This window comes from Burkholderia sp. BDU5 (assembly GCF_001522845.1).
GTDB lineage: Bacteria > Pseudomonadota > Gammaproteobacteria > Burkholderiales > Burkholderiaceae > Burkholderia > Burkholderia mayonis.
This window is the reverse complement of record NZ_LOWC01000026.1, coordinates 1-115,343: the sequence shown is the minus strand read 5'-3', so window position 1 is coordinate 115,343 and position 115,343 is coordinate 1. Positions and strand designations below refer to the sequence as shown.

The window sequence follows — 115,343 nt, the reverse complement described above, 5'->3', positions numbered from 1 at the left end:
AAATCATAAAGTCATCCAACATACTTATTAATTCCAAGGATCGATAAATTAATATCATTGGAACTCCGCAATTCCAAATCATAACCTTCGTTGTGCGCCGCAATACGGGTCAAAATACCCATCACTTTCGCAGCACACCAACACCAAAGCGGCAACCATGAATGAATTTATTTCCAATCCAGCATCGCGTTAATCAACGACATATTACGGAGCACACTGGCGCCGACAGTTTCGAAAGCCCGGCAATGTAGCACCGAGCATCAGCAGCACCTCAATCCAATGCATCAATACATTCCTCAAGGGAAAAGCCATGAGAAAAATCGTGACCGCTCTTTTTTCAGCGATGATGTTTGCGTCCTCTTATGCATCCGCAGATGTACTTTGCAAATCAGGACCGATCAGCAAAATCGAAACCGATACGAACGGCAACCTTCTAGCAACCATCGCCGACACCACTTATTCATTTAGCGAAAAAGAGACCTTTTCACTCATATACTCGGCCTTTTCCACGAACAGGATTTTCTACATCTACGCCAATGTATGCGCGAATGGAACGGCAGCGAGCCGATTCGCCATTCGATAACCAGGCGGTCAATCGATCCGCGAAATCCATTGCACTGGATTCTTTTACTTGATTTTCGGCCGACCGGCGATTGCCGATCGGCCGCCTCTTGTTCTCTTACGGTGTCGCGCCGCCGTAGCATGCAAATCCCGCCCTCCGCGCAGCGCGCTTTTCAACCTATTCCGGCAAGATGAAAAGCACGAGGCACTGGCATCGGCTCGCCGTGCACCACTCGCTTTCATTGAGGATCGGGATGCAGGAAATCCCGAACGGATTGGCGTCCGTTCAAATGACGATGCCGACAATCTCGATGTCGCCGGCGTTCGTCATAACTGGCATCGAGTAGACCGGCGGACACCGCAGCAAGACGGCCGGAGCATCGCCGCCGCCATATCGCCGGCCATGCGTCGCGTTTTGGCTCAGCCGCCGACGGCGACATCCGGCTTTAAATGCTCGGCGCAGTTGACGTCCACGAGATCGCTGCATGCGCGCAGCGTATCCGGTCCGTGATCGATCGATGCGGGTCCGCGCACCGCGGGCACGAATCCGGTCACGCGCATGCGTCATCGAAGCGGCCTGGTGTGAGGGCGTCGCGCGTGTCCTCGTCACGCGAGAGCGCTTCCACCCACCTTGCGTTTCCCGGATATTCGACGTGCAGATCCGATACGGAGAACACACGCACGTGACGGCCGGCCGCCTATCGCGCGCGGCGCCCGACGGCGCAGCCGAATGCGTTCATGCCGCCGTTTCGCGGAACTTGCCGTAGTGCAGGAGCCGCTCGTGACGGCGGGCGAGAAGCTGCTTCGCATCGAGCGACTCGACGTTTCGCAGGCTTTCCTGCAAGACGCGCCTGAGCATCAGCGCCATTTGTTGCGGATCGCGATGCGCGCCGCCCACCGGCTCGTTCGCGATCTTGTCGATCAAGCCCAGCGCCTTGAGCCGGTGCGCGGTCAGGCCCAGCGCGTTTGCCGCCTGCTCCGCGTAGTTCGGATTCTTCCAGAGAATGGACGAGCAGCTTTCGGGCGAAATAACGGAATAAGTCGCGAACTGGAGCATGATCGACACGTCGCAGACGCCGATTGCGAGCGCGCCACCCGAGCCGCCCTCGCCGATCACCGTCGTGATGATCGGCGTCTGGAGGCTCGCCATTTCCATCAGATTGCGACCGATTGCCTCGGACTGGTTGTGCTCCTCCGCATCGATCCCGGGCCAGGCGCCCGGCGTGTCGATGAACGTGAAGATCGGCAGCTTGAATTTCTCGGCGAGCTTGAAGAGCCGCAGCGCCTTTCTATATCCCTCGGGCCGCGGATAGCCGAAATTGCGCATCGCGCGCTCTTTCGTGTTGCGCCCCTTCTGGTGGCCGGCCACGACGCACGGCCGGTCGTTGAAGCGCGCGAGCCCGCCGACGATCGACTGGTCGTCCGCATAGCAGCGATCGCCGTGCAGCTCGTGGAAATCCGTGAACAGATAATTGACGTAATCGAGCGTGTACGGCCGCGCGGGATGTCGCGCCACCTGGACGATTTGCCACGGCGTCAGCCGCTCGTACAGTTCCTTCGTCAGCTTTTCGCTGCGCGCCGACAACCGGTTGATCTCCTCGGAGAGATCGATCGCCGATTCGTCCTCGGAACAACGCAGCGCGTCGATCTTCGCGTCCAGCTCGCCGATCGCCTTTTCGAAGTCAAGATACGTTACGTTCGTCATGTCGTGTTTCTCCGGCTGCAAATGCAGACGCTCAGGTATTCGACGTGAATTATCGCCGGACTGCCCACGCTTTTCGGCCGTTTTCGATATTCATTCGAAATGCGCGCATTCACCGTGGCGGAGAAATGAATAATCGAATGCCGCGAATGCGCCGCCATGCACGGCCGCGATACTATCACACCGCCCCTGGATCATCGCGCGGCGCACGTCCGTTATCGCATCGTCGGCGTTGCCCGGACGCCGCGCGTCCGCCGCGACGCACGCGCGACACAAGCGCGAACAGGCGCGAGACCGGCCGCCGGCCCCGGGGACGCGCGGCGCGAAGATAGCGCAGGCGCAGGAAAACGGCGCGCGGCGTCTCAGGTGATTTTGTCGAAATCGGCTACGCCGCCGAGGACGTTGATGCCCATCACCTTGCACGTCGCGCGTTGCGCCGCGATCAGCTTGGCATCGAAGGCCGGACCTTCGAGCGCGAGAAATTCCTCGCAAAACGGCAGCAATATCCCGATTTTTCGATGAAATTCATTTTCCAATCATGACGTGCCATGCAATAAAAATCGATTGGAAAGGAATGGTCGTCGCACCAGAATTGCGCCGAAAGGCTGAAAACGGTTTTCGAAAAATTCCGGTTCCAGAATGAAGCAGACGACATGGCTCCTTCGAGCACGGAGAAGTCACAGGCGTCTGCGCCATGCCGTCGCGTCGGGATTGCAGCATCGGCAATCGCGCAACGCGCGCCCCGATTCGATCCTTCGCGCATGCCTGGAAAAGCATCGCCATGGCGATGCGCGTGATCGCCGAACGAATGATTACCTGCCTCGTTCATAAGGCATCACGCATCCGACATCTCGCCTCCGACCGGCGAATCGAATCGATGCAATTGGCGCACGAGGCCGTCAGCGTGGCAATCCGCTGCATACGGGGGCGATTCAAGCCTCGAATCGGTTGCGCCATACATTGCGTGCGCCATGCCGACAGGTCGGGCGCTCCATCTTCCGCACCAATCAGGCGGACAAATTCATCGGCGTTCGTCGTCAACTCCACGACGCCGCCGTTAAAGCCGTCTCGTCGATGCAATGTGCGCGCTCGAGGAATTCGTCCGTTGACGTCGATGGTGAAATCGCGAATCTGCGCAGCCCGTTGCCGGGCGCGTCGCGCCACATCGCATCCGATTCGGTTAGCGATCCGAATGCACTTGTCGTCGCCGGTCGCGTCCTTTCGGATGGTCGAGCGACCGCATCGTCTCAGGCGACGCCGCGGGCGCTCGATCTCGCCTCGAAAGCGCAAGCCATGCGCGATCCGATCGCCACGCACTCGACGAACGCGTCGACGACGATCCGTGGACAGGCTGCCGCCCACGCGCGCCCGGCGCGACGCCGGTCACCGATCCAGCGAAGCGTCACGCACATCTGCGATTCGCCTTCGATCACGCGCATCGAGGCCCGACATTCGGCCCGATCACGGAGACGACGAAGACCCCGAACGCCACCGCCGATCCGACGCCTTCCCGCGTCGACCGTTTCCAGCGCAGAGATCTTTCCAGCGAAGAGATCGTGCGACGCCGCGCGCGGCGGCGAAAAAGAGAAAGAGGAAGCGCGCGCTTGTCGGTCGCGACCGATGACCAAGCAAACGGTGCGACCGCCGCGCTCGCCCCTTTTGCACGACGCCGCCGACGAACGTCCTTCGACGCCGTTCGAATTCGGCTCACTCCGGATACGAGTCGTCGACCTTGAGTTTGGCGAGCTTGAAGATCGTGCGGAGCGTCCGGGGATGAATATCGCGCCGCGCGGCGAGCGACGACAAGATGAAATCGAGCACCTTCGCGTACTTGAGCAGCACGAGGCAGCTTTCGAGATCCGAGGTATGGGCGTGCATGCGCTCCGCGATCTGCAGCATCTCGTTGGACAGCGCACGCGCCATGTCGAGTTCGATCTGCTGCTTCTCGCCCCACGCGGGCTGCGGTTGCTCGAGCAGCTTGGCCAGGAAGGCTCGGAATTGCGTGTCGGACTGATTCGGGAGCGCGTCCATGTTTTGCTCCGTCCTATGTTTGGGCGAGCGGATCAGGTCGATACGCCCGTCGGCTAGCACGTGTTTGCGCCGATCGGCCGGCGCAAACACGTGCGCGATGCGCCGCAGAATCCGTGCCAGCGTCGAGAATATGGGTCGCGAGAAAGCCGGCAGCAGCTCGGCGATGGCCGTTCAGCCCCGTAACCAGGCGGCCCGAACACAGCAGGATCAACGACGCCCGCCTTCGCAGCGCATCCTGTCTCGGCCATTCTGACGCGAGGCCATCATCAAAATGATTCACAGATGTTACGTAACACGTATCGCTGCAATCGAGACGCGACTGTGCGTCTCGAACATGAAACGCCGCGCCGCGTCAGCCCCCACCACGCTCGCGTCAGGTTGGCAGACATCGAGCGATGGGCATGCAGTCCGCGTTCGCGCCCGCATCGAGCATACCGGCGGCGACACGCTACGCGTCCGATCCATCACACCTCGATCGCTGCGAGTTTCATACCAGGAATCCGCGCTCGAAGCGCGGCGACGATCGAAGATCGAGGGCGAGCGCAATCCCGTCCGCAATCGCATCGTCCCCGGACAATCGGCGGCCACGCCCGCGCCCCGCCACCCTCGGCGGCTATGTACGACGAATGTCATGCGAGCCGAATTCGGCGCATACATAACATCCGCCTTTTGGGGTCCTAGTGAAATCACCTTTTACACACTTTTACAGTAGCGCACCGGCGATTTCACTAGCCTGAATTCAATCGCAGCGCCTTGGCCGCATGGGTCTTCACGGGCCGCTCGATTCTTCATTGCAAGTTCAAGACCGCGTGCGCATGCGTTGCGCGGTTACGGGGCTGATCTTGGGCCGGTACAGCCGGCCTTTTCATACGGTGCGTCGATCCGACGGATGCTCGGACGCGGCGCTCTGCAGGCAACCAACTAGACCGAAAAGCCGGCATCGGCGCGCTCACGCTCATGCGCGACGGAACCGGCTCGATTCGACAGCAGCGCACAGGGCCGACGAACGGCGCTGGGCGTGCGAGATCCTTTGTCTCTTTGTTCGCATTTTTGCCATGCAGGAGAGCAACATGCCCGACCAGCAACTCGAGAACCGCCCGGCCGATACCCGCTCTGCACTGCTCGCGACGCGCGACGAATCGGTGACGCGCGGCCGCCGCGTACGGCGCCCGCTCTGGCATCTCGTCCCGCGCACCGCCAGTTACGGCTTGGTGCTCTTCGTCATCTGGATGGTGCTGACCATGATGTTCCCCAACATCTTCACGCGCTCGTCCGAACGCGCGGTGGTCGACAGCCAGGTGACGCTCGTCACGTCGCCGGTCGAAGGCGTCGTGACCGAGCAGCACGTCGCGATCGGCAAGTCGTTCGAAGCCAATCAGCCGCTGATGACGGTGCAGAATCCCAACATCGATCGTGCGCTGCTGATCGACCTGACCGGCAAGGCGCTCGACAATCAGCAGCACCACGACGCGGCGCGCGCCGAGCTCGCGGGCGACGAGAGCCAGCTTGCCGCGACTCAGCGTGATCTGCAGCGCTATCAGGCTGCGTCGCAAAAGGAACATGCGGCCGACATCCACGCGCTGCAGGCGCGACTGGCGGCTGCGAAAGCGCAAGTCGACCAGCAGGAAGACGTGGTCAACCGCAACCAGGCGATGCAGTGGGCGGGCGCCGTGAGCGAGGCGTACACGAATGCCTCGCGCTACCAGTTGTCGATCCTGTCCAACGCCAAGGCCGCCGCGGCCGCCGAGCTCGAACACGCGATCGCCAACGGCGACGCGTCGCGGAGCAAGGTCTACGCTTCCGCTACCGACGGCCCGGTCGCGTCGCTCGCGCAGCGCAGCCGGCTGCTCAGCGCAGACATCGTGCAGCGCAAGGCCGAGATGACGCAGTTCGACGCCTACGGCCAATCGGTGGACAAACTGATCGACGCCGAGAAGGAGCGGCTCGAGCGCCTGACCAACCTCGAGATCCGATCGAGCGAGCCGGGCGTGGTGGAGGACGTGCTCGCGCCGCCCGGCACCCGCGTGGCCGCCGGCGCGACCTTGATCCGCGTGAGCAATTGCGCGCAATCGCGCGTGGTGGCGGTGTTCCCGCGCAGCCTGAGCGACGACCTGCTGCCCGGCACGCATCTGAACGTGCGCATGGACGGCGTGCCGTTCCTGCTGCCCGCTTCGGTGTCCGAGGTGCTGCCGCGCGCGTCCGAAGGCGAGCAGGCGCGCTATTTCGTGCCCTTCCCGCCCATCGAGAAGAACGAGATCTACGTGATCGCCAAGCTGAACCGGCCGCTCGCGTCGCTGCCTCACGGCGCGAGCGGCGATCCGACGGAGCGCTGCGCAATGGGCCACTGGGCCAAAGTGAGCCTCGACCAGAGCTGGCTCGTCAGCAACGTCTCCGATCTGGGCCACCTCGACCCGAACTGGCTGGACGGCTTCAAGTCGACCGTCGACCGCGGCCGGCGCTGGCTCGACGAGTTCAAGCCGACCGGCCGGCGCTGGCTGAACGACTTGAAGGCGACCGTCGATCGCGGCCGCCACTGGCCGGAAAACATCAAGTCGCTCGCCTGAGCGCGTGCGGACAAGTGCCGATGAAACTTCACATCATGCACTGCTTGCGCAAAGTGGCATGGCTGGCGATGTTGCCGATGGCGCCCGTCATGCTCGCCCCCTGCCACGCCCACGGCGCGGAGCGCCCGCCGCAGCGCGCCGAACTGCTGGCCGCCGGATGCAAGACGCTGACCGAGCGCGTCGCGGCCGTGCCCGGCTCGGGACCCGTCTTTCTCGGCAGCTACGAGCCAGCGCCCGGCGGCGCGGCGCTGGCGCCGGCACTGACGCAGGCGGCGTTCGTCTACGACAACGCACTCGCCAGCGTCGCGCTGGTGGCCTGTGGCCGCCCCGACGAGGCGCGCCGCATTGCCGACGCGATACTGCAAGCCAGCAGGCAGGATCGCCATTACCACGACACGCGCGTGCGCAACGCTTACCGGGCCGGCGCGCTGCCGACCGGCGCGGCGCCGCTGCCCGGCTGGTGGGACGCACCGAGCAAACGGTGGTTCGAGGATGCGTATCAGGCCGGCACCGCCACCGGCAACGTCGCCTGGGCCGCGTTGTCGCTGCTCGCCGTGCACGAAGCGACGCACGACGAGCGCTATCTCGACGGCGCCGCCGCGCTGATGAGCTGGGTCGATCCGGGCCGGCTCGATGCCACCGCGCCGGCCGGCTATGTCGGCGGCGAGTTCGGGCACGAACCTCGCCCGATCCGCCAGGGGTGGAAATCCACCGAGCACAACGTCGATGCGTACGCAGTCTTTCATTGGCTCGCGGAGCGCACGGGCGAAGCCCGCTGGCGCGCCGCCGCGGAGCGTTCGCGGGGCTTCGTCGCGGCCATGTGGGATGCGCGCGAAGGCCGCTTCCTGATCGGCACGCGCGACGACGGCCACAGCCCCAACATCGGTCCGTCGGCGCTCGACGCGTCGCTATGGCCGCTGCTCGCGATACCGGACGCGCCGGCCGACTGGCGCCGCAGCCTCGCCTGGGTCGAGCGAGCGCACCGCATCGACGGCGGCTACGGCTTCAACGCCCATCCGGACGGCCTATGGACGGAAGGCACCGGCCAGGCGGCGCTCACGCTGCAAGCGGTCGGCGACGACGACAAGGCGCGGCCGCTGTGGGCGCTGCTGCTCGCGCAGCGCGCGCCTTCCGGCCTGCTCTATGCGACGCCCGAGCCACGCATCCGCACCGGCCTGTCGATCGGCCCGACGTCGACCACCGAGGACTTCTATTACTTCCATCTCCCGCACCTGGGCGCCACCGCGTGGGCCGTGCTCGCAGCGGCGGGCTGGAACCCGTTTCGCCCCGGCGGCTGCCTGCCCGCCGGCTGCCCAGGCCCACGCACCGCCGCCCCCAATGCCCGGAATACTCAGGAGTGACGATGTTCGATCTCTTTCTCGAAAACCAGTCATTGCTCGACATCAACGGCGGCGTGCTGCTGGTCGTGCTGCTGCTGACGCTGCTCGGCAAGCGTGAGCGCGCCGTCGATCGCATCCTGTTCGGCGGCATCACCGTCGTGCTGCTGATCGTCTATCTGATCTGGCGCGCGACCCAGACGCTGCCCGAGCCTCGCATGGACTTCCCGAGCGTGTGGTCGCACGTCTTCTTCGGCTTCGAGTGCACGGCGCTCGCCTACACGCTCATCTCCGTCGTCGTGCTCTCCCGCGCCACCAACCACACGCCCGACGCCGATGCCGGCGAAGCCGCGCTGCGGCGCGCCGCGAAGGTGCCGCGCGTCGACATCTTCATCGCCACGTACAACGAAGGGCTGGACATCCTGGAGAAGACCATCGTCGCGGCGTTCGCGATCGACTATCCGGACTTCCGCGTCTGGGTGCTGGACGACACGCGCCGCGACTGGCTCAAGGCATTCTGCGAGCAGGTGGGCGCGCATTACGTCACGCGCGCGGACAACACGCACGCGAAGGCCGGCAATCTCAACAACGGGCTGCGCCGGAGCGCGCAGAGCGAAGACGGCGGCGCACCCTACATCATGGTGCTCGACGCCGATTTCGCGCCTCACCGGAAGATCCTGCTGCGCACGATCGGCCTCTTCTCCAATCCGACAGTCGGCGTCGTGCAAACGCCGCAGTTCTACTACAACGCCGATCCCGTGCAGTACAACCTGCGCTCGACCGAATGCTGGGTCGACGAGCAGCGCGCGTTCTTCGACGTCATGCAGCCCGCCAAGGATGCGTGGGGCACGGCATTCTGCATCGGCACCTCGTTCGTCGTGCGGCGCGATCTGGTCGAGCTGATCGGCGGCTTCCCCACCGGCACGGTCACCGAAGACATCCACCTGACCTATCGGCTGATGCCGCACGGCTATGTGACGCGCTGGCTCAACGAGCGGCTTTCGGTCGGGCTATCTGCCGAAGGGCTGCCGGAGTACATCAGCCAGCGCAGCCGCTGGGGACTCGGCACGATCCAGGTCGCCCTCACGCGGGACGGCCCGTTGCTCGGTCGCGGCTACACGTTCACCGAGCGGCTGCACTACGTGCACGGGATGCTGCACTGGCTGAGCCGCCCCTTCACGCTGATGCTGCTCATCGGGCCGCCGCTGTACTGGTACTTCGACGTCCCCACGCTGTACGGCGAGCCGATGCAGTTCCTCGCCTACGGCCTGCCCGCGCTGATCGGCTACTGGGGCTACAGCATGTGGATCACCGGACGGCGCGCGCTGCCGATCTTCACCGAGGTCACGCAGATCGTCTGTGCGCTGGCGGTCAGCGCGTCGCTCGCAAGCGCGATCGTCCGGCCGTTCGGGCGGCCCTTCAAGGTGACGAACAAAGGACTGGACCGCTCGAAGCTCATCATCCACGGCAAGTTCGTAGCGCTCTATGCGAGCCTGATCGGGCTGTCGGCGCTCGGGCTGGGGCGCGCGTTGCTGGTCGATCCGGCGTCGCCGGGACTGGTGTTCAACTCGGTGTGGACCAGCATTGCGCTCGCGCTCTACCTCACGTCGCTGCTGGTGTGCGTGGAATTGCCGCGACCGCGCAAGGAGGAGCGCTTCCCGTATCGCGTGCGCGCGCTGCTGCGCTTGGGCGAACGGGAATATTCCGTCACCACGCGCGATCTGTCGTGCAACGGCGCGGCCGTGACGACCCCGCTCGCGTCGTCCTTGCCCGTAGGCAGCGAAGGCGCGCTGTGGCTCGAGCAGACCGGCTGGGTACCGTGCCGCATCGCGCGCCGCCAGGGCTCGCTCGTCGGCGTCGCGCTCCATGCGGACATCGCGGCGCGGCACAGCCTGATCCGCATGCTGTTCGGCGATCCGCCGCACAACGTTGCCGCGCAGGGCCAGCCCCGGCTCGCCCTCTCGCGCCTGATGCAGCGCGCGCTGTCGGGCTGAGCCCGGCCGTCGCCGTCCCGCCCAACCGTCTTCTCGTCCTGGAACCGCCGACCATGCGAAGCCCTCCGTTTCCCTCGCCTCCGTTGCGCGTGCTGCCCATCGTGCTCGCGCTCGGAATAGCCGCCTGCTCGATGGAGCCCACCTACAGGCGGCCCGATGCGCCCATCCCGTCCGCGTATCCGAGCGGCCCGGCCTATTCCGCACCGGGCGGCCCGGCGGCGACTCAGAGCGGCCCGGCGGCGCCCGATCTCGGCTGGCGGAATTTCTTCGTCGACGCCCAATTGCAGCAGTTGATCGCGCAGGCGCTCGCCCATAACCGCGACCTGCGCATCGCGACGCTCAACATCGACGAAGCGCGCGCGCTGTATCGGATCCAGCGCGCCGCCCAGTTTCCCGCGATCGACGCCAACGTCGGGCTCACCAGTCAGCGCCTGAGCCCCGCGTTGCGCGCGCCGGGGCAGTCCACGCTGATCAACACGTATGCCGCGAGCGTCGGCCTCACCAGTTTCGAGATCGACGTATTCGGCCGCGTGCGCAGCCTGAGCCATGCCGCGCAGGAGCAATACCTGGCGACGGAGGAGGCGCGGCGAAGCGTCCACATCAGTCTGGTGGCCGAAGTGGCGAACACCTATCTGACCTTGCTGGCCGACCGCGCGCTGCTCAAGCTCGCGCAGGACACGCTCAAGAGCCAGCAGGATGCGGCCGAGATGATCCATCGCGGCAAGCAGGCGGGCGCGATGGCGCAGCTCGACGAACACCGCGCCGATACCCAGGTGCAAACGGCGCAGGTCGCCGTCGAGCAATTCACGCGGCAGCTCGCGCAGGACGAGAACGCGCTGACCCTGCTGACCGGCGGACCGTTGCCGAGCGGGGTGTCGAGTGCGGCGCCGCTCGACAACCAGACGCTGCTGGCGGAGTTTCCGGCCGGCCTGCCGTCGACGCTGCTCGAGCGCCGCCCCGACGTCATGGCCGCCGAGCACCAGCTCATCGCCGCGAATGCGAACATCGGCGCGGCGCGCGCGGCGTTCTTCCCGAGAATCTCGCTCACGGGCGCGCTGGGCGTCGCAAGCGCGAGCCTGGCCGGGCTGTTCTCCGGCGGCGTGGCCTGGCTGTTCGCCCCGCAACTGACCCTGCCGATCTTCAACGCGGGCAGCAACCGGGCGAACCTCGATCTGGCGACGGTGCGCCGCGACATCAACGTCGCCAATTACGAGCGCACGATCCAGAGCGCGTTCCGCGAAGTCTCCGACAGCATGACCGCGCGCGGCACCTACGAGCGGGAAGCGAAAGCGCAGGAGACGATGATCCGCGATTTGAGCGAGACCAAGCGCCTCGCCGAAATGCGGTTCCGCAACGGCATCGACGATTACTTCGGCGTGTTCGATGCGCAGCGCCAGCTCTTTGGCGCGCAGCAGTCGCTCGTGACCTACAAGCTCGCGGGCCTGACGAGCCGCGTGACGCTATACAAGGCGCTGGGCGGGGGCTGGATCGAATCGACCGGCGCGGTGGCGGCGCAGTCGCAGTCGCAGTCGCAAACGCAGTCGCAGATGCGGCCACAGCAGCAGATGCAGTCGCGACCACAACCGCAATCACAGCCGCAATCACAACCGCAACCGCAACCGCAGATGCAACCGTAGCCGCAGATGCAACCGTAGCCGCAGACGGCGGGCGACGTGACAGTGCGGCGAGATTCGGTGGTATCGCGTACCGTACGCGGCGTGCGAGCGGCGAGTCGCGATGCTGTTGCCCGCGGCCGATGCGGGCGGCGAACTTCGCGCGCGCTTCAGGCGCCGACGCCGGCTTCGCGCGAAATCGGCCGTTCGCTGCCGCGAGCGGCGCGGCATCCGTTGCCAAACCGCATTTCGGGCCGGCGAAGCAAAGAAAGCCCTCGCCGTTCGAAAAACCGTTGCCGAGCCAGGCGACCATCCGGAAGTCGGCGGCGCCATAAAGACAAGACGAACGACGCTCGATCGCCGACACACGATTCCGGCCCGCGTCAAGTCTCCCGGACCGGATATCGCCGGAAGCCGTTGCGCCATCATCCGCGAACAATCACGAACAACCGCAAACAACCGCGAACGTCCGATTCGATCTCGAGCTCGACGCCGGCGCGCATCCAATCCGGCCAAACGACAAGAACCGCCGCCGACGCAGACTTGCGCGGCGGAAACGCGCCCCCCGCCGGGCACGCGACGAATGCGCGCCGAAGCGGCCGGACCGCACGCAGCGCGCCTGTCTCACCCTCGTCAGCCCCGCCCCCCTTACAAAATCCTAAAGAATCTCCTCCGCCTGCCGACAACCACGCCATCAGAGAGCGGTGACGCGTGCGTTCCGCCAACGCCCCAGTTCACGCACTCCGGAGTCATCATGAACGTGCCCTTCTTCCGGCGCGCGAGCGTCGGCGCACGCCTCGCGGCGCTGTCCAGCGCACTCTTCGCCCTCCTCTTCGCCGCGTTCGTCTGGGCGCTGACCCACGCCGCCGGCGGCCAGGTCGCCGACCAGGTTCACGCGCGAATCGACGAAAAAGACCGCTCGATCGCCGCGATGATCGCGCTCTTCGACGAGGCGCTGACCGCCGAGGCGAGCCGCGCGATGACGCTCTTCGCCAGCTTCCTGCCGGCGAGCTACGCGCTCGATCCCGCACGGACGATCGACATCGCGGGCGTCGCGACGCCCGCGCTCACCGCCGGCGGCCAGACGCTGAACCTCGATTTCTCGATCCCCGACCAGTTCCTGCAGAAGAGCGGCGCGATCGCGACGATCTTCGCGCGCACCGGCGACGATTTCGTCCGCGTGACGACGTCGCTGAAAAAGCAGGACGGCAGCCGCGCGATCGGCACGCTGCTAGACCGCAAGGGCCCCGCGTACGCGCCGCTGATGGCTGGCCGGACTTACACCGGTCTCGCGACGCTGTTCGGCAAACGTTACATCACCCAATACAAGCCAGTCGCGGACGCGAGCGGCGCGATCGTCGGCGCGCTCTTCGTCGGGATCGACGTCGGCGCGGAGATGCGGCTCGTCGAGAACGGCATCCGCCAGCTGAAGATCGGCGAGCACGGCTATTACTTCGTGCTCGACGCGTCGAGCGGCCCGACCCGCGGCAATCTGATCGTCCATCCGGAACGCGCCGGCCAGCGCGCCGACGACGCGGCCGCGCCGTACGCACAGATGCTCGCCGCGAAGGAAGGCCGACTGTCGTTCACGTCGGCCGACAGCGCCGCAGGCGACGATGCGCCGCGCGCGAAGTTCGTGTCGTTCGTCACGATCCCGCAGTGGCAATGGCTCGTCGGCGGCATCGCGATCGACGACGAAGTGATGGCCGACATGCGCGCGACCCGCAACCGCTTCGCCGCGATCGGCTGCGTGTTCGTGCTCGCGTTCGCGGCCCTCTTCGTCGCGGTCGTCAAGCGCGTCGTCAGCAAGCCGCTCGATGCGGCCGCGCATGCGTCCGAGCGCTTCGCGGCGGGCGACCTGAGCGCGCGGATCGCCGCGCACGGCGCGCACGACGGCGCAGACGCGCCGCATGCAAACGGCCGCGGCGACGAGATCGGCCGGCTCGTGCGCGCGGTCGACGGCATCGGCGACGGCCTCGCGCGGATCGTCGCGCAGGTGCGGCGCGGCGCGGCCGACATCGCGCACGGCACCGTGACGATCGCGGCCGGCAGCAGCGACATGGCCGCGCGGATCGCGACGCAGGCGAGCAGCGTCGAGCAGACCGCCGCGAGCATGGAGCAGATCACGGCGGCCGTTCAGCAGAACGCCGACCACGCGGCGCAGGCGAACGCGCTCGCGACGGGCGCGTCGTCCGCCGCGACGACAGGCGGCGCGGCCGTGCAGCGCGTCGTCGCGACGATGGGCGACATCCAGGGCGTCGCGCGCAAGATCGCGGAAATCACCGGCGTGATCGAAGGCATCGCGTTCCAGACCAACATCCTCGCGCTGAACGCGGCCGTCGAGGCGGCGCGCGCGGGCGAGCACGGCAAGGGCTTCGCGGTCGTCGCGTCCGAGGTGCGCGCACTCGCGCAGCGCAGCGCGTCGGCGGCGAAGGAGATCGACGCGCTCGTCGGCGAATCGGCGTCGACGGTCGAGCACGGCTTCCGGATCGCCGAGGACGCGCGCGCGGCGATGCAGGACATCGTCGCGCGCGTCGATCAGGTGCGCGCGATCATCGCCGAAATCAGCGCGGCATCGCGCGAGCAGTCGAGCGGGATCGAGCAGGTGAATCTCGCGGTTACGCAGATCGGCGCGGCGACGCAGCAGAACGCGACGCTGATCGCGGACGCCGAGCGCGCAGCCGCCGCGCTGCGCGACGAGGCCGCGCAGCTCGCGCACGCGGTCAGCGTGTTCAGGCTCGCGACGGATGAAGGCGCGCAGCAGACGCACGAAGCGCGCGCGTACGCCGGCGCGCACTAGCGCGTACGCCTTCGTGAGCTTTCGGACGCATCGTCAGGCATCCGAAAGCTTACGCTTCCGCCTCATGGATAACGCCGACTGACAAACGGCGCGCGGCTCCCTTACCTTGTGCTCGCGGCATGAATGCAGGCCCGCCGCGCTCGCTCCGGAGGGAATCGATGACCGCGCTCGACAAGATGTGGCAGTTCCTGTTCGGCAAGCCGCTCGATCCGCTCGATCCGCGCACCCGGCATGCGATCGCGGTGACGCCGATCCTCGCGTGGGTCGGGCTCGGCGCCGACGGGCTGTCGTCGTCGTGCTACGGTCCGGAGGAAGCGTTCCTCGCGCTCGGCCAGCACACGCCGCTCGCCCTCTTCCTCGCGCTCGCGACCGCCGCGACCGTGTTCATCATCGCGCTCGGCTACAACCAGGTCATCGAGCTGTTCCCGACGGGCGGCGGCGGCTACCGCGTCGCGACCGCGCTGCTCGGTCCGACGCCCGGGCTCGTATCGGGCGCGGCGCTCCTCGTCGACTATGTGCTGACCGTCGCGACGTCGCTCGCGAGCGGCGTCGATGCGTTCTTCAGCCTGCTGCCCGTCGGCGCGCAAGCGTTCAAGCTCACGACCGAGCTCACGCTGATCGTGCTGATGACGGGCCTCAACTTCCGCGGGATGAAGGAATCGATCATGGTACTGCTGCCGATCTTCGTCGGCTTCGTCGTGCTGCACTTCGGCCTCATCGTCTACGGCGTCGCGGTGCACGGCGGCCACCTCGCCGCCGTCGTGCCCGACGCGCTGGGCGAAGCGCACGGGATGTCGCACACGCTCGGCCCGATCGTGATGATCGCGCTGCTGATGCGCGCGTTCTCGCTCGGCGGCGGCACTTACACGGGCCTCGAAGCAGTGTCGAACAACGTCAACATGCTCGCCGAGCCGCGCGTGCCGAGCGGCAAGGTGACGATGTTCTACATGGCGACGTCGCTCGCGTTCACTGCGGGCGGCATCATCCTGCTCTACATGCTGTGGCATGCGAAGCCCGTCGAAGGGCAGACGCTCAACGCTGTCGTGTTCGGCAACGTGATCGACCATCTCGGGCTCGGCTCGTCGTTCACGCGGCATGCGCTCCTCGCGGCCGTGCTCGCGTTCGAGGCGGGGCTCCTGCTCGTCGGCGCGCAGACCGGTTTTCTCGACGGCCCGGCCGTGCTGTCGAACATGGCGTCCGATTCGTGGGTGCCGCGCCACTTTCGCGATCTGTCGACGCGGCTCGTCCGCCAGAACGGAATCGTCGTGATGGGCGTCGCGAGCCTGCTGATCCTCTGGTGGACGCACGGCAACGTCGACGTCCTCGTCGTGCTGTACAGCATCAACGTGTTCCTGACGTTCAGCATGTCGCTGCTCGGCCTCTGCACGTACTGGTGGCGACGCCGCCGCGGCGACGCCGGCTGGCTCAAGCATTTCGCGCTGTCGGCGCTCGGGCTGTCGGTGACGAGCGTCGTGCTCGTGATCACGCTCGTCGAGAAATTCACGGCGGGCGGCTGGCTGACGGTGCTCGTGACGAGCGCGGTGATCGCCGCGTGCCTGCTGATCAAGCGACACTATTCGGATACGCGCGCGCAACTCGCGAAGGAAGATGCGCTGTTCGGCGGCGCGCCGCCCGCCGTCGACGACGCCACGGCGCCCGGCAAACCCGATCCGGCGCAGCCGACCGCGGTGCTGCTCGTCGGCAAGCATCGCGGCGCGAGCATGCATGCGCTCTTGTGGGTGAACCGGCTGTTCCCCGGGCACTTCCGCAACGTGATTTTTCTCGCGGTCGGCGAAGTCGACGCGAAGAGCTACGACGGCGAAGAGCATCTCGAGCGGCTGCGGCGCACGATCACGTCGTCGCTCGACTACTACGTCGCGCACTGCCGCCGCCACGGCATCGCGGCCGACTACCGGATCGCGTTCGGCACGCATCCGATCGTGGAATTCATGCGGCTCGCCGAGGAAACGATGGACGCGTTTCCGAACAGCGTCTGCTTCGCGAGCAAGCTGATCTTCAGGCGCGTGAATTTCCTGACCGCGTGGCTGCACAACCAGACGCCCGTCGAACTGCAGGCGCGGCTGCATCAGCAAGGGCGGCAGATGGTGTTGTTGCCGATGAACGTCGGGTAGCGCGAGGGCGTCGGGCAACGGCCCGCGACGATCGATCGGCAGCGACGACGACGGGGGAATCACTGAACGACTGACCGAGGATCGGTCGAGGCAGCCCGCGCACAGCGCGCGCGACGGAACCGCCGGCACCCAGCGCCGCCGCGCCGACCCGGCGCCCGACGAGACCGTCAGGTCCGCCAGCGCGCCACGTCCGTCGAACTCGCGTGTCCGACGACGATCCGCCCGCGTGGCGAACGCGAACGCCGCCACACGCCACGCGCCACACACCACGCTGCCGGGTTGCGGAACGCCGAACGATCGATACTGTCCGGCCGCCCCCGCGCCGCTCAGCCCTTTTTCCCCGCCTCTCCCGCCAGATCGATCGCGGAACTCGACCCGACCTGCGCGCGCAACTGGAATTTCTGGATCTTCCCGGTCGACGTCTTCGGCAGTTCGCCGAACCGCACCATCTTCGGAATCTTGTACGCGGCGAGCAGCAGCCGGCAGTGCGCGATGATTTCCTCCTCGGTCGCCGTCATGCCGTCGCGTAGCTCGACGAACGCGCACGGCACCTCGCCCCACTTCGGATCCGGCAGCGCGACGACCGCCGCGACCGCGACGGCCGGATGCCGGTACAGCGCATCCTCGACCTCGATGCTCGAGATGTTCTCGCCGCCCGAGATGATGATGTCTTTGCGGCGATCCTTGATACGAATGTAGCCGTCGGGCGTCAGCACGCCCAGATCGCCCGTGTGAAACCAGCCACCCGCGAACGCCTCGTCGGTCGCATGCGGGTTCTTCAGGTACCCCTTCATGCAGATGTTGCCGCGGAACATGATCTCGCCGATCGTCTCGCCGTCTGCGGGCACCGGCATCATCGTGTCGGGATCGAGCACCGTCGCGCCCGCCTGCAGATGGTAGCGCACGCCCTGCCGCGCGTTGAGCTGCGCGATTTCGTCGTCGGGCAGCGCATCCCAGTGCGACTGCTTCGCGCAGACGGTCGCGGGTCCGTACACTTCGGTGAGCCCGTAGACGTGCGTGAGGTCGAAGCCGATCTCCTTCATTTTCGCGATCACCGCGGGCGCGGGCGCCGCGCCCGCGACGAACGCATGCACCTCGTGCGCGATCCCCGCGCGCCATTCGGCCGGCGCGTTCGCGATCGCGCTCTGCACGATCGGCGCGCCGCTGTAGTGCGTGACGCGCTCGCGGCGGATCAGGTCGAGCACGCGCTTCGCGTCGAACTTGCGCAGGCACACGTTCACGCCCGCGCGCGCCGCGACCGCCCACGGAAAGCACCAGCCGTTGCAGTGGAACATCGGCAGCGTCCACAGGTAGACCGCGTGCTTCGGCATGTCCCATTCGAGGATGTTGCTGATCGCGGCCAGATACGCGCCGCGATGGTGGTAGACGACGCCCTTCGGATCGCCCGTCGTCCCCGACGTGTAGTTCAGCGCGATCGCATCCCATTCGTCGGACGGCAGCGCCCATGCGTATCCCGGATCGCCGCCGGCGAGAAACGCTTCGTAATCGGTCGCGCCGTGAAAGCGCGCCGGGTCGGCGGGCATCGCGTCGGCGACACTGACGATCGTGAGCCCCGGCACCTCGAGCGCCGCGCGATGCGCAAACTCCGCGAATTCGGTGTCGACGATCAGCGCCTTCGCCTCGCCGTGACGCAGCATGAACAGCATCGACGGGATGTCGAGCCGCGTGTTCAGCGCGTTGAGGACAGCGCCCGCCATCGGCACGCCGAAGTGCGCCTCGATCATCTGCGGGATGTTCGGCAGCAGCGCGGCCACCGTGTCGCCGCGCCCGACGCCCGCGCGCTCGAGCGCGCTCGCGAGCCGCCGCGCGCGCGCATAGGTCTCACTCCACGTGCGGCGCACGTCGCCGTGCACGACGGCGAGGCGGTCACCATACACCTCGGCCGCGCGCGCGATGAAATCGATCGGCGTGAGCGGCACGTAATTGGCGTCGCGCCTGCCGAGTCCCTCCTCGAACCTCTGCGTCATGATGTCGTCTCCTGCAAGGCTCGCGCCTCGATATCGTTGGTGTGTGGTTCAATTGCACAAGCCTACTCGCGGCCATTGTGAGCCGTCTGTCACCCAAGCGACAGACGCGCCCGCGACGATCCCGCGTATTCCCTATCCTCGCAAACCCTGTGTGATGCAAGACGACGTTCAAGCGATTCGCCGCGCGCCGCCGCTCGACGCGCCGCGGGCCGATACGGCCGGCGCGACCGGCCCCGGCGATCTCCGCGCGCTCTTCTCCCGCTGCGGCTGGTTCAACGCGCTCGCGCCCGAGCATCAGGCGCTCGTCGTCGCGCAGTCGCACGCCGAGCATCGCGACGCGGGCGACTGGGTCGCGCGCCGGCAGGCGCCGTCCGAATACTGGATCGGTGTGCATCGCGGGCTCGTGAAGCTCGCGATCTACAACGCATCCGGGCGCGGCTGCACATTTTCCGGCGTGCCGTCGGGCGGCTGGTTCGGCGAAGGCAGCGTGATCAAGCGCGAGCTGCGCAAGTACGACGTGATCGCAATCCAGCGCTCGCTCGTGCTGTTCGTGCCTGCTACGACGTTCCACGCGCTCCTCGACAGCAGCCTGCCGTTCACGGGCTTCGTGATCCGCCAGTTGAACAACCGGATGGGCGAGTTCATCGCGTCGATCCAGAACAGCCGTCTGCTCGACGTGAACGCGCGCGTCGCGCAGTCGCTCACGCAGCTCTTCAATCCGGATCTGTATCCGGACACCGGCGCGACGCTCGCGATCTCGCAGGAGGAGCTCGGCATGCTGGTCGGCGTGTCGCGGCAGCGGATCAATCAGGCGCTCCAGCATCTCGAACGGCTCGGCGCGCTGCGTATCGCGTACAACCAGATCGACGTGCTCGATCTGCCGAGGCTCGCGGCGTTCGGGACGGAGCAGATCTGACGAAGGGCCGCCGCGACGCTCGGGGCGGCCGGTGGGCGGCCTGAGGGCGGCCGAGCCGTGCATCGACGGGCGTCATACGCACGCGCTGTCGCTCGACGACATCTGCGGCGGCCGGGTTGTCGCCGTCGTATCTGGTCCGCGCGTTCGACGCGCATTACGGGATGACACCGCATGCGTATCTCGTGAACCGGCGCATTCGATACGGCAGCGCGCGCTTGAAGCTCGGCAGGCCGATCGCCGACGTCGCGCTCGACGCCGGCTTCGCCGATCAGGCGCATTTTCAGCGGGCGTTTTGGAAAGTGATGGCGGCGACGCCGGGGCAGTATCGGGGGGGTGGTGCGAGGTATCCGGCAGTCTGCGGACAGGAACCGTTTCTATTTCGCATTCGATTTTCGATTCGCCGATTCAATGCGTCGTCGCCCGGATTTCCGGGATTTTGGGCGCTGCGATTGAGTTGTTATTGCGTCGTGCAGCGGAGAGTGATTGGGCGGGTGTTGCGAGCGGTCAGATGCGGCCGTTCGCCTAAACTTCCACTGGAACATTCAAACGGCTGCCTCGCTCAGACAAAGGACAATCACAATGGAATTGAAAGACATTTTCACACTGGTGCTTTCAGGGGTGTCGGTCGTGGTCTCGGCGTACACCTTCTGGTTGGTTCAGTTCAATCGAGGAAAACTCAAGATGACCCGTCCAACCTATGTCTGCCTGAAAAGGGATGCGGGACCGAACTGGCCGAAGCTATTTATCCGTACGTGCTTGTACTCGACAGGGACAAAGGGGATGGCAGTTGAAAATCTATTTCTGCATGTTCACAAGGATGGGCAAATCTATCGATTCAATTTATGGGGACATACTGACAGTGGGCGCTTGACCATCGGTAGTGGATTGTTCGTTGGACCAACTGGGATTGCCAGCGATCATCATTTCAATCTTCGCGGAGCACCCGACACGCTTTTATATGGAATGGGAACATATAAGGTCGAAATCTTTGCGGCCGTGGCTGGCAGGCGTGGCACCAAGATCTCAGAAATTGAATTCGATATTACAGGGCAACAATCCGCAGAATTGGTACGGATCCCGAGCCAGCAACTTGATCTGTATTGGAACGCGGAACAAGAACGGTACGATGGAGAAATCAGACTCCGCGCTTGAATCGCTTGAATCGCCCAAACCGCCCAAGCCCCTCGAGTCGCAATCACGCCGTCCACGCCGCCCGCTCCTCCCGCTCGCGCTCACCGCCGTCGCGCTCGCCGGCTGCGCGGTCGGCCCGGACTATCGTCGCCCGCCCGTCGACACGCCCGCCGCATGGCGGATCGCCCCGGCCGATTCGTACTGGCGCCCGGCCGCACCCGCACGCGCATCCCTCGCGCCCAACTGGTCTACCGGATCGAGGAAGCGCGCGCGAACAGCGACGAGAACCATGGGCTGGGGCTGTCGATCGTGAAGGCGGTCGCCGAAATGCACGGCGGCGCCGTGTTCGTCACATGCGCGGACGGATGGAACGCGATCGGATTCTCGGTCACCGCGCGGCCGGCCGACGCCGAGCCGCAGGCGCGCGACGTGCGGACGGCGGCGGCCGCGCGGCAGCCGACGCTGAAGACGACTTGAGCGGCGGTCGACAGGCGACAGGCGACGGACAGCGAACAGCGAACAGCGGGCGACAACCGACGCAGGCCATCCGCTGCGCGATAGCCTGCGCGATGCGCACGGCGTCGCTTCGCTCATCAAGACCATCGCGCGAAACCGCCGTCGACAGCCCGCCGCTCAACGCACCGCGACCCGCCTCGCCTCTTCGTCCTCCGTCTCGCCGAGCGGCACCGCATCCTGCCAGCGCCGCACGTAATCGGGCACGCCGGCCGGCGCGGCGTCGGTGATCGGCGCGAAATGCGCGTCGCGCATCGGCAGCACGCCCGCCCACACCGGCAAGCCGAGATCCGCTTCGTCGTCTTTCGGGCCGCCCGTGCGGATCTTCGTCGCGGCTTCGTCGAGCGCGATGCGCATCACGGTCGTCGCCGCGAGCTCGTTCGCGTCGCCCGGCCGCGCTTCGCGGCTGCGGCCCGGCGCGATCCGCTCGACGAACGTGTCGAGCACGGCCGCCTTGCGCGAATCGGGCACGACCTCGAACTCGCCGTAGATCACCGCCGATCGATAGTTCATCGAATGATTGAACGCCGAGCGCGCGAGCACGAGGCCGTCGAGATGCGTGACCGTCACGCACACCTGCGCGCCCGCCGCCGCGAGCTTCAGCATCCGGCTGCCGTTCGAGCCGTGGATATACAGATGATTGCCCTCGCGCCAGCACGCGGTCGGGATGCAATGCACGCCCGACTCGTCGGCGAACGCGACGTGGCACACGTAGGCGGCGTCGAGAATCGCTTCGAGGGTCGCGCGGTCGTAGTGGCCGCGATAGGCGACGCGGCGCAAGCGGGTGCGCGCGGTCGGTGCGGTGGGCGAAGAATCGGCTGCGGTCGAGGTCATCGGCGTGGCTCCTGCATGGGCATGTTCGTTTCAACGGACTCGACGATAAAAAATCTGTGGCACCATGAATAGATCCATGTGATTACTGGTTTTTGGAGCCACGATGGACTACGGCGTATTGCTGTCGAATTTCGAGCGGGACAACGCGCACGATGCGCTCGCGCGCGCGTCGCAGCAACATCGGCTCTATGCGTGCCTGCGCACGGCGATCCTGAACGGCACGCTCGAGCCCGGCACGTATCTGCTGTCGTCGCGCGCGCTCGCCGAAACGCTGCGGATCGCGCGCAACACGGTGCTCTATGCGTACGAGCGGCTTGCCGTCGAGGGCTTCGTCGTCGCACGGCGGCAAGGCACGATGGTCGCGCGCGTCGGCCTGCCCGCCACGGGGGCGTCCGCATCGTCCACTCGCGCAAGGCCCGCGCTGTCGCGGCGCATCGCGGATCTGCCGGACACCGACATCGACGACGAGCAAGCGCCGCTGCCGTTCCTTCCGGGGATGCCGGCGCTCGACCAGTTTCCGCTCGCGTCGTGGCGACGCGCGGTCGAGCGCGCGTGGCGGCGGATCGGCCCCGTGCAGCTCGGTCATGCGCCGCTCGGCGGCAACCTGCGGCTGCGGCAGGCGATCGCCGAATATCTGCGCGTGTCGCGCGGGATCGGCTGCGACGCGGACCAGGTGTTCGTCACCGACGGCACGCAGCACGGCCTCGACCTGTGCGCGCGCGCACTCGCCGACGCGGGCGATACCGTCTGGATCGAGAACCCTGGCTATGCAGGCGCGCGCGCGGCGTTCGAGGCGGCCGACCTGCGGCTCGTGCCGATCCCCGTCGACGCCGACGGCCTCGCGCCGACCGCCGACCACTGGCGCACGCATCCGCCCCGGCTCGTCTACATCACGCCGTCGCACCAGTACCCGCTCGGCGCGGTGATGAGCGTCGAGCGGCGCGTCGCGCTCGTCGCGGATGCGCGCGCGGCGGGCGCATGGATCGTCGAAGACGACTACGACAGCGAGTTCCGCCATTTCGGCGCGCCGCTCGCCGCGCTGCAGAGCCTCGGCGACGACGCGCCCGTCGTCTATCTCGGCACGTTCAGCAAAACGATGTTTCCGACGCTGCGGATCGGCTTCGTCGTCGCGTCCGCGGCGCTCGCGCCGGAGCTGCGCCGCGCGATCGGCGCGCTGACGCCGCGCGGCCGCCTCGCCGAGCAGCTCGCGCTCGCGGATTTCATCGAGGCGGGACATTTCACGCGGCATCTGCGCCGGATGCGCCGGCTCTACGAGGAGCGGCGCGACGTGCTGCAAGACGCGCTCGCGCGCCATCTCGGCGGCGCGCTGACGGTCTCGGGCGGCGCGGGCGGCATGCATCTGTCCGCGCGGCTCGACGCGCCCGTCGCCGACGCGGACGTCGCGCGCGCGGCGATGGCCCGCTCGATCACGGTGCGGCCGCTGTCGCGCTTCTGCCTGCCGGGCACCGATCACGCCGCGTACAACGGCCTCGTGCTCGGCTACGGCGCGGTGCCGACCGAGCGGATCGACGCGTGCGTGCGGCGGCTCGGCGTCGCGATCGACGACGCGCTGCGCGACGCGCGGACCGCGCGACGCAGCGGCGGCGGCGCCGACGCGATCGCGTAGCGGCCGCTCACGCGCGCGGCTCGTCGCGCGTCGAGCGCGCGCTGCCGCGCAGCAGCCCGTTGCGGTCGGCTTCCGCGCAGGTTGCGAAGCCGTGCCGCGAGACGACGCCGCGCCGGTCGAACACGACGTAGTACGGCCGATGGTCGTTGCCGTGGCGCAGATCGTAGTTATAGCAGACGCCCGCACCGTCGCGGACCATCCTGACGCTCGCCGGATTGCCGCCCGCCGCCACGATCTGCACCTGCGTCGCGCCCGGCTGCTCGGCCGCCTTCGGCAGCGGCAGCCTCGCATACGAGAACGCGTCGAACCAGCCGCTGAACCACGAACAGCCGCTCATCAGCAACGCGGCGGCGAGCGGAAAAGCAAGTACGGGAACGGTGCGGTTCGTCGTCTGAAATGGCATGCTGCTCAGCCGTGCGGCGCGAAGCCGTCGCAGTGGAAAACTGCATGCTAATCGACGTTTCGCTCTCTTTTTGTTGAATTTTCTAAAAACAATCGGAAAAACAACGCATCGTTCGATGCGCGCCATCAATCGACCCACTCCGCCCACAACACAGTCAGCACCGTCATCAGCGCCGGGCCGATGAAAAGGCCGAGCAGCCCGAACGTCTCCGCGCCGCCGAGAATACCGAACAAAACGAGCAGGAACGGCAGCCGCGCCGAGCTGCCGATCAGCACCGGGCGCACGAAGTGCTCGGCGACGAACACAACGACGAAGCCGAACGCCGCGAGCCCGATCGCCCAGCTGACCGCCCCTTGCACGAAAAGCCACAATGCGGCGCCGCAGAACACGAGCGGCGCGCAGAACGGCAGCATCGCGGCGACGGCCGTCACGAGGCCGAGCAACGCCGCGTGCGGCAAGCCGGCGAACGCGTACGCAACGCCGAGCAGCACGCCTTCGCCGAAGCCGACGACGACGAGCCCCGTCACCGTCCCGTACACGGCCGCCGCCATCCGCTGCAGCAGCACGGCGCCGTTGTCGCCGAACGCGCGCCGCACGCCGGTGAGCAGCGCGCCCGACAGGCGCGGGCCTGCCTGGAAGATCACGAACAGCGTGACGAGCATGAAGCCGAACAGCACCGCCGCGTGCGCGATCCGCGAGCCGAAGTGCCGGCCGAACGTGACGACGGTCCCGCCGTCGACGCCCTTGACGGCCGCTTCCGGATGCAGCGGCTTCGCGAGATAAGCCTGCCACCACGCGCTCGCCTGCTGCGAGCCGAACGGCAGATGCGCGAGCGCATCGGGCGCGGGAATGCCGGTCTGCTCGGCGCGATGCAGCCAGTCGAGCAGCTCGCGGCTCTGATCGACCGCCTCGACGAGCCCGGCCGCGATGGGCACGACGACGAGCAGCGCGACCGCCGACGTCAACGCGGCGGCGACGAGCGTCGCGCGGCCGTGGAAGCCGGGATGCGCGTCGATGCGGCGCAACGCCGGCCACAGCGCGATCGCGACGACGCACGCCCATGCGATCGCGGGAATGAAATCGCGGATCACCCACAACGCGAGCGCGACGAGCGCCGCATACAGCGCGCCGAGCGCGATCGACTGGGCCTTCGGACGGCCGGACGGCTCCGGCGGGACAGACGCGTTCTGAATCATGAGGACTCTTGGCGCAATGAGAAAGCGCGGCAAGCGCCGCGACACCGCCATCTTAATGGACTCGCGCGCCGCCGCCGGTGCGGCGGCCGACCGTTGCGCGCGTCCGCCTTCAGCGCAGCGTTTTCGTCATGAACACGCGGCTCGTGCCGGGCGGATCGCACGGCACTTCGCCGAACCGTCGCCAGCCGAGCTTCTCGTAGAACGCAGGCGCCTGGAAGCTGATCGTGTAAAGCACGGCCGCCCCGCAGCCGCGCCTGCGCCCTTCCTCCTCGGCAAGCCGCAGGATCTCGCGGCCGATGCCGTCGCCGCGCAGCGTGTCGGTCAGATAGAACAGGTCGACGAACATCAGGCCGAGCGACGTGCGGCCCGTCAGGCCGCCGAGCAGCTCGCCCGTGTCCGGATCCTTCGCGAACACGGCGAGCGGACGTTCGTCGTTGACGCCGGCGCGCTCGACGTTGTACGCGGTCAGGCCCGCGCCGATGAATTCGATCTCCGCAGGTTCGGGGCGGTCGGTGACGACGAGCGTGACGGGCGGCATGGCGGTCCTTCGGGGCGTGGCGGATGTCGAGTCGATGCGCACTGAGACGGCCATCTTAGCGTGCGTACGCCGTTCGCTCAAACGCGCGCGCTCCGTCACGCGCCTTCGCCGCGCCCATCGGCATCAGCCGACGACGTGATAGCCGCCGTCGACGTATTCGACGTTGCCCGTCAGCGCGGCCGCATCGTCGCTCGCGAGAAACGCGGCGACGTGGCCGACGTCGTCGATGTCGACGAGGCGATGCCCCGGCGTGCGCGCGCGGACGCGCTCGAGCAGCGCGTCGAAGCGGTCGATGCCGGACGCGGCGCGCGTCTTCAGCGGCCCGGGCGACAACGCGTGCACGCGAATGCGCCGCGGCCCGAGCTCCGCGGCGAGGTAGCGCACCGCGCTCTCGAGCGCCGCCTTCACCGGCCCCATCAGGTTGTAGTCCTCGACCACCCGTTCGGCGCCGTAGAACGTGACGGTCATCAGGCAGCCGCCGCTCGCCATCAGCGGCTCGGCAAGACGCGCGACGCGAATGAACGAGTGGCACGACACGTCCATCGCCATCGCGAAGCCCGCCTGCGAGCAGTCCGTCACGCGGCGATGCAGGTCTTCCTTCGGCGCATACGCGATCGAATGCAGCACGAAGTCGAGCCGCCCCCATTCACGCTCGATGCGCGCGAACACGTCTTCGAGCTGACCGGGCTCGCGCACGTCGCACGGCGCGACGAGCCGGCTTTCCAGGCGCTCCGCGAGCGGCCGGACGTAAGGCTCGGCCTTCGCGTTCAAGTAAGTGATCGCAAGCTCGGCGCCCTGCTCGCGCATGACCTTCGCGCAGCCGAACGCGATGCTGCTTTCGTTTGCAATGCCGATGATCAAGCCACGCTTGTGCTGAAGACGCATAGGGATCTCCTTCGACGGTCGTTCGATGGCGTGCGGGCGGCGCGCCGGACCGCATGGCGAAGATCGGCGTGTCGATGCGAATCGACACATTCACGTCATGAATGCCGCGCCGCCGTCCGCGCTCGTGCGGCACGCGGCCGCACGTTGCTCGCCCGTCGACTGTCGGCGATCGATGCGGGCCGCGTGTTGATCGACATCAACGGGACACGGCTCGGCAGATCTCGTTTCGGTTGCGGGAAGCGGCTCGCTTCATCGCGAACAGGCACTGCGCGGCGCGATGCAAACGCCGCATGCCGGGCAGGGCGGCATCGTGGCGGGCAAGCGTCGAGTGCGAACGATATCGGACGACGCCGCACACGGGCGCCCAAGGAAAACGGGCGGACGACGTGACGTCGCCCGCCGCCACAATGCGAAGCGCCGTGCCGTGAACGCCCGCTCGAGCGGCAGCGCGAGCGCCGTGTCGCACGCGTGCGGCAACGAATCGTCGAATCGACGATGGCGCAGCGGCCGACGCGAACGCATCGTCGCCGCTCGACCCGACGCGCGCGCGCCCGATCCCCGCTCGATCCCGTCAAGCCGCGCGATAGCGCTCGAGCCAATGCGCGTACGGCGCGGGCAGCGTCCACGCGGCGCGGTCGACGCCGAGTTCGAGCGCCGCGCGGTACGGCCAGTGCGGATCGGCGAGATGTGCGCGGCCGACCATCACGAGATCGAGCTGCCCATCCTTGACGACGCGCTCCGCGAGCGCCGGCGTATCGATCCCCCAAGCGGACGCGACGGGCAGTTGCGCTTCGCGGCGCACACGCTCGGCGACCGGCGCGAGAAACGCGGGGCCCCAAGGAATCCGCGCTTCGGGCGTCGAGAAGCCGACCGTCACGCTCAGCAGATCGAGCCCTTCCTGCTTGAAGCGCTTCGCGAGCTCGATCGATTCGGCGAGCGTCTCCTCGTCGCGACCGTCGTACTCGATCACCCCGAAGCGCGCGGTGAGCGGCAGGCGCTCGGGCCACACTTCGCGCACCGCCGCGAGCGTCTCGACGAGAAAGCGTCCGCGATTCTCCGCGGAGCCGCCGTACGCGTCGGTGCGGCGGTTCGAATGCACCGAGAAGAAGCTCTGCGCGAGATAACCGTGCGCGAAATGCAGCTCGAGCCACTCGAAGCCCGCGTCGAGCGCGCGCTTCGCGGCCGCGACGTAATCGGCCTTCACGCGCGCGATGTCGCCCGCCGTCATCTCGCGCGGCACCTTCGGCAGATGCGCGCCGTAAGGCGCCGCCGACGGTGCGATCGTCCGCCAGCCGCGCGGATCGCCATCGGCGATGTGGTCGTCGCCTTCCCACGGACGGTTCGCGCTCGCCTTGCGGCCCGCATGCGCGAGCTGGATGCCGGGCACCGCGCCCGCCGCCTTGATCGCATCGACCGAGCGTTCGAACGCGGCCGCCTGCTCGTCGTTCCAGAGGCCGGTGCAGCCCGGCGTGATGCGGCCTTCCGGCGATACCGCGGTCGCCTCGGCGATCACGAGCCCCGCGCCGCCGCGCGCGACGCCCGCGAGATGCACGTGATGCCATTCGTTGGCGACGCCGTCCTCGGCGACGTACTGACACATCGGCGGCACCGCGATGCGGTTGCGCAGCTTGACGTCCTTCAACTGAAGCGGTTCGAACAATGCAGCCATCTACTACTCCTTCTTCGGTGTTCGTATTGCGGGTCGGTGAAATGATTCGGTGATTCGGCGATGCGAAGGGATGCGATGCAACGACGTCGTTCGCCGGCGCACGGGCATCGCGACGCGGCGCATGCGCTGCGGGCGGCGCGCCGGATGGCCGCCCGCACGGCGCGTCACTGCTCGAGCAGCTCGAGCAGCGCTTCGGCGACGGGCTCCGACGACGCCGGGTTCTGCCCGGTGACGAGCCGCCCGTCGACGACGACGTGCGGCGCCCAGTCGGCCGCGCGCGAATAGTCACCGCCATTCGTCTTCAGCATGTCTTCGACGAGGAACGGCACGACCTCGGTGAGCTCGACGGCCGCTTCCTCGCTGTTCGTGAAGCCCGTGACCTTGCGGCCCTTGACGAGCGGCGCGCCGGACGCGTCCTTCACGTGTCGCTGCACGCCAGGCGCGTGACAGACGGCCGCGACCGGCTTGTTCGTCGCGACCGCGCGCTCGATCAGCGCGATCGAATGACGGTCCTCGGCGAGATCCCACAGCGGACCGTGACCGCCCGGATAGAACACAGCGTCGTAATCGTCGATCGACACGTCGGCGAGCTTGCGCGTCGACGCGAGCGCGGACTGCGCTTCGGGGTCCTTGTCGAAACGGCGGGTCGCATCGCTCTGCGACGCCGGATCGCTGCTCTTCGGATCGACGGGCGGCAGCCCGCCGCGCGGCGACGCGAGCGTCAGCTCGGCGCCCGCGTCCTTCAGCGCGTAGTACGGCGCGGCCAGTTCCTCGAGCCAGAAACCGGTTTTCTTGCCGGTCGCGCCGAGTTCGTCGTGCGAAGTCAGGACTACGAGAATCTTCATTTGGATGCCCTCCTTGAAGCGTTGAAATCAAGCGGCGCGGCCCGCCCGGGCCCGCCGGTCATGCATCTACGAATCGCTCGAACGCGCGCGCGGCGATCCGCGTCGCGCGCAGCTTCATCGTCGCGTCGCGTCGCGTCACGTCACGTCTCGTCGCTGCGCGGCGTACGGCCATCGAGCGCCGCCGTCGCATGCATTGCCCGTCGTGCGACATCGCCGGCAAGCACGTCGACGGCGATGCCATGATCGAACGGGCGCGGCATCGCATCGAGACTTTCGTCGCCCGCGCGGGTGCGCGTCATTGCCGCTTCGATCCGTTCGCCGAACCGGATTCGCACTGCATTGCGATCATCGAAATGCGGCATGCCGCGCGCCCCTATTAGACCAGTCGTCTAGAAAATGATCGTAAAAAACGCGGCGGCGCGACGTTCGTCGTACGCGCCGCCGCGCATTGAAGTTCGTGCTCAGCGCGCTCCTGGCAGGCCGAGGATGCGGCGGGTGGTCGCCATCGCGGTCGCGAGCGGCTCGCCGTTGCGCCGGATCTTTTCGATCAGCGTCGCGCCGACCCACAGCTCGTAAAGCGTCGCGGCGGTCTGCTGCGGATCGAGATCGACCTTCAGCGAACCGTCCTCGAACGCCGCCGTGATGCACGCGGCGAGCCGGGCGACGATCTGCGTCGTGCCGCGATCGAGCGCCGCCCGCATCGCCTCCGACAGATCGCAGACCTCCGCGCCGAGCTTGACGACGAGGCACTTGCCCTCGGGATCGTTACCCGCCTGCATGTCCTGCCATTGGCTCCAATAGCGCATCAGCCGATGGGCCGCGGGGCCGGCGCCGCGCACGAGCAGTGCGTCGAGATGCGCGAGGTAGTCGGCGAAGTACGACTCGAGGATCGACTCGCCGAATGCTTCTTTCGACCCGAAATAATGGTAGAACGACCCTTTCGGGACGCCGGCCGCCGCCAGAATCTCGTTCAGACCGACGCCCGTGAAGCCCTTGCAGAGCATGATGGGCTTGGCGGTGTCGAGGATGTGCTGCCGCACGTCGGCGGTGGTGGCTGCTGCGTTCATGAGGGCGGATGATAGCGCGGGATTAGACCGGTCGTCTAGAAGGCGTTGAATGCCCCTGCCGTGCGTGTGGAACGGCTCCGAAAGCGAAACAGGCAACAGGCAACAAGCAACAAGCAACGGACGACGGACGCCGGACGCCGACGCTCGATCCCGCGCCTCGTACTTTCGCCGCAAAGCGTCAAGCGCATCTTTCCCCCGATACGGCTCAGTCCGCGCTGTAGACGGTCAATCCTTCCATCGGATCCATTGCCCCCTCCCACGGACGCGCCGCGATGGCTCGCATCGCTTCTTCATAGCCCGCACGCTGGCGGGCAGCGATGCCCGTCGGGGTGAAATCGATGTCCTTCAACTGGTTATCCCCGTCGAGCCGAGGCGCGGCGAGCTTGATGAGACGCATGTTGGTATGGCAGCCCCAGGCGGCCAGTTCCCTGATCTCGGCCGTCGCACGCTCGGCTTCGGGCAAGCGCTTGACCAGTTCGCGGATCACATGGCGCAGACGATGTATCTGCTGCTGACGCGCGATATGACTGTCGGTGCGGCTTGCGTACTGGATGTCTTTTTGTCGTTCCGATACCTGCCACAGGCTTTCCGGTTCGGGGCCGGCCGGATTCCACATCTGCACCGAGAAGATGACCGAACTCTTGCGAGGGTTATCGTCCAGCACCACTTCTACCGGCGTATTGGAATAGACGCCGCCATCCCAATAGGGCTCGCCATCGATCCGCACTGCCGGGAAAGCGGGCGGCAGCGCCCCCGAACTCATGACGTGCTCGACGGTCAGGCGCTGCTCGCGCGAGTCAAAATAGCGCATCGCGCCCGTGCAGGCGTTCACCGCGCCGACGGTCAGGCGCGGATGCCCGGCGTTCAGCAGGTCGAAGTCGACGAGAGAGGTCAGCGTTTCGCGGAGCGGAGCCGCCAGGTAATACGACGCGCGATCCACGCCCAATCGGGCCAGCGGCCCGAGCCAGGAAGCCGGATTGGGCAGGAAGAATCCCGCTATGCCGCCGCCGATGATCATCAGTTCGGCAAGCGTCTTGTCCCAGCCGAGCCATGCGGCGGACACGTCCAGACGGGTCTGGTCGGTGACCCGATTCCAGAACTCCGCTAAGCGTCGATAGCGGCGCTCCGGCGGATTCCCGACGATCAACGCTGCGTTGATCGCACCGATGGAAGTACCGACCACCCAATCCGGCCGTATTCGGGATTCATCCAGCGCCTGATAGACGCCGAGTTGGTAGGCGCCCAATGCACCGCCGCCCTGAAATACGAGCACGACTTGTCCCGGCAATTCCATTCGTGCTGGCTGGCTCACGGTCATGGCTCGCCCCGCTGAATTGTTCCGCCGATGCGCCGTCGGTGATGCGGTTCACGCGCCGTTGCGTCGTCGCCGGCGACGCAGCCTGGGCCGGCCACCGATCGATTGCCCGAGTTGCATCCCGGGTTCAATGCAATGCTTCGCCGAATGCGGCGTTTGGTCGGAACTGAATACCATGATCAAGTGTAGGCGATGAGCGCATTCACGCCGCCGCTTGCCGACGAGGGGCACGCCATGCGCTTGCCGGCCATGGTCCCGAGCACACGTGACAGCGTGCCGATCGATGAACTGGCCGGGCGACAACGCCATGTCGATTCCACACGTTGACTGTCCATCCAGCATGCAACCGGGCATTCGCGACGTGCGGCGCGCGACGGTTTCGAATATCCACACGGGCCGATGTTGCGACATGCGCCGCAGTGCGCGCCTTGCATGCCACGAGACGTCCGCTATGCTTCATTCGACCGACCTATTCCGACGAGGATCGTCATCGTGCACGAAAGCGCCCAATCCGATCGCCATCCCCTCCTGTCCACGACGGGCCTCGCTCAAAGACGAAACCGGCGGTGCGTCACGCTACGGCTACGGTTTGCGACCGCGCTTGCTGCATGGGCGAGCGCGGTCGCCGCCGACGCGGCCTCGCCTCCGTCGAACCTGATTCCCAAGGATGCCGAACGAGCATTCGTCACGACCGCCACCGGCCTTCAAATCTATTCCTGCGAATACGACGGCAACCGCCGCATCGCATGGGTGTTCCAGCACCCCGAAGCCACGCTTTACGACGCGTCCGGCGTCGCCGTGATCCGGCACGGCGCCGGCCCGTCGTGGGAAGCACGGGACGGCAGCCGCATCGTCGGCGAGAAAATCGCCGACGCGCCGAGTCCGAACGCGGGCAGCATTCCTCAATTGCTCCTCTCGACGCACGCGACCGCGAACGGCTCGCTCGCATCCGTGCGCTACGTGCAGCGGCTCGATACGATGGGCGGCGCCGCGCCCGCGACGCCGTGCTCGACCGAGCATCAAGTCGGCAGCTCGCCGTATTACGCGCATTACGTCTTCTGGAAGTAAGCGTAAGCCGGCTCATCCCACGACGATGCCGGCATGCGCGTATCCGACGATGCGCGCCGCCGTCGCCGCCCATTCGTCCAGCCTCACATCGACGCGGCCGGTTATCCGCTCACCCGCGACGCTCGAGCCAATGCAAGCTGAACAACCGTGCGTCATCGACCCAAACCGTCCCCGGCGTAAACCCCGCCGATCGCGCCAGTTCGCGAAACCCGTCGACCGTGAACTTGTGCGAGTTCTCCGTATGCAGCGTCTCGCCGGCCTCGAACCGGAACGCATACCCGGCCACGCGCACCGTCTGCGCACGCCGGCTCACGAGATGCATTTCGATGCGCTGACGCTCGACGTCGTAAAACGCTCGATGCGCCCACGCATCGAGCACGAAATCGGCGCCCAATTCGGCATTCGCGCGCGCGAGCAGATTCAGATTGAACGCGGCCGTCACGCCCGCCGCGTCGTTGTACGCGCGGTGCAGGATCGACACGTCCTTCACGAGATCGACGCCGATCAGAAGGCCGCCGCCCTCCAGCAACGAAGCGGCGCGCCGCAAGAACGCCGAAGCCTCGTCGGGCGAAAAATTGCCGATCGTCGAGCCGAGAAAACACCCGACGCGCCTGCCCTTCACACGCTCGAGCGCACACATTTGATCGGACTGCAGATAATCGGCGACGACCGGCTGCACGTCGAGCCACGGATACGCGTCGCGCAGCGCGGCGGCCGCGTGCGCGAGATGACCGGCCGAGATGTCGACGGGAAGATAGCGCGCGGGCGGATTCGACGCCGCGCACGCATCGAGCAGCACGCGGATCTTCGACAGCGACCCCGCGCCGAACTCGATCAGGTTCGCGTCGCGGCCGATCTGCGCGGCGATCTCGGCTGCGCGACGTTTCAGGATCGCGAGCTCGGTGCGCGTCGGATAGTATTCGGGCAGCTCGCAGATCCGATCGAACAGCGCGGAACCCGCCGTATCGTAGAAATACTTCGGCGCGATGCTGCGCGGCGAGCGGCGCAGTCCGGCGATCAGGTCGCGGCCGAACGCGCTGTCGCGCGCCGTTTCGATCGCCACGCCCGCGGCGGCTTCCATCCCTTCAGATATCTCTCGCAAGACGCACTCCCGTGAATTGCCAGCGCGCGGCCGGCGGAAAAAAGTTGCGATACGTCGCGCGCGCGTGTCCCGGCGGCGTCGCGACGCTGCTGCCGCGCAGCACCTGCTGCCCGACCATGAACTTGCCGTTGTATTCCGCCGCCACGCCCGCCATCGGACGAAAGCCCGGATACGGGTCGTACGACGAGCGCGTCCACTGCCACACACAGCCCGTCATCTGAGCGATGCCCGGCGCGTCGAACGCGGCCTCCCATTCGGCTTCGGTCGGCAAGCGCGCGCGCGCCCATTCCGCGTACGCGGCCGCTTCGTAGAAGCTCACGTGCGAGACGGGCGCGTCGCGCACGAGCGGCCGCAGCCCGTCGAATCCGAACTCGCGCCAGCCGAGCCCTTCGCCGCCGTCGGACGCGATCCAGTACAGCGGCGCCTTCAATCCGTCGCGCTGGACCATCGCCCAGCCGTCGGACAGCCAGCACTCCGGATGCGAATAGCCGCCGTCGTCGATGAACGCCGCGTATTCGCCGTTCGTCACGAGCCGGTCGGCGATCTCGTACGGCGGCAGGATCGTTCGATGACGCGGCCGCTCGTTGTCGAACGAAAAGCCGCGGCCGTCGTGACCGATCTCGACGATGCCGCCCTGCTGCGGCAACCAGCGCGCGACGCCGTTCGCGCGCGGCGCGTCGTCGGCCGGCGTCGCGTCGCTCCGATAGGCGGGCAGCAGCGGATTCAGCGAGAACGCATGCAGAATGTCAGTGAGGAGCAGCTCCTGATGCTGCTGTTCGTGATGCAGGCCGAGCGTGATCTCCGGCTCCATCGCGACCAGCGAAGAAAGATCGGCCGTGCGCAGCAGATCGAGCAGCGCGTCGTCGACGTGGCGTCGATAGCGATGCACGTCGTCGAGCGACGGGCGCGACAGCATCCCGCGCTGCGGCCGCGCATGACGCGGGCCGAGCGCTTCGTAATACGAATTGAAGAGATACGGATAGCGCGAATCGAACAGCTTGTAGCCGCGCGCATGCCGCGCGAGGATCACGGTTTCGAAGAACCATGTCGTATGCGCGAGATGCCACTTCGTCGGACTCGCGTCCGGCATCGACTGCAACGCCTGATCCTCCGCGGACAGCGGCCTCGCGAGTTCGACGCTGTAACTGCGCACGTCCGTGAAGCCGCGCGCGAGGTCCGACGCGAGACTGCGCGTCGATTCTTCGTTCTTCGTCATCTGCACCGTCCCGACTGGATGGTTCGCTCGCGCGTCACGCCTCGCCTGCGAACCCATGCAACAAAGAATAGGACACGCGCGCGGCGTCGCGACCTGAATCGCGACGCCGCGCGCGACAAGCACCGTTTTCGCGGCTCGCCCCGTTTGTGTGGATGAATGGCGTCGGTGTCAGCCGATCGTGATCGAGTCGATGCGATCGGGATAGAACGCGAGATGGCCGGCGATCTGCTTCATCGCGTCATGCGGCGTTTCATACGACCAAACCGCATTGACGCCGCGCTCGCCGGCGCCCTTGATGCTGTAATACGACGCGTCGCCCTTGTACGGGCAATGGCTTGTGTGCGTCGTGCGTTCGAGCCGCGACATGTCGACGTCCTTGCGCGGCACGTACTGCACGGGCGGATACGACGCCTCGCGCAGCGTGAGCGCGTCGCGCGTATCGGCGAGCGCGTGGCCGCCCGCGTCGACGACGACACGCTCGCCCGTTGCTTCGATCGTGATCGGATGGTCCGGGCCAGGAATCTTGACGGTATGGCTTGACTGGGTCATGAAAGCACCTCCGGTTGCGAAACACGTCGAACTTCGGCGACATCCTACGCCGCTCGGGCGCGGCGGGCGACACACGAACCGTGAATTCTGAAGTTGAAGCGAACGAACAATCACCGTTGCGAACGCCGTTAATTGCACCTCGTACGGAGATCGGACGGCGATGCGCGCGGTTCGCGCTGACACTCGTGTTCGCAGATTTCGTTCCTGCGTGCGCGGCGACAGTCGATCGATGGCCGATGCGCATCGCCCTTTCCGCATAGACCGCCGCGCACGCCGAGGTTCCCTTCCGCCCCGTCGCGCGCAACGAACCGTTCACGAGCGCCGCCGCGCATCGCGTGTGCGCCACATCCGCAAGTTTTTACTGAAAATACGACAAATACATTAAATAAAACCATCGATCTGCAAATACTATAGCGGCCGACACTGGCAGTGACGTTTCGTACGGTGGATATACACCGAACGCGCACCCTCGATCGACCATCGCGGCGAACCGCAGCGAAGCGCGGACCGCCTTCCTTCACTTCGCAGAGAGATTCATGCCCCGCCCCATCGTCGCCCGCATTCATCCCGACGCCGTCGCGCACAATCTTGCAATCGTCCGGCAAAAAGCGCCGCGCTCGCGCGTCTGGTCGGTCGTCAAGGCGAATGCCTACGGTCACGGCATCGAGCGCATCTATCCGGCGCTCGCGAACGCGGACGGCATCGCGCTCCTCGACCTCGACGAAGCGGTGCGCGTGCGCGAGCTCGGCTGGACGAAGCCGATCCTGCTGCTCGAAGGGATTTTCGAGGCGGCGGACGTCGAGATCGCCGACCACCATCGGCTGACGGTCGCCGTGCACGGCGACGAGCCATTGAGGCTGCTGACGTCCGCGAAGACGATGCGGCCGATCGACATTCAGCTGAAGATGAACTCGGGGATGAACCGGCTCGGCTATCGGCCGGACGCGTTCCGCGCCGCGTGGGCGCGCGCGGCCGCCGCGCCGTCGATCGGCGACATCGCGCTGATGATGCACTTCGCGAACGCCGACGAAGGCGAGATCGACTGGCAGATGCGCGCGTTCGACGCGGCGACTGATGGCCTGCCCGGCGAGCGCACGCTGTCGAACTCGGCGGCCGTGCTGTGGCATCCGCGCGCGCATCGCGACTGGGTGCGGCCCGGCACGATCCTGTACGGCGCATCGCCGACGGGCGCGGCCCGCCACATCGCAGACGTGCCGCTGCGGCCGGCGATGACCGTCACGAGCCGGATCATCGGCGTGCAGACGCTCGCGGCGGGCGAGACGGTCGGCTATGGGCGCCGCTTCGCGGCCGAGCGCGAGGTGCGCGTCGGCGTCGTCGCGTGCGGCTACGCGGACGGCTATCCGCGCCACGCGCCGACCGGCACGCCGATCGCGGTCGACGGCGTGCGCACGCAGGTCGTCGGGCGCGTGTCGATGGACATGCTGACCGTCGATCTCACGCCGTGCCCGAACGCGGGCGTGGGCTCGACGGTCGAGCTGTGGGGCGCGCAGGTGCGCGTCGACGACGTCGCCGAGGCCGCGGGCACGATCGGCTACGAGCTGATGTGCGCGCTCGCGCGGCGGGTGCCGGTGGTGGTCGATCCGTATCCGGCCGTGGCGGCGCAGCCCGAGCACGCGCGAACGGGCAGCTACGGGCGCTGAGCGCAATCGGCCGGGCGGCGGCGGGCGACGCGTTCGGCCGCGTCGGCGGCTTCGCGTTCGGCGCAGCGCGGACGACTCGCGCATTCGAAGCAGCTCAGCCCCCGGCCGATGGCGTGCGATCGACGACGCGCCCACTCGTGCGAAACGGATCTCGCGGCATTCGACGCACGTCCGCGGCCGCACGCCCGGCCGCGCAAACACACCCGCGCACTCACTCCCGCCAACGCGCCGGCCGCTTCTCGAGAAACGCGTCGATGCCCTCGCACGCGTCCGGTTCCATCATGTTGCGCGCCATCACGTCGGACGCATACGCGTACGCGTCGTCGAGCGGCATCTGTCGCTGCCGGTAGAACGTCGCCTTGCCGTAACGCACCGCGGCAGGGCTCTTCGACGCGATCGCCGCGACCGTGCGCGCGACGGCCGCATCGAGCGCGTCCTCCGGCACCGCCTCGTTGACGAGCCCCCAGTCGACGGCCGTCGCCGCATCGACGAAGCGCCCGGTGACAAGCATGTCGAACGCGCGCTTCGTCGACACGTTGCGGGAAAGCGCGACGGCGGGTGTCGAGCAGAACAGCCCGACGTTGATGCCCGACACCGCGAAGCGGGCCGTGTCGGCGGCGATCGCGAGATCGCACGACGCGACGAGCTGGCAGCCCGCCGCCGTCGCGATCCCGTGCACGCGCGCGACGACGGGCACGGGCAGCGCCTGAATCGCCTGCATCACGCGGCTGCATCGGCCGAACAGGTCGCGGTAGTACGCGAGATCGGGCGTGCCGCGCATCTCGCGCAGGTCGTGGCCCGCGCAGAACGCGCGGCCCTCGGCGGCGAGCACGACGCAGCGCACGCGCGGATCGTCGGCGAGCGTGGCGAGCTCGCGCTGCAGCGCGTCGAGCAGCGCCTCCGACAACGCGTTGAACTGCGACGGCCGATTCAGGCGCAGCGTCGCGACGCCGTCGCGATCGTCGCGCAGCAGCGGCGGCGCCGATGCGTGACTGGATGGTTCCATGTCGTCCTCCTCGATTGGCATGCGGATCTTGCCCGTGCGGACCGGTGCATGCAGGTGCGGACCGCCGCCTCGCCCGGTGCGTTTTCGACAAAGGTATACGGTATCGCGACCGAATCAAATCGCGTCGCGTCAAGCGATGCGCGCAAGCCGATCCGCCGATGCGGCGAAAAACCGACACAGCCCGCAGGAGATCGCCGCAGCGGTGGACATCGCCGGAAAAAGCTGTATATTCATACAGCTCGCGCTACCGGCGATCCATGCGAAAATCGCGTGCCGCCGGACAGTCCGACGGGCCGTTCGCCCATCGGCGAGGCGGCCGAAGTCGATCGGGCATCGCGAGACGGGCCACGGAGAAGACAGAGTGAAACGAGTTGGATACGGGTTGCTGTTATTGGCTTTCACGTCCTCGACGTTCGCAAGCGAGCGATACGTCGAGATCTGGAATCCGCCCGAAGCGCGCACCGGCCCGAGCATCGGCGCGCGCCACGATCCGTCCGCCCGCAAGCCCGCACCGGCCGCGAAGCGCAAGCACGTCGCACCGCGCGTCGTCGAGGCGCGAATGCATCATCCGCCCACTGCCGTGAAGATCGCGCCGAAGCCGCGCGCGATCGACGACGACTTGCCGCGCGCGACGCCCGCGCTGCCGTCGCCCGCCGCCCCCGACATCCCCCGCCAATTCACGCCGGACGGCAACGTGCTGCGCGTCGGCACGCAGGGCTACGGCGTCGAGGTCTCGCGCTAAAGGCCGTCGATCGCGGCTGCGTGTCGACGCGCAGCCGATCACATGGAGGCGACGAAAACGGCCCGGCCGTCTCGCTCTCGCATGCGGGCCACACAACCGCAAAACGGCCCGATCCATCGATGCATCCTCCGTCTTCCGCCCGGCGCGGCACATCGATGCACGCCCGTCGCCAATAGACGCACGCTGAACGAACGCCGCTCGCACTGGGGCATCGCTGCCATCCGCATGGCCGAGCGAACGGCGCGCGGTGCGCACATCTTCCATGCAACGTTCTTCCGCTGTCGAATGCGGCACGCCGTGCACGCCAATCGGCAACGGACGAAAATCGAACATACACGTCGCGCGCGGTGACATCGCCGCCATTCGCGCGGATGAGCGATCGTGAACGACACGCGCATGCCAATATCGCACGCAAAAAAACAACCGGCCCGAAGGCCGGCTGCTCGTTCGACTTCGCGCGCGACGCAAGCGCCGCGCCGAATGCCGCGCTTAGAAGCGGTGGATCAGGCCGACGCCGAGGCCCACTTGGCTGCGCGACGACGACGGCGACGCGTTGAAGCCGTCGCCGATCGATGCGGTCGCGTCGATGATCTTGCCGCCCGCGAGCGTCTTGCCGTTCGCGCGCTGATACGCTTCGACCGCGTAGAGGCCCGTGCGCTTCGACAGGCTGTAGTACTGCGACAGCGTGAACTGATGGTACTGCGCCGCGCTCGTGATGCCGTTCGACTGCGTCGCTCGCGTGTACGCGTAGCCGCCCGCGAAATCCCACGTCGCCGACGGCTTGAAGTGCAGCACCGCGCCCGCGGTGTTGAAGATCGCCGTGTTGCGGAACGTCGAGTTCACGCCCGGGATGTACTGCACGTTCGAGTACGACACCGATACGTCCCACGCCGACGAGAACTGATAGCCCGCCGTCACCGCGACGCGCTGCTGCGCCTGCGCGGTCGTGTAGCCGTTGTTGATCGCCGAAATGGCCGTCTGCGCGCCGCCGTTCGACGTCGCCGAATTCGCACCCCACACGGCGCCGCCGCCCGGCGTCGAGTTGTTCACGCGCTGGAACGCAGCGGCGACGCCGAGCGGACCGTTCATGTACTGGATGCCCGCGCTCCACGTCGAGCCGGCGTTCACGCTGCCCGGCTGGCCGCCGAATGCATACGAGCCGCCGAACGTGAAACCGTAGAACTTCGGCGACATGTAGACGAGCGAGTTGTTCGTGCGGTAGCTGGTGTCGAGCGAGTCGATGTCGCCCGGGTGCGCGCCGAAGTAGCCGGTGAGCCAGGTCGTCGGGCTGTAAGGCGACAGCAGCGTGTAGTACGCGGTGTATTGACGGCCGGCCGTCAGCGTACCGTACGTCGGATTGGTCAGGCCGACCCACGCCTGACGTGTGAAGATGCCGCCCGAGAATTGCGACGTGCCGTTGGCCGTGCTGAAGCCCGACTCCAACTGGAAGATCGCCTTCGAGCCGCCGCCCAGGTCTTCGCTGCCCTTCAGGCCAAAGCGGCTGCCCGCCCACACGCCCGTCGACATCTTCACGGCCGAGTGGCCGCCCGTCGTCGAACCGAGCGACGTGCTGCTGTTCTGATACGCGATACCGTTATCGACGATACCGTAAAGCGTCACGCTGCTCTGAGCGTGCGCCGTGGCGACAGCCGCCAATCCGACGGCCGCCATCGCGACCGCTGTGCGCTTTTTCATTGATTCTCCGTCCTCAAGAAATTCTTCTGGTGTGTGTCACGCATGGTGTGTCCATGCGGCCGCCATTCTCACCGATTCGTCGTTGTTGCAAAACGGAGAATAAAGATTCGTAGGCTCCGCACAACGCTGGACTTCACTAACTAGTTAGTTCCAACGCTGCACCAGCAAGGGTTTGGCGGGTGCGTGCGCCGATAGTTGGAACCGGTTCCCTCCAACCCGGTATTTACCCGAATTTACATTCACACAGTCCTTCCAGATGCCTTCCATAAAGCTTTCGTGCGACGATTCGAGATCTCGGGAGCCGGGTGCCGGCGTGGTCGAGAACTCGGCCGCTCAAGGGCTTGGAAGCTTGGGCATCCGGACGGCGACGCCCGGCCTGGCGGCTCGCGACGCCTGATGTCAAGGGCTTGGCGCCGGATGCTTCGGGATTGACGCTTGAGGTTTGAGCCCCTTCCCCTCGGCAAAACAGCCCTGGATGGCGGAAAGACCCGGCCCCGGACCGGCGACGGCGGGCATCGCACACGCTCGCCCACACGGCGTGACGCGACGATCGGCCCTCCTGCCGCCGCCGCGCGAACGCAAGGCCGGCCGGGGATTCGCGCGGCCCGCCTCGGCACGTCTGGCGGACACGCTCGGACCCGAACGTCGGGGACGCGGGCAATCTGGCAGAATCACGATTCCGCCTGCGTTTTCCTTACTCCGTACCGGTCTCCGTGTTCGAGCGCGCCATGCCAGTCATCAGCGATCTTTTCGTCTATCCGATCAAGTCCTGCGCGGGCATTGCGACGGTTCGCGCGCAATTGCTCGTCACGGGGCTCGAATACGACCGCAACTGGATGGTCACCGACCCGACGGGCGCGATGATCACGCAGCGCACACATCCGAAGCTCGCGCTCGTGCGCACGGAGATCGGCGAGCGCGACCTCGTCGTCGCCGCGCCCGGCATGCCGGAGCTGCGCACGCCGCTCGCGGCGTCGGCGCTCGCGGGCGCGGAACCGCTCGCGGCGACCATCTGGCGCGACACCGTGAACGCACTCGACGCCGGCGCGCATGCGGCGCGCTGGTTCAGCGAATTCCTCGGCACGCCTGCGCGGCTCGCGCGCTTCGCGCCCAATGCGCGGCGCGTGGTCGGCGCGAAGTGGACGGGCGCGTTCACGTCGTACGCGCAGTTCGCGGATGGCTTTCCGATCTTGGTCGTCGGCCAGTCGTCGCTCGACGACCTGAACGCGCGGCTGCGCCGCAAGGGCGCGTCCGCGGTGCCGATGGGCCGCTTCCGGCCGAACGTCGTGCTGACGGGCCTCGACGCCTACGAAGAGGACTACGTCGACTACCTCGACGTGCAGACGGGCAATCGCGGCGTGCGCCTGAGCCTCGTGAAGCTCTGCACGCGCTGCCCGGTCCCGACGATCGACCAGCGCACCGGCGCGCCGGCCCCCGTCTGGCCGAACGAACCGCTCGACACGATGAGCGTCTATCGCGGCAGCGCGCAGTTCGACGGCGCGCTGACGTTCGGCAAGAACGCGATCATCGTGAACGGCGAAGGCGCGTTTCTGGAGGTCGGGCAGTCGGTCGACGCGGAGATCGCGTTCGACGATTGAGCTCGCCCGCGCTCGCGAAGGCGGGAGCGCGCAAGGGTTTCGAGCGATGAGGCTTCGCCGGCCGGCCGGCCGCCCGTCCGCGCCGCGCCGATCGATCGACGGCCCGCCTCCGTCGCAACAAGCGCTCACGCCGAATGCACAGGCAGCGTCACTCGCACGACGAGCCCGCGGCCTTGCGCATGGCGGTCCGCCGGACCATCGCTCGACCACCCCTCGCTCTCGCTGCTCTTGCTGCTCCTGCCGCCTTCGCCCACCTCATCGCGCTTGCCGCCCTCGCCGACCGCCTCGTCCAGCTCGACCTTCCCCCAATGCACGCGCGCGATCTCCCGCACGATCGACAACCCGAGCCCGGTCCCCTCGACCGCGAGCGTCGCCTGGCTCCGATAGAAGCGCTCGAACACCGCGTCGCGCTCGTCGGGCGCGATCCCCGGCCCGTCGTCGATCACTTCGAGCCGCGCGAAGTCGCCGTCGCGCGCGACCCGCACCGTGATCACCGCGCCGTCGCCCGCATAGCGGATCGCGTTGTCGATCAGATTGCCGACCAGCTCGCCGAGCAGATCCGCGCGCCCCATCACGTCGACGCTCGCGTCCTGCTCGAAGCCGAGATCGATGCCGCGCGCGCGGGCGACGCTCGACCAGTCGAGCGTCACGCTGCGCGCGAGCTTCGCGAGCGCGACCGGCTTGCGCGCGATCGCCGGCGCGACGTCCGATTCGAGCCGCGACAGCGACAGCAGTTGCTGGACGATCTTCGCCGCCTGCCGCACCGCGCCGTTCACGCGCCGCAGATGCACGCTCACGCGCGCGTGCTCGGCGGGCCGCAGCGCCAGCTCGACACCCGCCTGCGCGGCCGCGAGCGGCGTCTTCAACTGATGCGCGGCGTCGGCGAAGAAGCGCCGCCGCGCGACCTGCATCCGCTGCGTGCGGCCGATGTACTGGTTGATCGATTCGACGAGCGGCGCGACTTCGCTCGGCATGCCGCTCGTCTCGAGCGGCGTCGGGTCGTCTTCCGCGCGTGCGGCGACCTTCGCCGACAACCGGTTCAGCGGCCGCAGCCCGCGCCCGACTCCGAGCCACACGATGCCGAGCGCGAGCACGACGAGCAAGCCCTCCTGCAGCAGCGAGCCGGCGAGAATCTCGCGCGCGAGCGCCTGCCGCGCCTCGATCGTCTCGCCGACCATCACCCAGACGACGCGCGTTCGCGCGGTCGGCACGTCGTGCACGGGCAGCCGCAGCGCGGCCATCCGAAGCTGCTCGCCGCGGTAGACGGCGTCGTAGAACGACGGCGCGTACAGCGGCGCGCCCGCTTTCGGCGGAGGCGGCGGCAGGTCGCGGTAGCCGGTGATCGCCCGGCCGTCGTCGCCGCGAATCAGGTAATAGATCTTGCCGCCGTCGTTCGATTCGAACATCTCGAGCGCGAGATACGGCAGATCGACTTCGACGTCGCCGGAGACGAGCCGCACGCCCTCGCGGATCGACTTCAGCGACGACGCGAGCGTGCGATCGAACGCGACGTGCGCGGCGTTCATCGCGCGCTGGTACGTGAGCCACGAATCGAGCGCGAGGAGACCGAGAAACGGCAGCAGCAGCCACAGCGCGACCTGCGCGCGCAGATTGAGCCGCGTCATCGCGGCTGCGCCTCGAGCAGATAGCCGAGTCCCCGCAGCGTGACGATCGCGACGCCGCTGCGTTCGAGCTTCTTGCGCAGCCGGTGCACGTAGATCTCGATCGCGTCGGCGTTCACCGATTCGTCGAGGCCGAAGATCTTCTCCGACAGCGTCTCCTTGTTGATCGCGCGGCCGTTGCGCAGGATCAGCACTTCGAGCACCGAGCGCTCGCGCGGCGTCAGCGCGAGCGCGTCATTGTTCAGGCGAAAACTGCGATCGACGCTGTCGAACACGAGCGGCCCGCATTCGACGCGCGCGTGCTCGTGGCCCAGGCTGCGCCGGATCAGCGCGCGGGCGCGCGCTTCGAGCTCGGTCAGCTCGAACGGCTTCGCGAGGTAGTCGTCCGCGCCGAGATCGAGCCCGCGCACGCGGTCCTCGACCGAGCCGTGCGCGGTCAGGATCAGCACGGGCACCGGGTTGCGCCGCGCGCGCAGCCGCCGCAGCACCTCCAGGCCGTCGAGCTTCGGCAGCCCGAGATCGAGAATCACGAGCGCGTAGTCCTGCGTGTGCAGCACGTGGTCGGCGGCCTCGCCGTCCGCCATGTGATCGACCGCGAAACGTGCGGCGGCGAGCGCGTCGGCAAGCGACTGCGCGAGGATCGGATTGTCTTCGACGAGCAGCACGCGCATCAGCAAACCTCGGGAAATCCATCATCAAAAGAAAGCCATTGTGACGAAAAATGAAAGCGCACTGAAAGTGCCCGCCGCTTAACATCCGCGTCACTCGAACCAAACAAGACACGACTGGAGGAAGACATGCAGCACGCACCGGCCGCCATCGCCGCCATTCTTTTCGTCGCCGCAAGCACTGTCGGCGCACAGGTCCCGGCCGGCTATCCGGGCAACTACCAACGCGTGATCGACGCCGCGAAGCAGGAAGGCAAGCTCGTCGTCTACTCGACGACCGACACCGCGCTCGTGCGTCCGCTCATCAAGGATTTCGAAAGCCTGTATGGCGTGAAGATCGAATACAACGACATGAACAGCACCGAGCTTTACAACCGCTACGTCAGCGAAAGCGCCGCGAAAAGCACAAGCGCCGACGTACTGTGGAACTCGGCGATGGATCTGCAGGTGAAGCTCGTCAACGACGGGCTGATGGCTTCGTACGACTCGCCCGAGACGCCGCACGTGCCGCAATGGGCGCAGTACCAGAAGCAGGCGTACGGCACGACCTACGAACCGCTCGCGATCGTCTACAACAAGCGCCTGATTCCCGGGAACGACGTGCCGAAGACGCGCGCCGACCTGATCAAGCTGCTGCAGTCGCAGCCCGACAAGTTCAAGGGCAAGGTGACGACCTACGACATCGAGAAGTCCGGCGTCGGCTTCAACTACCTGACGCAGGACGCGCACGTGAACGACAAGGCGACGTGGGAGCTCGTGCGCGCGATCGGCGCGACGGGGCCGAAGCTGCAGTCGAGCACGGGCGCGATGATGGAGCGCATCTCGTCGGGCGAGAATCTCGTCGGCTACAACATCATCGGCTCGTATGCGTACGCGAAGGCGAAGAAGGACAAATCGATCGGCTATGTGTTTCCGACGGACTACACGCTCGTCGTGAGCCGCCTCGTGACGATCTCGAAGCAGGCGCGGCATCCGAACGCGGCGAAGCTGTGGGTCGACTACCTGCTGTCGAAGCGCGGCCAGACGCTGATCGCGAACCAGGCGAATCTCTACTCGATCCGCGCGGACGTAGCGGGCGAGACGTCGATGACGAGCCTCTCGAAGGATCTCGGCGATTCGCTGAAGCCGATCCAGATCGGCTCGGGCCTGCTCGTCTACCTCGATCAGTCGAAGCGCCTCGCGTTCCTCAAGCAGTGGCAGCAATCGATCAAGCGCTGAGCCCGCGCGCGTGACCGTGCGCGCGGCCCGCCGCCGCGCGAACGCCCCTTTTCGCATTCCTTCTCCATCGACGCGGCCCGCGGGCCGCAAGGGCGAACTCATGCTTACAACCAGCACCGGCCGACCGTCCGCGCCAGTTACGCACGCTCGCGGCGACGGCGCGCCGCCCGCGCCGGCGGCGGGCGGACTCTGGCCGCTCGCGGGCATGCTGCGCTGGATCGTCGTCGCAGTCCTGACGATCGCGGTCGCGCTGCCGATCGCGTTCATCGTGTTCCAGAGCCTGTTGTCCGCGCCGTTCTTCGACGCGAACCGCACGCTCGGCATCGAAGGCTTCCGCTTCATCTTCACCGATCCCGACTTCTGGTCGGCCGTGAAGAACTCGTTCATCGTCGCGGGCGGGATGCTGTTCATCTCGATTCCGCTCGGCGGCATCCTCGCGTTCCTGATGGTGCGCACCGACCTGCCCGGCCGCCGCTGGCTCGAGCCGCTCGTGCTCACGCCCGTGTTCGTGTCGCCGATGGTGCTCGCGTTCGGCTACGTCGTCGCGGCCGGTCCGGTCGGCTTCTATTCGGTGTGGTTCAAGGATCTGCTCGGCGTATCGAGCGTACCCTGGAACGTCTATTCGATCTTCGCGATCACGCTGATCGCCGGGCTGACGCACGTGCCGCACGTATACCTGTACGCATCGGCCGCGCTGCGCAACCTCGGCTCGGACGTCGAGGAAGCGGCGCGCGTAACGGGTGCGCGGCCATTCCGCGTCGCGCTCGACGTGAGCCTGCCGATGACGCTGCCCGCCCTGCTCTTCTCGGGCGTGCTCGTGTTCTTCCTCGGCTTCGAAGTGTTCGGGCTGCCGCTCGTGCTCGGCGACCCCGAAGGCCATCTCGTGCTCGCGACATACCTGTACAAGCTGACGAACAAGCTCGGCGTGCCGTCGTATCACCTGATGGCGGCCGTCGCCGTGTGCATCATCGCGATCACGTTCCCGCTCGTGCTGCTGCAGCGCCATCTGCTGAAATCGGCGAACCGTTACGTGACCGTCAAGGGCAAGGCCGGCCGCCCGACCGTGCTGCCGCTGCGCGCGTGGCGCTGGGTCGCGCTCGCGATCGTCGCCGTGTGGCTCGCGCTCACCGTGATCGTGCCGATCTCGGGCATCGTGCTGCGCGCGTTCGTGACGAACTGGGGCGAAGGCGTGGCGCTCGCCGAAGTGCTGACGGTCGCGAACTTCGTCGAGCTGTTCGAGCAGGACAACCTCGTGCGCGCGATCGTCAACACGCTCGGCATCGGCGTGATCGGCGGCGCGCTCGCGGTCGGCTTCTATTCGCTCGTCGCGTTCGCCGGCCACCGCCGCCACGACTGGGCCGCGCGCCTGCTCGACTACATCGTGCTGCTGCCGCGCGCGGTGCCGGGCCTCCTCGCCGGCCTCGCGTTCCTGTGGATCTTCCTGTTCGTGCCGGGCCTGCGCGAGTTGAAGAGCTCGATGTGGAGCATCTGGATCGCGTACACGGTCGTGTGGCTCGCCTATGGGATGCGCGTGATCCAGAGCGCGCTCCTGCAGGTCGGACCGGAGCTCGAGGAAGCGGGCCGCAGCGTCGGCGCGACGCGCGCGCGCGTGTCGCTCGACGTGACGCTGCCGCTCGTGCGCTTCGGCCTGCTCGCCGCGTGGCTGCTGATCTTCATGATCTTCGAGCGCGAATACTCGACGGCCGTCTATCTGCTGTCGCCCGGCACCGAGGTGATCGGCGCGCTGCTCGTGTCGCTTTGGGCGACGGGCGCGGTCGATCAGGTTGCCGCGCTGTCCGTCATCAACATCGCAATGGTCGGCGCGGGACTCGCCGTCGCGTTGCGCTTCGGAGTGAAACTGCATGGATAAGCTCATCGTCGACGATCTGCATCTGAGCTACGGCGCGAACCCGATCCTCAAGGGCGTGTCGTTCGAATTGAACGCGGGCGAGGTCGTGTGCCTGCTCGGCGCGTCGGGCAGCGGCAAGACGACGCTGCTGCGCGCGGTCGCCGGGCTCGAAACGCCGTCGTCCGGCCGCATCCGGCTGGACGAACGTACGTTCTTCGACGGCGCGCGCCACGTCGACCTGCCCGCCGAGGCGCGCTCGCTCGGCCTCGTGTTCCAGTCGTACGCGCTGTGGCCGCATCGGACCGTCGCCGACAACGTCGGCTACGGGCTCAAGCTGCGCCGCGTCGCGGCGGGCGAGATCGAGCGCCGCGTGCAGAGCGCGCTCGACCAGCTCGGCCTCGGCCAGCTCGCCGAACGCTATCCGCATCAGTTGTCGGGCGGCCAGCAGCAGCGCGTCGCGATCGCCCGCGCGCTCGTCTACAACCCGCCCGTGATCCTGCTCGACGAGCCGCTGTCGAACCTCGACGCGAAGCTGCGCGAAGAAGCGCGCGCGTGGCTGCGCGAGCTGATCGTGTCGCTCGGGCTGTCCGCGCTGTGCGTGACGCACGACCAGGCCGAGGCGATGGCGATGTCGGACCGCATCCTGCTGCTGCGCGACGGCCGCATCGAGCAGGAAGGCACGCCCGCCGAGTTGTACGGCGAGCCGCGCACGCTGTATACGGCCGAGTTCATGGGCAGCAACAACCGGATCGACGCGCGCGTCGACGCGGTCGAAGGCGAGCGCGTGACGCTCGAGGGCGACGGCTGGCGGCTCGCGGCGCTCGCGCGCGGCGCGCTGCGGCCAGGCCAGGACGCGCACGCGGTGATTCGCGTCGAGCGCGTGCAGGTCGCGGACGGCCCGGGCGACAACCGGCTGCCCGCCGAGCTCGTGACGTCGATGTATCTCGGCGACCGGTGGGAATACCTGTTCCATTGCGGCGAGTTGCGGCTGCGCGCATTCGGCTCGGTGCCGCGCGCGGCGGGCCGGCACTGGCTCGAGTTCCCGGCGAACGACTGCTGGGCGTTCGCGAAGGCGGGTTGACCGAGACCGGGCGCGGCCGGCGGCGGCGCATGCGTCGGACGACGTACTGCCTTTGGCGTGCGTGATGGCGAACGCGATGCGGACAGTGAACAGCGAGCCGTGTCGAGCGGCATGCACGCGGAATCGGCTGCATGCGAACGCCGCGACGAATCGCTCGACGCACGCGGCGCCGCCCATTGTTTCGGATCACCCAGCATGACGCCCTCTCCGGCCGCCTCGACGAAGTCCCCTGTAGCGCCCCTGTAGCGCCACGCGGCAACCCCGCGCCGACATCCGCCGGCGCACCCGGCGCGCGCACGCCGCTCGACAGCGGATGCGCACGCGCCACCTAAAACAACATCACTCAATCGGAGACACCGAAGATGAAAAAGCACCGCCGCATCGCCGGCAGAATGGCGATCACAGCCGGCATCGCCACGTGGGCGAGCCTTGCGGGCAGCCACGCGCTCGCGCAATCGAGCGTCACGCTGTACGGCATCATGGACGCGGGCGTCGAGTACGTGAACCACGCGGCGCCCGAAGGCGGCGGCGCGCTTCGTCTCAAGTCGGGCAACAAGAACACGTCGCGCTGGGGCTTGCGCGGCGTCGAGGATCTCGGCGGCGGCCTGAAGGCGGTGTTCCGGCTCGAAAGCGGGATCGATCTCGCGAACGGCGGCTTCGACGACGGCCCCGACTCGATCTTCGCGCGGCGCGCGACGGTGGGCCTCAGGGGCAAATGGGGCGAGTTGACGCTCGGCCGCAACTTCACCGTCACGTACGACTACATGCTGCCGTTCGATCCGATGGGCTACGCGCAGAACTACTCGTGGGCGACGTCGTCGACGGCGACGGGCGGCCGCAAGGACGGCCTCTTCACGCGTTCGTCGAACGCGGTGCGCTACGACGGCTCGTATGGCGCCTTCCGCTTCGGCGCGATGTACGGCTTCGGCAACGTGCCGGGCAGCATGAAGACGAGCTCGAAGTACGACTTCGCACTCGGCTACGAGAGCGGCCCGTTCGCCGCGGTCGTCACGTTCGACCGCCAGAACGGCGCACGCGACAGTGTGACGCCCGCCGACCCGGTCGACTACGTGCAGGGGATTCATGCGGGCGTCAGCTACGACTTCGGCCATCTGAAAACGATGGCGGGCTACCGCAACTACCGCCGCACATACCACATGACAGCGGCGACGCAACTGAGCGACATGTACTGGATCGGCGGCTCGTACGACTTCACGCCGGCGTTCTCGCTGATCGGCGCGGTCTATCACCAGAACGTCAAGGGCGGCGGCGACGCCGATCCGACGCTCGTGTCGCTGCGCGCGCAATACGCGCTGTCGAAGCGCACGGTGCTGTACGCGGCGGGCGGCTTCGCGATCGCGCAGCATGGGCGGAACGTGAGCCTGTCGCGCGATTCGGTCGGATATGCCGACACGCAGGTCGGCGTCACGGTGGGGATGCAACAGCGATTCTGATCGCCGACGCGCGATGACGCGCGATGACGCAGGGCGGCGCGCACCGCATCCGCGCGGCGGCGCGCCGTCACCCGGACGCATTCATCGTGAACACCGGGCGCACCCGGCTGTCCGCGTCGTCCCAATGCGCGTCGACGCGCGCGAGCGGCATCGTTTCGGTGTCGATCCGCAGTCCGGCGGCATCCGCCGCACCGAACACCGCGCGCGCCGCGTTCAACAGGCGCGGCAGCGAAATGCTGCCGATGCCGCTGCCCATCAGCGTGATCGCCGTGGCGCGCAGCACCGCGCCCGGCAGCAACACGTCGGCGCCGCCGATCGTGCCGATCTGCACGAAGCGCACCGGATGCCCATCGGGCGACGCCTTCGCCGCGGCAATCAACGCGGACCGCGCGCTCGCGCCCCACAGATAATCCAGCACGACATCCACGCCCGCGCGGAAATGTGTGTCGAACGCACGCGCCACCGGTTCGTCATCCTGCGCCAGCGAGATCGTGAAGTCGGCGCCCGCCGATTTCAGCGCTTCGAGCGCATCCGCATTTCGCCCTGTCGCGATCACCTTCGCCGCGCCGAGATGTTTGGCGATCCGCACCGCGAGCCGCCCCGACGCGCCGGTCGCGCCGTTGACGAGCACCGTCTCGCCCGCCACGAGCCGCGCGCGCTCGGTCAGCGCCGCCCATGACGACATGCCCGGAATCGCGATCGCGGCCGCCGTGACGTCGTCGAGCGAATCGGGCAACGGAACGCAGTTCGCTTCGGGCACGAGCGTGCGCTCCGCCATCGCGCCGAACGGCGCCTGCGGACCCAGGAAATAGACGCGCCGGCCGTCGTCGAGACGCCCGGTCCCGTCGACTCCTGCCACGAACGGGAAACGGCCCGTCGACGAATAGTGCGCGCCCGATGCGCGCGCCTGCGCGAGCCGGCTCAGCGCGGATGCGGCCACGTCGATCACGCGATGGCCGGCCGATGCGCGCGGCGGATCAAATTCGGCGTAGCTCGGGCGCTGGCCCGCGCCCTGGACGACAGCAGCTTTCATGAAGACTCCTTGCTCATCGAATTGCAACGGGATCGCGCGATCGCCGCGCGTGGCGACACGCGCGGCGCTGCATCGCGGATCTCGAGTGTGTCGAACGAATCGATCGCTTGCGGCGCGGACAGCGCACCGGCGACGCCGGCCGCCGCGCGCGCATTCGCGAGGCATGGGGCGACGGCGCTGCCGCCGATCGCCACGCGCCGGCTTCGAGTCGCTCGGTGTGTTCGGGGAAGATCGGTCCGGCTCGCATCGCACCGCACGCCGGATCGAACAAACGTGAACGCAGTGTAGGCGTGCATTCAAGGCCAGTCTCCGGTATAAAAGCCATTCGATACGGTATTCAGGCCATGGTCGATCCACTCCTTCCCGTCGAACTCGTGATGTCCTCCGACGGCCCGTTCGTCGCCGCCGCCGAATTGACGCAGCACGACGCGCGCACGACCGCGCCGCACAGCCACGCGCGCGGACAACTCGTCGGCACATCGAGCGGGCTCGTGTCGATCGGGCTCGACGACCAGGACTGGGTGGTTCCCGCGATCCACGCGATCTGGATTCCGCCGCACCGCGTGCATTCGCTGCGCTCGTTCGGCCCGTTTTCCGGCTGGAGCGTCTTCATCGCGGAACACCGGTGCGCATCCTTGCCGGACGCGCCGCGCGCGATCGTCGCGTCGCCGCTGCTGCGCGAGGCGGTTCGCCGCGCGGCGAGCTGGCGCGGCGCCGAGCTCGACTGCGCGCGCGCGCGGATCGCGGACGTGATACTGGATGAAATCGCGACGGCGAAAGCGGGATCGCTGGGGTTGCCGCGCCCGCGCGATCCGCGACTCGTGCGGATCACCGATGCGCTGGCCGGCGATCTGGCGGACAATCGCCGCGTCGACGAATGGGCAGCGTGGGCCGGCATGGCGCCGCGCACGCTGAGCCGCCGCTTCGTGGCCGAGACGGGGCTCACGCTCGCGCAGTGGCGTCAGCAGGCGCGCCTGCTGCGCGCGCTCGAACGGCTCGCGGACGGCGTGACGGTGACGACGGTCGCGCTCGATCTCGGCTACGACAACATCAGCGCGTTCATCGACATGTTCCGCCGGGCGCTCGGCACGACGCCTGGGCAGTATGTGAGCGCGGAGTCCGGCGAGCATCGGGAAGGCGCGCGGCGCGCGCGCCCCTCCGATTCGGGCGGGACGCGGAGTCAGTAAGTGCCGTCGCCCGCCCGGGCCGCGTCGTCGGCCGTCGACTTGAACTGCGCGGCGAGCCGCTCCGCGCTGCGCGCGAGCAGCGTCGTGTCGACACCGACCGCGACGAACGTCGCGCCGGCTTCGAGATAGCGCCGCGCGGCACGCGCATCCGCGCTGAGGATGCCCGCCGCCTTGCCCGCCGCAACGATCGATTCGATCGCGCGGTCGATTCCCGCCTGCACGTCCGGATGCGCGGGATCGCCGAGATGCCCGAGATCGGCCGCAAGATCGGCCGGCCCGATGAACACGCCGTCGACGCCTTCGACGCGCGCGATCGAATCGATCGCGTCGAGCCCCGCACGCGTCTCGACCTGCACGAGCACCGCGATCCGGTCGTTCGCCTGCCGCAGGTAATCGTCGACGCGATTCCAGCGCGACGCGCGCGCGAGCGCGCTGCCGACACCGCGGACGCCGTGCGGCGGATAGCGGCTCGCCGCGACGGCCGCGCGCGCCTCGTCCGCGCTCTGCACCATCGGCACGAGCAGCGTCTGCGCGCCGAGATCGAGCACCTGCTTGACGGCGACCGCGTCGTTCCACGGCACGCGCACGACGGGATGCGACGGATACGCGGCGATCGCCTGCAATTGCGCGAGGATCGTCGGCACGGTGTTCGGCGCGTGCTCGCCGTCGATCAGCAGCCAGTCGAAGCCCGCGCCCGCGACGACTTCGGCGCTATAGGGATTCGCGAGTCCGAGCCACAGCCCGATCTGCGCTTCGCCGCGCGCGAGCGCGGCCTTGAACGTGTTGTCAGGAATCCGCATCGTCGGCTGTCACTCGAAGTAGCAATGGATCGCGCCGAGCGGACCGTAATCGACGCTGAACGTATCGCCGCTCTTCGCCGCGCACGGCCGCGTGAACGATCCGCCGAGAATGATCTCGCCCGCGTCGAGCGACACGTCGAAGCGCGCGAGCCGGTTCGCGAGCCACGCGACGCCGTTCGCCGGATGGTTCAGCACGCCCGCCGCGACGCCCGTCTCCTCGACGACGCCGTTGCGCGACATGATCGCCGCAACCCAGCGCAGGTCGACGTCCATCGGCCGCACGGGGCGCCCGCCGAGCACGACGCCCGCGTTCGCCGCGTTGTCGGCGATCGTGTCGAACACCTTGCGCGGACGCTTCGTGTCCGGATCGATCGACTGGCTGCGCGCGTCGATGATCTCGAGCGCGGGCACGACGTAGTCGACCGCGTCATAGACGTCGAACACCGTGCAGTTCGGCCCCTTCAGCGGCTTGCCGAGCACGAACGCGAGCTCGACCTCGACGCGCGGCACGATGAAGCGGCGCGTCGGAATCGTCGCGCCGTCCTCGAAGAACATGTCGTCGAGGAGCGCGCCATAGTCGGGCTCGTCGATCTGCGAAGACGACTGCATCGCCTTCGACGTCAAGCCGATCTTGTGCCCTTTCAGCACGCGTCCTTCGGCGAGCTTCATGTCGACCCACGTGCGCTGGATCGCGTACGCGTCGTCGATCGTGATCTCCGGATAGTCGAGCGAGATCTGGCGAATCTGCCTGCGCTCGCGCTCGGCGACGTGCAGCCGGCGGGCGAGCAACTCGATGGTGGCGGAATCTAGCATGGTCGTCATTGTCGGGGTTGGAGTCACGCGCTGCGCTTGTAGCGCGCGTGGATGTTGTTGTGCTTGTACGAGCCTGTCTCGCTGAACTCGGTCAGCTCCATCGACAGCGCAAGGTAGCGCCGCGCGTAGAGCGCCGCGAAATGCGCCTTGATCGCGTCGAACAGCGCGTCGCACGCGGCCTTCTTCGTCGCCTCGTCACGCCCGGAGCCGATCTTGAGCGTCACGTGGACGAACGCGTCGTCGGCGGTGCCGTCGGCGACGCAGTAATCCTGCAGCTCGATCGCGCGCGAGCGGATGCCGCCTGTCGGGAATACGCCGCCCTGCGCGATCAGCGTCTCGTTGACCGTCTTGAGCAGCACGGGAATCCGCGCGTCGTCACGGATGTTCGCGGTGTATTCGACGATGATGTGAGGCATGTCGGCTCTCCGTATTCTTCAGGATTTCCTCAGGATTCCGTCGGCATCCGAAGTGAATCGGCGCGCGACGCGCACACGGCGCTCATGGCGCTCACGGCAGCGGAAAGATCGCGTTGATCTGCCCGGTGCCAGAACTCGCGAAGTAGTCGGTCACGATCTCGATCGGCTTGTCGTAGCGATCCCAGCCGAGCAGGCCGAGCAGCATCGCGGTGTCGTGCATGCCGCCTTCGCCGAAGCAGTGCTCGTTGTACTCGGGCAGCATCTTGCAGAACGTCGCGAAGTCGCCCTGCTTCCACAGCTCGACGACGCGCAGATCCACTTGCTTGAAGAACTCGCGGCTGATCATGTGGATCGCCGCTTCGGGGCTGCCGTTGTCGTTGAAGCGATGCGACAGCGAGCCGCTCGCGAAGAACGCGGCGTTCGAATCGCTCGCTTCGATCGCGTGCCTGAGCGCCTCGCCGAAGCGCCGGCTCTCGTCGAGCGAGTGCCACATGCACCAGCCCGCGATCGACACGACCTTGAAGTGCTGATCGGCGTTCATGTAGCGCATCGGCACGAGCGTGCCGTACTCGAGCTCGAGACTGTCGATCTCGTGCGCGCGCGTGCCGATCCCGCGCTCGTTCGCGGTCGCGGCGATCAGATGGCCGAGCGCCGGATTGCCCGGATATTCATAACGCATGTCGCGAATGAAATGCGGCAGCTCGTTGCTCGTGTAGACGCCCCCGAAATGCCCGTTGCAGTTCACGTGATAGCCGGCGTTGACGAGCCAGTGCGTGTCGGCGACGACGATCGTGTCGACGCCGAGCGCGCGGCAGCGCTCGCCGATCACCTGATGACCGCGGATCGCCTCGGCACGGCAGCCGTGATGCCTGCCCGGCAACTCGGACAGATACATCGACGGCACGTGCGTGATCTTCGCGGCGAGTGACAGCTTTCCCATCGTGAGTCTCCTGCCGCGTCGCCGGCCGACGGCGCCGGCGCGCGGCGTATCGTTCGTTGTCCGCGGACCTCACACGCCCCAGCGGGGAATGTGATGGCTGCCCATCGAGATGCAGACGTTCTTGATCTCGGCGAACACCTCGAAGCTGTATTCGCCGCCCTCGCGGCCGGTGCCGGATTCCTTCACGCCGCCGAACGGCTGGCGCAGATCACGCACGTTCTGGCTGTTGACGAACACCATCCCCGCCTCGATGCCGCGCGCGAGCCGATGCACCTTGCCGACGTCCTGCGTCCAGATGTACGACGCGAGGCCGTACGGCGTGTCGTTCGCGAGGCGCAGCCCGTCTTCCTCGCCGTCGAACGGAATCAGGCACGCGACCGGCCCGAAGATCTCTTCCTGCGCGATCCGCATCCGGTTGTCGACGTCGGCGAACACGGTCGGCCGCACGAAGTTGCCGTTCGCGAGATGCGCGGGCAGGTTCGCCGGCTTGTCCGGGCCGCCCGCGACGAGCCGCGCGCCTTCGTCGATGCCGAGCCGCACGTAGCCCGTTACCTTCTCCCAGTGCGCGCGCGTGATCATCGAGCCGACTTGCGTGTTCTCGTCGGCCGGATCGCCGACGATCAGGCTGTTCGCACGGCGCGCGAACTCGGCGACGAACCTGTCGTAGATCGTCCGCTGCACGAAGATCCGCGAGCCGGCCGTGCAGCGCTCGCCGTTGATCGAGAAGATCGTGAAGAGCGACGCGTCGAGCGCGCGGTCGAAATCGGCGTCGTCGAAAATCAGCACGGGCGACTTGCCGCCCAGCTCCATCGAATATTTCTTGAGGCCGGCGCGCTCCATGATCCGCTTGCCCGTCACCGTGCCGCCCGTGAACGACACCGCGCGCACGTCCGGATGCCGGACGAGCGCATCGCCCGCGGTCGCGCCGTAGCCCTGCACGACGTTCAGCACGCCGGCCGGAATGCCGGCTTCGAGCGCGAGGCGGCCGAGCTGGTCGGCCGTCAACGGCGAGAGCTCCGACATCTTCAGCACCGCGGTGTTGCCGAGCGCAAGGCACGGCGCGGTCTTCCACGTCGCGGTCATGAACGGCACGTTCCACGGCGACACGAGCGCGCACACGCCGACCGGCTGATACAGCGTGTAGTTCAGCATCTGGTCGTCGACCGGATAGCTGCGGCCGTTCATCTGCGTGCACACTTCGGCGAAGAAGTGGAAGTTCTCCGACGCGCGCGGGATCAGTTGCTTCTTCGTCTGCGAGATCGGCAGGCCGGTGTCCTGCGTCTCCAGTTCGGCGAGCGCCGGCACGTTGCGCTCGATCAGTTCGCCGAGCGTGCGCATCAGCTTCGCGCGCGCCTTCGCCGGCGTGTTCGCCCACTTCGGGAATGCTTCCTTCGCGGCGCGCACGGCCGCGTCGATTTCTTCCGCGCCGCCCGACGCGACCTCGGCGATCGGCTCGCCCGTCGCCGGGTTGAACGTCGTAAACGTCTCTCGGCTTTCGACCTCCCGGCCGCCGATCCAGTGCTTGATGCTCATGCGTCTCTCCTTGTGCGACGGCGTCAGCCGACGCGATAGTAATCCGCTTCGCCGACGATCGTGTTGACGAGCCGGCCGACGCCCTCGATCTCGGTCACGACCTCGTCGCCCGGCTTCGTGTCGGCGAGCCCTTCGGGCGTGCCGGTCAGGATCAGGTCGCCGGGCGCGAGCGTCATGAAGCCGCTGATGTACTCGATCAGCGACGCGACGTCGAAGATCATGTCGCGCGTGTTGCCGCGCTGCGTTTCCACGCCGTTGACCGTCGTGCGCAGCGCGAGATTCATCGGATCGCCGATCTCGTCTCGGGTCACGAGCCACGGCCCGAGCGGCGTGCACGTGTCGCGGTTCTTCACGCGCAGGTTCGGTCGGTAGTAATTTTCGAGATAATCGCGGATCGCGTAATCGTTGCCGATCGTGTAGCCGAGCACGTGGCCGAGCGCCTGCGCGCGCTTCACGTTGCGCGCCACGCGGCCGATCACGACCGCAAGCTCGCACTCGTAGTGCATGTGCGTCGCGTCGGCCGGCCGCACCGTCTGCGCGCGATGGCCGACGAACGTGTTCGGCCCCTTCAGGAAGATGAGCGGCTCGGTCGGCGCCTTGAACGCGAGCTCCTTCGCGTGATCGGCGTAGTTGAGGCCGAGCGCGAACGTCGTGCGCGGCGCGACGGGCGGCAGCCACGAGACGTCCGTCTCGGCGAGCACGCGCCCGGTATCGAGCCGCACGCGCCCCTCGCCCGCCGGCTCGGCCGCGTGCAGCGCGCCGTTGAACACTACGCGTGCAGTCTTCATCGTGCGTCCTCCGCCGTCAACGTATGCCGCAACACGCCGAGGCCCGGCGCCTCGATCTCGATCGCGCTGCCCGCCGCCGCGCGCGGCGCATTCGGGCCGACGCCGACGAGCAGCACGTCGCCCGCGTCGAACGACATGAACGCCGACACGTCGGCGATCAACTGCGCGACGGGGCGAATCAGATTCGCGGTGCTCGCCTCGTAGCGCCGCTCGCCGTCGACGCGCACGGTCACGGCGAGCGCATCCGGATCGCCGATGCTTGCGCGCGCAACGATCGCCGGCCCGAGCGGGCAGAAGCCGTCGCGGCACTTGAAGCGCACCGCCGGCCGATAATAATCGGGATGCGGGACCGACACGTCGCTTGCAAGCGTAAAACCTTTAACGAAATCGAACGCTTGTTCGACCGGCACGCGCGTCGTGCGCCGCGCGAACACGACGCCGACCGTCGCACCGATCTCGAGCGCATCGACGCCCGCCGGCACGACGACGGCCGCGCCGTCGCCCACGTGCGTGTTCGCAGGCTTCACGTACAGCACGGGCGCCTGCGGCGGCTTGTTGTACGGCGGCGCATGTACCGCGTCGCCGAGCGCCGCGAGCGCGCCGCGGTCGTTCAGCAACGCGCCGTAGACCGTACCGATGCGCACCGTTTCGACGGTTGCGCCATCGGCGACAAGGGACAGCTCCATACGATTCATCCTCCACCGCGTCGCGCGGCCGGGTCAATTACTTAACATATTAACTACGGCCCAGGAAAAGAACAACCGCGATAACCCTGATAACTTCGATAAGGCGGTCACCGACGATTTTCGCCCTGCTAAGATTGATGGATCAACCGTCATTCCAGGAACCTCATGAATCGTACGTTCGATCATCGCAATCTGGCCATGCTGCTGCTCGAGGCCCGCGAAACGCTGATGGGCCGGTTCCGGCCGATCCTGAAGGAATTTGCGCTGACGGAGCAGCAATGGCGGATCATTCGCGTGCTGGACGGCGAACCGTCTCATGAGCTCGAAGCCGGGCAGATCGCGCGGCGCTGCTGCATCCTGAGCCCGAGCCTCACGGGCGTGCTGGAGAGGATGGAGCGCGACGGCCTGATTCGCCGCACGCGCGCCCAGGAGGATCAGCGCAGGCTGATCGTCAGCCTGACGCCGCAGAGCCGTCAGCTCGTCACGCAGATCAGTCCGCGCATCGACGAGCAGTACCGGCTCATCGAGCAACGCTTCGGCGCGGACGCGCTGAGCGAAGTATACGAGGCGCTCGACAAGCTGATCGAAGTCGGCGGCTCGTGACGCGCGGCCGCCGCGCGCGCCGTCAGCGGACCGCTCGCGGCATCTGCGCGAGCACGTCGACGCCGCGCGACGTGCGCATGCACTCGTTCACGTAGTCGACGAACGGCAGCGGTTCGAAGTCGATCTCGTCGCGCACGCGCGCGTTGTCGAACACGTAGTCGAGTTCGGCGAAAGCCGCGTAAGACTGCAACGCCCGCTCGATCACGCGCGCACACGCGACGTCGCGGCGGCCGAGCACGTCGCGCGCGATCGACGGAAACTCGGCGGACGAGCAGAGCGCGTAGCGCGGCTCGTCGCCGAGGCCCACCGCCTCGTCCATCGCGCGGACGATCTGCGTGACGGTCGGCGCTTCGTCGCCCGCCGATACGTGATACGTGTCGTGCGCGAGCGACGGCTTCAGCGCGAGCAGCATCAGCGCGCGCGCGCAGTCGTCGACCGCGACCACGTCGATGCGCGTCATCGGCCGCGCGGTGAAGCGGCGCGCCGCGTGAACGATCCGGAACATCCAGAACGTGCTCGCCGACGGCTGCGTGCCGAGCAGCGTATGGCCGACGACGCACGACGGCCGCACGACGACGAGCGGCAGGCCGAGCGCGCGCAGTTGCGCTTCCGCGTCGCGCTTGCCGCGCGTGTACGGCACGAAGTCGACCTCGCGGCCGCACGTCGGCGCATCGTCCTCGCAAACCGTGCTGCGCCCTTTCATCCCGCACGCGAACGCCGCGCCGACGTGCACGAAACGCTGCAGCCGCCGGCTGCCCGCGAAACGGCGCGCGAAGCGCAGCGTCGCGTCGACGTTCGTCTCGTTGATGACCGGAGCGTCGGCGAGCGACGCGACGCCCGCGCAATGAATCACGTGCGACGCCGATGCGAGGCGCGCCGCATCGACGTCGGCGAACGCGCCGTCGAGCTCGCCCGCGATCACGTTCGCTTCGGTGAGCCGCTCCGCCCAGAACGGCGCGAGGCCGCTCCTGAGCGCCGCCGCGCGCAACCGCACGAGCGCGTGCGCGCGGTCGCACGCGCGCACGACGCACACGACGCGATCGAGCAGCCCGGCATTGACGAGCGATACGAGCACCGCGCCGCCGATGAAACCGGTCGCGCCGGTCAGCACGATCCGGTCGACGTGCGCTGCCGCGGCGGGCGCGCTCGCGGGCGACACGAGGTCCGCCCGCCAGGTCAGCGAGAGCGCAGTTTTCCAGATCAGCACGATGGCCACCTCCTTCTTCAGAATCAGAAACGATAAATCAACGACGACAGCCCGAAGTAGTTGGTCTTCTGCTGCACGATCGGGCTGTTCCCGTAACGGCCGGGCAGATGCGTGACGCCCGCCGTCGTGTTCACCGACCAGTGCTTCGAGAACGCGTAGGTCCACGCGACCGACGTCGACACGCTGTCGATGCCGCCCTTCGTCGAGTACGGCGCGAAGCGGGTCGCGGCCGCCTGCGCGTCGGTCACGCCATAGAATGTCTGCGTATAGCGGCCGGACGCCGCGTGCACCGAGCCCGTCACGACGACTTCGTGGCGCCCCGCGCTGAACACCGGCACCGCGAGGTCGACGTGCCCGGACACGCCGCGCGACGTATGCGTGACGGGCGTATCGACCGTCACGCTCAGCATGCTGCCGCCGTACAGCTTCACGCCCGCCCGCACCGCGACGAGCACCGAGCCCGGCACGCGCCCCATTCCCTTCAGGTAGTTCGAGCCCGGCAGATCGAAGCGGTTTTCGTCCGCGCGGCCCGGATCGTAGGTCACGGCAGCTGCGACGAACGCGTCGCCGGGCAGCTTCAGCTTGTAGCCGACGCCGTCGAGCGGACCGATGAAGAAGCCGTTGTCGAGCTTCGCGGAAAACAACGGCGCGACCACGCCGTGATACTGGTTGCTGCCCGCATAGCGCGGCACGAAGCCGCCGCCGATCGAGAGCGTATAGACGTTTTCCGCATGCGCGGCCGCGACCGACATCAAGCCGGCGAACGGCACGCAATAGCGAAGAGAGTGGATGGACGGGCTCACGATGTCGGGGGAAGAGTCGGGAAGTCCGCAGTCTAGGTTCGTGCGCCGCGCGAATCTGTCCCGAAAGTTTCGGGAATATGTGCGGATTTGTGTTCGATTGTCGGCGATTGTTGCAGCCGACCCCGACAAACGGCGCGCGCGGCTAGAATGCGCGTGCCCTGCCCGCGCCCACGCGCGCGCGCGGAACCATTCCGAGGAGACCATGAACGAAGTCCCGCTCAAATATCGGGTGCTGCTGATCGAAGACGACGACCGCCTCGCGCAGCTGATCCGCGAGTATCTCGACAGCTACGAATTCTCGGTGACGGTGATCCGGCGCGGCGATCTCGCCGTCGCGGCCGTGCGCGAGCACCAGCCCGCGCTCGTGATTCTGGACCTGATGCTGCCGCATCTCGACGGCATGGAAGTGTGCCGCCGGATCCGCGCGTTCTCGAACGTGCCGGTGCTGATCCTGACCGCGCGCTCGGACGTCTACGACCAGGTCGCCGGCCTGGAAACGGGCGCCGACGACTACGTGACGAAGCCGATCGAGCCGCGCGTGCTGGTCGCGCGCGCCCGCGCGCTGTTGCGCCGCACGCAGCCGGGCGCGCCCGTCGACACGCCGGCGAGCGAAGCGCTCGTGTTCGGCGAGCTGACGATCTCGCCGCCGAACCGCACGGTCACGTGGCGCGGCGAGCCCGTCGACCTGAAGACGGCCGAATTCAACCTGCTGCTGATCCTCGCGCGCGCGGCGGGCACCGTGCTGAGCCGCGACGACATCTTGAAGCAGTTGCGCGGCATCGAGTTCGACGGTCTCGACCGCTCGGTCGACTCGGGCATCTCGAAGCTGAGGCGCCGGTTCGAGGACGCATCGTCCGAGCCGCACAAGATCAAGACGATCTGGGGACGCGGCTATCTGTTCAGCCCTTCCGCGTGGGACGATTGAATGCTGCGCTCGCTCGTCAGGCTGTATCTCGTCGTGGTCATCTGCGCCGCGGCCGCGATCATCTTCATCAACACGTCGTTCGACCGGTTCTTCTACGCGCGCATCTCGAGCGCGGCGCGCGAGACGCTCGCCACCTACGCGTTCGTGCTGAACGATTATCTCGAGCGCCATCCGGGACCGGAGCGCAAGCACGCGCTGAGCGAGCTCGCGAAGCACGGTGACGAGGGCTTCGAGTTCATCTCGATGGACGACGCCCGCAAGCTGCTGAGCGCCGAGCAGCGCCGCGACCTCGATCGCGGCGAGATCGCGATCAGCTACGACGGCAAGAACTATTTCATGCCGCTCGTCGACGGCACCGTGCTGCACGCGCACCCGAACGAGCCGCCGAGCCTCGACATCCAGATCTCCGCGTACCTGACCGTCGCGCTCGCGACGCTGCTCGCCGTCGCGCTGTGGATCCACTACCACTGGCGCGATCTGCGCAAGCTGGAGGCGGCCGCGCGCGCATTCGGCGGCGGCCGGCTGTCGACGCGCGCACAACTATCGCGCAAGTCGAACATCTACGGGCTCTCGCAACAGTTCAACGACATGGCGCAGCGGATCGAAGCGTCGATCCAGCGGCAGCGCGAGATGATGCACGGGATCTCGCACGAGCTGAAGACGCCGCTCGCGCGGCTCGAGTTCGGCCTCGCGCTGCTCGCGTCGCCGGACGCGACCGGGCGCATGCATGAACGGCAGGAGGCGCTGCGCCGCGACGTGCGCGAGCTCGACGAGCTCGTCACCGAATTGCTGACGATCGGCCGGCTCGAGCAAGGCGAAGGACACCTCGTGCTGATGCCGGTGACGGTCGCGGAGCTGGTCGACAGCGTCGCGGGCAGCGTCGCGAACGACATCGCCGATCGCCGCCTCACGTTCGACGTATCGATTCACGGCGCGCCCGCGTGCCACGTGTGCGATGCGAAGCTCGTCGCACGCGCGCTGCTGAATCTGATCCGCAACGGGATGCGCTACGCGGAGACGACGATCTCGCTGCAGGCGGCGCCCGGCGAAGCGGGCGCGCTCGTGCTGACGGTCGACGACGACGGCCCCGGCATTCCGGCCGCCGATCGCGACCGCGTGTTCGAGCCGTTCCATCGGCTTGATTCGAGCCGCGACCGGCAGACAGGCGGCTTCGGGCTGGGGCTTACGATCGTGCGGCGCGTCGCGCTCGCGCACGGCGGCGACGTGCGGCTCGGCGACGCGCCGATCGGCGGCGCGCGCTTCGCGATCACGCTGCCGGCGCTCGAGGTGCCGGCTCGCGAGCAGATGGCGCGGGAGAGGGTGACTTGACGCAAGTCGACTGTGGCGGAGGCGGCGATTCGCCATGAATCGCGCCGGCCGCTTCGCGTAAGCAGCTAGCGATGCATCGGGTCGACGCGCGTCGCTTCCTCGAGACGCGCCGCATCCGCTTGGCGGCGCCGATTTGCCGTTCGCTTCGCCGTTCGCTCTGCCGTTCGATTCGCCTCTCGCTTTGCCGTTCGCTTCGCCGTTCGTATTGCCACCCGATTCCCCACTCGGTCTGCCGTTGAATCCGCGATCACGCGACGCCGCGTCGAACCATTCATCGACCGCGTCGCCGCCGAGCGACGACGCCGCCCCGCCGCTCCGCTCTCACTCCCCCGCCGCGACGCGCTCCGCGACCGCGTGCTCGCCGCCGACGCGATAGCGCGCGGCCGGATGCGGCGCGGCAAGCCGCGGCCCCGCGCGATGCAGTTTCTCGCGCAGCGTGCCCGGCGCGTAGTCGGTCTGATAGACGCCGCGCCGCTGCAGTTCCGGCACGACGAGCTCGACGACGTCGACGAACGTCTCCGGCGTCACCGCATACGCGAGATTGAAGCCGTCGACGCCGGTCTCGTCGACCCACGACTGCAGATCGTCGGCGATCTCGCGCGGATCGCCGACCGACACCGGCCCGAGTCCGCCGATGCCGCCCCACCGCGCGATTTCGCGCACGGTCCACTTGCGCGTCGGATCCGCGCTCGACAGCGCCTCGACCGCCGACTGAATCGCATTGCTCTCGACGTGCTCGAGCGGCGCGTCGAGGTCGTACTTCGACAGGTCGATCCCGGTCCAGCCGGACATCAGCGCGAGCGCGCCCTCGTCGCTCGCGTAGCGGCGATAGTCGGCATGCTTCGCGTGCGCGTCGGCCGACGTGCGGCCCGTGATCACCGTGTGCAGGTTGAAGATCAGCACGTCGCGCGGATCGCGGCCGAACTGCTTCACGCGCTCGCGGATGTCGGCGACGAACGCCTTCAGGATCGTCCGCGACGGCGCGGCGACGAAGATGCACTCCGCGTGCTGCGCAGCGAAGTCCTTGCCGCGCTTCGACGCGCCCGCCTGATAAAGGACCGGCGTGCGCTGCGGCGACGGCTCGCACAGATGGATGCCGGGCACGTCGTAATAGCGGCCGTGATGGCCGATCGGATGGACCTTCGACGGCTCGGCGAACACGTGGCGCGCGGCGTCGCGCACGATCGCGCCGTCCTCCCACGAGCCCTCCCACAGCTTGTAGCAGACGTCGAGATACTCGTCGGCGATCGCGTAGCGCTCGTCGTGGCTCGTCTGCTGCGGCAGTCCGAGGTTGCGCGCGGCGCTGTCGAGATACGACGTGACGACGTTCCAGCCGACGCGCCCGCCCGTCAGATGATCGAGCGTCGACATGCGCCGCGCGAACGGATACGGATGCTCGTACGACAGCGAGCACGTGATGCCGAAGCCGAGGTGCTGCGTCGCGGCCGCCATCGCGGACACGAGCAGGATCGGATCGTTGACGGGCACCTGCGCGCCCTGCCGGATCGCCGCTTCGCCGCTGCCCTGATAGACGTCATAGATGCCGAGCACGTCGGCGATGAAGAGGCCGTCGAACTTGCCGCGCTCGAGCAGTTGCGCGAGCTCGGTCCAGTAGCTCAGCTGGCGATAGCGCCACGACTCGTCGCGCGGATGCGCCCAGAGCCCCGGCGACTGATGGCCGACGCAGTTCATGTCGAAAGCGTTGAAACGGATCTGACGGGTCATGGTGGAGCGGTCTCTCGATTCGGTCGATGCGGGTCGGTGCTCGATGCGGGACGGTGCTCGATGCGGGACGGTGCTGGTCGGTGTTGATCGATGCGCGGTCCCGCGTCACAGCGCGCCGTGGCGCGGCGGCAGCGCGTCGTTCAGGTAGTAGTCGGCGATCGCGACGTATTTCCAGCGCACCGGATCGTGCAGCGTATGCGTGCGCGCGTTGCGCCAGTGGCGATCGAGCGCGTGCTCGGCGAGCGCGCCTTGCGTGCCCGCGAGTTCGAGCAGACGCGACGACGCCGCGAGCGCGATCTCGGTCGTCGCCGCGCGCGCCTTCGCGACCGCGATCGACGCGGCCGCGACCGTGCGCTCGTTCGCGTCGTCGATCGCCGCGTCGACGCGCAAGCCCGCGCGCTCGGTCAGCGCGCCGGCCGCGTCGAGATCCACCGCGAGCTTGCCGAAGATCTCGAGCGTGAGTGGATCGTCGCTCGCGCGCTCGACGCCGCTGTCGATCCACGGCCGCGCGCGCTCGCGCACGAAGCGGCGCGCGTCGGCGAACGCGGCGCGCGCGATGCCGAGATCGACGGCCGCATGCAGCAGCTGGCCGAACGGGCCGACGGGCGTCGGCTTCGCATCGAATGCATCGCTGTACGGCACGACCGCGGATGCGTCGACGTACACGTTGTCGAGCCGCGTCGTGCCGCTGCCCGTCGTGCGCTGGCCGAAGCCGTTCCAGTCGTCCTCGACGGTGAGACCCGGCGCATGTGCCGGCGTGAACGCGACGTGCAGCCGCTCGTTCGCGTCCTTCGCGACGACCGGAATCCAGTGCGCGAAGCGCGCGCCCGTCGAATAGAACTTCCGGCCGTTGAGCCGGAATCCCGCGCCGTCGGGCGTGATCGTCGTCCGATAGTCGCGCACGTGCTTCGTGCCGCGCTCGGACAGCGCGTTGCCGAAGCGCTCGCCCGCGAGCGCACGCTCGAAATAGAAACGCTGCTGATCGCGCGTGCCGTTCACGCGCAGCACTTCGAGCATGAAGAAATGGTTCTGCGGGATCTGGCCGATCGCGGGATCCGCCTCCGACACGATCGCGGTCACTTCCGCGAGCGTCGCGGCCGATACCGCCGCGCCGCCGAACGCGCGCGGCGCAGCGATGCCCCAGAGGCCCGTCGCCGAATAGGCGTCGAGCTCCGCATACGGCAGGCGGCGCTCGCGGTCGCGCGCGGCGGCGTCGGGCGCGACCGTCGCCGCGAACGTGCGGGCCGCGTCGATCGCTTCGGCGTCGTTCGAAATCCGCCGCGCCGCGCGCGCGGCGGACGATTGCGTGACGGCGTTCATCGGCTCAGTTCCACGCGTGGCGCGCGGGCGCGACGCCGTTCAGATAGTAGTTGCCGACGAGGTGGTACTTCCAGCGCACCGGATCGTGCAGCGTATGCGTGCGCGCGTTGCGCCAGTGGCGATCGAGGCCGTGCTCGGCGAGCGTCGCCTGCGTGCCGGCGAGCTCGAACAGCTTCTCGCTCGCGAGCAGCGCGATCTCGGTCGTCAGCACCTTCGCCTCGCCGACCGCAACCGATGCGCGCGCGACGTCGTCCTCGGCGATCTCGCTTTGCGCGGCGATCGCGTCGAGCGTGCGCGCCGCGCGCTCGAGCAGCGCATCGGCCGCGTGCAGTTGAATGAAGAGACGCCCGATCTCGCGAATCGTCAGCGGATCGTCGACCGCGCGCTCGACGCCGCTGTCGATCCACGGTCGCGAGCGCTCGCGCACGAAGCGCAGCGTATCGTCGAGCGCCGCGTGCGCGATGCCCGCATCGATCGCCGCCTGAATGATCTGCGACAGCGGACCGTTCAGCGTCGGCTGCTCCGATACGCGATGCGCGGGAAACACGTGCGACGCGGGCACGCGCACGTTGTCGAGCTTGACCGTGCCGCTCGCGGTCGTCCGCTGGCCGAAGCCCGACCAGTCGTCGATCACGGAAAGCCCCGGCGTGCCCTTCGGAATGTATGCGAGCCAGCCCTTGCGGTCATCGTCGATCCCGAGCACCGGCACGTAATGCGCGAACAGCGCGCCCGTCGAATAGAACTTCGTGCCGTCGACGCGATAGCCGTCGCCGTCGCGGATCACTTTCGTCTTCAGGTCGAGCACGTTTTTCGTGCCCTTTTCCGAGAAGCCGTTGCCGAAGCGCTTGCCCTTCAGGATCTCGCCGAAGAAGAAGCGCTTCTGTTCATCGGTGCCCGTGAGCGCGATCACGTCGACGAGGCCGAAATGGTTCTGCGGCAATTGGGCGAGCGACGGGTCCGCGGCCGCGACGATCTTCACGACCTCGGTCAGCGTCACGTGCGACACGCCCGCGCCGCCGTATGCGTTCGGCACCGTGATCGCCCACAGGCCCGATTGCGAGAACCAGTCGATTTCGTCGTATGGCAACCGGCGTTCGCGATCGCGCTCGGCAGCGCCTTGTGCGAGCCGCGCGGCGAGCGTGCGCGCGATGTCGAGCGCCTCGGCATCGCTCGCGATTGGATGCGCGTCTCGCGCGGACGCGTCGCGCGCGGGTTGGACTGTCGTCTCATAGATCGCGGACATGCGTGTCTCCGTTGAAGAACAAGGGACCAATCTATCAACGGGGCTCGCCGCGACCAACCGATCGATTCGGGAATCGTTATTCCGGGCCGCAGAAGATGCGCATCGCGCGCGCTGCATTGGCGGCATGCAGACCGAATGCAGGCGGCAAATCGACGCACCTACATGCGACGAGGTCGGATCATATATGACACGCGTTTGCATGCATCGCTCATGAAAACACCTGATTGCGCAGAAGAGTCCGCGCGCGCACGCTATGCTCACGTTTGTTCGCGCGCATCGTCCAACGCAGGACGATGTGACCCGCGTCAATCTTTTCGCAACGCTTCTTGCGTTCCGCGTCAATCCACCTAGACTGGGAAAGCTCACCGGCTAACCCTCGAAAGGAGACGAAGCATGCGCCTCACCATTCGAATCAATGGCAGCGATTCTTCTGCGCAGCAATTCGCGGTCCTGTGGCTCGACACCGAAGAGCATCTGTGGTCACGCGAAGCGCATCAGGGCATCGATCTGCCGACGTGGGGCAAAATGAAGGACGTTGAAGGCGCGATTGCGCTGTGCTCGGCCGACAGCGGCGAAGCGCTGTGCCGGCTGCAAGGGTTGTCGTTCTCGAACGTACAGCCGTCGTCCGAAGACGAAGAGCACGGCGCCGTGGATCTCGGCGGCAAGCGCCCGCAAGGCGCGTGGCGCTTGCAGGCGGTCGACTCGGAGTCGTTCCAGCCCGAGCATCAGGGCTTCACCGTCGTGCGCTGAACGCGGCGCGCGTCCGGCGACGCATCGCCGGGTGCCGCGCGGAACGATCGGCCACGCAATCGATTTTCGAATCGGAACGCCGATCGGAAATCGCCCTTCCAAACCACCACGACACATCACACGTCGAGAGCGGCGTTCGCGGACCAGGCGAACGCCGCTTTGCATTGATGGCGTGCATTTTAGAGGCTCGTGCCTGAGGCTCGAGTGCGCACATGCGCGGCCGTTCGCGACGCGCGCTTCGTCAAGCTTTCCTGAAGCGAGCGCCTGATTTTCTCGCAGTCCGCATCGCATCGTTCGAAGCGCACGTCGCGCGTACATGCATGCACGTGCGCATGCAATTCGCGACCGTGCGACACGATCCGATGCAATCCGACGCTTCACGCCCGTCATATCGCTTCGCTTATTCGATCGGCTCGACGAGATGCGAGCGATCGTATGGCGCATCGTACGGCTCGGGCCAGAACTCGACGATGCGCACGATCTTCCGATGCGCCACCGTGAAGAATGAAATCGCCCGCGCCCGCTGAACGCCGTCGGTCACCGACACATCGGACACGGCCTCGTGCGCGTCGCCGATCAAGCGGCCGACGGTGAACATCCACGATCCATGCGCCGGATACTCGCTATTCAGCAGCGCGAAGTTTCGGGCGCCGCGAATACGCTCGTTCGATTGCGGCCATTCGAGCACGAAGTCGTCCGCAAGCACGGCCGCGACCGCGTGAAAATCGTTCGTGCTCATCAAGCGCCAGAACTCGCGCGCCACGTCGACAGCCATTTCGATGTCCCTATTCATGTTCGTATCGTCGCGTCGCTCGCGCGCAGATGCGCGCATGACCATGCGGAACAAATGAGACGCACGTCCCTCGCCGCGCGACATGCCCCCCCAATCGAGACCGGCGTCTCGCGTTCGATCGGATGCGCGGCCCTCACATCATTCCTGCATGCCGATTCCGTTGCGCCGCCTCAGTTGCACGACGTCGCGCAACGGCGGCGCGCCGAACAGGCGGCTGTACTCGCGGCTAAATTGCGACGGGCTGTCGTACCCGACCCTGAGCGCGACCGAGCCGACGTCGGCGTGCTGACCGATCAGCAGCCGGCGCGCCTCGTGCAGCCGAAGCTGCTTCTGATACTGGAGCGGACTCAGCGTCGTCATGTGCTTGAAGTGATGATGCAGTGACGACACGCTCATGTTGACCTGCTGCGCGAGCGTCTCGACCCTGAGCGGCTCCGCGTAATGATTCCGGATCCATTCGATCGCGCGCGCGATTCGATACGTCTGGCTGCCCGCGACCGCGATGTGCCGCAGCCGCGCGCCCTGCCCGCCCGTCAGCAGCCGGTACAGCAGTTCCTTTTCGATCAACGGCGCGAGGATCGGGATGTCGTCTGGAGTATCGAGCAATCGCACGAGCCGCAACGCCGCGTCGAACAGCGGCGCGGACAGCGCGCCGACGACGATTCCCTCGCCCGTCGGCACCGCGTCCGGCGGCGGCATCCGCATCTCGGCCGCGAGCTCGGCGATCCGCTGCAGATCGAGCGCGATCTTCACGCACAGATACGGCGCATCGGCCGACGCACGCGTGACCTGCGACAGCATCGGCAAATCGACCGACGTGACGAGGCAGTGCTGATGGTCGTATTCGTACGCGTGGCCCGCGACCGTCACCCGCTTCGCGCCCTGCGCGGCGAACACGAACGCGGCGCGCGTGACGCTGCAGCCGAGGTCGGCGGGCGACGAGCAGCGGAAGAACGACAGCGCGGGAATCGCGCTCGGATACGCACCGTCGACGGGCGCGAAGCGGTCGATCAGCGCGGCAAGCTCACGGCGCGCGGCTTCGCGCGGCGCGAGCGGCGGCTGCGCATCGGATCGGGGGGACGCCGCGTGCGCGGCGGGCTCGAACGTGTTGTAGCGCTGTTCCATCGTCAATGAAAAAGCGTCAGTGGTCGTGATCGGAACAGGCACGCGCGCGGACGATGCAACCGCCGCGCGCGGCCCTCGGGGATTTGCAGGATTGTTCAATATTTTTGCAGGATTGTGTAAACACGACGGCGGTCCGTCCCTCACACTGCCGGCTATCACCCGGCGCCAAGTCCGGGATATCCCCACGGAGATTGTCCATGTCTACCTCGTTTGTGCTGAACGGCAAGAATCTGACGCTGGACGCCGATCCCGCGATGCCGCTGCTCTGGGCGATCCGCGAAGATGCGGGCCTGCACGGCACGAAGTTCGGCTGCGGCGCGGCGCAATGCGGCGCGTGCACTGTGCATCTCGAAGGCCAGGCGGTGCGCTCGTGCGTGCTGCCGCTCGCGGCCGTCGCCGGCAAGCGCGTGACGACGATCGAAGGGCTGTCGAGCAAGCCCGCGAAGGCCGTCCAGGCCGCGTGGGTCAAGCTGCAAGTGCCGCAGTGCGGCTACTGCCAGTCCGGCCAGATCATGTCGGCGACCGCGCTCCTCGAGCAGAACGCAGCGCCGACCGACGCCGACATCGACGCCGCGATGAACGGCAACATCTGCCGTTGCGCGACTTACACCCGCATCCGCGCCGCGATCCACGAAGCGGCCGCCACCTTGAAGGCCTGAGCGATGACCACCGACCTCGATCTCCCGGACGCGGTGCGCGCGTCCCGCCGCACGTTCCTGAAGGCCGCCGGCGCCGCCTCGGCGGTCGGCCTCACGATCGGCTTCGAATGGCTCGACGCGAGCCGCCCGGCGCTCGCCGCCACCGCGCCCGCTGCCGGCGCGGACGCCGCCGCGACCGGCGCGTTCGCGCCGAACGCGTTCCTGCGCGTCGCACCCGACAACAGCGTGACCGTGATCGCGAAACACCTCGAGATGGGCCAGGGCGCGTACACGGGCATCGCGACGATCGTCGCCGAAGAGCTCGACGCGAACTGGCGCGACGTGCGCGTCGAGAGCGCGCCCGCCGACGCGACGCGCTACGCGAACCTGCAGTTCGGCAAGCTGCAAGGCACGGGCGGCAGCTCGGCGATGGCGAATTCGTGGATGCAGCTGCGCGAAGCGGGGGCGAAGGCGCGCGCGATGCTCGTGTCGGCGGCCGCCGTGCAATGGAGCGTGCCCGCCGCCGAGCTGACGACCCGCGACGGCTACGTGCGCCACGCGGGCAGCGGCCGCGGGGCGACCTACGGCTCGCTCGCGACGGCCGCGGCCGCGCTGCCCGTGCCCGACAAGGTCACGCTGAAGTCGCCGCGCGAGTTCCGCCTGATCGGCCAGCCGGTGCCGCGCGTCGACGCGCTCGCGAAATCCGACGGCACCGCGCAGTTCACGATCGACGTGACGATGCCCGGCATGCTCGTCGCGCTGCTGCAGCGGCCGCCCCTTTTCGGCGCGACCGTGAAGTCGTTCGATGCGACGGCGGCGAAGGCGGTGCCGGGCGTCGTGGCGGTCGTCCAGGTGGAGCGCGGCGTCGCGGTCGTCGCGAAGGGCTTCTGGGCCGCGAAGCAAGGCCGTGACGCACTGAAGGTCGAATGGGACGATTCGAACGCGGAAAAGCGCAGCTCCGACGCGATGATGCGCGAGTATCGGCAGCTCGCCGAGCGCCCCGGCACGCCCGCGCGCCGCGACGGCGACGCCGAGCGCGCGCTCACCGTCGCGGCGAAGCGGATCTCCGCGTCTTACGAGTTCCCCTATCTCGCGCACGCGCCGATGGAGCCGCTCGACGCGGTCGTCACGCTGACAGCCGACAGCTGCGAAATCTGGGCGGGTGACCAGTTCCAGACGATCGATCAGGGCAACGCGGCGCGCGTCGCGGGCCTCGATCCGTCGAAAGTGAAGATCCACACGCTGTACGCGGGCGGCAGCTTCGGCCGGCGCGCGAACGCGTGGTCGGACTACGTCGTCGAGGCGGTGTCGATCGCGAAGGCGCTCGGCGCGAACGGCACGCCCGTCAAGCTGCAATGGACCCGCGAGGACGACATCCACGGCGGTCTCTACCGGCCGATGTACTTCCACAAGCTCGACGCGGCGCTCACGAAGGACGGCAAGCTCGTCGCGTGGCGGCACCGGATCGTCGGCCAGTCGATCCTCGCCGGCACGCCGTTCGAGCCGGTGATGGTGAAGAACGGGATCGACCAGACGTCGGTCGAAGGCGCGGCGAACCTGCCGTACGCGGTGCCGAACGTCTCGGTCGAGCTGACGACGACGAAGGCCGGCGTGCCGGTGCTGTGGTGGCGCGTCGTCGGCAGTTCGCACACCGCGTACGCGGTCGAGGCGTTCATCGACGAGGCCGCGCATGCGGCGGGCAAGGACCCGTACCTGTTCCGCCGCGACCTGCTCGCGCACGAGCCGCGCATGAAGGCCGTGCTCGAGCTCGCTGCCGAAAAGGCCGGCTGGGATCCGCGCAAGCCGCTGCCGAAGGGCCGCGGACGCGGGATCGCGGTCGCCGAGTCGTTCAAGAGCTATGTTGCACAGGTCGCCGAGGTGTCGGTCGACGAGCATGGCGGCGTGAAGGTCGAGCGCGTCGTCTGCGCGGTCGATTGCGGGACCGCGATCAATCCGGACATCGTCGCCGCGCAGATGGAAGGCGGCATCGGCTTCGGACTCGGCGCGGTGCTGCACAGCGCGATCACGCTGAAGGACGGCAAGGTCGAGCAGAACAACTTCGACGGCTACCGGGTGCTGCGGATCGCCGAAATGCCGAAGGTCGAGGTGCACATCGTGCCGTCGGGCGAGGCCCCGACGGGCGTCGGCGAGCCGGGCGTCGCGCCGATCGGCCCGGCGGTCGCGAACGCGATCTTCGCCGCGACCGGCAAGCGGCGCCATACGCTGCCGTTTCCGGCTGCCGGGGAAGCCACCGCGTAACGCGTGACGCATCGCGCGCGGCGCGCGGGCCGGTCGCTTTTGGAACAGACGTTCTTGATGCGGTCGTTTTCGACGTGCGTTCTCGAAACGGTCGTCTCGAATCGGCAATGGCAGATGATCGCGTCGAATCGAATGTCTTGAACCCATCGCCGCGCGCCGGTCGTCCCGAAAAGATCGTGAGCCGGTCGCCGGCGCGCCGGCGCCGCCTCGCCAAATCGTCGAAAGGTCGCCGACAGTTGTCGCAATCCGCGATGACGGATCGGCGCCCCCGCCGCTCGCGCGTGCAGCCAGCCGCCTCGTCCGACGCCTCGCCACACCACGCCAAAGAGCGCGCTTCTCGCTGATTCCGCCCCGGCAGCCGAAGCCCGGCCGCCCCGCCCGTCCCGATCGTTCCCCTCGTGTTACGTCGCCGCTCGCATCGACGTAACACGAACGCCGGTGCTACGTAACACACCTTCAACCGGTTTCAGATTGTTACATTTCCAGCGTAATGACAAGCCAGCGACGCTCGCATGAAAACGCTGTCAATTCATGCACTTGAGTCGTAAAAAAGACCTTTCGAAGCGCTTGCCTGCTGCATTGCGCCAGGCTGGCCCGACAATTGCAGTAAGCCCCTCGTGTCGTTCGCCCCATCCATCTGCGAATCACGAGGATCATCATGGATTGCAAGTATCTGTACATCGACAACATCAAGATCGACTTCGTCCGACGCATCATCGAGATCGACGGCGAACTGGTCAGTCTGACTCCGCGCGAATTCGACGTCGTCGAATTCCTGCTCGACAACATGAACAAGGTCGTGTCGCGCCAGGCGATCCAGGAGACTGTGTGGGGCCGGGAACTCGCCGTGTCGTCGCGCACGCTCGACACGCACGTGTCGCGCATCCGGTCGAAGCTCGGCCTCGACTATGACAAGAACATGCGGATCATTCCGATCTATTCGATCGGCTACCGGCTCGTGCTGTTCGGCGCGGCGACGATGCACGTCGAGCCGCACGACAAGCAGCAAGCGGCGCGCGTCGGCGAGCCCCACGTCGACGCCGACGCGGCCGCGCCGATCGCGCGCCCGGCCGCCGTGCCGCACTGCAAGTTCGTCGCCGAATATCACTGAACGCCGCCCGCGCCTCCGTGCGGACGGCTTCCAGCATGCACTCGGCGGCCTACTCGGCGCGCCGCCGCTCGAGCCACGCCTGGAACATCAGCACCGTCCACAGCGGATGCTGCCAGTTCATCCGGCCCGACTGATGCTGCCGCCACAGTCGCTCGACCCGCGCCGCGTCGAAATAGCCTTCGTCTCGCAGGCGCGCGGGGGACAGCAGCTCCGTCGCCCAGTCGCTCAGCTCGCCACGCAGCCACGCACCGACGGGCGCGCAGAAACCCTGCTTCGGCCGGTCGATCAGCGGCCGCGGCACGTAGCGATAGAGCAGCTTGCGCAGCAGCCACTTGTCCTGCGCGTCCGGAATGCGCAGCCCCTCGGGCAGCCGCCACGCGAACTCGACGACGCGATGATCGAGAAACGGCATCCGCGTCTCGAGACTCACTGCCATCGCCGCGCGATCGACCTTCGTCAGGATGTCGGTCGGCAGGTACGTGAGCGTATCGACGGCCATCGCCTGTTCGGCGAACGACAGGCCGGCGGGCCACGCGTCAGGCGAGTCGATCAGCGTCTTCGGCTCGTGGCCCGCGAGCGTGAAGCGCTCCGGATGATGGACCGACGACATCAGCAGCCGGTACAGCGACGTGCGGCTGTCCGCCGTCATCACGTTGGCGAGCTTGTGCAGCCGGTCGCCGACGCGCGGCGACGCGTCGCGCTGCGCGGACGAGCTCCATACGCCTTGCACGAGCGCGGCGATCTGATCCGCGTGGTCGGGCCGCAGCGCGTGCAGCGCGGCCGCGATCCGCATCCGCACCGACGCCGGCACGCGACGCAGCCGGCCCCATAGGCGCGGCGTGAGGAAATAGCGCGTGTAGCCGCCGAACAGTTCGTCGCCGCCGTCGCCCGACAGGCTCACTTTCACGTAACGACGCGTCAGCTCGGAGACGAGCAGCGTCGGAATCTGCGACGAATCGGCGAACGGCTCGTCGTAGACGGAAGGCATGCGCGGGACGGTCGCGAGCACATCGGACGGCTTCACGTAGAGCTCGGTGTGCGACGTGCCGAGGTGCCGCGCGACCGCCTTCGCATAGCCCGCTTCGTCGTAGCCCGCCTCGTGGAAGCCGATCGTGAACGTCTGCACTGGCTGCGCGGTCTGCGTCTGCATCAGCGCGACGATCACCGACGAATCGACGCCGCCCGACAAGAACGCGCCGAGCGGTACGTCGGCGACCGATTGCTCTGCGATCGCATCGCGCAACACGTGATCGAGTTGCGCGACGGCGGCGTTCGCATCGCCATCGAAGGGATTCTCGCGGCCCGCGGCGATCACGCGCTCGAGCGACCAGTAGCGGCGCGGCGCGGGTTCGATCTCGATGTTCTCGAGCTGCGCATACGTGCCGGGCGGCAGCTTGCGAATCCCTTCGTAGATCGTGTACGGCGCGGGCACGCTCGCGTATCGCAGATACAGGCACAGTGCGTCGCGATCAATCGCACGCGATCCGAAACCTGGAAAGCGCCGCAGCGCCTTCAGCTCCGAACCGAACACGAACGAGTCGCCGACGCGTCCGTAATAGAGCGGCTTCTCGCCGATGCGATCGCGTGCGAGCGTGAGCACGCGCGACTCGCGATTCCATAGCGCGAGCGCAAACATGCCGACCGATTTTTGCAGCACACGATCGATGCCCCACGCGGAAAATGCGGCGAGCAGCACTTCGCTGTCCGAATGACCGCGCCACTCGGGCGCGCGCCGCTCGCGTTCGAGCTCGCGGCGCAACTCGCGGAAATTGTAGATCTCGCCGTTGAACGTCATCGCATAGCGGCCGCACGCCGACAGCATCGGCTGATGCCCATGCTCCGACAGATCGACGATCGACAGGCGCCGATGCCCGAGCGCGACGCCCGCCTCGGGATCGACCCACAATCCGGTATCGTCCGGGCCGCGATGCGCGAGACTGTCCGTCATTCGCGCGAGGGTCGCGCGGGCTGTCTCCGGTGCGCATGCAACAGGGCCCACGAAGCCGCTGATTCCGCACATGACGAATATCTCGATTGAATAGTGAAAAGGATATGGCTTGACGGGCGTCCTGCACCCGTCGATTGGGCGCATATTACGAAGAAAATATTCATCAATTAATCCACCTTGCAGCGGTCATTTTTTTCTATTGAAAAATTAATTCGCCTGTAAGCGGTTTTGTACACGATGCGCAAATTTGTTGCATCGCGCCATCCGGCGTGCGTCCGATGCGCGTTTCGTCATCCGCGCAAACGTCGCGCTGCGAGATAGGCGAGTTGAGCGCGATTGCGCGCGTTGAAGCGTTTTTCGAGCGTGCGGATCTGCGCGCCGACGCGATGCAACGACGTGCTGAGCGCGTTCGCGATTTCCTGATCGGACAGGCCATGCACGAGCCGCTCGAGCACCGCCGCTTCGTCGTCCCCAAGCACGAACGCGCGTGCGCCGCCGACACGCGCGTCGAGGTGCGGCTGCGCGGCGCGATGCACGTCGAGGCTGAGTGCGAGCGCGCAGCCGATCACGCGATCGTCGAGCCATGCGTCGTGCGCCTCCGACGCGAGGCTCACGGCGACGCGCAAATCGAGATGCGGCGCTGGCCAGCAGAAGATCACGCCGCTGTGCATTGCATGCGCACGCAACGAATTCACGAGCGCGAGCATGCGCCGCTCGCCGGTGCGGCGCGCATGCGCGTCGAGCTCGTCGATCCGCCACGCGATCGGCGACACCCCCTGGCGCCATCCGGCGAAACGCGGATCGGCTTCGAACAATCGACCTTCGACGTACGCGCGCACGAACGATACAGGCGCGAAATCGCGCAACAGATACGCGGCGAGCATCTGTTGACCGATCAGCTCGAATGCCCCGTAGCAGAGCGTCGTGAAGCCGGCCGCGCGCAGGCGCGCGTCGCAGTCCGCGACGTCGAACGCCGCGCGACGCGGCCAATCGTGCGACGCGGCGAACGACGATACGGAAGGATGTGCATCGCGCGGCGCACATTCGCTGCGCGGCATGACGAACTCGGCATGCGAGAACCATTCGATGCGCGGCGCGCTGTCAGCAATTGTCATGGGGGAAGCCGGCTTCTTGTGTGCGTGATGCTGTTGCGCAGGAACCCCGACAAGCACGTGGTCTTTGGTCCGCGCTTTCGTATCGCTGCCGAGCGCGGTTAGTATTACGGGATATTACGCGCAAGCGCGCCGCTTTGTACAATGCCTTCGCCCGGACAAGGGTGCGCCGCGTGTCGTCTCGACGTTGGCCGCAGACGTGCGTGGCGACGACGTGCACGTTGGAGGCGCCCGTGGCGAATGCGCAGGTCGCAAGCACGCAGGCTGCGCACGCGCTCGCCACAAGCATGCACGTTGCGATCGCACATCGCGTCCGGCCGCCCGGTCGGACGGCATCGGATTACCGTCGCGAGGTTTTTCGTCATGTCGGACATTGCAGTGCAGGAAGACGCCGCCGTCGCGAACGTCGCGCGCCCCGTGTCGCGCTCGAATCCGGACGGCACGACGCGCGAAGCGCAGACGATCGACGTCGTCTGGTGCGGCCACGTGAGGCGCGCGGCCGATGCCGAGCCGCGCTTCGCGCCGCGCCTGGGCGTCGCGGAGATGCTCGCGAGCGCGCGCGGCACCGCCGAATGCGGCCGCATCGCGACGAGCCTGTTGCGGCTGATGGGCTTTGCGACGTTCGCCTATTTCGCGATCGAGTTCTCGCGCGACGACGCCGAATGCCTGTATCTGCACGAAGCGTTCACGCCCGCCGCGTATCGCGGCGATTACGTGCGGCGTCGCCATCACGACGTCGATCCGCGGATGCTCGGCACGCGCGCATCGAGCATGCCCGTCGTCTGGGACCTGCGGCAGCTCGCGCGGGATCACGCGGCGCGCGGCTCGGACGCGCTCGACGGCTTTCTGCGCGTGATGCACGACGATGACATGTGCAGCGGCGTGATGTATTCGATGCTCGTGCCGGGCACGCGGATGCATGCGTTTGCGAGCTACACCGCGCCACGGCGCTCGCGCGACTGGATCTCGTCCGCGACGCTCGAGCAGGTGCTGTCGCTCGGCTTGTCGGTACATCGGTTCGCTGCGCCGCAGTTGATCGCGTCGTCGCGCGAGCGCGCGGTCGAGCGCCTCACACCGTTCGAGCGCGAGTTGCTCGTCGGCATCGCGGAAGGCGCATCCGACAAGGAAATCGGCCGACGGCTCGACACCAGCGCGCACAACGTCGACTACCATCTGCGCAAGCTGCGCAAACGCTTCGGCGTCGCGAACCGGATTCAGTTGACTTATTTCGCGTCGGCGCGCGGATTGATCTGATGCGCGTATTGGCGCATGTTTGCGCGCGGCGTGACGTTGCGCCGCGTCGTTGCGTCGTTGCGATCGAGCGGCCATAGTCGAAGGCCGGACGGCGATCGCGGATCGCGAATGCAAAGCGCCGATCTCCGTTCGACGGCGACGCGACACCCGTGCCGCCGCCGTCGCGCTGTGCGAGCGCGCGCCGCACGACATCGAACGGCGGCAAACAACCGTCGCCGGCAGCAGCCGAACCTCGGCCGCAACCGTTGCACACGCAACCAACTGACGGAACGCGAGCCGGCCGCCGCCGCTCGCGCCCGCCCTGCTCGAGGGTGCGCGTCACCCGCCGTACAGATCGAGCAGCTTGAGCGTCACGCCGTTGGTCCAGCCGAAGCCGTCCTGCAGCGGATACTCGCCGCCGCCACCGCCGCCCGTGCCCGTTCCTTCTACGATGTACTTCTCGACGAGCTTGCCCTGCGCCGCGTACACGCCCTTCACGTCGGCGAGGAAACGCGTGCCGATGTCGTTCGCGAGCGCCTTCTCGCCATATTGCTGCAGTCCGACAAGCGCGATCCAATGCAGCGGCGCCCAGCCGTTGGGTGCGTCCCATTGCTGCGTCGTGTCGTAGGTCGTCGTCGCGAGCCCGCCCGGCTCGAGCAGCGTCTTCTGCACGTTCCTCGCGGTCTGCTTCGCGCGCTCCGGCCAGGCGACACCCGCAAACAGCGGATACAGCGCCGCAGCCGACAGGTTGTCGCGCGGCTTGCCGAGCTTCCAGTCGTAGTCGCCGTAGTAGCCGTTGCGGTTCCACAGATAGCGGTTGACCGCGACCGCGCGCTTGCCAGCGCGGCCGGCGAACTCGGCGGCGCATGCAAAGTCGCGCGTCGCCGCGCAGCCCTTCACGATCGTCGTCTCGAGATGGAACATCAGGCTGTTCAGGTCGACGGGCACGATCGCGGTCGTGCGGATCGTCGCGAGCGTGCGGCTGTCGCCGAACCAGCGCGAGCTGAAGTCCCAGCCGCTCTCGGCCGCCGCGCGCAAATCGCGCCAGACTTCGGCCGACGGCCGGCCGCTCGCCTGTTGCGCGGTCTTGACGTCCTCGAGATACGACTCGTCGCGCGGCGTGTCGTTCGCATCCCAGTAGCGGTTCAGCACCGCGCCGTCCGGCATCGCGACGACGTTGCGCGTCGCCGAACCGCGCGGCGTCGTACGCTCGCCCTGCATCCAGTAGGCGTACTCCTTGCGCAGCGCGGGCAGGTACTTCTGGTAGACGCGATTGCCCTCGACCTTCGCCGCGAGCGTCACCATGTACGCGAAGAACGGCGGCTGCGAGCGGCTCACGTAATAGCTGCGGTTGCCGTTCGGCACGTGGCCGACGGCGTCGATCAGGTACGCGAAGTTGTCGAGCATGTCGTCGACGAGATCTTCGCGGCCCGCCTCCTGCAAGCCGAGCATCGTGAAATACGTATCCCAGTAGTAGCCCTCGCGGAAGCGTCCGCCCGGCACCACGTACGGTTTTGGCAGCGGAATCAGCGAACTGTACGGCGGCACGGTCGTCGTCGTGCGCGTGAGCTTCGGCCACAGCCAGTCGATGTGCTCGCGCAGCGTCTGGTTCGGCGGCGGCGTCACCGACTGATCGGCCGGCGGCGTGAAGTACTGCGCGACGAACGCCTTCAGCGAGAAGCCGGGCTGACCCTTTTGCTGCTGGTACAGCTGGACGATCGTCGCGGGATCGGCGTTCGGCGTCGAATCGACAAAGGTCTTCTGGTCTTCGAAGATCTGCGCGGTTTGCACTGCAACAAAGAGATCGCCGTATAGCTGGCTCGGCGGCGGCGGAATCGACGCCACACTCGGCGTGGAAGCGGCCGCCGTGGAAGCGGCCGCCGTGGAGACGGCCGCCGAAGCCGGCGCGCGCGACGAATCGGCGCGCGCGAGCGTCGCGCTCGTGCAGCCGATGCCGGCCGCGGCGACGAGCGCAACCCATGCAGGTGCGCTCAGCAGGCGACGATAGAGCGGATTTTCGACATGAAGCGGGCGATGCCGCGGCGTGACCATATCTCCTCCTCCCGTTTTCGAGATGAACGGCAATATGGTCTCCTGTCACGCGTGCCCGGCGCGGCGCGGCTTTGGTCTGTCGGATGCCGCGCCGCGCAGATTCGCACGAAAACCGGCGCTCACGCAAGCGGTCCATCGCACATTGCGCGCAAATAACCGTACGCAGTACAGCACGCGCGTTTCGAGCGCGGCCGTGCCGGCCTCGCCGCGCTCGCACACCGCGTCGACGTCGACGATGTCCTTCGCGATCGCGAGCACGTCGTGCGCCGCGACGGCCGGGTCGTCGAGCGGGCGCGCGCCGTCCTTGCCGAACGCCGCGAGCAGCGCCGCGACGATCCGCTCCGCGACGCAGCCGACCCGCTGCCCGGCGGGCAGCCGCCGCCCCTCGAAGTCGATCAACTGCACGAGCGCACGCCGTGCGCAACGAGCGACGCGCGGCGGCAACACGTCGTTGCATGCGCAAGCATGCTGCAACAATCGATGCAATAATGGCATCTTTATCGCGCGTCGTTGCCATGCCGTCTGCTATCTACGCCTTCATCGCACCGCTGATCGTGGCTTGCGCGTTGTTCATGGAGAGCGTAGATGCCAACATCATCGTCACGGCGCTGCCCGCGATGGCGCGCGACTTCGGGCAGAATCCGGTCACGCTGAACATCGCCATCACGAGCTACGTCGTCGGCCTCGGCGTGTTCATCCCGATCTGCGGCTGGCTCGCCGACCGCTTCGGCGCGCGCACCGTGTTCCGCACCGCGATCGGCATCTTCGTCGCGGGCTCGCTGCTGTGCGCGGCGTCGAACAGTCTTGAGCTCTTCACGTTCGCGCGCTTCGTGCAAGGCGTCGGCGGCGCGATGATGGTGCCCGTCGGCCGCATCATCATCTTCCGCGCGGTGCCGCGCTCGGAGCTCGTTCGTGCGATGAACTACCTGAGCGTGCCCGCGCTCTTCGGCCCGGCCGCCGGGCCGCTCCTCGGCGGCTTCATCACGACGTACCTGCACTGGCGGCTGATCTTCTTCATCAACGTGCCGATCGGCATCCTCGGCATCTATCTCGCGAACAAGCACATCGCGAACACGCACGAGCCGGATCCCGGTCCGCTCGACTGGTTCGGCTTCATTCTTTCCGCCGCAGGCGCCGCGCTGCTGCTGATGGGTCTCACGCTGCTCGACGGCGCGCTCACGTCGCGCGGCACCGCGCTCGCGATGGGCGTGACGGGCACGGCGCTCATCGGCATGTACGTGCTGTACGCGCGGCGCGTCGAGCGGCCGGTCCTCGATCTGAGATTCCTGCGCATTCCTACGTATCACGCGAGCGTCGTCGGCGGCTCGCTGTTCCGGATCGGCCTCGGCGCGGTGCCGTTCCTGCTGCCGCTCGCGCTGCAGGAAGGGCTCGGGATGAGCGCATTCCATTCCGGCGCGATCACGTGCGCGTCGGCCGTCGGCGGCGCGCTCACGCGGATGCTCGCGCCGGGCACGCTCAAGCGTTTCGGCTTTCGCACCGTGCTGATGTACAACGCGGCGTTCGCCGGGCTCGCGATCGCCGCGTACGGCGCGTTCCATCCGGGGATGTCGGTGCTCGCGATCTGGCTCATCGTGCTCGTCGGCGGCATCTTCCCCGCGCTGCAGTTCACGAGCCTCAATTCGATGATCTACGCGGAGATCTCCGCGCGCGACGCGGGCCGCGCAACGAGTCTCGGCAGCGTCGTCCAGCAGATGTCGCTCGGCCTCGGCGTGACGGTCGCGGGGCTCGTGCTGCACGTATCGCATTGGGCGCAAGGGCATCCGACGATGGTCTGGTCGGACTTCTGGCCGGCCTTCGTCGTCGTCGGGCTGTGCTCGTTCGCGTCGATCCCAATCACGCGGCGGCTGCAGCCGAACGCAGGCGACGAGGTCGCGCGCGGCAAGCGCAGTTGAAGCGGCCGAGCGCGCGGGGAATCGGTGCTGAAGGTAGTGGATGTACTGAAGGAATGCGCACGCCGCCGTTCGAAATTGGGACGCCGAAATTTCTTCGCCCCGAAAAAAATCGGCGGACATCCACTCGGGGCCGGCTGAAAGCCGCATGGATGTCCGCTTGAACTGCTCCGGCCGTCTCGACGGGGGTGAGACGTCCGGACTCGCTCCCTGCGTGCCATTGAGATATCGTGCGTCGGAAGCAGAGTGCTTATGTCGATGAGACTATAAGGAAACTTCCGAAAGACTTCTGTCAACGATTGTCAGACGCCCGCGTGGCAATGCTTCACCGCGCACGACGCGCCGCGCGGAATCGCGCTAAAGTGGCGCATCCGCTTCCGTCTGCTCATTCGCGCCGCTCGTGACCGCCCCACTTTCGATCGCCTCCGCCCGCGCGCTGCACCTCTCCGCGCAGGGCCTGCTGACTCCGCCTCGCCGCAAGGCCGTCAAGGCCGATGTGCTCGCCGCCATCCGCCGGATGGCGCAACTGCAGATCGACACGATCCACGTCGTCGCGCGCAGCCCGTATCTCGTGCTGTTCAGCCGGCTCGGCCCGTATGCGCCGCAATGGCTCGACGAGCATCTCGCCGACGTGAAACTGTTCGAATACTGGTCGCACGAGGCGTGCTTCCTGCCGATCGAGGATTTCGGCTTGATGCGTCACAAGATGCTCAACCCGATCGGAATGGGCTGGAAATATGCGGCCGAATGGCATGCGAAGCATCGCAAGGAAATCGACGCGCTGCTCGCGCACGTCCGAGCGAGCGGCCCCGTGCGCTCCGCCGATTTCACGCGCAGCGCCGGCAAGGGCAACGGCTGGTGGGACTGGAAGCCCGAGAAGCGGCACCTCGAAGTGCTGTTCTCGACCGGGCATCTGATGGTCGCCGAGCGGCGCAACTTCCAGCGCGTCTACGACGTCGCCGAGCGCGTGCTGCCGGATTGGGACGACGCACGCGACCTGCCGCCGCGCGAAACGGTGCTGCCGCGCCTCGTCGACAACACCTGCCGCGCGCTCGGCATCGTTCGCGCAGACTGGATCGCCGATTATTACCGGCTGCCGAAGCGCTCGTATCGCGACGAATTGCATGCGCTCGCGGACGCGGGCCAGCTGCTGCCGGTCGCGGTCGACGGCTGGAAGGAAAACGCGTTCGTGCATCGCGAGCTCGCGCCGCTCGTCGACGCCGCACGCGATGGTGCGCTGCGCTCGACGGTCACGACGCTGCTGTCGCCGTTCGATCCCGTCGTCTGGGACCGGCGGCGCGCATCGGCGCTGTTCGGCTTCGATTACACGATCGAGTGCTACACGCCCGCGCACAAGCGCCGCTACGGCTACTTCTGCCTGCCGATCCTGCATCGCGGGCGGCTCGTCGGCCGCGTCGACGCGAAGGCGCATCGCGCGCAACGCGTGTTCGAGCTGAAGGCTGTGCACATCGAGCCGGGGGTGCGGCTCGGCGCGGGACTCGCGGTCGACGTCGGCCGCGCAGTGCGCAAGCTTGCCGATTGGCACGAGACGCCCGTCGTCGAGGTCGGCAGCGCGCCGAAGGAGATTGCGCGGGCGATCGGTGCGGATTGATGTCCGGGGCCGGAAAGCCGATCACGAGCGGGCGGCGCGCCGCGACGAGCATCGCGGCTTCAGGATAGAACGCCGAAGCGCGAAGATCGTTGTCCCGCGCACGTTGATCGCGCCGGCCAAGAATAGGCCGATGCAATCAAAGAAGCAGCCGCGACGCGCTCAGACGAGCGTCGCCGATTCGCCGGCGCGCGCGTGTCCGCCGGTGCGCGCCGCGCGCGTCAGTCGCTCAGCTTGCGAAAACGCGGCGTGCCGTCGGCGAGCGTTTCGTTGAACATCGCTTCGGGACGCACCCAGAGGCTGCGCGCCTTCGGCCACAATTGTTCGTAGACGACGAGGGACTCCTCCGTCTCCGAATGTCGCGCGACGCCGATCACGCGATACAGCCCGCCCTTGTAATGGCGATGCGTCGCGATTCGTTCGGCTTCCTGCTCGGTCATAGTGCGCTCCATGAAAATCGATGAGCGCGTATTGTATGCGCGGCGCGCCGGGCGCGGCGGCGGGCGGCCGAGCTCAGCGCGCGCCCGGCTGCGGCTGCGGCTACGCGTAGACGTCGGGCCGATGCAGCTCCATCCAGCGATCTGGATGCGCGGGCGTCGTGAAGCCGACCGGGCGATACAGCGCGTGCGCGTCGGTCGTGACGAGCGCCACGCGGCGCAGCCCGCGCACCGCGTCCTGCGCGAACACATGATCGATCAGCGCGCGGCCGTAGCCTTTGCCGCGATGTTCGCTCAGCACGAACACGTCGCAGAGATACGCGAACGTTGCCTGATCGGTGACGAGGCGCGCGAAGCCGACGAGCCGTCCGTCGAGATACGCGCCGAAGCAGAGTGACCCGGCGATCGCCCGCTCGACCACATCGCGCGGAATACCCTTCGACCAATGCGCTTCGTCGCGCAGGAATGCGTAGATCGCGTCGATGTCGAGCTCGGCCTTGTCGGTCGAGAAACGCAGGGCGGGGATCGGAGAAATGGGCACGGCGGAACTCCGGGAGACGAAACGCATGCGGGAGCCTATAACGATAGCGCGAAGTATCGTCCGTCAACAAGGGGCGACGATGCGATGCGTTTGGCGCGGTGCGTGCGCGGCGTCGGGCAATTCAACTCGTTTGCAGCGCGGCGCTTCACGCCCTGCGCGCGCAGGGCCGTATGCCTCTCCCGCTCCGCGTGTCGCGCCGACCGTCACGCACACGGCTTGCGGCTTGCGGCTTGCCGTTCGCCGTTCGCCGTTCGCCGTTCGCCGTTCGCCGTTCGCCGTTCGCGGGCTAGCGTACCTTCTCCAATTAATAGCGACGTGAACCTTGCGCCCCACCCCACACCGCCGCACCCGCTCGCGCCGCGTCTTTCCGCCGCCGCCCGATCCCCCGCCCCGCGCATTCGGTCCATACGGCTCCCGCAACCGACGCCGTGACGCAACATCACGGCGTCCATCGATACATCAGCAGCTTCGCGCGCGCATCGTCCTCGACGAGCACGACGTACTCGCCGCCCGGACGCAGGAACGCGCTGATCCCGAGAGTGACATCGACCCAGCCGCTCGTACCGCCGACGTCGGCGCCCGGCGTCATGTAGCCGACGAGCGCGCCGGTGCGCGCGTCGTAGACGTCGATCTTCGCGGTGTACAGTTCTACGACGAACATGTAATTGCCCGCGACCGCAAAGCCGACCGTCGCGCGCTGCGGATTCGCGCTCATATCCCACGGCAGCATGATCGCGTAGCGCAGCTCGGGCGCGCCCGAGCGCCAGTTGTCGTAGCGGGCGAGCACACGCCCCTGCTCCTTCCAGTGCGCCGGATCGTACGGCAGCGCCGGCGTGAAGCCCGCGACGTACATCGTGTCGCTGTCCGGTTGGTACGACACGCGCGCGATCCGGTCGAACGGCGCCGGCATCGCGAACATCTGCGCGCTCGCATAGTCGTAGATCGGGTTGCCGTGAGCGTCGAAGCCCTGGAACGGCAACCGGCGAATGCCGCTCACGAGCGAGCCGAGCCACACGTCGCCCGCCGAATCGACCCACCAGAAACCGTTCTGCATCGTGTCGCCGCTCGACGGATTCGCGACGATCTCGCTCGCGTCGACCTTGCCGTCGCCGTTCGTGTCGCGCCACATCCATTCGCCGTACGCCGGCTGGCCGACGGGCCAGGCGCCGGGAATCGGATTCTGCGACAGCAGGCCGGCCGGAATCGCGATCTGCCCTTGCGTCGCCGTATCGAAACGATAGATGCTCAGATAGTGGGAATACATGTCGATCGCATACAGCAGCCGGCGGCCGCCGACTCGCCGCAGCATCGGCTCGCCGCGCACGCCCTTCGGCAGATGGAACGCAGGATCGTCAGGATAGCCGAAGCGATCGAGCGTGAACGCCGCGTAGCGCCAGTCTTGGCCGGGCGGCTTCGTGTAGTCGATCGCGAAGCGCTTCGAGCCGGTGAACACCTGGCTCGGCTCGTCGGGATCGATCGAGCCGCCGTCGACAAACAGGAGTCCGTAGAGTCGCCAGTTCAGCGCCTGGCTCGCATAGGCGTAGCTCTCGAGCACCGCGCCTTCGCCAGTCAGCATCGAACCCGGCGCGCGCGGTCCGAAGCCGTTCTGCGATACGTACAGGTTGCCGCCGCGATCGAAGCCGATGCCCGTCGGTCCGTTGAAGCGCCAGTCGCCGGGCGTGCCCTTGACGGCGTGGAAGATTCCCGAGCGCGTGCCGAAGATGCTCGACAGCACCGGCACGCCGGCCGGCTTCGCATAGACATAGATCTGCTGCGAAGGACCGCTGTCGGCGATCAGCAACTGCCCCGACGGCGAGATCGCGAGATCGGCAGGCAGCACGCCCTGCGGCAGCGCGACCAGCGACGGCAGCGCCCCGCCCGACGCCGTGTAATGCGTGATCGCGCGCGCCGCCGCCGTGGTATAGCCTTCGATCACCCACAGCGAGCCGTCTGCGTCGACGGCGATGCGGCCCGGCTGATTCGCCCGCCAACTACGCAGCTGGCGCATCGTGTTCGCGTCGTAGACGACGATCAGGTTCGAAGCGGTGTTCGCGACGTATAGTTCCTTGTCAGTCGCCGCGATGCCGCGCACGCTGCCGTCGACGCCCGTCGGCGACACGTTCACGCGCAAGAAGCTGTTCTTCGTCGGATTCCAGCTGTTGCCGATGCCGCTCGCGAACGGCGCACCGATCTCGATGCTCGCGAGCGGACGGCGCGTGGCGCCATACCATGTCTGCCCCTTCGGCGGATAGTCGGCGCCGACGAGCAAGCCGTTTTCGTTGCTGATCGACATCGCCGCATACAGATAGGTGCCGTTGACCGCGATCGCGTCGCCGCCCTTGTCGCCCCAGCCGTGGGTCCATCCGGCCACCGCGACGCGATCGCCGCCGCGGTACGCGCTGACCTCCGCGCCGCTCTCGTCCCACGGCGCGTTCGCGTAAACGGTGCCGTCGGCCGCGACCGCGATCGCCTCGATATCCTGCTGCACCCATTTGCCGTCGCCGAAGCCGAACGTGTTGCCGATCCACGACGTCGTGTAAGTGAGCGGGGTCTGCGCGCTTGCGTCCGCCGGCCGGAGCAGCAGCGGCCCTACGGTTAGCATCGCTAACAGTGCGCTCAGCATGCGGGTCGATTTCATGCGTCGCTCCTTCGCTCTGTGGGGGGCAGCTTCGAACGCAAACGTAGCCGCTTGAGATGCGGTTGGAGAGAATTAAAAAAAAGAAAATAAATGGATATTTTAAAGAGACGCATTTTGCCTCCGAAGCATTTATCGGCGGCGACTTCCAATACTTTAGCCTCGATTGTTCAAGCTTTCGATTCGACAGCTCGACCATTCGGCGCTCGGCCTTGCGCCATCCGGCCGCTTGACTGCGATCGCTCGTTATCGATCATTCGATTGGCGGACACGAATCTCTCAATAATTATATTTCGCGCCATGCAAATGGGAATCACCCGGCTTTCCGATGTTCAGCGCTTTGCCATTCGGCCGTCATATATCGGGATTCGATCGTGCCGGTTCGTGATGCGGCGATGCGGCGGTGCACCCATCCGCAATCGATCGTCGATCCGCGGCATCGCCGCGGCTGCATCGGGCGGGCCGCGGCGACGCCGCGGTCACGCCAACGGCCGCACGCCGATCAGCCAGCCGTGCAGCACGAGCATGAACAGCGCCCACGCGACGAGGCCCACGCCGATCGCGGCGCCGTCGCGCGCAAGCGACCCGGCCGGATAGCGAATACCATCGCGCCGATCGCGCGCACGCGACACGATGAAGTCGACGAGCGCCCACACGAAGAACGCGACGAACAGCAGCTCCGCATGCAGCGTTCCGTTCGCGAGCAGATGCGCGATCGCCCACACCATCACGCCCGCGAGCATCGGATGGCCGACGAGCGCCTTGATCCGCGTGCCCGGCACGTAGGCGGCCGCGAGCAGCACGAACGCGATCGCCGTCAGGAGCCCCGTCAGATGCCGGACGCCGATCGGCGGAGACCACAGCGCCGCCGTGTCCGCGCGCGCGAGCCCGTAGCCCCAGACGATCAGCACGAAGCCGACTACCGACGCGAGCGCATACATGCCCTTCCAGCGCTTCTCGCCGAGACTCGCGATCTGCGCGGCACGCCAATCGCCCGCGGCCATCCGAATCGAATGCGTACCCAGGAAGATCAACAAACCGAGAATCAGGACGAGCATGAGCATGTCTCCAGGTGGGGAAATCTTGTTGTCGGCCGGATCGGCATACGATGCTGCCCTGCATCGTACACCTCGCGTCGAGCGCATCGGCTGCGCCAGCGTTTATCTTTTCCGCGATGCGAGTACCGCTTGCTTCGTGATTCTTCGTGACTGCGCGCACGTTCGGCGACACGCTTGCACGGCACGCGCGTCGATGCAATCGGGCGATGCGCTTGCAACGGGATGCATGTGCAATCATGCATCCCGCCGCGCCCGCACCGGCATCGACACGCGCGCCTCTCCGTGTCGCCGAAGCAAACACGCACCCATTCCTCTCAGACCGCGCGCTCACGCCGAAGCGCGGCGCGCGGCGACCGAAGCCTGTGGCACGCGGTGACGCGCAATCACACCGTCGTCTTTGCCTCTGCCTTCCGCTTCGCCGACACGCCATCGCACACACCGTACACCATTGCGAATGCCGACGCGCGCCGCCCGGCTGCGGCACGCCGCCGCGCTACTTCCGCTTCGCGCGGCGCGCGCCCGCGCGGACAGCCGCGCGATACGCGTCGCGGCACCAGTCTCGCAACGTGCCGACGTCTTCGAGCACGTCGGCGGGCGTCTCGTAATAGCCGCCGACGACGACCGTCCGCGTGCGCCCCGGATATGAGAACGGCTGCATGCCGGCGCGCTCGAACGCCGCGCGATTGTCGTCGTCGACGCGCAGGAACAGCGAGCCTTCGTGAACGAATCCGAACAGCACACCGTCAAGCCTAAGCGACGCGCCGCTGAAGAAGCGCGCGACGCCGATCGGCCCGAAACCCGCAAGCTGCTCGGCCAGTTCGTCCGCGCGCAGCTTCTCCGTTTTCCAGTTCATCGGATGCCGCCTCGCCGCGCCGCGCGCGAGCACACGTCCGCGGCCGCGTCCGGGCCGCCGCAGGCATGCGGCAACGCGGCCGTCATCGAAAGAGACATTCGAATCGGCAAGCGCATCAACGCGCGGCGGCGATCACGTCGGCCACCGCGGCCGTCAGCTTCTTCGCGTACGGCACGTGCAGGAACTCGTTCGGCCCGTGCGCGTTCGACTTCGGGCCGAGCACCCCGCACACCATGAATTGCGCGGCCGGGAAACCTTCCTGCAGCACGTTCATCAACGGGATCGTGCCGCCCAGGCCCATGTATGCGCAGTCGGCGCCGAAGTGCCGGCGCGACGCATCGTCGAGCGCCGCGCCGAGCCACGGCGCGACGTCCGGCGCGTTCCAGCCGGTCGCCGCGCCCGCATCCGGCTTGAACGTGACCTTCGCGTTGTACGGCGGATCGAGTTCGAGCAGCGCCTTCAATTGATGGACCGCCTGCGCGGCGTCGACGAGCGGCGGCAGCCGCAGCGACAGCTTGAACGCGGTGCACGGCCGCAGCACGTTGCCCGCGCTCTCGAGCGCGGGCAACCCTTGCGCGCCCGTGACGGACAGCGACGGCCGCCACGTCGAATTGAGAAGCGCCTCGCGCGGATCGGTCGTCGTCGGCAGCACCGGCTTGCCGTCCTGCCCGCACGCCCACGGCAGCCCCTTCCACACGGTGTCGCCGAGAATCGACGCGGCCGCGTCCGTCTCGCGCAAACGGCGCGCCGGCACGTCGCAGTGGAACGACGACGGCAGCAGATTGCCGGTCGCCGCGTCCTCGAGCCGCTCGAAGAGCTGCCGCATCACGCGGAAGCTCGATGGCGCGATCCCGCCGTACACGCCCGAATGCACGCCCTCCTCGAGCACCTCGACCTGCAAGTCGCCCGACACGAGTCCGCGCAGCGACGTCGTGAGCCACAGCTGATCGTAATTGCCCGCACCCGAATCGAGGCACACGACGAGGCTCACGTCGCCGAGCCGCGCTTGCAGCGCGTCGACGTACGGCAGCAGGTCGTAGCTGCCCGATTCCTCGCAGGTCTCGATGAGGCCGACACAGCGCGGCCGCCCGATGCCCTGCGCGTCGAGCGCGCCGAGCGCCGCGAGGCTCGCGTAGATCGCATAGCCGTCGTCCGCGCCGCCGCGGCCGTACAGCTTGCCGCCCTCGAACTTCGGCGTCCACGGGCCGAGGTCGGCGCGCCAGCCGTCGAATTCGGGCTGTTTGTCGAGATGGCCGTACAGCAGGATCGTGTCGGTGCTGTCCGAGCGCGTTGCAGGCGTCTCGAAGAAGATCACCGGCGTGCGGCCGGCGAGCCGCACGATCTCGACCTTCAGGCCCTTGACCGGCTGCCGCTCGGCCCATTGCGCGGCATCGACGACGACGCGTTCGAGATAGCCGTGCTTCGCCCAGTCGGGGTCGAACGCGGGGCTTTTCGCGGGCACCGCGATGTAGTCGGTCAGCGCATGCAGGATCTCGTCGTTCCATTTGCGTTCGATGAAATCGGCGAGGCGGTCGTGGGCGATGGCGGGAGCCGTGGCGATGGTCATGGCGCTGAACAGGCGAGCTGTCTGACGGAAGTGGAGTGGCGATGATAGCGCCGATGCGGGCGGTTACGCACGCGTCGCAAAGGCGATGCGCGTTGTGCGATGCAACTCGATGCATCGTTTCTCCGCGCCGGTCGAGGGACCGGTCACGCGTGTGAAAGCGAGATCGACATCGAGGTCGAATCGAACCGCCGTCCGGCGCGTTTCTCGATGTCGATCGCATGGCGGCATCGCACGACGAATGCCTCGACTCGACTTGCGTCGCTCGATCGCCGCCGCGCCGAATCGTGCCAAGCCGGCCGCCGTCGCGGCGGCGCCTTCTCGACCGCCGAGCCGCTCGCGTGCCGGCGTTCGCTAACGCGCATCGAAGCCGCGGCGATACGCGGCCGGACTCGTCGCCGCGATGCGCCTGAAGTGCCGGCGCAGCGACTCCTCCGAGCCGAATCCCGCAAGCGCGGCGACGCGCGCGACGGGCAGCGCGGGATCGCGCTCGATCATCTCCTTCGCGAGCCCGACCCGCTCGCGGATCAGCCACTCGTAAGGTCCGAGCCCCGTCGCATCCCGGAACTGCCGCTGCAGCGTGCGCGGGCTCATCGCCGCGCGCGCGGCGAGCGCCGCGAGCGTGTGCGGCTGTGCAGCATGCGCGCGCATCCAGTCGATCAGTTTCGCGAGCCGGTCGCCGCCGACGCTCGGCATCGGCCGCGGCACGAACTGCGCCTGGCCGCCGTCGCGATGCGGCGGCAGCACGAGCCGCTGCGCGACGCGATTCGCGATCGCACTGCCGTGATCGCGACGCACGAGATGCATCAGCATGTCGAGACCCGCCGCCGAGCCCGCTGACGTGACGATCTGCCCTTCATCGACGTAAAGCGCATCGGGATTCACGCGCAGCGACGGATAGCGCGCCTGCAGGCGCTCCGCGTAGCGCCAGTGCGTCGTGACGGTCGCGCCGTCGAGCACGCCCGCCGCGGCAAGCACGAACACGCCCGAGCAGATCGAGCAGAGCCGCGCGCCGCGCCGGTGGGCCGCGCGGATTTTCCTCAACAGCGGCTCGGGCGGCGTCTCGTCCGGATCACGCCAGCCGGGAATCACGATCGTGTCCGCGCGATCCATCAGCGCGAGCCGATACGGCGCCTCGACCCGGATGCCGCCCGCCGCGCGCACGGGCCCCGGCTCGCTCGCGCAGACCGCGAAGCGATACCAGTCGACGCCGAGCTCGGGCCGCGGCAGCGCGAACAGTTCAACGACGCAGCCGAATTCGAAAGTGCAGAGGCGATCGTACGCAAGCGCGACAACGAGATGATCATGCATGGCGCGATGTTACCGGAAGTTGTCGATCGCGCCACTGTCACGCCGCGCGTGCAATCCGGATACTGAGCGCTCGTTTGCAACCGCACCATCCGACACGAGGAGAACCGGGCATGTCCCACGTCACCGAAATCCCCGCCGCCGACAGCACTGCCGCCGTCGCGCACTTCGCCGCATCGCTCGGCTTCGAGACCGATTGCTGGGACGTCCACGACGCGCTCGCGTCCGGCGCGCCCGATTTCGTGCTGCTCGACGTGCGCAGCCCCGAGCGATACGCGGCCGGACACGTGCCCGGCGCGCTCAATCTGCCGCATCGAAAGATCATTGAAAGCAAGCTGTCCGATTTTGCGCGAGACATGTGCCTCGTCGTTTACTGCGCGGGTCCGCACTGCAACGGTGCGGCGCGCGCGGCGCTCAGGCTCGCGCGCCTCGGGCGGCCGGTGAAGTTGATGCTCGGCGGCGTGACGGGCTGGCTCGACGAAGGATTCGCGCTCGCGCACGGCAACGGCGCGTAACGCAGCGTAAGGCGCGGATCGATCGGTTACGAAACCGCAACAATTAGTTGTCAGCACAACAACCGAAAAAGCGCGACAATCAGCACTATCACACGTGCGGCGTCAAGTCGCATCGCAGCACGAATGGAGAAACATCATGCAGATGGAAATCCTGATCCAGGTTGTCGGCTCGGTCGTCGCGATCGCGCTCTACTTTCTTCCGGCGATCATCGCTGATCGCCGCCGTCGTCGCGACAAGCTCACGATCGCGCTGTTCAACGCGCTGTTCGGGTGGACGGGAATCGGCTGGCTGCTGACGCTCTACTGGGTGCTGCAGCCGGACGCGGCCGTCGATTTCGCCGGCGACGTGCGGCTCAAGCGCCGCGCGCTCAGCATGAAAACGTTCTCGACAGGTCTCGTCGAACGTGTGCAGCGGCGAATCGCCGCGCAGGAACGGTGGGCGGAGAAGCAAGGCACTCGTTGAACCTGCGCGCGCTCGCAGCGCTTCCCGTGCGCTCCCATGCCGTGCCGATCGACAGGAACGGCACCGCAATCCACCCACGAAAACGGCCATGCCGCGCGTCCGTTCGGGCCGCGGTGCATCGATCGGCGGTCACGCATCCGCCGCCTTCCTGACAAATGCTCGACGCCCTGGCGCGATCGCTCCCGACTCACGCCTGCATGCCGCCGCGCACCGAGAGCGAGCGCATCCGCGCAAGCCCCGCAGAAATCGTCCGCGGCTCGAGCACAACGGCCTCGTTCGGGAACATCTCCTGGCGAAACTCGCCATGCTCGTCGAACCATTGGCAGATCACCCACTCGCCCGTGTCGAACACGACCGGGCCGGCATACGTCACTGTCATGCGTGGGCCGCCCGTCTTGAGCGTCACGACGTCGCCAATCCGAAATGAAGTGGTATGCGTATCACGGTAAGTCGTCATGGTGGCCTTTTCTCTGAAATAATTTATTTATTCATTTTTCCGGATCTTCGATCCGGCTATTTCTTCATCTCCCGGAGATTATCAATCGATGGAATAACCGGCAAGCCGCCATTAAAATTTTTCTCGACTCGGGTTAATAAGTCGCAGCATCGTTACGGCCCTTTGGCCGCCCCGACGGCGTGTCGGCACGGCCTCCGAAGCGGCGGTCGGCGCAGCTCCATTTGCTGCGCACCATTCGCCACCGCTCTAAATCGGCGCACCGATGCGTGGAAACGTTTCCAATTGTGGCGCGAATTGATTTTCAAATTCGTCGTGAGAAATTGGCGGCGTCTGAATATTGCCGGATGAAAGACTTTCGCAGTCCGCGCGGGTGCGGCGCCGCGTTCAGACGACGTACGCGCCCTTCGCGTGCAGCTCCGCCTCGGCCTGCTCGAGCGACGCGATCGCGTCGCCGCCCTCGAGCGCGAGCAATTGCGCGACGAGCGCCTCCACCAGCGCGTGCGCGGCGACGAGCGACGGGAAGAACGACGGGCTGTCGTGCGCAAAGATCAGCTGCGCGTCGGCATGCAGCGCGATCGGCGATACTGCGCTGTCGGTGATCGCGACGATCTTGCCGCCGTGCGCACGCGCCGCCTGCGCAACGCGCGTCGCTTCGGCCGAATACGGCGCGAAGCTGACGACGACGGTCACGCTGTTCTTCGCGATCGTCCGCAGTTCCATGTCGAGCGAGCCCGCGACACCCGTCAGCAGCGACACGGTCGGCCGGAACAGCCGGTAGCCATAGACGAATCCGAACGCGACCGGATAGCACGAGCGAAAGCCCGCGACGTGCACATGCGCCGCCTTGCGGATCAGCTTCGCCGCATCGGCGAGCGCCTGCGCGTTCTGCACGGCGGTCGCTTCGAGGTTGTGCTGCTGCGCGGCGAGCAGATCGGCCGCGAGCGACGCCTTCGCATTCGGCTTCACGAGCGAGCGGGCGCGCTGCGTGAGCGGTTGCGGCCGCGTGCGCACGCGCGCGACGAACAGATCGCGCAGCTCGTTCCAGCCCGGAAAACCGAACAGCTGCGCGAGCCGCACGAGCGACGCCGGCTGCACGTTCGCACGCAGCGCGACCTTGCGCATCGACGACACGGCCACCTCGTCGGGATGATCGAGCAGGAACGCCGCGCCCACCTGGAATTGCGGGCTCAGCTCGGAAAATTGCGCCCGAATCAGGGACGCGAGTTCGTCGAAATCGGCGGGCATCGTGATCGCGGAAAAAGTCGATCGGACATGGTATCACCCGCCCTGCGCGCGCGACGGACGCGAATGCCGCATGACGCAGGCGGCAAAGGCGTTTGCTGCAACGTGTCGGGTGATGCACGGATGCTCGGATGCGTGGACCTGGGGATGCGTGGACGAGCCAATCGATCATGCCGGGAAAGCCGGCGGCTCGATCACCAGCCGCCCCGACTCGATCCCGTCGATCCCTTCAATCCCTTCAATCCCTTCAATCCTCCGATCCTTCGATCCGCGATCCGTCGCCCCATCGACCCATCGACCCCGCCCGCCGTTGTCCCTTGTCCCGTAGATCGCTCGAGCGTCCGATCGCCCGACGACACACGTCCGGCCGCGCTCCGTCCCGCATTTCCCGACGCTTTAAGCCGCCGCTAAGCATCGACCGCTTATCATTCCCGCAAGCGGCATGCTCGCACGCGCGCGCACCGCACTACTCTGACGGAATCACGAAACATGCGCGTATTGCTCGTCGAAGACGATCCGCTCATCGGCAGCGGGCTCGAACAGGGGCTGAAACAGGAAGGCTTCGCGGTCGACTGGGTGCAGAACGGCGACGCGGCGACGCTCGCGCTGCGCACGACGCCGTATGCGCTGCTGCTGCTCGACCTCGGATTGCCGGACAAGGACGGCCTTGCGGTGCTTGCCGCACTGCGGCGCCGCGACGACGCGCTGCCCGTGATCGTGATCACCGCGCGCGACGCGCTGCCCGACCGGATCGCCGGCCTCGATTGCGGCGCCGACGATTACCTCGTCAAGCCGTTCGCGCTCGAGGAGCTGCTCGCGCGCATCCGCGCGGTGAACCGCCGCCAGGAGGGGCGCGCGCAGACGGTGCTCGCGGTCGGCGCGCTGCGCCTCGATCCGGCGCGTCATCAGGTGTGGCGCGGCGACGACGAAGTCGCGCTGTCGCCGAAGGAATTCGTGCTGCTGCACGAACTGATGCGCGAGCCGGGCGCCGTGATCTCGCGCGAGCAGTTCGAGGAGCGGCTTTATAGCTGGGGCGAGGAAATCGAGAGCAACGCGGTGCAGGTCCACATTCACAACCTGCGCAAGAAGCTTGGCCATGACACGATCCTCACCGTGCGCGGCGTCGGCTACCGGATCGGAGACGGCGCATGACCGGCGCGCCGCGCGGCTTCGTGCGCCGACTCACCGCGTCGTTGCGCGGGCGGCTCCTGATGTGGCTGCTGCCCGCCGCGTGCGTCATCGGCGTGCTCGCGAGCACGGGCACGTATTGGGGCGCGCTGCGCGAGCTCGACGACCTGCTCGACGACCAGATGCGCAGCATGTCGAAGCAGATCCAGGTCGACGACAGCGGCAAGCTGTCGATCGAGGGACGCGACAAGAGCGGGAAGCCGCATCCGGCGGCCTACGATTCCGACGACGTACTGCTGCAAGTGTGGCGCGACGGCAAGCTCCAGTTCACGACCGATTCCGCGACGCAATTGCCGCCGCCCGACGCGACGGGCTTCGTGAAGCTCGACGCAGGCGGCCAGCGCTGGCACACGTACGTGCGCGAGAGCGCGGGCACGACGATCCGCGTCGCGCAGCCGCGCCAGGCGCGCTGGGAGGCGATCGCGGGCATCGCCGTGCATCTGCTGTGGCCGGTGCTGTCGCTGCTGCCGCTGCTCGCGATCGGGCTGTGGCTCGGCATCGGCTACGGACTGCGGCCGCTCGGCGCGATCGCGGCGGGCCTGAAGCGCCGCCACGCGAACCACCTCGATCAGCTCGACATCACGACCGTGCCGACCGAAGCGCAGCCGCTCGCCTCCGAGATCAACGACCTGCTCGCGCGGCTCGATCGCTCGTTTACGCTGCAGCGAAACTTCATCGCGGACGCCGCGCACGAACTGCGCACGCCGATCATGGGCTTGTCGATCCAGTCGCAGCTATTGCAACGCACGACGAGCGCCGACGAGCGCGCGCACATCCTCGCGCAGATCCAGGCCGGCACGACGCGCCTGTCGCATCTCGCCGAGCAGTTGCTGACGCTCGCGCGGCTCGAGCCCGAAGCGCAATCGGCGCCGTTCACCGACATCGATCTCGCCGCGCTGTGCCGCTCGGCCGTCGCCGAGCGCTCGCGCGTCGCGAACGCGCAGCAGGTCGATCTCGGCGCGGTCGGCACGACGCCCGTCCGCGTGCAGGGCAACGCCGACACGCTGCGCGTGCTGCTCAACAACCTCGTCGACAATGCGATCCGCTACGCGGGGGCGGGCGCGCGCGTCGACGTTGACGCACGCGCCGACGCCGACGGCGCGCCGGTGCTCGAAGTGCGCGACAACGGCCCGGGCATTGCGGAAGCCGATCGTCCGCGCGTATGGGAGCGCTTCTATCGCGGCGGCGGCGCGCAGCTCGTGTCGGCGTCGGGCAGCGGGCTCGGGCTCTCGATCGTCAAGCGCATCGCCGAGCAGCATCGCGCAACCGTGTCGCTCGCGAGCGGCGCCGAGGGGCGCGGGTTGACGGTCACGGTGCGCTTCGACACGGCGCGGCAGTCGTGAGCGGCTCGGCGCGCGCTCGCGCCGTTCGGCCGGGTTGCTCGCCGACGGACGCGACGCGCGCGTGATGTCCGTCGCGTGCGTCTCGCGTTCGTCGCTAGGTCGACTCGGTCATTGCGCGTCGCACGGAGCGCGCTTGTCCACAATTTTTGTTGGCAAGCTTGTGGACATCCTGAGCATCCTGCAATCAAGTCATTGACGCAGCAGCGTTTTCCGCAAGGCGTCACAAACCCGGCAATCCGCGCTTGCGCGCGCACTTCCCGCGTCACGCGCGGCTCGGCATGCGCGCCCATTCGCTCGCGCCGATCGTGCGAAGCGCGCGTGTCGCTCATCGGAATCGCGTCGCAAACGAGCCCGCCTTTTCCACATTTTTTGTTGGCAAACTTGTGGACATCCTGGGTGCGCCATGCTCAACTTGTTGATCCGGCGACACTTTCCCGGACGCGTCAGGAAAGAGGCAGCGCGGGCGCGGGCCATCGCACGCCGGTCGCCGCCGATCAAATGCACATCGGCGAACGCGAACCGCCCCGCCCGGCCGATCCGGTGCGCCGGTCGTGTCGTCGCGGACGCCACTTTTCCACAATTTTTGTGGTCAAGCTTGTGGACATCCTGAGCATCCAATGCTCAAGCCATTGATCCGGCGACATTTTCCCGGACGCGTCAGATAATCGGCAAAGCACCGCAGCGAAGGCCCTTCCACGCACGCCGGCGCACGGCGACGCTCGATGTTCGATGTCCACGGGCGTTGCCCTGTCGAAATCGGCCGGCACGCGTTCAGCCTTCCGCGTTGCTCGCTTGCCTCGCCGTGTTTTCCACATTTTTTGTTGGCAAGCTTGTGGACATCCTGAGCATCCGACGGTCAACGCATTGATCCGATGAGACATTTCCGGAAGTGTCAGAAGTGCGGCAGCTCTGCCGGAATCAGTTCGCGGGACTCGCCGCGCTGTCGATCCGCCTTCGAGTTGCGCCACCTTCGCGCTCGCTTCAATCAACCCTCCACAACAGATTTTCGACTCCAAGGGTTTTCCACAGATTTTGTGCGCAAGCTTGTGGATATCTCACGCATCCAAGCGCCAAGCGATTGATGCATCGGGGTTTTTCCGAAATCGTCGTACTGTCGGCACAAAGCCGTCCGAAGCCTCGGCGACGATGTGCGGCGCGCGCATGCGAGCACGCGCGGCGGCCGGCGCGCACGCGTCGCGCCGGCCGCCGCGCCGTCGTCACATCCCCGCGCCGCTCCCGCCCGTCAGCCCGGATAGTCGAGCGTCGGATACCAGTCGGCGCCGCGCCCTTCGGGCGTCATGTCGAGGATCGTCCACAGCGGCATCGGATCGGGTGCGCCACGCGGATCCTGCCCCGGGTCCGCGCTCCAGCCGCCCAGCTCGCCGCTCCAGAAATGGCGGATCACGCCGTCGCGGCGCGTGAACACGTTGATCGCCGGATCTTCGCCGCCGTCGGCGTTGATCGCGTGATAGTCGCGGCTGTAGCGGCCGTCGAGATCGCAGTACAGCTTCAGGTCGCGCCAACCGCGCTCGCGCTTGAACGCGACGAGCCGTTCGAGCGGCGAGCGCGCGACGACCGCGAGCGCGACGCGCTGTTCGACGTCGCGCGCCTCGCCGTTCCATGCGCCGAGCAGCGACGTGCACATCGGACACGGACGCTCGCGCTGCGGCCCGAACATGTAGCTGTAGACGACGAGTGTCTGCTTGTCGCCGAACAACCCGGCGAAGTCGCACGGGCCGCGCTCGCCTTCGAAGCAATAGCCGCCCGTCACTTCGCCGCCCGGCGGCAGCGTGCGCCGCAGCGCGGCGACGCGCTCGACGTGCCGGCGCAGCTCGATTTCCTCGGCGAGCAGCGCGTCGCGCGCGCGGCGATACGCATCGCTTTCGTTCGGCCAGCGTGTCGTGTTGCGCTTCACGAGCTCGGCAGCTGGCGTCAGCGTAGAACTCACTGTCATGTCTGTCTCCTGTCAATCGAACGATTCAATCCCGATCGGGCGCGCCGAGCGGGAACAGGTGCCGATACGGACGCGCCTCGTCGACCGCGCGCGCGAACGACGGCCGCGCGAGCAGCCGCTCGCGATACGCGCGCACGCGGCGCAGCGACGCGTCGATCGAACGCACCCAGTCCGCATAGAAGAGCGACGGCGCGGCCGAGCAATCGGCGAGGCTGAACGCGCCGCCCGCCGCCCAATCCCGGCCTTCGAGCGTGCCGTCGAGCCATGCGTACGACGTGTCGAGCATCCGGCCCGCATCGGCGACGCCGCGCGCGTCGCGCTCGGCCTCCGGGCGCAGCGCGTCGAACACGATCTTCTGCAGCGGCGTCGACACGTACATGTCGAAGAAGCGGTCCATCATCCGCACGTCGAGTGCCGCGCCGGCATCGGCGGGCAAGAGCCTCACGGGCCGCGGGTAGCGCAGGCCCAGGTATTCGACGATGATCGTCGACTCGACGACCGTGCGGTCGCCGTCGACGATCATCGGTATATGCTTGAGCGGCCACCGTGCGGCGAACTCGGCGTTCGCGTCCGGGGTGTCGCCCCGCAGCAAGCGCCACTCGAACGGCAAGCCGCACTCGTACAGCGCGACCAGCACCTTCTGGCAATACAACGAAAACGGGTGTCCGTAGAACTTCAAGCTCATCGCTTTGCCCCTCGGTTGCGGCGGCGCGCCCGATACGCGCACGCCGCCCGTCGAAAGATGTGCGGGGCAGAACCCGCCGCGCCGCGCCTCACCTCGCCGTGCGCTCGCGCCGCCGACGCACGCGCTACGCGCGCGTCGGCGGCTTTCGCGCTCATCGCGCGGGGGGCGCGCACTTCTCCATCCCCTCGCGAATCTGCTCGTGGGTCAAGTCGTGCTTGTGCGTCGCGACCGACCAGCGATGGCCGAACGGATCCTCGATCTGGCCGTAGCGGTCGCCCCAGAACATGTCGGACGGAGGCATCGTCAGCTTCGCGCCCGCGTCCACCGCGCGCGCGATGACCGCGTCGACGTCCGGCACGTACAGATGGATGAACACGGGCGAACCTTTCAGCGCTTTCGGCCCGAGCGCGCCGCAGTCCCCCATTTCGTCGACCAGCATCAGCGTCGAATCGCCGATCCTGACGGCCGCATGCATCAGCCGCCCGGATTCGCGCGACGGCAGCCGCGTGATTTCGACGGCGTCGAACGCCTTCTTGTAGAACTCGATCGCGGCGGCGGCGCCGTCGCAAATCAGATGAGGGGTCAGCGAGTGCATCCCCTCGGGGATCGGTTTGACTGCGGTAGGCATGATCGCGGCTCCTAGGCTCCGAATGGGTTCATCGAACGAGCGCGCCGCTCGCGCGGAGACGCTCTATCGCCACGACGAACGAATCAGGCGGAAATCGACATACGCCGCAAAATAAATTTCAGAGGTCGAGAAGCAGGCCGCAACCGGCGCGATCGGGGATCGACACGGCGGGCGCGGCGGACGCCGCCGCGCAATTCGTCGAACCGCGAGCGGCAGGCCGGAACATGCGCGCGGCGGACGACGAAGCGAAAGGAAAAGGAATCGGTCACGCACGGCGGCCGCACCTGCCGGTTATCAACAATTTCTGTCGACAAACATGTGGATATTCTGAGCACACGCGCGCCAACCCGTTGAAACCGCGACGCTTTCCGCAGTGCGGCAATCCGCGGGCAGCGGCCGCGCGTCAGCGTTTTTCGAGGTTTGCCTTCAGCTCGCTTGCCTTGTCGCGCAACGCCTCGTAGCCGGACCGCGCGTGCTCTGGCAGGTCGGGATCGCCGACGAGCGCGCCGAGCGTCTCGATCAGGCTGAACAGAATGCCCTTCGCCGCGCCGACCGCGATGCTCTGCGACTGAATCGATTCGTGCAGGTGGTCGACCGCCGCCTCGAACTGCTCGAGCTTCGGCTGGTCGTCGTGCGGACGTGCATCGTCCGGCTTCTCGTTCGTCATGGTGATTGCCTCCAATATCGGCGCGTTGCGAATCGTTGATCGACGCCGTCATTGTATGGCGCGCAGCGCGCGCCGGACGCGCGCCAGCGCAATCTTTACAGCACCGCGACGACGCGCGCGCTGCCGGGCTCGGCCGCCGCGACCACCTGCCCTTCGACGCGCCGGAACGTCAGCGACACGCTGTCGTCGCCGACGCGCAGATCGTCGACCCGCAGCCAGTCGACGCCTTCCGGCAGCTCCGGCCGCTCGATCCGCACTTCGCCGCGCGCCGCGTCGACGGAAATGCCGAGGCACGCCTGCAGCATCATGAACGGCGCACCCGCCGCCCACGCCTGCGGCAGGCACGCGACCGGATACGCGGTCGGCGGCTCGCCGCGCCGGCGCGGGAAGCCGCAGAAGAGCTCAGGCAGCCGCATGTCGAAGCTCACGGCCGCCTCGAACAGCGCGCGCAGCAGGTCGAGCACCGAGCGCTTGTCGCCGTAGCGCGCGAGGCCGCGCGCGGCGAGCGCGTTGTCGTGCGGCCAGACCGAGCCGTTGTGATACGCCATCGGATTGAAGCGCGGCTGCCCGGCCGCGAGCGTGCGCACGCCCCAGCCGGTTCTGAACAGCGTCGAGCCGAGCACGCGCGCGACCGATTCGCCGCGGCTCTGCTCGGGCAGGCCGAATGCGAGCAGATGCGCGGCATTCGACGCGAGCACGCGGCACAGCTCGCCGCGTCCGTCGACCGCGATCCCGTAGAAGCCCGCTTCCGGCATCCAGAACAGCGCCTCGACCTGCTCGCGCAGCGTTTTCGCGCGCTGCGCGTAGCGCACGGTGTCGGCCGCGTGGCCGCGCCGGTGCGAGAACGCCGACATCGCGTCGAACGCCGCGCACGCGTACGCCTGCACTTCGACGAGCGCGATCGGCCCGATCGGAAAGCGGCCGTCCGCATGGAACACCGAATCCTGGCTGTCCTTCCAGCCCTGGTTCGCGAGACCGCGCGCGGACGTGCGCTGATAGTCGAGCAAGCCGCGCGGATTGCGGTCGCAGACGCTCGTCACCCATTGCGCGGCCCGCTCGAGCGCGGGCCACAGCTCGTCGATCAGCGCCTCGTCGCCGGTGTGCTCGAGATACGCACCCGCGAGCACGACGAAGAGCGGCGTGGTGTCGACGCCGCCGTAGTACAGCGCGAACGGCACTTCGCCCGTCGCCGCCATCTCGCTTCTGCGGAACTCGTGCATGATCTTGCCCGGCTCCGCGTCGCGAAACGCGGACGTCTCGCGCGCCTGATGCTCGGCGAGAAACCGCAGCACGCCGCGCGCGAGCGACGGCTGCAACCACAGCATCTGCAGCGACGTGATCACCGCATCGCGGCCGAACGGCGTCGAGAACCACGGGATGCCCGCGTACGGATACGGGCCGGTTTCGAGCGACGTCGTCAAGAGACCAAGATCGGCGAGCGAGCGGTCGAGCCACGCGTTGAAAAGCGGATTGCTCGTGTGCACGCGCGCAATCGTGCGCCGCCGCTCGCGCATCGCGCGATGCACGTCGGAGAGCGCCTTGCGGAGCGCGCCGCGCCCCGTCGCGATGCACGGCCGCTGCACGAACGCGCCGCCGCCCGGATGCGCCGCGCCAATGCGCGCCTCGACCGTCAGATACAGCGATACGCACGCCTGCGCGGCGAGCGTCAGCGTATAGTCGGCGCGATCGACCGACAGCGTGTCGGGCTTCGGCTCGAAACCGATCTGCACGCTCCGCTCGACGGCGTCGAGCCCGTCGTAACGCAGTTTGACTGCGCCCGCCTCGACGCACGGCGGCGCGATCGCGCCGCGCCGCTCGCGCCGCGATCCGCGCACTTCGAACATGTCCTTGAAGTCCGCACCGAACGACACCGACAGCGGCACTTCGGCGTCGCTCGTGCCGTAGTTCGTCAGCGTGAGCGCCTCGTACAGCACGTTGTCGGCGAGCACCCGCATCCGCTCGATGTGGATCACGCCTTCGGGCGTCTCGCTGCCGCCGAGCGGCGGCAGCGGACGATTCGTCAGGTGCGCGGCGAACGACGCGTTGTCCACGCTCGTCGCGCCCGACAACAGCGACGGCGCGCGGCCGCCGAACGTCAGCCGCCATTGCGACAGCACACGCATGTCGTCGACGAAAAAACCGTCGTCATGGCCGCTGACGTCGCCGAGCGCATCACTGACGACGAACGCGTTGCCCGTCTTCAGTACGAACTGGCTGCCGCGCGCGGCCGTCTGCGTGTCGGGCTCGGGCGCGATGAACGCGAGGGGGGACGGCGTCGCCGTCGTCTGCGCAGTGGGCGCGGGTGAAGATGCGGACGCGGCCTGCGGCGCGCGCGGGGAAGAAGTGTCGGCTTGCCTCGGCATCGGAACTCCTGGGCTGGACGCGGCGCGCCGGGTGCGTCGCGTTTTCCGCACAGGATAGGACAGAACGCGTCGGATGCGCAGCGTCGGCTGGGGTGCGATCATGTCGATCGCACGTATTTCGCCGATTTTGCGGTCTTGGGTGAGGATCTGTCCGAGGGATTGGCGAGTCGATGGATCGGTTGATCGATGGATCGACAAGTCTGCGGGTATGCGGGTCAATGGGCCGATGTGCCGACGCGGCGTCCGATCGACGCGCCTCCATGTGTCAATGGAGCCACCCGCCACGCGAACGCGCCCGCCAGCCCCTTCCTTCGCCGTCATCGTCGCGCTCGGCCCCGCCAACGGCCGGCCACAAGCCTGCTATTTTCTTGAACGCACGCTGCTCATGTTGTCCCTTCCCTGCTATCGAAAATAGACGTCGAAGGAAACTGCCTGGCACGGCTGGACATGCACCGACGATTCGGAGAACCGTCGAAACGAAGCGCCTCGTCCGGCTGCGCGAAGGCGCCGGCTGCTTCGAAAGAAAAACGAATGATCGAAAACTCATGAAAACGCGAACGCTGATCGGCTAAGCGAACGGCATGACGGCCCCCCCTCCGGCGACGACATCTCGAGTTGGTCTAGTTGATGCATATGGCCACTTGTGAAAAGGCAATATCAAAGCAAATAGATATGCAAAAAAATCGGAACGATCCTCTTCGATGTGTCGGCAGCGGACTCGATGCAACACGACGCTTCCATTCGCGGGACAAAGTCGTCGAGGGTTTCGAAAAACAAGAATCGTTCCGGACGAGATCGCATGACGCCGCGCGCGCAATGGACTCGATGCACGACATGACGCGCGAAACCGGCGCAACGCGAGCGCAACAGGCTCATGTCCCGACGACGCGCCGCACGCTCCCGTCCGGATCGGCAACACGCACTCGCCATCCTCTTTGGCATTTCCGTCGATTCTTCCTATTATTTCATTTCAATTCCCGCAGATGACAGATAGCAAATTCATTCGCCTATCAATCATCTTTCAGTTTGCCTTGGCATTCGAATAAATATTAATCGCGTCATTTGAATTGATCTGCCTCAACGCAGTAACCCCGCCGTCCTACAGGATAGAAACAGAACCCGCCACATGAACGGAGGCCATGATGGAAATTTCATTGAGAGACCTGCTGACGGTGCTGCACGGAATGGGATTCGGCGCGTTGTTCATGCTCGCCTTTTCCGGCGCGCTCGCCGAGCTCTATCGCATGTCCGCGCCCGGCGCGCCCGCCGTGCCCACGCCGCGTGAACACCGGCTGCTGATGATCTATCTGTCGGCGATGGTGATCCTCGCGTGGGCGACGGTGTTCTCCGGCGCATACGTCGTCTATCCGTGGTATCGAGCGGCGCCGCCCTCCGGCCTGACCGATCTCGCGAATTATCCGCAGCGTCTGTTGATGTCGAGCCGCGACACGTCAGGCTGGCACAGCCTCGGGATGGAGTGGAAGGAGCACGTCGCCTGGCTCGCGCCGATCGCGATGACGATGGTCGCCTACGTGTTCGGCAAGTACGGCCCGGCGCTCGGCAGGCAACGCCAGATTCGCAACGCGGTGCTGGCGTTCACTGTCGTCGCGTTCGTCGCAACGGGCGTCGCGGGCGCATTCGGCGCATTCCTCAACAAGTACGCGCCGGTCCGTGGCGGCGCCGCCATCCATCTCATGACGGGAGAATGAAGATGCATACCTCTCATCCGCGCCCCCCCGCGCAGCGTACTGCCAGCGCAGGACAACCTCAGTCATCCGTAGCGAACGAGCCGGCGACCGCTTCGTCGCACACGAATGCGCCCGCTTCGGTCGACGTGCTGCCGAACGGTCCGGCCGCCGCCGCCATTCTCGCAGCCGGCATCGGCTGCTTCGCCGTCGGGCTCTTCGCGCTCGCCGGCGACGCGTTCCGCTCGATTGCGCATTTCTTCACGTTCTACAAACCCACCGGGCCGCTTTCGGGCGTGACGACGAGCGCGATCGTCGTCTGGCTGCTGTCGTGGGCTGTGCTGTCGCGCCAGTGGCGCGCGAAAGCGGTCGCGCTCGGCCGCGTGACGGCAATCGCCTTCGTGCTGTTGACATTCGGCATCCTGCTGACCTTCCCGCCGTTCATGGATCTGCTGCAGGGCAAGTAGCCGCGCGCATGTCGAGGGAACATCACGCGCCCTCGGCACGCGCGGCGCTTCGCGTTGCGTTGCATAAACGACAAAGCCCGTGGCAACGACCTTCGACGATTGATCCAAATCAATTTCCACAAATACGGCGCTCTTACGCTCACGTCACCGATATCGATCGATTCATCGAACAATGAGTTGGCATCACGACTGATTTTAAACAATCGAAACGATATTGAAAGAAAAAGACAATCGTAAAAAATATCGGCGAGAACATCGTTTTGAATACGCTAGAAAAAAGGCGGCTCCTCACGGGAACCTGTTCGACAAGCCCTAATGAGAAACAAGAAGGGGGGGCGGTATGTTAAATCGCATCCGTCGCGGTCTCACCGCAATACTTGCCTGCGTGTCCGGGGTGCTGTTTCTGTCGAACGACGCCGCTGCGATACCGGCGTTCGCAAGACAAACGGGGCTCGCCTGCGTCGCCTGTCACGTGAGCTTTCCGGAGCTCACGCCGTTCGGGCGCTTCTTCAAGCTGACGGGCTACACGTTGTCGAACAAGTTCACGATCCCGCTCGCGGGCATGGTTCAAGTGTCGCAAACCAACACCCGCTCGATCGACAACCGGAATTACGACTTCGTCCGCAATCAGGACGTCGTGCTGCAGCAGGCGAGCCTGTTCTACGGCGGCCGCATCGCAGGCTCGGTCGGCGCGTTCGCGCAGTGGACGTACGATGGCGTTGCGCATCACAGCGGCATCGACAACACCGACATCCGCGCGGCCGGACACTTCACCCGCGACGACGTCGACTTCATCTACGGCGTCACGGTCAACAACAACCCGACCGTCTCCGATGTGTGGAACAGCACGCCGGCGTTCGGCTATCCGTACGCATCGAGCAGCGTATCGCTCACGCCGACGGCAAGCACGCTGATCGACGGCGGACTCGCGCAGCAAGTCGTGGGCTTCGCCGCATACGCGTTCTGGCAGCGCAGCATCTACGCGGAACTCGGTTTCTATCGGACTGCCGATCAGATGTTCTCGTTGTTCCGCACCGGCCAGGACATCAGTACACCAGGCGGCGTAATGCGGCTGAGGGGCGCGAATCCGTACTGGCGCGTCGCTTACAACCGCGAATGGGGCCCGCACTCGCTGATGCTCGGCACGTTCGGCCTGATCGCGGACGTGTATCCGGACAACACGATGCCCGCAACGCCGACCGACCGCTTCACCGACATCGCCCTCGACGCGCAGTATCAATATCTGACGCTGTCGCATGCGTTCACGACGCAGTTCACGTTCATCCACGAGAAGCAGAACTGGAGCGCGAGCTTCCCGAGCGGAGGCATCGGCGCGGGCCCGACGCCCGCCAATCCAACCGACCATCTGAACACGTTCAAGGCGAAGGCTTCGTACTATTACCAGCGCAAGTACGGCGCGACGCTCGCGTACTTCTCGACGACGGGCGATACCGATGCGGGGCTCTATGGCGCGACGCCCGTAACGGGCAGCGCGAACGGCAGTCCGGACACGCGAGGCATCATCGCGGAGCTCGACTATCTGCCGCACCCGCAAGTGAAGCTGTCGTTGCAGTACACATGGCTCCTCAAGTTCAATGGAGGACGCTTCAACTACGACGGCAACGGCCGAAACGCGAGCGACAACAACACACTGTACTTCCTCGCGTGGTTCGTGTTCTGAGGTCGACCGCGCACATTCATCGCCAACCCGCTTGCCCCGCCGAGAACGATCATGAAGAAGCTGCTTGCGTTACCGATCTGGGTCGCGGCGCTCGCCGCCGCGCTCGGCGGCTGGCCCGCCGACTCCGCGCACGCGCAGAACGGCGCGCGGCTCGCCGCGCAGCTCTGCGCCGCCTGCCACGGCGCGCACGGCCGCAGCGAATCGCCGATGTTCCCTCGGCTCAATGCGCAGACGAACGAGTATCTGACCGCGCAGCTCAAGGGCTTTCGCGAGCATGCGCGCGGCGAGACCGACGCGCGCGCGTACATGTGGGCCATCGCGTCGCAGCTCGACGATGCGACGATCGCGTCGATCGCCGACTACTACTCGCATCAGGAACCGACGCACGGCGAACCCGGCGATCCGGCGCTCGTCGCGAAGGGGCAGGACATCTTCGAGCATGGCGTGCCGGAGCAGGGCACGCCGGCGTGCGCGTCGTGCCATGGGCAGAACGCGCAAGGCGTCGGCACGTTTCCGCGGCTTGCGGGACAGCACGAAGCCTACCTGTTGCGGCAAATCCAGGTGTTCAAGAACGGCACGCGCGCGAATGCGCCCGTCATGAGCGCGGTTGCGCATACGCTGAATACCGATCAGGCGAAGGCCGTCGCGGCGTGGTTGCAGTCGCGTTAGCGAGGTGCGGCGGGCAGCCGGGCACTTGACGGCGCAGCCGAATCAGCGATTCTGGCCGATATCGTCCGCATCTTCGTCGCCGACCTCGAACCCGCCCCGCCCCATCGCCGCGCCGGCGCCGCGCACCGCGCAGGTCAGCGGGTCGTCGGCGACCCGCGCGACGAGCCCCGTCTCGTCGTAGAGCCGCTTGCCGAGATGCGCGAGCAGCGCGCCGCCGCCCGTCAGCACGATGCCGCGATCTGCGATGTCCGTGATGAGCTCGGGGGGCGCGTTCTCGAGCGCCCCCTTCACCGCGCTCACCACCTGGTTCAGCGGCGCGGCGAGCGCGTCGGCGATGTCGTGGTTGCTGAGCTGAATCGTGCGCGGCAGGCCGTCCGCGACGCTGCGCCCGACCGCATGGATCGATTCTCGCGGCACCCGATAGCTCGCGACGCCGATCACCTTCTTCACGTGCTCGGCCGTATGCTCGCCGAGCAGCACGCCATACACGTTGCGGACGTGATTGACGATCGCCGCGTCGAACTGGTCGCCGCCGACGCGGATCGCCTCGCGATAGACGATCCCGCCGAGCGCGATCACCGCAACCTCGGTCGTGCCGCCGCCGATGTCGACGACCATCGATCCGACCGCCTCCATCACCGGCAGCCCCGCGCCGAGCGCGGCGGCGAGCGGCTCGCTGATCAGGCTGACCCGCGATGCGCCCGCCGCGAGCGCCGCCTCGCGGATCGCGCGCTGCTCGACCGCCGTTGCATTCGACGGCACGCAGATCGTGAACTCGACGCGCCGCCCGAACAGCGAGCGCGCGTGCGACATGCCGACGAACTGCCGCATCATCTGCTCGGCCGCGTGATAGTTCGCGACGACGCCGTGCCTGAGCGGCCTGACGGCCTCGAGATGCTCGGGCGAACGCCCGAGGAGCGCCTTCGCCTGCTCGCCGACCGCCTCGACGCGCGCCTTCTCCGTCGGGCCGCCCCGCTTGCGGAAGCAGACGACCGACGGCTGATTCAGTACGACGCCGCGATCGCGGACATAGATCTGCGTGCTCGCGGTGCCCGGATCGACCGCGACGTTATGCGCAAAGAACCTTCCGAGAAAGGGTGCCGCCATGGTGAAGCCTCTATCGAATCGTGTGGAAGGATTTTGCGGATGCGTCGCCGGCCGCCCCCCGGGCCGGTTGCCGGCGACGAGCACAATCCACTCAGTCGCTTAGCGGCAGGATGCCTGAATACTTTAGGAGATTTCATGAATTTTCTATAGAGCGCCAGGTTGCTTTGCGCCGCCCGCCGGGGCGGATCGCGACAACGCGTGGTCGCGGCCCGGCAAAAGCGGTACTCTCTCGCTTTTGCCGATTCCGGATCGGCCCTCCCGATTGTTCAGTCCGATCACGCCATAGCAACGATAATGACGGTGCTCGCCTCCTTCGCCCGTCCGGGCCTTCGCGTTCCCGGCCTCGTGGCCGCCTTCCTGTTCGTCTGCGTCGCGGCGGGCCGGCCCGCGTCCGCCGATGCGGCCGACGCCGCCGCTGCCATGGCGGGAGCCGCCGCAACGCCGGGGGCCATGCCGGCGGCCGCACCGGGCGCGACGCCCGTCACGGCGACGAAAGTTGCTTCGGCGGCCGCCGAGACGTCGGCGACGGCGTCGCCCGCCTTGGCTTCGGCCACTGCGGGTTCGCCCACCTCCGTGGACGCCGCGGCCGCATGGTCTTGGGTCGCCGGCCGGCAAGCCGCCATCGCGTCGAACACCGCATCGATCGCCGAGACGAACGCCGGCGCAACACCACCGGCCCCGGCGTCGCCCGCTTCCGCCTTGCCCGCTCCGGCCGCCGCGTCGACGTCCGCCCAGGCCGCGCCGTCGTCGGCCGGCGCGGGCGAACTCGTCTGCACGCCTGACGGCGGCAAGCCCGGCCGGCCGTCGATCGGCCTCGTGCTGTCGGGCGGCGGCGCGCGCGGCTACGCGCATGTCGGCGTGCTGAAGGTGCTCGAGGCAAACCGGATTCCGGTCGACTGCATCGCGGCGACGAGCATGGGCGCCGTCGTCGGCGGCCTGTACGCGACCGGGATGACCGCGCAGGAAATGCAGCGGCGGCTGTCGCAGGTGAACCTCGCCGACATCGCGTTCGACGTGACCGACCGCGCGGCCCTGCCGCAAAAGAAACGCGAGGACGACCGGCTCTACATCGACAGCCTGACGATCGGCTTCGATTCGAAAGGCTTCAAGGCGCCCGTCGGGCTCGTGCAGGGCAACCGGCTGCAGGCGCTCCTCGCGAACTGGACGGCCGCCGTGCCGACGAACCAGCCGTTCGACCGGCTGCCGATCCCGTATCGCGCCATCGCGACCGACCTGCAGACTGGCCAGAAGGTCGTGCTCGACCACGGCTCGCTGCCGCTCGCGATCCGCGCGAGCATGGCGCTGCCGGGGCTCTTCTCGCCCACCGAGATCGACGGCCGCGCGCTCGTCGACGGCGGGCTCGTCGGCAATCTGCCCGTCGACGCCGCACGCGGGATGGGCGCGGACGTCGTGATCGCCGTCGACATCGGCTCGCCGCTGCGTCCGCTGAACGCGCTGGCGTCGCCCGCCGACGTGATGCAGCAGATGATCGGCATCCTGATCCGGCAGAACGTCGCCGAACAGCGCAAGCAGCTGAAGGCGGACGACATCCTGCTGCAGCCGGACCTCGGCAAGCAGAGCTTCACCGATTTTCAGACCGCGAACCAGGCGATCGCCGCGGGCGAAGCGGCCGCCGTCGCCGCGCTGCCGCGGCTCATGCGCTACGCGCTGTCGCCCGAGCAGTACGAAGCGTACCGGGCCGCGCACATGCGGCCGCCGCCGCAGCCGATCCGCATCACGTCGATCGAGATCCGAACCAACGGCTCGTCGGTGCCGAAGCGGGTCGTGCGCAACGCGTTGCGCGTGAAGCCGGGCGACGTCTACGATCCGCAGGCCGTGAGCACCGACCTGCTATCGCTGACGACAAGCGGCAATTTCGAGAACGTCACGCAGCAGATCGTCAACGAAGGCGACGAGCACCGGCTCGTGATCGATGCGCAGGAGAAGTACTGGGGGCCCAATTTCCTGCTGTTCGGGCTCGGGATGTCGAGCAGTTCGACCGACGAAGGCGGCTTCCGGCTGCATCTCGGGTACCGGCGGCCGTGGCTCACGCCGTCCGGCCTCGAGTTCCGCGCGGACACGACGCTCGGCAGCGATCTACAGTCGGCCCACGTCGAAGTGCGGCAGCCGCTGTCGGACAAGATCGGCTATTACGTCGCGCCTTATGCGGATTATCAGCGGCGTTTCGCGAACCTCTACGACGGAGAGAGCGACGTCAAGGTCACGCAATACCGCATCCAGACCACACGGGTCGGCCTCGACCTCGGGCTGCCGCTCGCGCGGCTCGGCGATTTCCGCATCGGGCTCGCGTATACGCACCTGGCGGCCGCGCCTTCGTACAACCTGCTGCTCGACGGGCTCGTCGATGAAAACGGCAATCCGATCAGTTCGCTATTCCCGTCTTGGTACGGACGGCAGATCAGCGCGCGCGCCCGGCTCGTCATCGACCAGCTCGACGATCCGGTCTTCCCGCGCAAGGGCTATTTCGCGGAATTCCGCGCCGAGCGATCGCTGTCGACGAGCGACGACAAGTTCACCGACGTCTATGGCAAGCTGATGGTCGCCGAACGATTCGGCCGACACAGCATGAGCGCGAGCGTCGAGGCGGGCAAGAGCTTCGGCGGCGTGAATCTCAGCAATCCGCTCGGCTATACGCTCGGCGGCTTCCAGCATCTGTCCGCGTACGCGGCCGACCAGTTGAGCGGCGATGCGCTCCTTTACGGCCAGATCACGTACATGAATCAGTTGGCGACGTTCAATGCGTCGCCGATCAAGGCGCTTTACGTCGGCGCGAGCGCGGAAGTCGGCAACGTGTGGTCGCTCGATACGACGATAAGCAGCGGTCCGCTCAAGCAGAGCTACACGTTCTTCACGAGCCTGACCACGTCGTTCGGGCCGGTGTACGTCGGCGTCGCACTCGCGCCGGGTGGGCGGCGCAACCTCTACTTCCAGCTCGGCCACTCATATTGAGCCGGCCGGGTCGGGCGCGGCCGTCCCGCCGGCACGGCGCGAGCCGGCGCGGGGACGAATGCGCCGCGCCGGGCCAAATGCGCAATTCGATGCCGACCGACGGCGCGCTGCCGCACGGCGGTTCGGGTCGAGGCGCACGGATGCAGGCGTGCGCGCCGCATGAGCGCACTGGCGCGCGTCACACCGGCCAGCTCATCTCGAAACGCGCCCCCGACAGCAGCAGCGGATCGACGACGGCGACGCGCCCGTTGTGCGCCTGCAGCACCTGCCGCGTAATCGCGAGGCCGAGGCCGTAGCCGGCCGTATGCCGGTCGAGCCGCACGAACGCCTCGAAGATCCGCTCGCGCTCGTCGAGCGGCACGCCGGGCCCGTCATCCTCGACGTAAATCTCGATGTTGCCGTGACGCATCCGCAGACCAGCCTCGATCTGTCCGTGTGCGTGCTTGCTCGCGTTGCGCAGCAGGTTGCGCATCGCATATGACATCAGCCGCTTGTCCATCTTCACGCGCACGTCGGCGGGCAGCGCGACGCGCGCCTCGATCGCCTTGCTCGGATACAGCAGCGCGGCGTCGGCAACCTGCTTGTCGAACCACGCGACGAGCGCCGTCTGCTCGAGATTCGACTGTAACGAACTGTATTCGAGCCGCGCGTACGTGAGGCTCATGTCGATCAGCTCGTCGAGCTCGGTCACGTCCTGCTCGATGCTGTCGATCGCGTTCTGATACTCGGCCGCCGATCCCGGCTCGCGCAGGTTCTCGAGCGCGAAGCGCACGCGCGCGAGCGGCGTGCGCAACTCATGCGAGATGCCGTTCGTCAGGTCGCGCTGCGCGGCGATCAATCGCTCCATCCGCATCGCGAGCGCGTTCAGCGTGCGCGCGAGCGGCCCGATGATCACGCTGCGCGACTCGCGCGCGCGCGTGTTGAAGCGCCCGCCCGTGAAGTCGATCGCGCGCTCGCGCACCATCACGAGATCCGACCACACGGGCCGCATCCAGCGATAACCGGCGAGCGCCGGCACCGCGAGCACGAATGCCGCGAGCGGCAGCACGCCGCCCGGCAGCGCGTCGAGTGCGCGCCATACGGTGCGCGGTCCGAGCGCCGAACATAGCGTCGCGCTCGTCCCGCCGACCGTCACCAGCACGAGGCCGACGAGATGCAGATAGGTCCGCAGGTAGAGGCGCGACCAGCTCGGGATCCGGTCGGCGCGCGTGTCGGTCCACGAGCGGCGGAAATGCAGCCAGCGCCATTTGCAATAGCGAGGCGGGGACAATCGGTGCGCTTGCGTGCTGTTCATCTTCGTGTCGCGAATGTCGGGAAATCGGTGCTGTGAATCATCGAGCGGAATCCGGCCGCAGCGGCGGCAGCGGACGCGCGGCGAACGGCGGCGGACGCGCAGCCGGCTTGTCGGCCGGGCGGGCGTGTACAACGCGAACGCCGCGATGTTTCACCGAGTGAAACCGCAGCGAACGTCGCGTTGTCGCGTTGCATCGCGACGCGCCGCATCGTCTCGCGCCGCATCGCAGCGCACGTCGTCGCCGCACATCACAACGCGGCGTCGCGTATGCAGTTCGACATTGCCGGCGCGGCACACGCCGTTTCGAACCACGAAACGCGCCGCTGTCGCAAACGGTCCGCGCGAAATCGAAACCGCTCGCGTCGACGCGCAGCTTACTCCCAAGCGTTCTTGCTGAATTGATAACCCTTGCTGCGGATGGTCTTGATCCGCTGCGGACAGCTCGCGTCATCGCGCAGCTTGCGCCGCAGCTTCGAGATCCGGCCATCGATCGTCCTGTCGAGTCCGTCGAATTCGACGCCGCGCAATTGCAGCATCAGATCGTCGCGACTCACGACTTCGCCCGCATGGCAGGCGAGCACCCACAGCAGGTCGAACTCCGCCGATGTCAGCTCGGGCGTCGTGCCGTCGGGCAGAACGACGGTCCGGTTCGTGCGATCGATCGTGAACTTGCCGAACGTGTGGCTTTCCGGCTGGCCGCCCGCGCCGTCCGCCTGCCGTACCGGCGCGCGGCGCAGCTGCGCCTTGATCCGAGCAAGCAGGATGCGCGGCTCGACCGGCTTGTGCACGTAGTCATCCGCGCCGAATTCGAGGCCGAGCAGTTCGTCGAACGGCTCGTCGCGGGCCGTCACCATGATGATGACCCCGTCGTAGTGCTCGCGCGCCTCGCGGCAGATCTCGAACCCGTCCTTGCCGGGCAGGTTCACGTCGAGAATCACGAGATCGGGCCGCCCCGTCAGAATCGCGTCGACGGCGTCGTCACCGTTCAGCACGGCATCGACGACGTACTCGTGTTTGCGCAGGTAGCCCGCGATCAGCGTGGACAGACGATTGTCGTCCTCGACGAGGAGAATCCGGAAAGGCATGGGCAAATCAGTCGATATAAAAGCCAAATATTATTTGAAACAAGGAATTAGCGCGAACCCAAGAAACTGCCGCACCCACTTTGTAAGATCCCGAAACATTTCGAATGATACTGCGGCGCGGGCCAATGGTTGAAACCGTTCCGTCGGCGGCCCTGAAAACCCCGCGTCAACAGTCCGCCCGGCGCGGCTTCGGAACGCCTGGCGCAACGGCCGACGCGGATGCGGCGCGCGTCGCGCACGCCGGGGACGATCGGCCGCGGTCCGCGCGCTTTTCCCCGCGCATGCGTTCGTCGCGCCGCCGATGCGCCGCCGATGCGCCGCCGATGCTGTCGCGGACAAATAGAAATGTCCGGTTTTGTAGCAAATGAAATGTCCGCATGTTGGCGGGGGCGGCAAGCCGGCG

General features: G+C 67.3%; 98 protein-coding genes and 2 pseudogenes. 42 read left to right on the top strand and 58 right to left on the bottom strand.

Features of this window, described 5'->3' with window-relative positions:
* Window positions 1-310 precede the first annotated feature (310 nt).
* On the top strand, window positions 311-583 hold the full coding sequence (locus WS69_RS30125; RefSeq protein ID WP_082715947.1) for a hypothetical protein: 273 nt from the start codon (window positions 311-313) through the stop codon (window positions 581-583).
* Between the two features lie 714 nt (window positions 584-1,297).
* Here WS69_RS30125 and WS69_RS04895 read toward each other — a convergent pair.
* The 4 genes from WS69_RS04895 to WS69_RS04880 form a co-directional block, all read right to left on the bottom strand.
* A complete protein-coding gene (locus WS69_RS04895; RefSeq protein WP_059469721.1) occupies window positions 1,298-2,266 on the bottom strand; it encodes an acetyl-CoA carboxylase carboxyltransferase subunit alpha in 969 nt (322 codons plus the stop codon).
* Window positions 2,267-2,625: 359 nt separating this feature from the next.
* Window positions 2,626-2,799 carry a hypothetical protein gene (locus WS69_RS32940; protein WP_156437938.1) on the bottom strand — a complete coding sequence of 58 codons (174 nt, stop codon included), beginning with the start codon at window positions 2,797-2,799 and terminating at the stop codon, window positions 2,626-2,628.
* Window positions 2,800-3,510: 711 nt separating this feature from the next.
* Window positions 3,511-3,702 carry a hypothetical protein gene (locus WS69_RS04885; protein WP_059469674.1) on the bottom strand — a complete coding sequence of 64 codons (192 nt, stop codon included), beginning with the start codon at window positions 3,700-3,702 and terminating at the stop codon, window positions 3,511-3,513.
* 268 nt (window positions 3,703-3,970) lie between these two features.
* A complete protein-coding gene (locus WS69_RS04880; protein WP_059469673.1) occupies window positions 3,971-4,294 on the bottom strand; it encodes a hypothetical protein in 324 nt (107 codons plus the stop codon).
* Between the two features lie 1,055 nt (window positions 4,295-5,349).
* Between WS69_RS04880 and WS69_RS04875 the strand changes: the two genes are divergently transcribed.
* From WS69_RS04875 to WS69_RS04845, 6 genes are all read left to right on the top strand, one after another.
* Complete coding sequence (locus tag WS69_RS04875) at window positions 5,350-6,858, top strand: HlyD family secretion protein (RefSeq protein WP_059469672.1); 1,509 nt, start codon at window positions 5,350-5,352, stop codon at window positions 6,856-6,858.
* 35 nt (window positions 6,859-6,893) lie between these two features.
* Window positions 6,894-8,219 (top strand): hypothetical protein, encoded by a 1,326-nt coding sequence (locus tag WS69_RS04870; protein ID WP_418230172.1) that lies wholly within the window; start codon window positions 6,894-6,896, stop codon window positions 8,217-8,219.
* Window positions 8,220-8,221: 2 nt separating this feature from the next.
* Entirely contained in the window at window positions 8,222-10,189 is a 1,968-nt protein-coding gene (locus WS69_RS04865; protein WP_059469670.1) for a glycosyltransferase, read from the top strand.
* A 53-nt stretch (window positions 10,190-10,242) separates the two neighbouring features.
* Window positions 10,243-11,826, top strand: coding sequence for an efflux transporter outer membrane subunit (locus WS69_RS04860; protein WP_082715946.1), 1,584 nt, complete (start codon window positions 10,243-10,245; stop codon window positions 11,824-11,826).
* Window positions 11,827-12,556: 730 nt separating this feature from the next.
* Window positions 12,557-14,602: a methyl-accepting chemotaxis protein gene (locus WS69_RS04850; protein WP_059469667.1), complete on the top strand. Its 2,046-nt coding sequence runs from the start codon at window positions 12,557-12,559 to the stop codon at window positions 14,600-14,602.
* Window positions 14,603-14,760: 158 nt separating this feature from the next.
* Window positions 14,761-16,734 carry an APC family permease gene (locus tag WS69_RS04845; RefSeq protein ID WP_059469666.1) on the top strand — a complete coding sequence of 658 codons (1,974 nt, stop codon included), beginning with the start codon at window positions 14,761-14,763 and terminating at the stop codon, window positions 16,732-16,734.
* Window positions 16,735-17,060: 326 nt separating this feature from the next.
* Here the strand turns inward: WS69_RS04845 and WS69_RS04840 are convergent, their stop codons facing one another.
* Window positions 17,061-18,722: an acyl-CoA synthetase gene (locus WS69_RS04840; RefSeq protein ID WP_059469665.1), complete on the bottom strand. Its 1,662-nt coding sequence runs from the start codon at window positions 18,720-18,722 to the stop codon at window positions 17,061-17,063.
* Window positions 18,723-18,876: 154 nt separating this feature from the next.
* Here WS69_RS04840 and WS69_RS04835 point away from each other — a divergent pair, with 154 nt between their 5' ends.
* From WS69_RS04835 to WS69_RS04830, 5 genes and pseudogenes are all read left to right on the top strand, one after another.
* Window positions 18,877-19,638, top strand: coding sequence for a Crp/Fnr family transcriptional regulator (locus WS69_RS04835; protein WP_226382942.1), 762 nt, complete (start codon window positions 18,877-18,879; stop codon window positions 19,636-19,638).
* A gap of 82 nt (window positions 19,639-19,720) precedes the next feature.
* Window positions 19,721-19,970 (top strand): annotated as a pseudogene (locus tag WS69_RS34510) (helix-turn-helix transcriptional regulator); the annotation flags it as partial.
* Window positions 19,971-20,217: 247 nt separating this feature from the next.
* Window positions 20,218-20,790, top strand: coding sequence for a hypothetical protein (locus tag WS69_RS34505; RefSeq protein WP_226382993.1), 573 nt, complete (start codon window positions 20,218-20,220; stop codon window positions 20,788-20,790).
* A gap of 76 nt (window positions 20,791-20,866) precedes the next feature.
* Window positions 20,867-21,022, top strand: a pseudogene (locus tag WS69_RS35245) (efflux transporter outer membrane subunit); the annotation flags it as partial.
* On the top strand, window positions 20,971-21,246 hold the full coding sequence (locus WS69_RS04830; protein ID WP_082715955.1) for an ATP-binding protein: 276 nt from the start codon (window positions 20,971-20,973) through the stop codon (window positions 21,244-21,246). The pseudogene WS69_RS35245 and the gene WS69_RS04830, both read left to right, overlap by 52 nt.
* A gap of 156 nt (window positions 21,247-21,402) precedes the next feature.
* Here the strand turns inward: WS69_RS04830 and WS69_RS04825 are convergent, their stop codons facing one another.
* Window positions 21,403-22,116 (bottom strand): pyridoxamine 5'-phosphate oxidase family protein, encoded by a 714-nt coding sequence (locus WS69_RS04825; protein ID WP_059469663.1) that lies wholly within the window; start codon window positions 22,114-22,116, stop codon window positions 21,403-21,405.
* 103 nt (window positions 22,117-22,219) lie between these two features.
* Here WS69_RS04825 and pdxR point away from each other — a divergent pair, with 103 nt between their 5' ends.
* Window positions 22,220-23,743: a MocR-like pyridoxine biosynthesis transcription factor PdxR gene (gene pdxR / locus WS69_RS04820; RefSeq protein ID WP_059469662.1), complete on the top strand. Its 1,524-nt coding sequence runs from the start codon at window positions 22,220-22,222 to the stop codon at window positions 23,741-23,743.
* Window positions 23,744-23,750: 7 nt separating this feature from the next.
* On the opposite strand, the gene WS69_RS04815 is transcribed toward pdxR, so the two are convergent.
* The 9 genes from WS69_RS04815 to WS69_RS04775 all read right to left on the bottom strand — a co-directional run bounded on the left by WS69_RS04815 (window position 23,751) and on the right by WS69_RS04775 (window position 31,664).
* On the bottom strand, window positions 23,751-24,146 hold the full coding sequence (locus tag WS69_RS04815; RefSeq protein ID WP_059469661.1) for an outer membrane protein assembly factor BamE: 396 nt from the start codon (window positions 24,144-24,146) through the stop codon (window positions 23,751-23,753).
* A 125-nt stretch (window positions 24,147-24,271) separates the two neighbouring features.
* The gene (locus tag WS69_RS04810; protein ID WP_059469660.1) at window positions 24,272-25,342 is read right to left on the bottom strand and encodes an AI-2E family transporter; all 1,071 of its coding nucleotides are present in this window, start codon (window positions 25,340-25,342) and stop codon (window positions 24,272-24,274) included.
* 109 nt (window positions 25,343-25,451) lie between these two features.
* Window positions 25,452-25,880 (bottom strand): GNAT family N-acetyltransferase, encoded by a 429-nt coding sequence (locus WS69_RS04805; RefSeq protein WP_059469659.1) that lies wholly within the window; start codon window positions 25,878-25,880, stop codon window positions 25,452-25,454.
* 123 nt (window positions 25,881-26,003) lie between these two features.
* Window positions 26,004-26,765: an enoyl-ACP reductase FabI gene (fabI, locus tag WS69_RS04800; RefSeq protein ID WP_059469658.1), complete on the bottom strand. Its 762-nt coding sequence runs from the start codon at window positions 26,763-26,765 to the stop codon at window positions 26,004-26,006.
* 571 nt (window positions 26,766-27,336) lie between these two features.
* Window positions 27,337-28,434 carry an NADH:flavin oxidoreductase/NADH oxidase gene (locus WS69_RS04795; protein ID WP_059469657.1) on the bottom strand — a complete coding sequence of 366 codons (1,098 nt, stop codon included), beginning with the start codon at window positions 28,432-28,434 and terminating at the stop codon, window positions 27,337-27,339.
* 164 nt (window positions 28,435-28,598) lie between these two features.
* Complete coding sequence (locus tag WS69_RS04790; protein WP_059469656.1) at window positions 28,599-29,279, bottom strand: type 1 glutamine amidotransferase domain-containing protein; 681 nt, start codon at window positions 29,277-29,279, stop codon at window positions 28,599-28,601.
* A gap of 140 nt (window positions 29,280-29,419) precedes the next feature.
* A complete protein-coding gene (locus WS69_RS04785; protein WP_156437936.1) occupies window positions 29,420-29,578 on the bottom strand; it encodes a hypothetical protein in 159 nt (52 codons plus the stop codon).
* Window positions 29,579-29,740: 162 nt separating this feature from the next.
* A complete protein-coding gene (locus tag WS69_RS04780; RefSeq protein ID WP_059469654.1) occupies window positions 29,741-30,346 on the bottom strand; it encodes a TetR/AcrR family transcriptional regulator in 606 nt (201 codons plus the stop codon).
* Between the two features lie 205 nt (window positions 30,347-30,551).
* Window positions 30,552-31,664: a patatin-like phospholipase family protein gene (locus WS69_RS04775; protein WP_059469653.1), complete on the bottom strand. Its 1,113-nt coding sequence runs from the start codon at window positions 31,662-31,664 to the stop codon at window positions 30,552-30,554.
* 189 nt (window positions 31,665-31,853) lie between these two features.
* Between WS69_RS04775 and WS69_RS35240 the strand changes: the two genes are divergently transcribed.
* Together WS69_RS35240 and WS69_RS04770 are read left to right on the top strand one after the other, a co-directional pair.
* Window positions 31,854-31,988, top strand: coding sequence for a hypothetical protein (locus WS69_RS35240; protein WP_269434732.1), 135 nt, complete (start codon window positions 31,854-31,856; stop codon window positions 31,986-31,988).
* 327 nt (window positions 31,989-32,315) lie between these two features.
* On the top strand, window positions 32,316-32,729 hold the full coding sequence (locus WS69_RS04770; protein WP_082715954.1) for a DUF3455 domain-containing protein: 414 nt from the start codon (window positions 32,316-32,318) through the stop codon (window positions 32,727-32,729).
* A 109-nt stretch (window positions 32,730-32,838) separates the two neighbouring features.
* Here the strand turns inward: WS69_RS04770 and egtD are convergent, their stop codons facing one another.
* The 3 genes from egtD to WS69_RS04755 form a co-directional block, all read right to left on the bottom strand.
* Window positions 32,839-33,810, bottom strand: a complete 972-nt coding sequence (gene egtD / locus WS69_RS04765) for an L-histidine N(alpha)-methyltransferase (protein ID WP_059469652.1) — start codon at window positions 33,808-33,810, stop codon at window positions 32,839-32,841.
* A gap of 4 nt (window positions 33,811-33,814) precedes the next feature.
* Window positions 33,815-35,047 carry an ergothioneine biosynthesis protein EgtB gene (gene egtB / locus WS69_RS04760; protein WP_059469651.1) on the bottom strand — a complete coding sequence of 411 codons (1,233 nt, stop codon included), beginning with the start codon at window positions 35,045-35,047 and terminating at the stop codon, window positions 33,815-33,817.
* 168 nt (window positions 35,048-35,215) lie between these two features.
* A complete protein-coding gene (locus WS69_RS04755; protein ID WP_059469650.1) occupies window positions 35,216-35,596 on the bottom strand; it encodes a DUF427 domain-containing protein in 381 nt (126 codons plus the stop codon).
* Window positions 35,597-36,132: 536 nt separating this feature from the next.
* Between WS69_RS04755 and alr the strand changes: the two genes are divergently transcribed.
* Window positions 36,133-37,257, top strand: a complete 1,125-nt coding sequence (gene alr, locus WS69_RS04750) for an alanine racemase (RefSeq protein ID WP_059469649.1) — start codon at window positions 36,133-36,135, stop codon at window positions 37,255-37,257.
* Between the two features lie 211 nt (window positions 37,258-37,468).
* On the opposite strand, the gene WS69_RS04745 is transcribed toward alr, so the two are convergent.
* Window positions 37,469-38,263: an enoyl-CoA hydratase gene (locus tag WS69_RS04745; protein WP_059469648.1), complete on the bottom strand. Its 795-nt coding sequence runs from the start codon at window positions 38,261-38,263 to the stop codon at window positions 37,469-37,471.
* A gap of 391 nt (window positions 38,264-38,654) precedes the next feature.
* Here WS69_RS04745 and WS69_RS04740 point away from each other — a divergent pair, with 391 nt between their 5' ends.
* Window positions 38,655-39,005, top strand: coding sequence for a hypothetical protein (locus tag WS69_RS04740; RefSeq protein ID WP_059469647.1), 351 nt, complete (start codon window positions 38,655-38,657; stop codon window positions 39,003-39,005).
* 489 nt (window positions 39,006-39,494) lie between these two features.
* Here WS69_RS04740 and WS69_RS04735 read toward each other — a convergent pair whose 3' ends face one another.
* Window positions 39,495-40,700, bottom strand: a complete 1,206-nt coding sequence (locus tag WS69_RS04735; RefSeq protein ID WP_059469646.1) for a porin — start codon at window positions 40,698-40,700, stop codon at window positions 39,495-39,497.
* Between the two features lie 728 nt (window positions 40,701-41,428).
* On the opposite strand from WS69_RS04735, the gene WS69_RS04730 reads away from it, so the two are divergent.
* The gene (locus WS69_RS04730) at window positions 41,429-42,298 is read left to right on the top strand and encodes an MOSC domain-containing protein (protein WP_059469645.1); all 870 of its coding nucleotides are present in this window, start codon (window positions 41,429-41,431) and stop codon (window positions 42,296-42,298) included.
* Window positions 42,299-42,423: 125 nt separating this feature from the next.
* Here WS69_RS04730 and WS69_RS04725 read toward each other — a convergent pair whose 3' ends face one another.
* Window positions 42,424-43,923 (bottom strand): sensor histidine kinase, encoded by a 1,500-nt coding sequence (locus WS69_RS04725; protein ID WP_059469644.1) that lies wholly within the window; start codon window positions 43,921-43,923, stop codon window positions 42,424-42,426.
* Window positions 43,920-44,591, bottom strand: coding sequence for a response regulator (locus tag WS69_RS04720; RefSeq protein ID WP_059469719.1), 672 nt, complete (start codon window positions 44,589-44,591; stop codon window positions 43,920-43,922). Before WS69_RS04720 ends, WS69_RS04725 begins: the two co-directional genes overlap by 4 nt.
* 126 nt (window positions 44,592-44,717) lie before the next feature.
* On the opposite strand from WS69_RS04720, the gene WS69_RS04715 reads away from it, so the two are divergent.
* From WS69_RS04715 to WS69_RS04700, 4 genes are all read left to right on the top strand, one after another.
* Entirely contained in the window at window positions 44,718-45,806 is a 1,089-nt protein-coding gene (locus tag WS69_RS04715; protein WP_059469643.1) for an ABC transporter substrate-binding protein, read from the top strand.
* Window positions 45,807-45,906: 100 nt separating this feature from the next.
* On the top strand, window positions 45,907-47,676 hold the full coding sequence (locus tag WS69_RS04710) for an ABC transporter permease (RefSeq protein ID WP_059469642.1): 1,770 nt from the start codon (window positions 45,907-45,909) through the stop codon (window positions 47,674-47,676).
* Complete coding sequence (locus tag WS69_RS04705) at window positions 47,669-48,736, top strand: ABC transporter ATP-binding protein (RefSeq protein ID WP_059469641.1); 1,068 nt, start codon at window positions 47,669-47,671, stop codon at window positions 48,734-48,736. The genes WS69_RS04710 and WS69_RS04705 overlap by 8 nt, the downstream gene beginning before the upstream one ends.
* Before the next feature lie 362 nt (window positions 48,737-49,098).
* Entirely contained in the window at window positions 49,099-50,190 is a 1,092-nt protein-coding gene (locus WS69_RS04700) for a porin (RefSeq protein WP_059469640.1), read from the top strand.
* Between the two features lie 67 nt (window positions 50,191-50,257).
* Here the strand turns inward: WS69_RS04700 and WS69_RS04695 are convergent, their stop codons facing one another.
* Complete coding sequence (locus tag WS69_RS04695) at window positions 50,258-51,223, bottom strand: quinone oxidoreductase family protein (protein WP_059469639.1); 966 nt, start codon at window positions 51,221-51,223, stop codon at window positions 50,258-50,260.
* A 344-nt stretch (window positions 51,224-51,567) separates the two neighbouring features.
* On the opposite strand from WS69_RS04695, the gene WS69_RS04685 reads away from it, so the two are divergent.
* Entirely contained in the window at window positions 51,568-52,410 is an 843-nt protein-coding gene (locus tag WS69_RS04685; protein ID WP_059469637.1) for an AraC family transcriptional regulator, read from the top strand.
* On the opposite strand, the gene hpaI is transcribed toward WS69_RS04685, so the two are convergent.
* The 7 genes from hpaI to WS69_RS04650 all read right to left on the bottom strand — a co-directional run bounded on the left by hpaI (window position 52,404) and on the right by WS69_RS04650 (window position 58,386).
* The gene (hpaI, locus tag WS69_RS04680) at window positions 52,404-53,210 is read right to left on the bottom strand and encodes a 4-hydroxy-2-oxoheptanedioate aldolase (RefSeq protein WP_059469636.1); all 807 of its coding nucleotides are present in this window, start codon (window positions 53,208-53,210) and stop codon (window positions 52,404-52,406) included. The two genes, WS69_RS04685 and hpaI, sit on opposite strands and share 7 nt — an antisense overlap.
* 9 nt (window positions 53,211-53,219) lie before the next feature.
* A complete protein-coding gene (gene hpaH / locus WS69_RS04675) occupies window positions 53,220-54,023 on the bottom strand; it encodes a 2-oxo-hept-4-ene-1,7-dioate hydratase (protein ID WP_059469718.1) in 804 nt (267 codons plus the stop codon).
* Window positions 54,024-54,046: 23 nt separating this feature from the next.
* Window positions 54,047-54,439, bottom strand: coding sequence for a 5-carboxymethyl-2-hydroxymuconate Delta-isomerase (locus tag WS69_RS04670; RefSeq protein ID WP_059469635.1), 393 nt, complete (start codon window positions 54,437-54,439; stop codon window positions 54,047-54,049).
* 91 nt (window positions 54,440-54,530) lie between these two features.
* The gene (hpaD, locus tag WS69_RS04665; protein ID WP_059469634.1) at window positions 54,531-55,379 is read right to left on the bottom strand and encodes a 3,4-dihydroxyphenylacetate 2,3-dioxygenase; all 849 of its coding nucleotides are present in this window, start codon (window positions 55,377-55,379) and stop codon (window positions 54,531-54,533) included.
* Window positions 55,380-55,448: 69 nt separating this feature from the next.
* Entirely contained in the window at window positions 55,449-56,912 is a 1,464-nt protein-coding gene (gene hpaE, locus WS69_RS04660) for a 5-carboxymethyl-2-hydroxymuconate semialdehyde dehydrogenase (RefSeq protein WP_059469633.1), read from the bottom strand.
* A 23-nt stretch (window positions 56,913-56,935) separates the two neighbouring features.
* Window positions 56,936-57,700, bottom strand: a complete 765-nt coding sequence (locus WS69_RS04655) for a fumarylacetoacetate hydrolase family protein (protein WP_059469632.1) — start codon at window positions 57,698-57,700, stop codon at window positions 56,936-56,938.
* Window positions 57,697-58,386, bottom strand: a complete 690-nt coding sequence (locus WS69_RS04650) for a fumarylacetoacetate hydrolase family protein (protein WP_059469631.1) — start codon at window positions 58,384-58,386, stop codon at window positions 57,697-57,699. Before WS69_RS04650 ends, WS69_RS04655 begins: the two co-directional genes overlap by 4 nt.
* Window positions 58,387-58,551: 165 nt before the next feature.
* Here WS69_RS04650 and hpaR point away from each other — a divergent pair, with 165 nt between their 5' ends.
* The gene (gene hpaR / locus WS69_RS04645) at window positions 58,552-58,989 is read left to right on the top strand and encodes a homoprotocatechuate degradation operon regulator HpaR (RefSeq protein ID WP_059469630.1); all 438 of its coding nucleotides are present in this window, start codon (window positions 58,552-58,554) and stop codon (window positions 58,987-58,989) included.
* 22 nt (window positions 58,990-59,011) lie between these two features.
* On the opposite strand, the gene WS69_RS04640 is transcribed toward hpaR, so the two are convergent.
* Together WS69_RS04640 and WS69_RS04635 are read right to left on the bottom strand one after the other, a co-directional pair.
* Window positions 59,012-60,196: an SDR family oxidoreductase gene (locus tag WS69_RS04640; RefSeq protein ID WP_059469717.1), complete on the bottom strand. Its 1,185-nt coding sequence runs from the start codon at window positions 60,194-60,196 to the stop codon at window positions 59,012-59,014.
* Between the two features lie 23 nt (window positions 60,197-60,219).
* Window positions 60,220-60,966, bottom strand: coding sequence for a MipA/OmpV family protein (locus WS69_RS04635; RefSeq protein ID WP_059469629.1), 747 nt, complete (start codon window positions 60,964-60,966; stop codon window positions 60,220-60,222).
* 235 nt (window positions 60,967-61,201) lie between these two features.
* Here WS69_RS04635 and bprR point away from each other — a divergent pair, with 235 nt between their 5' ends.
* Together bprR and WS69_RS04625 are read left to right on the top strand one after the other, a co-directional pair.
* Complete coding sequence (gene bprR, locus WS69_RS04630) at window positions 61,202-61,924, top strand: two-component system response regulator BprR (RefSeq protein ID WP_059469628.1); 723 nt, start codon at window positions 61,202-61,204, stop codon at window positions 61,922-61,924.
* Window positions 61,925-63,253: an ATP-binding protein gene (locus tag WS69_RS04625; protein WP_059469627.1), complete on the top strand. Its 1,329-nt coding sequence runs from the start codon at window positions 61,925-61,927 to the stop codon at window positions 63,251-63,253.
* Between the two features lie 321 nt (window positions 63,254-63,574).
* Here WS69_RS04625 and WS69_RS04620 read toward each other — a convergent pair whose 3' ends face one another.
* From WS69_RS04620 to WS69_RS04610, 3 genes are all read right to left on the bottom strand, one after another.
* On the bottom strand, window positions 63,575-64,978 hold the full coding sequence (locus WS69_RS04620; protein ID WP_059469626.1) for an LLM class flavin-dependent oxidoreductase: 1,404 nt from the start codon (window positions 64,976-64,978) through the stop codon (window positions 63,575-63,577).
* 105 nt (window positions 64,979-65,083) lie between these two features.
* On the bottom strand, window positions 65,084-66,298 hold the full coding sequence (locus WS69_RS04615; protein ID WP_059469625.1) for an SfnB family sulfur acquisition oxidoreductase: 1,215 nt from the start codon (window positions 66,296-66,298) through the stop codon (window positions 65,084-65,086).
* Window positions 66,299-66,302: 4 nt separating this feature from the next.
* Window positions 66,303-67,541 carry an SfnB family sulfur acquisition oxidoreductase gene (locus WS69_RS04610; protein ID WP_059469624.1) on the bottom strand — a complete coding sequence of 413 codons (1,239 nt, stop codon included), beginning with the start codon at window positions 67,539-67,541 and terminating at the stop codon, window positions 66,303-66,305.
* 393 nt (window positions 67,542-67,934) lie between these two features.
* Here WS69_RS04610 and WS69_RS04605 point away from each other — a divergent pair, with 393 nt between their 5' ends.
* Window positions 67,935-68,291 carry a DUF3564 family protein gene (locus WS69_RS04605; protein WP_059469623.1) on the top strand — a complete coding sequence of 119 codons (357 nt, stop codon included), beginning with the start codon at window positions 67,935-67,937 and terminating at the stop codon, window positions 68,289-68,291.
* Window positions 68,292-68,691: 400 nt separating this feature from the next.
* Here WS69_RS04605 and WS69_RS04595 read toward each other — a convergent pair whose 3' ends face one another.
* Both WS69_RS04595 and WS69_RS04590 read right to left on the bottom strand, forming a co-directional pair.
* Window positions 68,692-69,123, bottom strand: coding sequence for a nuclear transport factor 2 family protein (locus WS69_RS04595; RefSeq protein ID WP_059469716.1), 432 nt, complete (start codon window positions 69,121-69,123; stop codon window positions 68,692-68,694).
* Window positions 69,124-69,222: 99 nt separating this feature from the next.
* On the bottom strand, window positions 69,223-70,209 hold the full coding sequence (locus WS69_RS04590; RefSeq protein WP_059469621.1) for an AraC family transcriptional regulator: 987 nt from the start codon (window positions 70,207-70,209) through the stop codon (window positions 69,223-69,225).
* 197 nt (window positions 70,210-70,406) lie between these two features.
* Here WS69_RS04590 and WS69_RS04585 point away from each other — a divergent pair, with 197 nt between their 5' ends.
* The 3 genes from WS69_RS04585 (at window position 70,407) to WS69_RS04575 (ending at window position 74,217) form a co-directional block, all read left to right on the top strand.
* Window positions 70,407-70,868, top strand: a complete 462-nt coding sequence (locus WS69_RS04585) for a (2Fe-2S)-binding protein (protein ID WP_059469620.1) — start codon at window positions 70,407-70,409, stop codon at window positions 70,866-70,868.
* A 3-nt stretch (window positions 70,869-70,871) separates the two neighbouring features.
* Window positions 70,872-73,106 carry a xanthine dehydrogenase family protein molybdopterin-binding subunit gene (locus WS69_RS04580; RefSeq protein ID WP_059469619.1) on the top strand — a complete coding sequence of 745 codons (2,235 nt, stop codon included), beginning with the start codon at window positions 70,872-70,874 and terminating at the stop codon, window positions 73,104-73,106.
* Window positions 73,107-73,764: 658 nt separating this feature from the next.
* Window positions 73,765-74,217, top strand: coding sequence for a winged helix-turn-helix domain-containing protein (locus tag WS69_RS04575; RefSeq protein WP_059469618.1), 453 nt, complete (start codon window positions 73,765-73,767; stop codon window positions 74,215-74,217).
* Between the two features lie 49 nt (window positions 74,218-74,266).
* Here WS69_RS04575 and asnB read toward each other — a convergent pair whose 3' ends face one another.
* Both asnB and WS69_RS04565 read right to left on the bottom strand, forming a co-directional pair.
* Window positions 74,267-76,237, bottom strand: coding sequence for an asparagine synthase (glutamine-hydrolyzing) (gene asnB / locus WS69_RS04570; protein ID WP_059469617.1), 1,971 nt, complete (start codon window positions 76,235-76,237; stop codon window positions 74,267-74,269).
* Between the two features lie 218 nt (window positions 76,238-76,455).
* The gene (locus WS69_RS04565) at window positions 76,456-77,280 is read right to left on the bottom strand and encodes an autoinducer binding domain-containing protein (protein WP_059469616.1); all 825 of its coding nucleotides are present in this window, start codon (window positions 77,278-77,280) and stop codon (window positions 76,456-76,458) included.
* A 360-nt stretch (window positions 77,281-77,640) separates the two neighbouring features.
* Between WS69_RS04565 and WS69_RS04560 the strand changes: the two genes are divergently transcribed.
* Window positions 77,641-78,531, top strand: a complete 891-nt coding sequence (locus WS69_RS04560; protein WP_059469615.1) for a helix-turn-helix transcriptional regulator — start codon at window positions 77,641-77,643, stop codon at window positions 78,529-78,531.
* 318 nt (window positions 78,532-78,849) lie between these two features.
* Here WS69_RS04560 and treA read toward each other — a convergent pair whose 3' ends face one another.
* Entirely contained in the window at window positions 78,850-80,562 is a 1,713-nt protein-coding gene (gene treA / locus WS69_RS04555) for an alpha,alpha-trehalase TreA (protein WP_059469614.1), read from the bottom strand.
* 45 nt (window positions 80,563-80,607) lie between these two features.
* The gene (locus WS69_RS33990; RefSeq protein WP_162498984.1) at window positions 80,608-80,967 is read right to left on the bottom strand and encodes a hypothetical protein; all 360 of its coding nucleotides are present in this window, start codon (window positions 80,965-80,967) and stop codon (window positions 80,608-80,610) included.
* Window positions 80,968-81,077: 110 nt separating this feature from the next.
* On the opposite strand from WS69_RS33990, the gene WS69_RS04545 reads away from it, so the two are divergent.
* The gene (locus WS69_RS04545) at window positions 81,078-82,475 is read left to right on the top strand and encodes an MFS transporter (protein WP_059469612.1); all 1,398 of its coding nucleotides are present in this window, start codon (window positions 81,078-81,080) and stop codon (window positions 82,473-82,475) included.
* A 397-nt stretch (window positions 82,476-82,872) separates the two neighbouring features.
* Window positions 82,873-84,084, top strand: a complete 1,212-nt coding sequence (locus WS69_RS04540; protein ID WP_059469611.1) for a winged helix-turn-helix domain-containing protein — start codon at window positions 82,873-82,875, stop codon at window positions 84,082-84,084.
* Between the two features lie 218 nt (window positions 84,085-84,302).
* Here WS69_RS04540 and WS69_RS04535 read toward each other — a convergent pair whose 3' ends face one another.
* From WS69_RS04535 to ftrA, 7 genes are all read right to left on the bottom strand, one after another.
* Entirely contained in the window at window positions 84,303-84,521 is a 219-nt protein-coding gene (locus WS69_RS04535) for a DUF1653 domain-containing protein (protein ID WP_059469610.1), read from the bottom strand.
* A gap of 100 nt (window positions 84,522-84,621) precedes the next feature.
* Window positions 84,622-85,086, bottom strand: coding sequence for a GNAT family N-acetyltransferase (locus WS69_RS04530; RefSeq protein ID WP_059469609.1), 465 nt, complete (start codon window positions 85,084-85,086; stop codon window positions 84,622-84,624).
* 412 nt (window positions 85,087-85,498) lie between these two features.
* Window positions 85,499-87,682 carry a hypothetical protein gene (locus WS69_RS04525; RefSeq protein WP_442854888.1) on the bottom strand — a complete coding sequence of 728 codons (2,184 nt, stop codon included), beginning with the start codon at window positions 87,680-87,682 and terminating at the stop codon, window positions 85,499-85,501.
* Between the two features lie 491 nt (window positions 87,683-88,173).
* Window positions 88,174-88,752: an NnrU family protein gene (locus tag WS69_RS04520; protein ID WP_059469715.1), complete on the bottom strand. Its 579-nt coding sequence runs from the start codon at window positions 88,750-88,752 to the stop codon at window positions 88,174-88,176.
* 493 nt (window positions 88,753-89,245) lie between these two features.
* Complete coding sequence (locus WS69_RS04515; protein WP_059469714.1) at window positions 89,246-89,605, bottom strand: TfoX/Sxy family protein; 360 nt, start codon at window positions 89,603-89,605, stop codon at window positions 89,246-89,248.
* Between the two features lie 115 nt (window positions 89,606-89,720).
* Entirely contained in the window at window positions 89,721-91,172 is a 1,452-nt protein-coding gene (locus tag WS69_RS04510; RefSeq protein WP_059469607.1) for a M20 family metallopeptidase, read from the bottom strand.
* A gap of 351 nt (window positions 91,173-91,523) precedes the next feature.
* Window positions 91,524-92,480: a transcriptional regulator FtrA gene (gene ftrA / locus WS69_RS04500; protein ID WP_059469605.1), complete on the bottom strand. Its 957-nt coding sequence runs from the start codon at window positions 92,478-92,480 to the stop codon at window positions 91,524-91,526.
* A gap of 110 nt (window positions 92,481-92,590) precedes the next feature.
* Between ftrA and WS69_RS04495 the strand changes: the two genes are divergently transcribed.
* Together WS69_RS04495 and WS69_RS04490 are read left to right on the top strand one after the other, a co-directional pair.
* Complete coding sequence (locus WS69_RS04495; RefSeq protein ID WP_059469604.1) at window positions 92,591-92,992, top strand: rhodanese-like domain-containing protein; 402 nt, start codon at window positions 92,591-92,593, stop codon at window positions 92,990-92,992.
* A 136-nt stretch (window positions 92,993-93,128) separates the two neighbouring features.
* Window positions 93,129-93,455: a superinfection immunity protein gene (locus WS69_RS04490; protein WP_059469603.1), complete on the top strand. Its 327-nt coding sequence runs from the start codon at window positions 93,129-93,131 to the stop codon at window positions 93,453-93,455.
* Window positions 93,456-93,642: 187 nt separating this feature from the next.
* Here WS69_RS04490 and WS69_RS04485 read toward each other — a convergent pair whose 3' ends face one another.
* Together WS69_RS04485 and WS69_RS04480 are read right to left on the bottom strand one after the other, a co-directional pair.
* The gene (locus WS69_RS04485; RefSeq protein WP_059469602.1) at window positions 93,643-93,912 is read right to left on the bottom strand and encodes a YodC family protein; all 270 of its coding nucleotides are present in this window, start codon (window positions 93,910-93,912) and stop codon (window positions 93,643-93,645) included.
* 384 nt (window positions 93,913-94,296) lie between these two features.
* Window positions 94,297-95,157, bottom strand: a complete 861-nt coding sequence (locus tag WS69_RS04480) for a MurR/RpiR family transcriptional regulator (RefSeq protein WP_059469601.1) — start codon at window positions 95,155-95,157, stop codon at window positions 94,297-94,299.
* Between the two features lie 486 nt (window positions 95,158-95,643).
* On the opposite strand from WS69_RS04480, the gene WS69_RS04475 reads away from it, so the two are divergent.
* Both WS69_RS04475 and WS69_RS04470 read left to right on the top strand, forming a co-directional pair.
* Window positions 95,644-96,306, top strand: coding sequence for a response regulator (locus WS69_RS04475; protein ID WP_059469600.1), 663 nt, complete (start codon window positions 95,644-95,646; stop codon window positions 96,304-96,306).
* Complete coding sequence (locus WS69_RS04470; protein WP_059469599.1) at window positions 96,303-97,685, top strand: ATP-binding protein; 1,383 nt, start codon at window positions 96,303-96,305, stop codon at window positions 97,683-97,685. Before WS69_RS04475 ends, WS69_RS04470 begins: the two co-directional genes overlap by 4 nt.
* Window positions 97,686-98,928: 1,243 nt before the next feature.
* Here WS69_RS04470 and WS69_RS04465 read toward each other — a convergent pair.
* From WS69_RS04465 to WS69_RS04445, 5 genes are all read right to left on the bottom strand, one after another.
* Window positions 98,929-99,639, bottom strand: coding sequence for a DUF899 family protein (locus WS69_RS04465; RefSeq protein ID WP_059469598.1), 711 nt, complete (start codon window positions 99,637-99,639; stop codon window positions 98,929-98,931).
* A 25-nt stretch (window positions 99,640-99,664) separates the two neighbouring features.
* Window positions 99,665-100,324: a glutathione S-transferase family protein gene (locus WS69_RS04460; RefSeq protein WP_059469713.1), complete on the bottom strand. Its 660-nt coding sequence runs from the start codon at window positions 100,322-100,324 to the stop codon at window positions 99,665-99,667.
* A 151-nt stretch (window positions 100,325-100,475) separates the two neighbouring features.
* Entirely contained in the window at window positions 100,476-100,952 is a 477-nt protein-coding gene (locus WS69_RS04455; RefSeq protein WP_059469597.1) for a VOC family protein, read from the bottom strand.
* Window positions 100,953-101,355: 403 nt separating this feature from the next.
* Window positions 101,356-101,619, bottom strand: a complete 264-nt coding sequence (locus tag WS69_RS04450; RefSeq protein WP_059469596.1) for a hypothetical protein — start codon at window positions 101,617-101,619, stop codon at window positions 101,356-101,358.
* Between the two features lie 95 nt (window positions 101,620-101,714).
* Entirely contained in the window at window positions 101,715-103,982 is a 2,268-nt protein-coding gene (locus tag WS69_RS04445; RefSeq protein ID WP_059469595.1) for an amylo-alpha-1,6-glucosidase, read from the bottom strand.
* 1,163 nt (window positions 103,983-105,145) lie between these two features.
* Between WS69_RS04445 and WS69_RS04440 the strand changes: the two genes are divergently transcribed.
* The 4 genes from WS69_RS04440 to WS69_RS04425 all read left to right on the top strand — a co-directional run bounded on the left by WS69_RS04440 (window position 105,146) and on the right by WS69_RS04425 (window position 108,484).
* A complete protein-coding gene (locus WS69_RS04440; RefSeq protein WP_082715951.1) occupies window positions 105,146-105,691 on the top strand; it encodes a hypothetical protein in 546 nt (181 codons plus the stop codon).
* Window positions 105,688-106,134 carry a hypothetical protein gene (locus WS69_RS04435; RefSeq protein WP_059469593.1) on the top strand — a complete coding sequence of 149 codons (447 nt, stop codon included), beginning with the start codon at window positions 105,688-105,690 and terminating at the stop codon, window positions 106,132-106,134. Before WS69_RS04440 ends, WS69_RS04435 begins: the two co-directional genes overlap by 4 nt.
* 340 nt (window positions 106,135-106,474) lie before the next feature.
* Window positions 106,475-107,815 carry a cytochrome C gene (locus WS69_RS04430; RefSeq protein ID WP_082715938.1) on the top strand — a complete coding sequence of 447 codons (1,341 nt, stop codon included), beginning with the start codon at window positions 106,475-106,477 and terminating at the stop codon, window positions 107,813-107,815.
* 51 nt (window positions 107,816-107,866) lie between these two features.
* A complete protein-coding gene (locus tag WS69_RS04425) occupies window positions 107,867-108,484 on the top strand; it encodes a c-type cytochrome (RefSeq protein WP_059469592.1) in 618 nt (205 codons plus the stop codon).
* A gap of 42 nt (window positions 108,485-108,526) precedes the next feature.
* Here the strand turns inward: WS69_RS04425 and WS69_RS04420 are convergent, their stop codons facing one another.
* Window positions 108,527-109,591 carry a rod shape-determining protein gene (locus WS69_RS04420; RefSeq protein WP_059469591.1) on the bottom strand — a complete coding sequence of 355 codons (1,065 nt, stop codon included), beginning with the start codon at window positions 109,589-109,591 and terminating at the stop codon, window positions 108,527-108,529.
* Window positions 109,592-109,885: 294 nt separating this feature from the next.
* On the opposite strand from WS69_RS04420, the gene WS69_RS04415 reads away from it, so the two are divergent.
* Entirely contained in the window at window positions 109,886-112,561 is a 2,676-nt protein-coding gene (locus WS69_RS04415; protein WP_059469590.1) for a patatin-like phospholipase family protein, read from the top strand.
* 178 nt (window positions 112,562-112,739) lie between these two features.
* Here WS69_RS04415 and WS69_RS04410 read toward each other — a convergent pair whose 3' ends face one another.
* Together WS69_RS04410 and WS69_RS04405 are read right to left on the bottom strand one after the other, a co-directional pair.
* The gene (locus tag WS69_RS04410) at window positions 112,740-113,855 is read right to left on the bottom strand and encodes an ATP-binding protein (RefSeq protein WP_059469711.1); all 1,116 of its coding nucleotides are present in this window, start codon (window positions 113,853-113,855) and stop codon (window positions 112,740-112,742) included.
* Between the two features lie 374 nt (window positions 113,856-114,229).
* Window positions 114,230-114,940 (bottom strand): response regulator, encoded by a 711-nt coding sequence (locus WS69_RS04405; protein ID WP_059469589.1) that lies wholly within the window; start codon window positions 114,938-114,940, stop codon window positions 114,230-114,232.
* Window positions 114,941-115,343: the final 403 nt, after the last annotated feature.

Coding starts and splice junctions, on each gene's coding strand:
- WS69_RS04460 (WP_059469713.1), bottom strand. CDS start 100,324: ATGAGCTTGAAGTTCTACGGACACCCGTTTTCGTTGTATTGCCAGAAG.
- WS69_RS04520 (WP_059469715.1), bottom strand. CDS start 88,752: ATGCTCGTCCTGATTCTCGGTTTGTTGATCTTCCTGGGTACGCATTCG.
- WS69_RS04895 (WP_059469721.1), bottom strand. CDS start 2,266: ATGACGAACGTAACGTATCTTGACTTCGAAAAGGCGATCGGCGAGCTG.
- WS69_RS04860 (WP_082715946.1), top strand. CDS start 10,243: ATGCGAAGCCCTCCGTTTCCCTCGCCTCCGTTGCGCGTGCTGCCCATC.
- WS69_RS04755 (WP_059469650.1), bottom strand. CDS start 35,596: ATGACCCAGTCAAGCCATACCGTCAAGATTCCTGGCCCGGACCATCCG.
- WS69_RS04580 (WP_059469619.1), top strand. CDS start 70,872: ATGACCACCGACCTCGATCTCCCGGACGCGGTGCGCGCGTCCCGCCGC.
- WS69_RS04410 (WP_059469711.1), bottom strand. CDS start 113,855: ATGAACAGCACGCAAGCGCACCGATTGTCCCCGCCTCGCTATTGCAAA.
- WS69_RS04575 (WP_059469618.1), top strand. CDS start 73,765: ATGGATTGCAAGTATCTGTACATCGACAACATCAAGATCGACTTCGTC.
- WS69_RS35240 (WP_269434732.1), top strand. CDS start 31,854: ATGAGCGCATTCACGCCGCCGCTTGCCGACGAGGGGCACGCCATGCGC.
- WS69_RS04510 (WP_059469607.1), bottom strand. CDS start 91,172: ATGACCATCGCCACGGCTCCCGCCATCGCCCACGACCGCCTCGCCGAT.
- hpaR (WP_059469630.1), top strand. CDS start 58,552: ATGAATCGTACGTTCGATCATCGCAATCTGGCCATGCTGCTGCTCGAG.
- asnB (WP_059469617.1), bottom strand. CDS start 76,237: ATGTGCGGAATCAGCGGCTTCGTGGGCCCTGTTGCATGCGCACCGGAG.
- WS69_RS04835 (WP_226382942.1), top strand. CDS start 18,877: ATGCAAGACGACGTTCAAGCGATTCGCCGCGCGCCGCCGCTCGACGCG.
- WS69_RS04435 (WP_059469593.1), top strand. CDS start 105,688: ATGAAGATGCATACCTCTCATCCGCGCCCCCCCGCGCAGCGTACTGCC.
- WS69_RS04430 (WP_082715938.1), top strand. CDS start 106,475: ATGTTAAATCGCATCCGTCGCGGTCTCACCGCAATACTTGCCTGCGTG.
- WS69_RS04445 (WP_059469595.1), bottom strand. CDS start 103,982: ATGCCGAGGCAAGCCGACACTTCTTCCCCGCGCGCGCCGCAGGCCGCG.
- hpaH (WP_059469718.1), bottom strand. CDS start 54,023: ATGCTAGATTCCGCCACCATCGAGTTGCTCGCCCGCCGGCTGCACGTC.
- hpaI (WP_059469636.1), bottom strand. CDS start 53,210: ATGCGGATTCCTGACAACACGTTCAAGGCCGCGCTCGCGCGCGGCGAA.
- WS69_RS04470 (WP_059469599.1), top strand. CDS start 96,303: ATGACCGGCGCGCCGCGCGGCTTCGTGCGCCGACTCACCGCGTCGTTG.
- WS69_RS04710 (WP_059469642.1), top strand. CDS start 45,907: ATGCTTACAACCAGCACCGGCCGACCGTCCGCGCCAGTTACGCACGCT.
- WS69_RS04625 (WP_059469627.1), top strand. CDS start 61,925: ATGCTGCGCTCGCTCGTCAGGCTGTATCTCGTCGTGGTCATCTGCGCC.
- egtB (WP_059469651.1), bottom strand. CDS start 35,047: ATGACGAAGAACGAAGAATCGACGCGCAGTCTCGCGTCGGACCTCGCG.
- WS69_RS04515 (WP_059469714.1), bottom strand. CDS start 89,605: ATGAACTGGAAAACGGAGAAGCTGCGCGCGGACGAACTGGCCGAGCAG.
- WS69_RS34505 (WP_226382993.1), top strand. CDS start 20,218: ATGGAATTGAAAGACATTTTCACACTGGTGCTTTCAGGGGTGTCGGTC.
- WS69_RS04545 (WP_059469612.1), top strand. CDS start 81,078: ATGCCGTCTGCTATCTACGCCTTCATCGCACCGCTGATCGTGGCTTGC.
- WS69_RS04655 (WP_059469632.1), bottom strand. CDS start 57,700: ATGAAGACTGCACGCGTAGTGTTCAACGGCGCGCTGCACGCGGCCGAG.
- WS69_RS04685 (WP_059469637.1), top strand. CDS start 51,568: ATGGTCGATCCACTCCTTCCCGTCGAACTCGTGATGTCCTCCGACGGC.
- WS69_RS04530 (WP_059469609.1), bottom strand. CDS start 85,086: ATGCGTTTCGTCTCCCGGAGTTCCGCCGTGCCCATTTCTCCGATCCCC.
- egtD (WP_059469652.1), bottom strand. CDS start 33,810: ATGGAAGCCGCCGCGGGCGTGGCGATCGAAACGGCGCGCGACAGCGCG.
- WS69_RS04465 (WP_059469598.1), bottom strand. CDS start 99,639: ATGACAGTGAGTTCTACGCTGACGCCAGCTGCCGAGCTCGTGAAGCGC.
- WS69_RS04885 (WP_059469674.1), bottom strand. CDS start 3,702: ATGCGCGTGATCGAAGGCGAATCGCAGATGTGCGTGACGCTTCGCTGG.
- ftrA (WP_059469605.1), bottom strand. CDS start 92,480: ATGCATGATCATCTCGTTGTCGCGCTTGCGTACGATCGCCTCTGCACT.
- pdxR (WP_059469662.1), top strand. CDS start 22,220: ATGGACTACGGCGTATTGCTGTCGAATTTCGAGCGGGACAACGCGCAC.
- WS69_RS04450 (WP_059469596.1), bottom strand. CDS start 101,619: ATGACGAACGAGAAGCCGGACGATGCACGTCCGCACGACGACCAGCCG.
- WS69_RS04705 (WP_059469641.1), top strand. CDS start 47,669: ATGGATAAGCTCATCGTCGACGATCTGCATCTGAGCTACGGCGCGAAC.
- WS69_RS04405 (WP_059469589.1), bottom strand. CDS start 114,940: ATGCCTTTCCGGATTCTCCTCGTCGAGGACGACAATCGTCTGTCCACG.
- WS69_RS04495 (WP_059469604.1), top strand. CDS start 92,591: ATGTCCCACGTCACCGAAATCCCCGCCGCCGACAGCACTGCCGCCGTC.
- WS69_RS04560 (WP_059469615.1), top strand. CDS start 77,641: ATGTCGGACATTGCAGTGCAGGAAGACGCCGCCGTCGCGAACGTCGCG.
- WS69_RS04815 (WP_059469661.1), bottom strand. CDS start 24,146: ATGCCATTTCAGACGACGAACCGCACCGTTCCCGTACTTGCTTTTCCG.
- WS69_RS04735 (WP_059469646.1), bottom strand. CDS start 40,700: ATGAAAAAGCGCACAGCGGTCGCGATGGCGGCCGTCGGATTGGCGGCT.
- WS69_RS04605 (WP_059469623.1), top strand. CDS start 67,935: ATGCGCCTCACCATTCGAATCAATGGCAGCGATTCTTCTGCGCAGCAA.
- WS69_RS04455 (WP_059469597.1), bottom strand. CDS start 100,952: ATGCCTACCGCAGTCAAACCGATCCCCGAGGGGATGCACTCGCTGACC.
- treA (WP_059469614.1), bottom strand. CDS start 80,562: ATGGTCACGCCGCGGCATCGCCCGCTTCATGTCGAAAATCCGCTCTAT.
- WS69_RS04875 (WP_059469672.1), top strand. CDS start 5,350: ATGCAGGAGAGCAACATGCCCGACCAGCAACTCGAGAACCGCCCGGCC.
- WS69_RS04825 (WP_059469663.1), bottom strand. CDS start 22,116: ATGACCTCGACCGCAGCCGATTCTTCGCCCACCGCACCGACCGCGCGC.
- WS69_RS04775 (WP_059469653.1), bottom strand. CDS start 31,664: ATGACCGTGAGCCAGCCAGCACGAATGGAATTGCCGGGACAAGTCGTG.
- WS69_RS04610 (WP_059469624.1), bottom strand. CDS start 67,541: ATGTCCGCGATCTATGAGACGACAGTCCAACCCGCGCGCGACGCGTCC.
- WS69_RS04795 (WP_059469657.1), bottom strand. CDS start 28,434: ATGGCTGCATTGTTCGAACCGCTTCAGTTGAAGGACGTCAAGCTGCGC.
- WS69_RS04650 (WP_059469631.1), bottom strand. CDS start 58,386: ATGGAGCTGTCCCTTGTCGCCGATGGCGCAACCGTCGAAACGGTGCGC.
- WS69_RS04535 (WP_059469610.1), bottom strand. CDS start 84,521: ATGACCGAGCAGGAAGCCGAACGAATCGCGACGCATCGCCATTACAAG.
- WS69_RS04810 (WP_059469660.1), bottom strand. CDS start 25,342: ATGATTCAGAACGCGTCTGTCCCGCCGGAGCCGTCCGGCCGTCCGAAG.
- WS69_RS04585 (WP_059469620.1), top strand. CDS start 70,407: ATGTCTACCTCGTTTGTGCTGAACGGCAAGAATCTGACGCTGGACGCC.
- WS69_RS04695 (WP_059469639.1), bottom strand. CDS start 51,223: ATGAAAGCTGCTGTCGTCCAGGGCGCGGGCCAGCGCCCGAGCTACGCC.
- WS69_RS04620 (WP_059469626.1), bottom strand. CDS start 64,978: ATGACCCGTCAGATCCGTTTCAACGCTTTCGACATGAACTGCGTCGGC.
- WS69_RS04850 (WP_059469667.1), top strand. CDS start 12,557: ATGAACGTGCCCTTCTTCCGGCGCGCGAGCGTCGGCGCACGCCTCGCG.
- WS69_RS04725 (WP_059469644.1), bottom strand. CDS start 43,923: ATGACGCGGCTCAATCTGCGCGCGCAGGTCGCGCTGTGGCTGCTGCTG.
- WS69_RS04780 (WP_059469654.1), bottom strand. CDS start 30,346: ATGAACGCAGCAGCCACCACCGCCGACGTGCGGCAGCACATCCTCGAC.
- WS69_RS04745 (WP_059469648.1), bottom strand. CDS start 38,263: ATGGAACCATCCAGTCACGCATCGGCGCCGCCGCTGCTGCGCGACGAT.
- alr (WP_059469649.1), top strand. CDS start 36,133: ATGCCCCGCCCCATCGTCGCCCGCATTCATCCCGACGCCGTCGCGCAC.
- WS69_RS04490 (WP_059469603.1), top strand. CDS start 93,129: ATGCAGATGGAAATCCTGATCCAGGTTGTCGGCTCGGTCGTCGCGATC.
- WS69_RS04480 (WP_059469601.1), bottom strand. CDS start 95,157: ATGCCCGCCGATTTCGACGAACTCGCGTCCCTGATTCGGGCGCAATTT.
- WS69_RS04670 (WP_059469635.1), bottom strand. CDS start 54,439: ATGCCTCACATCATCGTCGAATACACCGCGAACATCCGTGACGACGCG.
- WS69_RS04715 (WP_059469643.1), top strand. CDS start 44,718: ATGCAGCACGCACCGGCCGCCATCGCCGCCATTCTTTTCGTCGCCGCA.
- WS69_RS04565 (WP_059469616.1), bottom strand. CDS start 77,280: ATGACAATTGCTGACAGCGCGCCGCGCATCGAATGGTTCTCGCATGCC.
- WS69_RS30125 (WP_082715947.1), top strand. CDS start 311: ATGAGAAAAATCGTGACCGCTCTTTTTTCAGCGATGATGTTTGCGTCC.
- WS69_RS04865 (WP_059469670.1), top strand. CDS start 8,222: ATGTTCGATCTCTTTCTCGAAAACCAGTCATTGCTCGACATCAACGGC.
- WS69_RS04840 (WP_059469665.1), bottom strand. CDS start 18,722: ATGACGCAGAGGTTCGAGGAGGGACTCGGCAGGCGCGACGCCAATTAC.
- hpaD (WP_059469634.1), bottom strand. CDS start 55,379: ATGGGAAAGCTGTCACTCGCCGCGAAGATCACGCACGTGCCGTCGATG.
- hpaE (WP_059469633.1), bottom strand. CDS start 56,912: ATGAGCATCAAGCACTGGATCGGCGGCCGGGAGGTCGAAAGCCGAGAG.
- WS69_RS04790 (WP_059469656.1), bottom strand. CDS start 29,279: ATGAAGATTCTCGTAGTCCTGACTTCGCACGACGAACTCGGCGCGACC.
- bprR (WP_059469628.1), top strand. CDS start 61,202: ATGAACGAAGTCCCGCTCAAATATCGGGTGCTGCTGATCGAAGACGAC.
- WS69_RS04870 (WP_418230172.1), top strand. CDS start 6,894: ATGCACTGCTTGCGCAAAGTGGCATGGCTGGCGATGTTGCCGATGGCG.
- WS69_RS04525 (WP_442854888.1), bottom strand. CDS start 87,682: ATGCTGAGCGCACTGTTAGCGATGCTAACCGTAGGGCCGCTGCTGCTC.
- WS69_RS04785 (WP_156437936.1), bottom strand. CDS start 29,578: ATGACGCGCACCCGCGCGGGCGACGAAAGTCTCGATGCGATGCCGCGC.
- WS69_RS04730 (WP_059469645.1), top strand. CDS start 41,429: ATGCCAGTCATCAGCGATCTTTTCGTCTATCCGATCAAGTCCTGCGCG.
- WS69_RS04845 (WP_059469666.1), top strand. CDS start 14,761: ATGACCGCGCTCGACAAGATGTGGCAGTTCCTGTTCGGCAAGCCGCTC.
- WS69_RS04475 (WP_059469600.1), top strand. CDS start 95,644: ATGCGCGTATTGCTCGTCGAAGACGATCCGCTCATCGGCAGCGGGCTC.
- WS69_RS04805 (WP_059469659.1), bottom strand. CDS start 25,880: ATGCCGCCCGTCACGCTCGTCGTCACCGACCGCCCCGAACCTGCGGAG.
- WS69_RS04420 (WP_059469591.1), bottom strand. CDS start 109,591: ATGGCGGCACCCTTTCTCGGAAGGTTCTTTGCGCATAACGTCGCGGTC.
- fabI (WP_059469658.1), bottom strand. CDS start 26,765: ATGCGTCTTCAGCACAAGCGTGGCTTGATCATCGGCATTGCAAACGAA.
- WS69_RS04720 (WP_059469719.1), bottom strand. CDS start 44,591: ATGCGCGTGCTGCTCGTCGAAGACAATCCGATCCTCGCGCAGTCGCTT.
- WS69_RS04590 (WP_059469621.1), bottom strand. CDS start 70,209: ATGGAACAGCGCTACAACACGTTCGAGCCCGCCGCGCACGCGGCGTCC.
- WS69_RS04415 (WP_059469590.1), top strand. CDS start 109,886: ATGACGGTGCTCGCCTCCTTCGCCCGTCCGGGCCTTCGCGTTCCCGGC.
- WS69_RS04425 (WP_059469592.1), top strand. CDS start 107,867: ATGAAGAAGCTGCTTGCGTTACCGATCTGGGTCGCGGCGCTCGCCGCC.
- WS69_RS04880 (WP_059469673.1), bottom strand. CDS start 4,294: ATGGACGCGCTCCCGAATCAGTCCGACACGCAATTCCGAGCCTTCCTG.
- WS69_RS04615 (WP_059469625.1), bottom strand. CDS start 66,298: ATGAACGCCGTCACGCAATCGTCCGCCGCGCGCGCGGCGCGGCGGATT.
- WS69_RS04700 (WP_059469640.1), top strand. CDS start 49,099: ATGAAAAAGCACCGCCGCATCGCCGGCAGAATGGCGATCACAGCCGGC.
- WS69_RS04485 (WP_059469602.1), bottom strand. CDS start 93,912: ATGACGACTTACCGTGATACGCATACCACTTCATTTCGGATTGGCGAC.
- WS69_RS04595 (WP_059469716.1), bottom strand. CDS start 69,123: ATGCGCGCATCTGCGCGCGAGCGACGCGACGATACGAACATGAATAGG.